Raw genomic sequence first — 113,616 nt, 5'->3', positions numbered from 1 at the left:
ACCCACGGCATCCTCCCAGACATTCGCTGCCCCCTCGCTGCGATCGGTGTGACCGCACACGTACCGGCGACATTTGTGGTTGGGGTCACTGTAGCGGACGCTGTTGCAGCTCACACCCACGTGCGACACCAACTAGGACGTCCGACCGAAATCCCCCGAAGACGATCGAAGCGCCTTACCCGCCGGTAACTTGGCTCGATCAATGAGCGTAGTCGATGCCACCCCGATCGCGAAAGTGCGCCCCCAGTCACACCCGGACACGACAGCGGCCCGTGGGACAAAATGTCCCACGGGCCGCTGTGTCCTCTCGATCTGTAGTACCAACCGGCGATTTTTGCGCGGTTGGTACTACGAGATCGGGCAGGGAGGTCTCACTTGACCGAAACCGAAGCGCCGGCCTCTTCGAGCTTGGCCTTGGCAGCGTCGGCGGCTTCCTTGTCGACCTTCTCCAGGAGAGCCTTCGGAGCGCCCTCGACGAGGTCCTTGGCTTCCTTCAGGCCCAGGCCGGAGACGATCTCACGGACCACCTTGATGACCTGGATCTTCTTGTCGCCCGCGCCCTCGAGCACAACGTCGAACTCGTCCTGCTCGGCGGCAGCCTCAGCGGCACCACCGGCAGCCGGGGCACCGGCAGCGGCGACGGCGACCGGAGCCGCAGCGGTGACCTCGAAGACCTCTTCGAACTTCTTCACGAAATCGCTGAGCTCCAGCAGGGTCAGTTCCTTGAACTGATCGATGAGCTCGTCAGCGGTGAGCTTCGCCATGGTGGCGTCCTTCCTGTCAGTCCCCGTACGGGGGTTGGTTCATCCCCGTACGGATCGGGGATTGCTTGTGTGCAGCGGGGCCGAACTATTCGGTCTCGCCGGCTTCGTTCTTCTTCTCCTGCAGAGCAGCGGCAAGACGCGCCACCTGCGAGGCCGGCTGGTTGAACAGTCCGGCGGCCTTTGCCAAGTTGCCCTTCATGGCACCGGCGAGCTTGGCCAACAGCACCTCTCGGGTCTCCAGGTCGGCGATCTGTTCGATCTCGCCGATGGACAGCGCACGGCCGTCCATGTACCCGCCCTTGACCACGAGTGCTTTGTTGTCCTTGGCGAAGTTCTTGATCGCCTTTGCGGCCGTCACCGGCTCGCCTTCGATGAAGGCGATGGCGGTCGGACCGCTGAACAGCTCGTCGAGTCCCTCCACGCCCGCTTCGGCAGCGGCACGCTTCACGAGGGTGTTCTTGGCGACGGAGTAGGTTGCGCCCTCACCGAGCGAACGTCGCAGTTCGGTGATCTGGCTGACGGACAGACCACGGTATTCCGTGACCACCGCTGCCGATGAGCCCTTGAACTGCTCGGCGATCTCCGCAACAGCGGCGACCTTTTCGGACTTGGCCATACTTCGCCTCCTCTCTCATCACTAGAGTTGGGTTCAGACCCAACCGGAGCCGAAGAGGCGGGAAAGATTGTCGTGCAGATACGACAAACGCCCCGGCACGCAGAGGTCCGGGGCGTGAATCGGCGCACGTTGGCACCGTCATTCCTCGTTCTCCCTGCGTGGGCCGCCGACCCTGTCGCCACCACGGTGACGTGAGCCGGACCTTCGATCGGGAGTACCCGATGACCGACGGTCTCTGGTTGAACCGATACGGCACACGGTTGTGTGCCACACCAAGCGAGTAGGTTACCCGACTGTGGTCGATGCATCCAAATCCAACGGCGCAGGCAGGCCCCACGAGCCGACCGAGGCCACCGCGAATGGCCGGGCGGGCACCGCCGCCGAGGCAATCGGAGCCCGCCACCTGAAACGATTCGCGTGTCTTCCCGGCACCCGGCTGGCTGCGATCGCCTGGCCGTCGTCGATGTTCCCAGGTGCGCTGGGGCGATGGCATTACTGGTGGCAGGCGCACCTCGTCGACCTGCTCGTCGATGCGGCCATCCACCGCCCCACGGCCCTCGCCGACGACGCGCAACGCCTGCTGCGCGGCATCGTCGCGCGAAACTTCGGTCGATGGACCAACAACTACTTCGACGACATGGCCTGGCTCGGCCTCGCACTCGAGCGCGCGGATCGTCATCTGGGGGTGTCTCGCGACGCGGCCCTTCGCACCCTGACGTCGCGCGTGTACGACGCGTGGGTGCCACACCTCGGTGGCGGCATCCCGTGGCGCACGATGGACCTGTTCTTCAATGCCCCGGCCAACGGGCCGGCCGCCATCCTGCTGGCCCGTACGGGACATGTCGACCGGGCCGTCGAGATGGCCGACTGGATGGATGTCAACCTCGTCGACGACACCACCGGGCTGATCCTCGACGGCGTTCACCCCGCGCTGGCCGACAGCCCCCGCCGTCTGGTGCCCGACGTCTACACCTATTGCCAGGGCGTGGTGCTGGGTAGCGAACTGGAGCTGCTGCGCCGCACCGGCGACGCGGTGCATCGCGAGCGGCTCGACCGCCTGCTGCATGCCGTCGAGAACCACGTGTGCGACGACGGGGTAATCCCCGGCGCCGGCGGCGGGGACGGCGGACTGTTCGCCGGCATCCTCGCCCGCAATCTCGCGTTGATCGCCACCGATCTGCCGGATTCCGCCGACGGCGGCGCAATCCGCTCACGGGCCGCGGCGATCGTCACCACCAGCGCCGCGGCCGCCTGGACGCACCGCCACGACACCGATCAGGGTCCGATATTCGGCCCCGACTGGCGTCATCAGGCCCAGCCGCCACGCGATGAGGGACGAAAATCGCAGTTCAGCGCCGGATCGGTACGGTCGTCGCAGATTCCGGAACGTGACCTGTCGGTGCAGCTGTCGGGCTGGATGGTCCTCGAGGCGGCGGCAGCGGTGACACTTAACGCATCCGAGCATGATGAAACCGACGCACCCTAGTTAGCGATCCGATATCAGCGCTGAGCTATTCTCGTCCGGCGAGGTGACGAACGCCACACCAGTGGTGTGGGTCTCACCTCGTCGTTCGGCACACAGCAGGTGTCGACGACGAGCAGGCGATGATGCCCGCGGGACATCGATGGTGCATCACGCCAGAGGCAGGGTGATGCACCATGACGTACCGGTTGGACCAGCCAGAACAGACCGTACAACCGGCGCGGCGCCGGACCGGGCGGCTCGGGGCACCGCATTTCGGTTCCCTTCCGCTCGGCGATCCCACGGGTGGCGCCGACGCCATCCGGTGGCGTGAGCAGGTCGACCGGAAGTCGCTGTATCCGCGGGTGGCCATCCAGCGCGACATCGTGCTCACCATGTCCGACGGGGTCCGGCTGCGGGCAACCGTAGTGCGTCCGGCCAACCGCTTCGGTCAGACCGTGCTGACCCCGTATCCGGCCGTCATCAACATCAACCCCTACAACCGGCTGGCCGTCGACGCCCTCGACCACACGCTGCACGCCCCGCTACTCGGCAAGGCGCTACGCACCGCGTCGGCCTCCATCGATGCCGGTGGCACCGGCCTCGAAGGGCTCACCACCCTCACCAAGACGCTGTCCGGCGGCGTCTTCGACGTCTTCGGCATCAACCGCAACCTGGTGCGTAGCGGCTACGTCCAGGTCATCGTCGACGTCCGTGGCACCGGCGCCAGCCAGGGCAAGTGGCAGATCCTGGGTGAGCGCGAACAACAGGATTCGGTGGAGATCATCGACTGGACATCTGAGCAGGACTGGTGCGACGGCACCGTCGGCCTCGCCGGATGGTCGTACTCGGCGATCAACTCGTTGCAGGCCGCCGACAAACGCCCCGCCGCGTTGAAGGCCGTCTTCGCCGTGGAGGGCTGCGACGACATCGTCCGCGACATCTACATCACCGGCGGCATGCCGTCGGCGTTCATCCCGACCTGGTTGTCGGCGGTGAACCTGCTCAAATGGGTGCCCAATCCATCGAGTCCCATCCGCGACCTCCTGCGCGGCGACACCGCGCGATGGGCGCGCGACCGCATCAAGTCACCGGCCACCGAGATCGGATCGCTACTGTGGGGATTCCTCACCGCCCGCGACGACCGCATCTTCGACGATCCCTACTTCGACGAACGCGATCCGCAGGTCGACCGCATCGAGGTGCCCACCTTCACCGTCGGCGCCTGGCACGACCTGTTCGGACGCAGCGCAACCGGGATCTATGAACGGCTACAGATGGAGCCGGGCCGCAAGCAGATGCTGGTCGGCGACGGCTACCACCTCGACGTCGGATCGGGCTATGGCGGCAAGAGCTCGCCACCACGGCTCGACGTCCTCGAACGCGCCTGGTTCGACCGGTGGCTGAAGGGACACCGCAACGGGGTCGAGTACTACGGCCCGGTGACCATGCTGCAGCAGGGCGGTTCGTGGACCTCCGGGCACAGTTTCCCGCGGGCCGGGGTGCGCACGCAGCGTCTCTACCTGCACAACAGTCCGTCGGGCTCGGCCGAGCATGCAGTGCACGACGGCACGCTGAGCCACGAACCCGTCGACCATCTCACGTCGCTGCACGTGCGCGCCGACATCCGTGGCGCGATGTCGCGGGACATGACCCAGGTGACCGCGGGCGCGGCGATGGCGTTGGGACCGACGTTCACCGTCGATGCCCGGTATCAGGAACGCGGCGGGCTCTCGTTCAGCACCGAGCCGGTCGCCGAACCCACCACTATCAGCGGACCGATGAACCTGCGGCTCAACGTGGCCACCACCGCCCACGAGGCGATCTGGGCGGTGACGGTGAACGACGTCGCCCCCGACGGGACATCGACGGTGCTGACCAACGGCGCTTTGTCGGCGTCGAATCGGGCGCTCGACGAATCGAAGTCGACCTACGCCGCCGACGGTAGCCTGCTGTCGGCGCATCACTACCTGTCGTACAAGCGCAAGCTGCCGGTTCCTGCCGACGAACCGGTGCGCATCGATGTCGACCTGGTGCCGACCGACGCCATCCTCGACACCGGCCACCGGCTGCGGGTCGATGTGTACGCGGCCAGCTTCCCCCGGTATCTCACCGTGGTGCCCGACCTGATCAAGGCCCGTGGCCGCCGCCAGCGCCTCGTCCTCGATCCGCGCCACCCGAGCTACCTGACGTTCTGCGCGGGCGGGCAGTTGTAACAACCCGGGTTCACCGACGTCCCGGCGGGCGGCGTGTCACGGATGTGGCACGTCGCGCCGTCGGAAACCGATCACCCCAGCGGCCAGCAGAGCCACGGTGAGCACCGTGAGCACCACGACGGCGGTACCCGACGCATCGGCGGCCGGTACCGCCCCCACCGCGTAGAGCGGCGAGATCCGCAGGAGCCACTCCGGCCAGTCGAGACTGCCGCCGAGAAACCCGATGAAGGTGGCGTACCCGAGCAGCCCCCACACGGCCGGTTGCGCCCGTGGCAGCCAGCCGAACAGTGCCACCGACACCGCGGCGAAGACGGCCACCGCCGGCAGATAGGCGAGCCCGGCCAGCAGGTTGTGGCCGATCTCGCTCGCATCGTCGACCTGCACCGCGACCGCCGCACCGAGCCCCACGCTCGGCACCAGCAGCACCAGCACCAGCCCGACCAGGATCACCGCCAGCTGTGTGCCGATCCACTGCACCCGCGACACCGCCTGGGCCAGCACGACTTCCAACAGCCCGGTGCGCTCGTCGCCGCGCAGGCGACCGATTGCGGTGATCACGTATCCGGCGGCCATCAGCGCGAGGATGAGCATCGTCAACGAGAGGTAGGTGTCGATGCCGTGCGAGTCGTCGTCGGCACCGAAGGCCTGTGCGATCTGCGGATTGCCGGCCACCGCGTCGGCGACTTGCTGGGCCAGACTGCCGAAGATCACCGCCACGGCCAGACCCCCGATGGTCCAGCCGATGATCGCTCCGCGGTGCTCTCCGATCGCCCGCAACGGGATCGACCGCTTGTGCTCGGTGGCCCGCACCGGACCGGGACGCGCGGCCACCAGACCGGAACCGAGGTCCCGGGTGGCCGAGCTCCGCACGCCGAACGCGATCAGCACCGCGGCGACCGCCGCGGCCAGCAGCAACGGCCACCATCGCATGTCGTCGGCGAAGGGCCGGGTCTCCTGCTGCCAGGCCAACGGCGACAACCACTTCCACGCGTTGTCGCCGACGTCGCCGATGGCACGGGCCGCATATGCCAGTCCCAACAGGATCAGACTGACGGTGTAGACGCGACGCGCGCGGCGTAACCATTGCGCCGCACACAGTGCGAGCCCGGTCCAGACTGCGCCGAGCCCGAACAGTGACAGCACGTAGAGCAGCCCGCGTTCGGCGGGCACCCCTTCGGCGAGCAGGGTGACGAACATACCGGCCGCCACCAACCCGAAAGCGACGATCGACCCGATGACGGCCGCCACATGCGGTGCCCACGAGGCGACCGATCGGGACCGCATCAGTTCGAGCAGGCCGGACTCCTCCGGGGCGCGGGTGAACCGCACCACGAGGTGCGTCGCCATCAGCGGGAAGGCGATCGCGGCGATGAACGCGAACTCGTTGGCGGCCACACCGCCTAGCGTGTCGGCGCCGTACGGGGTCCCGTTGATGGCTGCGATGGCGGCATCGTCACCGACCGCGGCACCGTAGGTGGCCAGCAGTTCGGGGGTGCCGTAGAGCCCGTCGATCGCGACGATCGTGGCGGCATATCCCGCGATCAGGCCGGCGACCCACGCGAGATACACCTTCCATCCGGTGCGCGCCTGCAGCCGCAGCATCGCCCCGACGCCGCCGCCCGGGACTCGTGGGGTGGGGGCGTGCGGGCGCGTGTCGAGTGTGGCGGTCATGACGGTGCGTCTGCGGTGTCGCCGGTGGCGCTGTAAGAGCTCAGGAACAGTTCGTCGAGGCTGGGTGGGCGCACCGTGATCGAGGTGACGCCCGCAGCCAGCACCGCATCGAGCGCGGACTCCAGCGAGGCGCTGCCGACGTCGAATCGAACGTCGATGCCGGCGTCCGCTTGATGACCGCCGGACTCGGTGACCTGCAAGTGCACCACGTCGTCGAGGGTGCGCAGGCCGTCGGGGCGACGCCGCGTCCGCGCCTGCACGTGCGTGCGCGATCCGCGCCGCAGTTCGTCGAGACCCCCCGAGCGCACCGTCTTTCCGTCGCGGATGATGGTGACCTCGTCGCTCAGGGCCTCGACCTCGGCGAGGATGTGGCTCGACAGCAGCACCGTTGCGCCCGCGGTGACCCGCTCACGAACGGCCTCCTGGAACACCTCTTCCATCAGCGGATCCAGACCCGAGGTCGGTTCATCGAAGATGAGGAACTCCGCATCCGACGCGAGCGCGGCGATGAGCGCGACCTTCTGCCGGTTGCCCTTGGAGTATTCGTCGACCTTCTTGCTCTGGTCGAGAGAGAAGCGCTCGACGAAGTCCGCTCGACGGCGTTCGTTCAGACCCGCGCCGCCGGCGGCCAGGATGTCGATGCATTCGCCACCGGTCAGATCCGGCCACAGTGCGACGTCACCGGGGACATAGGCCATCCGGCGGTGCAGCCGCACCGCATCCGACCACGGGTCGGCACCGAACAGCCGCACCCGGCCCGTGTCGGCGCGGATCAGCCCGAGCACGGTCCGGATGGTGGTCGACTTGCCGGCCCCGTTGGGACCGAGAAAGCCGTGCACACGGCCCGGCTGCACGGCCAGATCCAGGCCATCGAGCGCACGCGCGCGCCCGAACGACTTGGTCAACCCCTCGACATCGACGACCAGATCCATCTCCGACCTCCAATTGGCAGTGCCCGCCACTTGGCAGTGACTGTACGGTAGGTGGCAGACAGAAGGAACCCGATGGACCGATCCCCTCCGCACGATCTGCGCTCCCGCAACCGCGTCCGCGCCATGGCGCACATCCAGCGAGTCGCGCTGGACCTGTTCGACGAACGTGGCTACGGCTCGGTCACGATGACCGAGATCGCGCAGGCGGCCGAGGTCGGCGAACGGTCGGTCTACCGGTACTTCGGTAGCAAACAGGGCGTGGTGCTCTACGACGAGATGGATGAGGTGGCGATCGCCGCCTTCGGCGAGCTCGTGCGGTCCCGGCCGGTGCTCCACGCGATCCGGTTGGCGCTGCGCGAGGCCGACGTCGCGGTCGACGACGCGGCGATGCACCTGGCGGTCCGCAAGCTACGCATCATCGACTCCGACCGCGAGCTACGCGCCGCGCTGGCCGAGCTGGTCGCCTCGATCGGCACCGCCCTCGGGGATGCGATCGCGGCCGCCGGCACCGCACCGCTGACCGCCCGCATCCAGGGGCGTTGCGTGGCCGACGCGCTCACCGTCGGCATCGAGCAGTGGTTCCGCGAGGGTGCCGACGGCTCGCTGTGGACCCAGCTCGAGCGCGCCGTCGACGTGCTCGACGCCGGCTTCGGCGAGCGTCACAGCACGTCGCTGTCGGAGAGCACAACGCGATAGACGAGCCCGGCCTCGGGCCCCAGCACGAGTCCGACGAGATCGGTCAGCGTGATCGCGAAACTCCGGCCGTGTGCCGGGGTGGCCGGGTCGTCGAGGTGATGGGCGATCTCGTGCAGGACGACGAGTTCGCGCAACGCCCAGCGTCCCCCGGTCGCCGACGGGATCGCGATCTGGGGCACCTGCCCCGACATCGACTCGTAGTGCGCGGAGCGGTGCCCGCGCCGTTCGCGGACCGTGACCGGTTGGCTCGCCCGATCGAACCGCTCCCGCACCCCGGGCAGGTCGAGGACCCGGATCACGTGGTCGCGCACCGACTCCACCGAGGCGAACCGGGCCTCGGCCGGCAGGGTGAGTTCAGTGCCCGCCAGCTGCACGGTGCGGTTCGATCCCGCCCGGTCGAACATGCCGAGCACGAGCCGCTCCGCGGCGTAGAAACGCGCCCGACCGACGTCGCGGGGGGTGTGCCCCGACTGGCCGGTCACCGCGTCTCCGGTCGGCCCGCCGGTCGCCAGCGGCCCCGACGAACTACCATCTGACCGGCGGACCCGATGTCACCCGGCCGCGCGGAACGGAGGTGTGGGCGGTGAGCTCTCCATCGCTGGGCACCCGGGTCCGGGCGCGCACGGCCACCGTCACCGAACGCGCACTCGCCGTCCCCGGCGCAGGCCTGGTGCTGCGGGTTCTGCGCGACCTCGCGGTCAACGACATCACCGACCGCGCGATGACGCTGGCCGCGCAGGCCTTCACCGCGGTGTTGCCGATGGTGATCCTGCTGGCGGCCTTCCCTGACAACGATCTGGTCACCGACGCCCTCGGCGACCTGGGCATCAACACCGATCAGGTCGATGTCGCCGATACGACGGCACCCGACTCGGTGACCGCCTTCGGTTTGCTGGGTGCGTTGATGGTGATCGGTGGCGCGACATCGCTGTCGCGGGCCATGGGCCGGATGTACACGTCGATCTGGCAGGTCACCAAACTGCCGTTGTCCGGCTGGTGGCGGTGGGTGGTGGTGATCCTCTTGCTTCCCGTCGGGGTTGTCGCCCAGGGCTTTTCGGCGAACCTGCACGGCATCAACTTCACCGGGATCACGTTCGGGGCCTACGGTGTCGTCGGCGTGATCCTCGAGGTGGCCGCCACGTTCGTGATCTGGTCGCTCATGTTCACCTTGCTGCCCCGGCTGTTGGTGTCCGGTCAGGTGCCGATGCGTCTGCTCGCCCTCAACGGAGTGGTGACCGGCGCATTCATCACCGTCTTCCTGGTGGGCACCCGCATCGCGCTGCCGACCATCATGAGCGAGACCACCCAGCATTTCGGCACCCTCGGACTGGTGTTCGCCGCGATCAGCTGGCTGTTCTTCTTCGCCGGCATCGTGGTGGTCTGCACCATCGTGACGCACTCGCTGACCTGCGACCAGGGCCCCGTCGGCGCGTGGATTCGTCGCCACTTCGGCGCGCCCCGACCGTACCCACCGCGCCCTGAGGCCCTCGACGACCTGATCGGGGCACAGCCCGGCCCGGCGTCGGACGACTGAGCCACTCACTCCAACGCGCCCCGCGTTCCACCGAATTCGCGGTCGGCGCCGATCCTGGCCCGCCGACCCGCCCGATCACCCGCTCGACGCGCGGCCTCCGAATAGCCCGCCGAGGCGCTCGACGGTTGCCACGTGCCGCGCGCCTTGGACTCGCTGCGATAGAAATCGGAGACCTCGATCTCCTTGTCCCGCAAAGCCACCGCGGTCGACGACGGCCGAGTCGCCTCGTCGGGATCGGCACTCAGCGCGTCGGCGCGCGCCTGCTCCCGGGCCTCGTTGAGCCGCTTGCCGATCCGTTCGGCGAAAGCGGACTGGAAGTTCAGACGCGCGGTGATCGGTGACAGTGGCTTGGTTTCTATCACCTTGCGGCTGCGCCACCCACTGCCACGGGTGACCACTCGGGAGAATTCCTCCCCCTTGTAAGCACCCGACCGGAGGTAGGCGTCGCTGGCCGCCACCATCTGCACCACCAGCGACGTGTAGAGGGTTTCGCAGGTGTCGATGTCGTCGGCGAATCCGTAGGCGAGTACGAACGTCGAATTGCCCGCGACGTCGACAGTGACGTCGTTGGCGCGTGCGATCGCCACGAACAGCTGGACATAGGTCCGCAAACCACGCTTGCCCTTCTCCCCGATCGCGATCTGCCGGGAGACCGGAACGGTCGACTTGCGCCCCGCCGGATCGTGCGAGCGGGCCACGGCGAGGTCGATCGACGCCGCGGTCGCCAACCGTTGCGCCGCCTGCATGAAGGTCTCGGCCTCATGCGGGTTGTCGGTGCCCTCGGCCTGCCGGAGCAGGGCCGCGATCTTGGTGAGCAGCTTGTCGTCGCGCATATATATGAGACTATCCAGCGCCTCATTCGGTTCCACTTTTTTGTTCGTCCCCCCGAAATCCGCAGCTCCCCCGGAACTTGCGCAGAGTGGCGGGATCACCTGCCCGGCCTGCTGGACCGTCACGGCGCCCAGCGGGCGATGTCCTCGTCGGTGATGGGTCGCTCCTGCGCGGGAGGCTGCGTCATCCGGAGCTGGTTTCCGAACGGGTCGCGGAACGCGCAGTCGATGCCGTAGGGCTGGTCCATGGGTTCCTGGGTGAACTCGACGCCCTTGGCCGCGAGGTCGGCGTAGGTACCGCGGCAGTCGTCGGTGGACAGGATGGTCACCGGCATCGCACCCAGCGCCACCAGTTCGCGCACCCTGGCCGCGGCCTGTTCCGACAACGCAGGCGGACTCGGCTTCTCCAGTAGGATCAACCGGTCCGGCTGTGCGGGCAGGGCGACGGTCAGCCATCGCATGAAACCCATGTCGACGTCGGTGTCGACGGTGAATCCCAGCGTGCCGCCGTAGAAGTCGAGGGCGGCGTCCTGATCGAGGACATAGACGGAATGGATGCTGATGCCGTTGATCATGGCGGTGACACTACGGACGAGGTCGGCGCGGACGCTTCTCCGAAACTGCTCAACGCAGCCGGTCTCGTCCAGGCGCGCACAAAGCAGGCCGGCACCTGCGCCGACGTCACGCCCGCAACTCCGGACCACGCCGACCGGTAGACGCTCGGGCTGCGCCCGATGATCGAGGCGAAGGTCCGACTGAAGGTGCCGAGACTGTCGTAACCGACCGCCAACCCGACGTCGGTGACCGACAGCGATCCCTCCCGAAGGAGGGCACACGCCCGCTCGATCCGACGGCGCTGCAGATACCGGTGCGGCGTCTCGCCGAACACAGTTCGGAACCGTCGGCTGAAATGTGCCGGCGACATCACCGCGATCCGGGCCAGCGCCGGCACGTCGAGCGGCGCGGCGTAGTGACGGTCGATGGCGTCACGGGCCCGCAGCAGTCGACGATTCTCGTCTTCGCGCGGGGTGAACACCGCTCAATTCTGCACGCGAGTCAGTGTTGCTCGCAGGCGATGCCGTCCTTGTCGCGATCGCGCCCGGACTTGTTCGCGTCGTATACCGCTTGATCAATGGCGAAGTCGGTGACCGGCGTACCCGACGTGTGATCGACCGCGCCCGGATGGCCGACACCGTGCGGGTAGTCGACGTTGAGTTCGTCGCAACTGCTGTAGACGGTGACCGCCTGTGCGGGCGCCGCAACCGCCAGCGGCGCGACCGCCATCGCCGCAGCACCGAGCATCCCCGCCACCGTTCTCCGCGAACACCGCATGACCAGACCTCATCTCACCGTCGTCGTCGAACGGCTCGAGGATAGTCACCGCGGTGACCTGATCTCGGCCAATCCGTGCGCGGTTACTCCGAACGGCGTACAGGCGATCGCCGTCAGAGGCCGAACTTCGCCTGCATCCCCCGCAAGGTCTCGGCCGATGCCATCAGCCCCGCACGTTCCTCGTCGGACAGCGGCATCTCGAGGCGTGTCTGCGCCCCGCCGCGATCGACGATGGTCGGTAGCGACAGGCACACATCGTCGAGCCCTTCATAGCCTTGCGCCACCGTCGACACCGGCAACACCCGGTGCTCGTTGTTCAGCACTGCCTCGACGATGCGGGTCGCCGCGAGTCCGATGGCGTAGTTGGTGGCGCCCTTGCCCTCGATGATCTTGTAGGCGGCGTGCACCACCTCGTGCTGGATGCGCTCGCGGGCCGCCGCGTCGATCGGTTCCCCGCCCGGTAGCGGCTTCCAATGCGTCAGCGGCACACCGCCGATGGTGGCCGAACTCCACAGCGGGATCTCGGTGTCCCCGTGCTCGCCGACGATGTAGGCGTGCACATTCTGCACGGCGACGTCGCAGTGCTGCGCGATGAGGAAGCGCAATCGCGACGAGTCGAGCACCGTGCCGGACCCGAACACCTGGTTGTTCGGTAGGCCGCTGAACTTCAACGCCGCATAGGTGACGATGTCGACCGGGTTGGTGACCATGATGTAGACCGCATTCGGCGCCACCTCGAGCACCCCGGGCATGATCTTCTTGGTCAGCCCGATGGTCGCCTCGGCCAGTTCGAGCCGCGACTGCCCAGGCTTCTGCTTCGCGCCCGCGGTGAAGACGACGACGTCGGCGTCGGCGCACACCGACACGTCGTCGTCGCCGATGATGTCTGCGCGCGGGATGAACTCGAGGCCGTGTGACATGTCGAGCACCTCGGCGGTCACCTTGGAGGTGTTGATGTCCATAAGCGCCACCGTCCGCGCGACGCCGCGGATCAATGACGCATAGGCGACAGCGGTACCGACCGCCCCCGCTCCGATGATCGCCAGCTTTGTCGGTCGTACGTCCATCAAGTCACCGCCTGGTCTCGTGGGTCGTCCTCCCCGCGATTATTCACGCCCCGCCCCCGATCTGCACCGGAGACGACCCAGACAGCACGAAACCCCCGACGAACAGTCGGGGGTTTCGTGGTGACGTCGTGGCGTCGTGGCGTCAGGCCTGCGGCGCCTCGGTGAAGTTACGCGTCACCGCCGGGTCGACCGGGATGCCCGGGCCGGTGTTGGTGGAGACGGTGATCTTCTTGATGTAGCGGCCCTTCGCAGCCGACGGCTTCGCGCGCATGATCTCGTCGAACGCTGCGCCGTAGTTCTCCGCCAGCTTCTCGGTGTCGAACGACGCCTTGCCGATGACGAAGTGCAGGTTCGACGCCTTGTCGACGCGGAAGGTGATCTTGCCGCCCTTGATGTCGTTGACGGCCTTCGTGACGTCAGTGGTCACGGTGCCCGTCTTCGGGTTCGGCATGAGGCCACGCGGTCCGAGGACACGTGCGATGCGGCCGACCTTGGCCATCTGGTCCGGGGTGGCGATCGCGGCGTCGAACTCCAGCCAGCCGCCCTGGATCTTCTCGATCAGGTCCTCGGCGCCCACCTCGTCGGCGCCCGCGGCGGTGGCCTCGGCGGCCTTGTCGCCGGCGGCGAACACGATCACGCGGGCGGTCTTACCGGTGCCGTTGGGCAGGTTGACGGTGCCGCGGACCATCTGGTCGGCCTTGCGCGGGTCGACGCCCAGGCGCATGGCGACCTCGACGGTCGCATCGGTGTTCTTCGACGACGTGTCCTTGGCAAGCTGTGCAGCTTCCAGCGGGCTGTACAGCTTGTCGCGATCGACCTGTTCCGCGGCGGCGCGGTAGGCCTTGCTCTTCTGTGCCATTGCTCTGTTCTTTCTCCGTGAATTGATTCGGGTTGGTGGTTAGTGGGCCGAGCCGGCCCTCCCACGCGGTGTTCTTCTCTGCTGATCGAGTAGAGCGAATCCCTGCCGACCGAGTCGCAAAAATCCCTGCCGATCGAGTCGCAAAAATCCCTGCTGATCGAGTAGCTGCGAGCCGCTAGGCGAGCAGCGTATCGAGATCCAGCGAGATCAGCCGTCGACCGTGATGCCCATCGACCGAGCAGTACCGGCGATGATCTTCGCGGCCTGGTCGATGTCGGTGGCGTTGAGGTCTTCCTGCTTGGTCTTGGCGATCTCGCGGATCTGATCCATCGAGACCTTGCCGACCTTCTTGGTGTGCGGCTCGCCCGAGCCCTTCTGCAGACCGGCGGCCTTGAGTAGCAGCTTGGCGGCGGGCGGGGTCTTCAGCTTGAAGTCGAACGAACGGTCTTCGTAGACCGAGATCTCGACCGGGATGACGTTGCCACGCTGCGACTCGGTCGCCGCGTTGTACGCCTTGCAGAACTCCATGATGTTCACGCCGTGCTGACCGAGCGCCGGACCCACGGGCGGAGCCGGGTTGGCCGCACCTGCCTGGATCTGGAGCTTGATGATGCCGGCGAGCTTCTTCTTCTTGGGAGGCATCCTTGTTCCTTGTTTGTTCCTTGCATATCCACGCCCGCTGGAGACGTGGAAGTCTTTCGTTCGGCCCTTCGTGACGCCCGCTCGTTCCTCGCGGGCGCCCCTCAGGGACCGAACCGAGCTAAATCTTCTCGACCTGGTTGAAGCCGAGCTCCACCGGTGTCTCGCGACCGAAGATCGACACGAGCACCTTGACCTTGCGCTGTTCGGCGTTGACCTCGCTGATCGACGCGGGCAGCGTCGCGAACGGGCCGTCCATGACGGTGACCGACTCGCCGACCTCGAAGTCGACCTCGACAACTGCGGTCGCCGCGGCGGCGGCAGCCTCGACACCCTCGGCCGCCGCGCCCTTCTGTGCGGCCGGCTTCTTGGCCTCGACGCGCGGCATCAGGAACTGCAGCACCTCATTGAGCGACAACGGCGACGGCTTGGAGGTCATTCCCACGAATCCGGTCACACCGGGGGTGTTGCGCACCGCGCCCCACGACTCGTCGTTGAGGTCCATGCGCACCAGGATGTAGCCGGGCAGCACCTTGCGGTTGACCTTCTTGGGCTGGCCGTTCTTGATCTCGGTGACCTCTTCGGTCGGCACCTCGACCTGGAAGATGTAGTCACCCACGTCGAGGTTCTGCACGCGGGTCTCAAGGTTGGCCTTCACCTTGTTCTCGTAGCCGGCGTAGCTGTGGATGACGTACCAGTCGCCGGGCGCGCGACGCAGTTGCTTGCGCAGTTCCTCGACCGGGTCGGCTTCTTCGGCGGGGGCCTCTTCGGCTGCGACCTCGTCGGCCACCTCGGCTTCGTCGGCGACGGCGTCCTCGACTGCCTCGGCCTCTTCCACGGCGACCTCGCCGCCGTCGACAGCTGCCTCATCGTCTGCGGCAGCCTCGACCTGAGCCTCGACACCCGGGTCGTTGGTCTCGTCGACAGCATCGACCGCCGACGCATCGACGGCGTCGGCCGACTCAGTGGTCGATTCGATCTCGTTCTCCGGGGTGCTCACTGCAGCCCACGCTCCTCTTTCGTTTCCGGTCGTCCTGGCTCGGCCGCGGTCCGCTTGCGTGGATCGTCAGCCGAAGAGCCAGAGGACTCCCCTGGCGAAGACCAGGTCGAGACCGGAGATGAATGCGGTCATGATGATCACGAAAACCAGCACGACGATCGTGTAGGTGATCATCTCCCGGCGGGTGGGCCAGATGACCTTCTTCAGTTCGGCGACGACCTGCTGCAGAAAGACCCAGATCCGAACGAACGGGTTGCGGCTCTGGCCTGCATCGGCCTTCTTCTTGCGTTCTTTGACCGCGACCGCGGAACCGCTGCCGGTCTCCGCGTCGCTGCCGGTGCTGGAGGCACTCGTCGACGAACGACGGCGCGACGAGCGCTTGCCCGAAGGACGGAGTTCACTCGACTCCGCGCCGGTCTCCTCGACGTCCTCGCGACCTTCGAGCCCCTCTACCGATTCGGCAGCGGTGTCGTCCGCACCTTTGGCGCGGGCAGCTCGATCTCGCTTGCTCACTTTCGAGGTCCTCTCGTCAACGTGTGCCCTCACCAGGGCAGGGGCGACAGGACTTGAACCTGCAACCTGCGGTTTTGGAGACCGCTGCTCTGCCAGTTGAGCTACGCCCCTTTGCGACTGTGCCGCGGCTCTCGCCACGTTACAGCTGCCATCTGACCCGACCCTGAGAGGAAAGCTCCTCACACAACCAACGCGCCACCCTATGGGCAGCGCGCAAGTCTCAAGTCAAACCAGACACCTCAGTGTAGATCACGTGCGCCCTGGAACCCAAAACGGGTCCGAACGCCCCCCGCGCCGATGCCGCGTGTCCGCGAGCATCACCGCTGGGCCTCACCGACCGGATAATCCAGTCGAGCGAGCTCAGTGGTGATCCCGGCGGACACTCCACAGGCCATCGGAGATCTGTGGACACCGAAATCGAAGCTCGTCCGATCCGCACCACAATCTACCGGCATGCACGATTTCGGCGTTTACACCCGGCGGGAACTACGCAGCAGGAATGTCACCGATTCCGATCTGCGACGCGACGTCCGTCGCGAGATCTACACCCCTGAGGGCAACGGTTGGTACTCCATCCCATCGGCCGATCCCACCGCGCTGGCGGCGGTCCGCAAGCACGGCGCACTGAGCTGCGTGACCGCCCTCGAACACTATGGGGTCTGGCTCCCGCCGCAGGTCGACAAGGTTCATCTGCGCGGGAACTCGCAGGCCAACCGCGATCACCCGGGACGCTATTGCCGCCACTTCGGCCGCCCATTGCCGGTGACCACCATCCTCGACGACCCGCACACCGCGCTGCGCCATGCCTTACGTTGCCTCGATCCGGAGGGCATCACCGTGGTGTGCGATTCGCTGCTCAACATGTCACTGCGGATGCGCAGCGGGCTGCTCGCAGCCGAGGTCCTGACGCCCGGCGAGGTGGAATCCGCATTCGACGGCGCGCCGGAGCACATCGTGGCGTGCTGCAACAGGTGCGACGAGCGCGCAGCGTCGGGCACCGAGACGATGGGCAGGGTGCGGCTGCGCGGCCTCGGCCTGAAGGTTGAGGTGCAGGCGTACGTCCCCGGACTCGGACACGTGGACCTCAAGGTGGGCGATCGGCTACTGATCGAGATCGACAGCTTGGCCCATCACACCGGGGTCCACAACTACGACGAGGATCATCGGCGCGATCAGGTCGCCACCAGCCTGGGATTGCTTCGGATGCCCCTGACGTACAAGAACGTCGTCTACGAGTGGCCGACAACCGTGGAGAAAGTGCTCGATGCGGTCCGCGGCGGCCACCACCTGTCCCCGCGCCACCGAAAGATGTCCGCCGACATCACCGCACAGCGGTGCGAGCTGGATAATCCGCGCGAGTGCCCTGAGTCGTGATGTCCGCGGACACGTTCGGGGTCGGCGGGCCACCGATTACGCGGACGGCAGCACTCAGTTGAATTGCACGTGCGCCAGCGCGCGACCGAAGATCTTGCGGTCGCCCTGCTTTGCGACGATCGCGATCACGCCGCGCCGGGTCTCCGGATCCAGCGACTTGATCTTGCCGGTGAAGTCGACCTGGGCGTAGCCCTCGGCCGGGACGTACACCGGGCTGGTGAAGCGCACGTTGTACTCGTAGATCGCGGCCGGATCTCCGACGAAGCTGCTGACGAAACTGGCGCCCAGCCCCATCGACTGCATGCCGTGCGCGACGACGGTTTCCAGCCCGATGACCTTGGCGACCTCGTCGGAGAAGTGGATGGGGTTGGGATCGCCGGCCACCCCGGCGTAGTTCACCAGGTTGCCGCGGGTGAGTGTCTTGGTCATCGCCGGCAGTTCCTGACCGACGGTCAGGTCGTCGAAGTCGATCGCCGAATACGGCTTGGGATCGACCTGCGGGTCGGGCAGCGAGTACCGCTCGAACGGACCGTGCACCGTCTTGGGCATGACGGCTTCCCGGTCGACCTTCATCATCACGTGCTCGAGCTTGTCGAGGACGTCGGGATCGGCCTCCACGGCCGGGCGGGCCACCAGGCTGGTCCAGGTGGTCATCACCGGTTCGTCGTGCTGGTTCCAGATGATGTTCTTGGTCACCATCACGTCGGTGCCGGCCATCTGACGGAAGGACTCGAGCGAGACGTCACAGATCAGCTGATCGCCGACCTTGACCGGCTGGTGGAACACCAGACGCTGGTCGGTCTGCATGATCTGCCACAGGTCGTAGCCGGTGACGACATCTTCGAACAGGCGGCGCTGAGCGATGATGCCGAGCACGGAGACGAAGGTGGGTGCGGCGATCAGGGTGTCGTGACCAAGCTCGGCGGCGGCCTGCTCGTTCCAGTGGACGGGGTGGTCGTCTTGGACGGCACGGGCGTGCTTGCGGACCTCTTCGCGACCGACCTCGTAGTAGTCGTCGACGGTGTAGTTGTAGCCCACCATCGCCTGGGTGTGGGCGGCGATCTCCTCCGGCGTCAGCTTGACGCCGTTCTTCAGTGCCTCGATCCGCTGCTGGATCTCCGCTTCGGTCACTGACATCGGATACCGCTCCTTCACTGCGCCAACCCGTGGCGCCGTTCCCCGTGCGCTGCTAGCTGTCGCCGTCAGCATGGCCGGTCGGCTCCGACCGGGTTCGCCCTACGGCTGCGGGCTGCCTCTTGGATCAAGAGGCAGCCCGCTTTAGTCGTTCATACCGGAATCGCCGGTGATGCGCTCAGCGCGATTCCTTATGTGCCTGATGCTTGCCGCAGTTCGGGCAGAACTTCTTGATCTCGAGGCGGTCGGGATCGTTGCGGCGGTTCTTCTTGGTGATGTAGTTACGGTGCTTGCACACCTCGCACGCCAAGGTGATCTTGGGGCGAACATCTGTTGAGGAGGCCACTTCGTTGCCTTCTTTCGGTGGTACGTGGCGGGCTCGGCTGCCCTATTGCGTGTTCGGCTCCGAGCTGGTCGGCACCGATGTGTAGCGGTGGAGGGACTCGATCCCTCGACCTCACGATTATGAGTCGTGCGCTCTAACCAGCTGAGCTACACCGCCATGTGGACTGGGGTCCAGCGAGCCCCCTGACGGAATCGAACCGTCGACCTTTTCCTTACCATGGAAACGCTCTGCCGACTGAGCTAAGGGGGCGTGCCCGATCAGACCCAGATCGGATCTGCTCGAGAGCCTTAACGAGGTTACACACTGAAGCAGGCGCTCACCAAATCGCTGGTCGCGACCGGTGGCGAGCGCCGAATCATCAGCGATTTACCACGTCGTGGCAGGTATAGGATTCGAACCTATGTAGCTTGCGCGACGGATTTACAGTCCGCTCCCTTTGGCCGCTCGGGCAACCTGCCGTGCCGCTCCGCCAACCGTTCACACGGCTGTAAGAACAACGCCGTGAAGAATACAACGAGCATCCCGCATCCACGCAAATCGGCTGTTCAGAGGCTCATCGCGGGTTCGGTCCGGAGTCGGCGCAGCACGACGATAGGCTGTCGGTCATGGCTGATTCATCGTTCGACGTGGTGAGCAAGGTCGACCGCCAGGAGGTCGACAACGCACTCAATCAGGCGGCGAAGGAACTGTCGCAGCGCTACGACTTCCGCGGCACCAACACCGGTATCGAGTGGTCCGGCGAGGAGACCATCGTGATCACCTCCGACGCCGAGGAGCGCGCGCAGGCGGGGCTCGAGGTGTTCAAGGAGAAGTTGATCCGCCGCGACATCTCGCTCAAGGCGTTCGACGCCGGCGAACCCGCGGCGTCGGGCAAGACGTTCAAGATCTCCGGGAAGATCGTCGAGGGCATCGACTCCGAGCACGCCAAGAAGATCTCCAAGAAGATCCGTGACGAGGGCCCCAAGGGCGTCAAGGCGCAGATCCAGGGCGAGGAACTGCGCGTGTCGAGCAAGAAGCGCGACGACCTCCAGGCCGTCATCGCACTACTCAAGGGTGAGGACTTCGGGATCGCGCTGCAGTTCGTGAACTACCGCTAGACAACCGCTGATCGAGTAACCACCGGCCCACCCGACACGACGCCCCAACCGCTGATCGAGTAACCACCGGCCCACCCGACACGACGCCCCAACCGCTGATCGAGTAACCACCGGCCCACCCGACACGACGCCCCAACCGCTGATCGAGTAGCCGCCGAGGCGCCAGCCGAGGCAGCGTATCGAGATCAGGTTCGCCTAGACGATCCCGATCTCACGCGCCCGCACGCCGGCCTGAAACCGCGATCGCGCGCCGAGTGCATCCATCAGCTCGGCGACGCGCCGACGATACGTCCGCACCCCGAGCCCGAGGCTGCGTGCGGCGGTCTCGTCCTTGACCCCCTGCCCCAGCAGGTCGAGGACCTGCGGGGCCAGCGCGCGGATGTCGGCGATGCCCGCGTCGTAGGCGGCGAGGTCGGTCGCCGAGCGCCAGGCGGCCTCGAACAGCGACGACACCCCGTGCACCGCGTCCGGCTGGGTGATGACGCTGTAGCTGCGCTGCCCTCCCGTGCGGTCGCCGGCCAGGATCACGATTCGGCGATCGAGGATGATGGTTTCGTTGATTTCGTCGGCGGTCACCCGGATGTCGGCGCCGTACTGGTCGCGCCGCACTGCCAGATGGTGTGCAGCGACCGGGTCGAGGAGGGTCGCCGCCCGGTAGATCTTGCGGACACGCACGGGACCGCGATGCTGTGTCCCGACCACCCTCTCCGGGGTATCCGACGTTCCGTGCTGCCACGCGAACGTCCACAGGTCGTTGGCCGCGCACGACACCTCGGTCGCGGTCGCGAACAGATGCTCGGTGCGGCGGAACAATTCCTCTTCGCTGCGCACGACGGTGACGGAGTCGGTGTCGGTCATGGCCTCCAGTGTGCGCCCGCAGAGCGATTCGCGGACGGTGTGGCAGCTTGTTGCCAGAGCACACCAGCGCGGCCGCGGACTCGCCACAGTGGTCCCATGACCACTGATCACCACCTCCACACCCCCACCCCGACCGCCGACGCTGCGGGCACCTGGCAACTCGGCGACCGCACCGTCAACCGTCTGGGCCTGGGCGCGATGCGCCTGGGCGGTATGCCCTGGGAGCCACCCCGGAACCGCGACGACGCACTCGCCGTGCTGCGCCGGGCCGTCGAACTCGGCGTCGACCACATCGACACGGCCGCGTTCTACTTCACGCCGACCCGGCTGGCCAACGAGCTGATCAGCACCGCGCTGCAGCCCTTCCCCGATGATCTGACGCTGGTCACCAAGGTCGGACCCAGCCGGTCGCGTGACGGCGAGTTCGAGCCGATGGCGCGTCCCGAGCAGCTGCGCGGGCAGGTCGAGGAGAATCTGCGGCAACTCGGAATCGACACGATCGACGTGGTGAATCTGCGCTGCGGCACCAGCATGGACAAGACCGACGCGTCGATCGCCGAACATCTCGGCGCGCTCGCCGAACTGCGCGACGCCGGGCTGCTGCGCCACATCGGCATCTCCAACGTGACGGCCGACCAGCTGACCGAGGCACTGACGGTGACGCCGGTCGTCAGCGTCCAGAACCGCTACGGCCTCACCGACCGCGGCGACGACGATCTGCTGGAACTGTGCGGCGCGAAGGGCATCGCCTTCGTCCCGTTCTTCGCGGTCGCCACCGCCAGCGGCGCCTCCCCCGATGGCCCGGACACGACCGGACAGGCGCAGATCAGTGCGATCGCCGAGAAGTACGACGCGTCGCCGGCTCAAATCCGACTCGCGTGGACGCTGCATCGTGGCCCGCATGTGCTCGCCATCCCCGGCACCGGCAACCCGGCACATCTCGAGCAGAACATCGCGAGCGCATCACTGCGACTCGACGACGCCGACCTCGCGACGCTCGACGCCATCGCGGCCGGCTGATCCGACGAGTCGCCGAGCACCCCGATCTGCGTGGACAGCATGTGGTGGTGCTGCCCTCATCCCAACGTGCGAATGCGCTGCTGGTCGTCGGGGGCCAGCACCGGTGCGATCTTCGTGTCGAAGGTGACCAGGCGCGCAGAATTCTGTGCAGCCAGATTCACCAGGTGTAGGTCGGTGACCTGACGGAAGCCGACGAGACCGGTGAGGCCGATACTCGCGTGCGCCAGGGACGAATCGTCCGGCAGGAATACCGAACGCTCATGCGCCCGCAGTGAGCGCAGCGTGGTCAACGCCGTCTCCGCCTCCACCACTCGGCCCATCACCGACCGGTTGAGCGCCGTCCTCAGCAGGCCGGCCTCCGTGATCGGCGTCGTCGCGAATCGTCCGGTGGCGGCGAACCATTCCTGCGCAGATCGGTGATGGACGTGGGAGGGCGCAAGGAGCGCCACCAGCACATTGACGTCGGGTAGGTCGAGGTCACTCATCGTCGAGCATGGCACGGGCGACCATCTCGTCGGTCACCACGTGGCCCGGTTCAGAGGGCAGCAGCACGAGCCCTTCCGGTTCGGCCGGTCGCGGATTCTCAGAGGACAGACCTGCCATCGCGAGTTCGGAGACCGCTTGGCCGATGCTCGCGTTGCGTCCGTCGTTCACGCGAGCACGCGCAGCGGCCAGCACTCGCGGGTCGATGTCCAGCGTGGTGCGCATGCCTCAGGGTAGCGCATCACGCATCACGCATCACCGTCCCGCGTGCGGTCCCCGCCTCGCCATCTCGTGGAGCCGTGCAATCCGGTCCTCGGTCGGCGGGTGACTGGAGAACAGCTTCGCCACCCCGCCGCCACGGAACGGGTTGGCGATCATCAGGTGCGACTGCGACTCGATCTTCGGGTCCTCCGGCAACGGCGCGCGGTCGATGCCGCCACTGATCTTGGCCAGCGCCGAGGCCAGTGCGAGCGGGTCGCCGGTGAGCTCGGCACCGGACTGGTCGGCCTGGTACTCCCGCGACCGCGACACCGACATCTTGATCACCGACGCCGCGAGCGGACCGAGCAGGGTGATCATCAGCACGCCCAGGATGCCTGGGCCGTTGCCGTTGCGGCCGCCACCGAAGAAGAACGCGAAGTTCGCCAGGCCGGTGATGATGGACGCCATCGCGCCGGCGATCGACGAGATCAGGATGTCGCGGTTGTAGACGTGCGACAGTTCGTGGCCCAGCACCGCCCGCAGCTCTCGTTCGTCGAGTATTCGCATGATGCCTGCGGTGCAGCAGACCGCGGCGTTCTTCGGGTTGCGGCCGGTCGCGAACGCGTTCGGCGACTCGGTGGGGCTGATGTAGAGGGCCGGCATCGGCTGGCGCGCAGTGGTCGCCAATTCCCGCACGATGCGGTAGAGCACCGGCGCCTGCACCTCGGTGACGGGCTGTGCATGCATCGACCGCAACGCCAGCTTGGCGGAGTTGAAGTACACGTAGGCGTTGGTGCCGATCGCGATCACCACTGCGAACAGCAGGATCGTCGGGCTCTGGAACATCGCCCCGATACCGACGATGATCGCCGACATCAGGCCCATCAACGCAGCGGTCTTCAGACCATTGAAGTGCATCAGTCCCTCGTTCTCGCGCATCACCCGACGTACGTCGTCAGGGTGCTTTCACTCTTCCAAACGTCCGAGGCGTCGGCAGAGTTTCCACACCGCACCCGCGCGGGTCGTCCCGCCACCCCGATATGAGGTAGCGAACTACTCATGACCTGGGGTTCTGCGCTCCGTAGCGTCAGATTTCCCCCCCGACGACGATCACGAGGCCCCTGATGTTCACCAAGTTCAGCCATACCGGCGAAGTCGCGACCCAAGACGAACTCCTGTTCACCACACCCTTCGGCTACCTGTTCGACGACGCCGCGCACTCTGCGTCGTGCCTGTTGCCGCGGTCCTGCGAGACGATCACCGCCCTCAAACAACTCGGCGACGCGATGGCGACCGATGAGACCGGGCTGCCGAACGACTCGACGACGCTGCCGGCGATCCTCACCTACCTCGGCCAGTTCATCGATCACGACCTCACCGCGCGCACAGATCGCGAGTCGGCGGTGTCCACGATCGGCCGGGGTGAACCGGTGACGCCACGCGATCCCGACGAGGTGGTGGCGAATCTGCACAACGGGCGACGCCCGCAACTCGATCTCGACAGCGTGTTCGGGGACGGGCCGTCGCTGGTCGGCGGTTCGGAGACCACGTCTCAAGTGCTGTACGCCAACGATCTGAAAATGACGGTCTTCCAACCGTCGTCGACTCGGCGCGACGTCCCGCGCGATCCGGCGACCCGCGTCGCGATCATCGCCGACGCCCGCAACGACGAGAACCCCAACATCTCGGCGCTGCACTGCGCATTCCTGTTGTTTTACAACAAGATCTACGACGCGCAGGTCGCCGGGGCGCCCGCGTGCAAGCACATTCGCGCACGCCAGCTGACCCGTTGGGCCTACCAGTACATCGTCGTGCAGGACTATCTGGCCCGCGTGTGTGACCTCGGTGTCGTCATCGACACGCTCGCCAACGGGCCACGCTATTACGGTGTGTCCGCCGGACACGGCCAGACGTTCATGCCGCTCGAGTTCTCCACGGCGGCGTTCCGCTTCGGGCACACGATGATCCGGCCGGAGTATCGGCTTCGCGGTGGCCAGAGCCCGATCGCGGTGATGGACATCCTCGCGCCGAGCCGCCCCGATGCGGCCGGCAACCCGAACGCCACCTTCTTCGACACCGGCGACGCGACCCCGCATCAACTGCGGTCCTCGGCGATCCTCGACTTCACCTTTTTCGCCGGCAGCGGCCCGAACGTCCAGAAGGCTCGCAAGATCGACTCGAACATCTCCGCCGGGTTGGGCTCGCTGCCACTCGGGCCGCGCACCGGCGATCCGATCCTCGGCCACCTGGCCAAGTCGAACCTGGTGCGCGGCTACAGCTTGTCGATACCCACCGCGCAAGCATGCTGCGAGGCGATGGGCGTCAAACCGATGACGATCATGCAGATGGGCGGTGCCGGTGAATCCGCGAACGTCAAGAACATCCTGGAGACCACCGCTCTCGGCCAGCGCACCCCGCTCTGGTATTACATCCTCCGCGAGGCCGCAGTGCAGCAGAACGGTGAACGGCTCGGCGAACTCGGCAGCCGCATCGTCTGCGAGACCATCATCGGTTCGCTGAAGTCCGATCCGAACAGCTACCTCAACGCCAACGACCTCGCCGTGACACCGCTGGGAGTCGACGTCGGCACCGCTGTGATTCGCACCCTCACCGACCTCCTCAACCACGCCGGCGTCGGCCCGGTCGGTCCCTGACGGTTCTGGCCGCAGCGCCCGATTCCGGGTTGGAGACGAAACTGCGGCCAGACACTGCGGGTGCGGCCAGAACTTTCGGCCAACCCCGCGCGACCAACCTCGTGCGGCTAGCCCGTGCGGTCGATGGTGTAGCGAACCAGGGAGCTGAGGGCGCCATGGGCGGGGCTGTCGGGAAGTTGCGCGAGCACCGCCTCGGCTTCGTCGGCGTAGGCCCGCAACCGCTCGTGCGCGGCCGTCATCCCCGACGACGCATTGAGCACCTCGATGGCCTCGGCCACCTCGGCGTCGTCGGTGACCGGACGCGCCTTGCCGGTCTGCGGGTCGAGCAGCAGCTCCCGCAGCCGCTGCGACGCCGCATCGTCGCTGCGCAACGCGTACAGCACCGGCAGCGTGTGCACGCCCTCGCGTAGGTCGGTGCCGGGCGTCTTCCCGGAGTCGCCGCTGACCGAGCTGATGTCGATGATGTCGTCGGACACCTGGAAGGCCGTGCCGATAATGTCGCCGAGCCTGGACAACCGCTCGACGTCGTCGGTGGTGGCGTCGGCGGCCATCGCACCGAACCGGCCCGACGCGGCGATCAGCGACCCGGTCTTCTCCCACACCACCTTCAGGTAGTGCTCGATAGGATCGCCGCCGTCGGCCACGCCCACGGTCTCCCGCATCTGACCGGTCACCAGTTCGGCAAAGGTCTCCGCGATGATGCGCACCGCATCCGGGCCCAGCGTCGACACCAGCCGCGACGCCCGAGCAAACAGGAAGTCGCCGGACAGTATCGCCACCGAGTTGGTCCACCTCGAGTTGGCGCTCGCGGCACCACGCCGCAGCTGCGCCTCGTCCATCACGTCGTCGTGATACAGCGTGGCCAGGTGGATCATCTCCACCACGGTGGCCGAGGTGATGACCTCCGACGCGTCCGGCCGCCCGCCGAACTGCGCGGCGAGGATCGCGAACATCGGGCGAAAGCGCTTGCCGCCGGCCTTGGCCAGGTGCGTCGCCGCCTCGGTCATGATCTCGTCACCCGATGAGAGTTCGGCCAGCAACAGATCCTCGACCTGCGCCAACGACGTCCGGACCGTCTCGGCGAACTCGTCGGTGCCCAGGTCCAGCCCGGCGAATGTGGACTTCACTGCGCTAGCCGCTCCATCTCGTCGTCTTCTACAACCGACCACCATCGGTCGGCTGCCGTGCTGCCGAGCCTAGTCGTTGTGGCGGCCCGACATACTGGTCGGGTGAGTAGCGACGACTCCCCACCGCTCGATGCCCGGCACACGGTTCCCGAGCGCACCGACGTCCTCGTCGTCGGCGCAGGTCCGGGCGGTTCCGCGGCCGCAGCGTATGCCGCGGCCGCCGGTCGCGACGTGGTGCTGCTTGATGCTGCGACGTTCCCGCGCGACAAGACCTGCGGCGACGGTCTCACCCCGCGCGCGGTGGCCGAACTCGGTCACCTCGGTCTTGGAGATTTCCTCACCCATCGCCCGCGTATCGACGGACTCGCGCTGCACGGGTGGGGCGCCCACCAGTTGGTCCGATGGCCCTCGGGCCGGTTCCCCGCCTACGGCAGTGCCGTGTCGCGGATGGAGCTCGACGACGCCATCCGCGCTCTCGCGGTATCCCGCGGAGCGCGAATGGTGCAGGGCGCCAAGGCCGTCGACGTGACAATGACCGGTGACCGGATCGCCGAGGTCGTCGTCGAGGGCGAGTCCGGCCGGACGCCGATCACGGTGGATGAGGTGATCGTCGCCGACGGGGTGCGGTCGGGCTTGGGCAAGAAACTCGGCCGTGAGTGGCATCGGGAGACCGCCTACGGCGTCGCCGCCCGCGCGTATGTGCCGTCGAGTCGCGCCGACGATCACTGGATGGGTTCGCACCTGGAACTACGCGGTCCCGACGGCGATCTGCTCCCCGGCTACGGCTGGGTGTTCCCGCTCGGCGACGTCGCGCCCGGCCCGCTGCCGCTGTCGGGCGGGCTGCTCAACGTCGGTGTCGGCGCGCTGGCCACCGCGAAGCGTCCGGCACACATGGCGCTGCGCCCGATCCTGGAGCACTACGCGGCGATGGTCGGCGACGAGTGGGCCATCACCGGCACCCCGCAGTTACTCACCTCCGCGTTGCTGCCGATGGGCGGAGCCGTCACCGGCATTGCCGGACCGAACTGGATGCTCATCGGAGACGCCGCGGCCTGCGTGAACCCGCTCAACGGGGAAGGCATCGATTACGCGCTGGAGACCGGCCGGCTGGCCGTCGAGCTCCTCGCCGACTCCACCGACCACACCACCCGATGGCGCGACCTGTTGGTGGAGCACTACGGTCTGGCCTTCTCCGCCGCCCGCCGCCTGGCCGGGCTGCTCACCATGCCGCAGACCGTGCCGGCCCTCGGCCGCCCCGGCATCCGGTCGGCCCGGCTGATGTCGATGGTCGTGCGGGTGATGGGCAACCTCATCACCCCCGACGACGCCGACCTCGTCGCGCGCGCCTGGCGCACCGCCGGCCGGGTCTCCACCCGCATCGACGACCGCCCGCCGTTCAGCTGAGCCGGTCCCGTCGCCGTCCCCACCGCCGACCGAGCACACGACAACCACACCGAGAAACCACACCACCCGCTGATCGAGCACACGACAACCACACCGAGAAACCACACCACCTGCTGATCGAGCACACGACAACCACGCCGAGAAACCACACCACCTGCTGATCGAGTAGGCGACGAGCGCAGCGAGGAGCCGTATCGAGATCACGCCACCCGCATTTGGAACAAAATGAATGATATGTTTCAACGCATGTCCAACGCCCTGCAGCGCACGCGTGACGCCATCCAGAACCGGGCGGCCGCCCGCTACCGCCACCGCGGCGAGATCGCACGCGTCGACGACCCGGTCGCCATCACCCGCATGCTTGGCACCCAAGAGTTCCCGTGGGGTATCACCCAGGCGCTGAGCTTCGCACTGTTCCGGACGTACGCGGTGCCGTCGATCGGCGAATTGCTCTACGCCACCGGACAGTTCACCGAACAGACGCAGAAACGCTACGACGACACCGTGCTGCTGCTCGACGCCCCGATCGAGCACGGCTTCGACAGCCCCGCCGGCCGCGCGGGTATTCGGCGGATCAATCAGATGCACGCGATGTACGACATCTCCAACGACGACATGCTCTACGTGCTGTCGACGTTCGTGGTGTGCCCGGTGCAGTGGGTCAACAATTACGAATGGCGCAGGCTCACCGACCACGAGATCGACGGCCTCACCAACTATTACCGCCGACTCGGCAAGCACATGGCCATCAAGGACATCCCGGAGACCTACGCGGATTTCGAACGCTTCTACGAGGACTACGAGCGACGCCATTTCGCGTTCAGCCCGAAGTCGCTCGCCGTGGCCGACGCGACCCTGGATCTGTTGGGCACCTTCCTGCCCTACCGACTGTTGCCGCGTGCCGTGGTGCGCCGGATGTCGTTCGCGCTCATGGATGATCGGCTACTCGAGGCGTTCGGCTACCCGAAGCCCACGGCGCTCGAACGTAATGCTGTGCGCGGTGGACTGAGAGCACGCGGCCTGGCGATCCGGTTCGGCGCGCGACCTCGTTCCGAACCGCTGTACGGTCGGGAGATGACGCAGGTGTGCGGCTATCCGCGCGGATACCGAATCGAGGAGTTGGGCACGTTTGCCCCGGGATGTCCGGTGCCGCACGGGTTGTCGGCGGCGGCGACCGTCGACCCGCAAGTCACGAAGGGTCAGAGCACCGCCGAATGAATCGCCGCGATACCGCCGGTCAGATTCTGCCACGCCACGTCGGTGAAACCGGCCATCCGGATCAATGCCGCCAAATGCGGCTGGTCCGGCCATGCCCGAATCGATTCTGCGAGATAGACATACGCGGCCGGGTTGCTGGACACCTTGGTTGCAACGGCGGGCAGCGCCTTCATCAGATACTCCATGTAGACCGTGCGGAAGGCACGGAAGGTGGGAGTCGAGAACTCGCAGATCACCAGCCGCCCACCGGGTTTGAGTACCCGCCGCAACTCCGATAACGCCGTCGGCACATCGTGCACATTGCGCAGGCCGAACGAAATCGTTGCCGCGTCGAATGATTCGTCGGCGAAAGGCAGCGACATCGCATCGGCGGCCACCTTCGGGACGTCGCGGTGCGCACCGGCCTTCAGCATGCCCAGGGAGAAATCGGCCGCAATGCAGTGCGCCCCCGACGTCCCGAGTTCGACGGTCGACACCGCGGTCCCGGCGGCCAGGTCGAGCACGATGTCGCCGGGTCGCAGGTCCAGGGCCTTGCGGGTCTTGCGCCGCCAGCCGCGGTCCTGGCCGAACGAGAGGACGGTGTTGGTGCGGTCGTAGCGCTTCGCTACGCCGTCGAACATCGCGGCGACCTCGGCCGGATCCTTGTCCAGAGTTGCGCGATCCTGCGAGCCGGATTCCATGGGGACCACGCTACCCGGCGGGACTCAACCTGCGAGGGTCCGCACCTCGTCGAGTCCGGTCACCGCGCGGTAGTGACCCAGCAGTTCGTCGCACACCGCCGGCCAGGTCCGCGCCCGCACCGCGCTCAGCGCGGCCCGACCCATCTCCGCCCGCAACGTCGCGTCCCGCAGGACATCGATCACCGCCGGCAGCCGCTCGGTGAACTGGTCGGGCGGCAGCAGATAACCGGTGCGGAACTGCGACACCAGGTCGCGCGGCCCGCCTGCATCGGGGCCCACCACCGGCAGGCCGCTGGCCATGGCCTCCTGGATGGTCTGGCAGAACGTCTCGTGCTCACCCGCGTGGGTGAAGACGTCGAAACTCGCATAAGCCCTGGCCAGCGCGGCGCCGCGCAGCTCCCCGGTGAACACCGCGTTGGGCATCAGCGTCGCCAGCCGGGACCGTTCGGGCCCGTCGCCGACGACGACCAGTTGCACGGACGGATCGTGGGCCACGGCGGCGAGTCGTTCCACGTGTTTCTCCGGCGCCAATCGTCCGACGAACCCGACGACGAGCCGACCGCCGCCGGCCCAGGCCGCGCGGAGGTCGGGGTCGGTGTGCGCCGGATCGAACTGTTCGATGTCGACACCCCTACCCCACCGGAACAACCGCGGAACACCCCGCTGGCCAAGGTCTTTCATCGTCTCGGTGGACGGCGCCAGGGTACGGTCGCACATCTCGTGCAGCCGGCGGGTGTAGCGCCAGGCCAAGCGTGAGGTGATGGCCAGGCCGTAGCTGGCGGCGAACCCGGCCACGTCGGTCTGGAACACTGCCACGGTCGGGACATCGAGCCGGCGCGCGGCGACGGCACCGGCCGCGCCGATCACGAACGGCGACGCCAGGTGCACCACGTCGGGCTCGACGTCACGCAACGCCCGGTACAGCGCCGGGGTGGGCACACCGATCGGCAGCGACGTCACCTTGGGCACCATCACCGACGGCACCAGGTGCACCGGGGTGCTGCGGCCCACCATCCGCGGCGCCGACAGCTCGCCACGCGGTGTGTCCGGCGCGATCACCACGACATGGTGTCCGGTGCGTTCGAGGTGGTCGACCACCCGCAGGACGGAATTGACGACTCCGTTCATCTGCGGCAGGAAACTCTCGGCGACGATCGCGACCCGCATGCCGCCATCCTCCGCCCGGCGTCTTGCGCGGTTGGTCCGAACACGTGACCACGTCCCGAAGATCGGGTGAACGCATCCGACACGGCGCCCTCGGTTGTTTCCCCGGGCGTCGGGCACACTTCAGACGTGGCCGACCTGTTGTTGCTCAGTCGCTGGCTGGGTGCCGTTCCCGAATTCGTCACCGGCCGCGGTGGCGCGCGGATCGGGTTCATCCCCACCGCGTCGTCGATCTACCCCGACCGCGCCTGGGTGGACCTCGACCGCAGGACGCTGCGCGAGCAGGGGTTCACCGTCACCGACATCGAACTCGAAATCCTGTCCGCATCGGAGACCGCGGCCGCGCTCGACGATGTGGACGCCGTCTTCGTCTCCGGCGGCAACGTGTTCCACCTGCTCTCCGTCCTGCGCCGCACCGGTGTCGACCGCCTGCTCACCGACCGAGTCCGCGCCGGGATGCTGTATCTGGGTGCCAGCGCCGGGGCCTGCGTCGTCGGCGCCGACATCGAACCGCTCGGCCTGCTCGACGATCCAACCGAAGCACCAGATCTCACGTCGACGACGGGCCTGGGCTGGATCGACGAGGTGATCGTGCCGCACGCCGACGGCATCGTGTCCGGCCGCGCAGTCGTCGACGAGCTGCGCATCCGTTACGGCAGCCGGTTCACGTTGCGGATGCTCGCCGACGATCAGGCGTTGCTGGTCTCGGGTTCCGAACGTTCGGTCATCTCGTCCTGATCCGGCTCGTCGTGATCGGACTCGGCCCGGGCGCGCCGAGCGTTGCGCCGCCGGTTGATCTCGGCAAGCAACACCATCACCGCACCCACGATCAGCCAACCGACGACGATGATCGACAGCGCCGGGACGATGGCCAAAGTCCAGCTGCGGCCTGCGGGCCGCGCCAGGTCGGGGTTGGTGACGTCGTACTCGACGCTGATCCGCTGGCCCTGCGTCAGCTCGGTGGGATACAGCAGGCCGAGGCGGGGGCTGTGGAAGTCGCCGTCCGGGGTTTGGAAATTGACTGCGGCGTGCAGCCGGTCGGCGGAGACGACGTCGGCCATCACCGTCGCCATGTTCTCGTCGATCTGTGCGTCATTGCGGTGACACCCGGCGACCAGCACCAACGCCATCGTGGTGACCACCATGCCCAACAGCACCAAGACGTACTGGGTGCGGCGCAGGATGGTCGGGTTCACGAATGACAGACTAATGGTTGTGATCAGCAGCGACGTACACTGCGTGGGGAATCGCAGGGTCGTTCGATTCCAGACATCTGATATGACGCCGGGGAAAAGTCATGGTCACGTTTGCTGAGCTCCGCGATGCTCGACCCAACCTACGGGAGTCTGCTGCTGACGACATCCTCGACGTCAGCAAACAGGCGGAACGCACGGCAGACAACATTCATGCCAACGGCGTCGATCCGTTGGTGGATCACTGGCCAGATCACACCGGCACGCTAGCCCGCGATTCCTTGGCGAGCTGCGCCAATAGAATGGTCAACGCCGGAATCTTGGCGCGCGGGGTTGCGACAGCACTCGACACTCTGGAAGACGCGATCGGTATCGCCCAACGAATGCTGGTGTCTGCGACCACCTTCGCTACCTCCAGAAATCTCACCGTAGATGAGAACGGCACGGTCGCTGTTCCCGATGACACTTCGGCCGAAGACTACTACCGCGCGATTTTATGGCGAGACGAGGCTCAGTCCATGATCGACGACGCTGTCGAGGCTGCTTCTCAGGCGGACCGGTCGTGTCTCGACGCGATCACCGCATGTAGCGTCGACCCGGATTCCGTGTCATCGGACACTGCTCGCGAGAAACAGGCGCAAGCGGTGCAGGCAGCCTTGAAGGAGATGCGAAACCTGTTGCCGGACGGCCAACCGCCAGAGGAAGTGCGGCGCTGGTGGGCAGGGCTGACACCTGAGCAGCAGCTGCAACTTAAACGCGCGGTGCCGGTTGGGCTCGCCGATCTTGATGGCCTATCAAAGGACGTCAAACGCGAACTTACCGACAGCGGCCGCGGGTACGACCCGGTAGAGACAGTTCGGTTTGCCATCGCAAACGCTGACAACGACGAGCTAGACATCTTTGGTTTAATTCTGACGCCCAGCGGGAGTTCTTCCTCAGTAACGGCGGGCAAACAGTCGGCTTGGATCAGGCGATGCCCGGAGACGTCGTCTATTTCAACTATGCGCAGCCACATGAATCAGGCGACTTCAGCCACCACGCAGCGGTAGTGACAGGAGTGCTGCCAGACGGTCAGGTGCTGTACACCCAGCACACCCCCGGTGCAGCAAATTACAGCGTGCAGGATCGACTCCCGATGATCGAACAGGGCGAGGGCGCGCAAACGATCACGATCGTCAGGCCAAAGGAGACATGGTGACCCTGCATCACGACCGAACCAAGAGCTCACGAGTGGTTATGCTGCCAGCTGCTGCAACGGCCCTGATCTTCATTGCAGCGGCGCTCGCCAGTATTGTTGTGCTACAACACGAACGCGACATTTGGGTGGAGCAGGCCGTGAAGGCTGGTTGTCGCGACCTCCAACCGCTTCCGTCGGCAACACTTTTCGGGGGACTGGCAATCGTTCTCTCGATACTTGCGTGTGCGGCGATCGTGGCCGGGTGGACACGGAGTTCTCCACCGACATGGCTGGTTCTGATCACACTGGCCATGCTCGTCGTCGCCGCTGGGTTGGCGCTGTATGGCATTGTGACCGTCATCGATGCACCGTCTTCGCCCTACCACGGAGTTGATGGGAGCGGGCTTCCGTGCGGCAGCGGCTAGCGATGACAGCAAGTACGGAAGGCAGGAGATGACCGACCGAATCGACATCAATCCATCTGGTGTCAAGAACGCTGGCGCCATCATCGAAAATGAAGCCGGTGAGGCACGTGCTGGGCTGTTAGCACTATTCGACTCTGCCCAACCGGCGGCCGACGGAAATGACGGCTTCGCCACGGGGCCTGCGCTCGTGGCGTTCGCCAACAGCATGCGGTCGGAACTCGACTCGACAATCAACGAACTGCAGTCGACTGGCCAGCGTATCGTCGCAGCTGCCAACCGGATCGAGAGCACCGACGACGCCACTGCCGAGGGGATCAGCCGCATTGCGACATCCTTGAACGGACTTGGCAATCAGCCCTTGCCAGGTTGACGCCTCCCAACACCGGCGCCGCCGCAGTTTCTCGCCGCCGTCCTGCTCCCTACCGCAACCGTGCCGCGGCAACTAACGCAACCGCGCGGCGATCGCCGCGTGCACGGCACGCAGGTGATCGCGGTCGGTGGGGACCTCGATCACTTCCACACCACCCGCGGGCGCGTCCTCGGCCAGCACCGACGACAGCTCGCCGATCGACACCCGCCGGTGCGGCACGTGGAATCCGGCGCACAAGGATGCCAGGTCGGCGGAATGCGGCGTGCCGAAGACCCGCTCGTAGGCACCCGAATAGGCGCCTGTGTTGTAGCGCGGATCGCCCTGCTCGAGCAGACCGAAAATGCCGCCGCCGTCATCGTTGGCGACGACGATCCGCAACGAGGACGGCCGCGGCTCGCCCGGTCCGATGACCAGACCGGTGGCGTCGTGAATGAAGGTGAGGTCCCCCATTAGCGCGATGGTGTGCGCACCCGGCGACGACCGGTCCAGCGCGAGCGCCGCACCGATGGCCGTCGAGTTGGTGCCGTCGATCCCGGCGACGCCCCGGTTGGACAGCACGCGCACCCCGTCGGTCACCCGGCCGGCCAGCGCGACGTCTCGGATGGGGTTGCTGGCGCCGACGACGAGCTGATCGCCGGGCCGCATCGCCGCACTCACCACCCGCGCGACATGCAGTCCGGTGGTGGCGGCCGGGTCGTCGAGCATGCCGTCGAGTTCCGCGTCGACCGCCCCCAGCACCCGTTCCTGCACGTCGGCGCACTCCTTGAGCCACTCCTCGCGCGGCTCGCCGGTCGGCTGCACGCGGGTGCCGGTGGCGTAGACGTTGCCGGACACATCGGGCCAACGTGGGCCGGTGGTGAGTGCGTACACCGTCACATTCGGGTCGGCCAGCAGCCGCGACACCCCGCGATGCAGCGTCGGCCGCCCACAGATGATCGCCTGCCGCGGACGGACGGAATCCAGTGCCAACGGGTGCAGAGGCGTGTCGGCATGCGGCGCGGTCGGTTCGGCGACGGTCGGAATGCCGGCGAGCGCCGGATGCACACCCGAGCCGTGCCCGGAGACCACCACCGTGTCCAACGAGAGGTCGATGGGCAGCGGGACGTCGAGCTTGCCGACGGGCGCCTGCGTCCACGGCAGGCCGTCGGGCCGCCCGGCGAAGGCACCCAGATCATCGTCGGTGGCGTCCGGGACGAGCGGTTCGCGCAGCGGGATGTCGAACTGCACCGGGCCCGCGTTGCCGGTGCGCGCACCGCGCGCCGCCGCGAGCACACGGCCGACGGCCGAGCGCCACTGACTGTTGGTGTCGAGATCCTGTTCGGCCAGACCGAGGCTGATGGCCGCACGCACCTGGGTGCCGAAGATGCCGAACTGTTCGACTGTCTGGTTCGCGCCCGAACCCAGCAGCTCGTAAGGCCGGTTGGCGCTGACCACCACCAGCGGCACGCGGGCGTAATTGGCCTCGAACACCGCCGGACCCATGTTTGCCACCGCGGTGCCGCTGGTCATCACGATCGGTACGGGCTGCCCCGACGACACCGCCAATCCGAGCGCCAAGAACCCCGCCGACCGTTCGTCGATTCGCACATGCAGCCGAAGTCGACCCGCGACGTCGGCCGCGTGCAGGGCGAACGCCAACGGGGCGTTACGCGAACCCGGGCACAGCACGGCCTCGGTCACGCCGCAGCGGATCATCTCGTCGACGATCACACGCGCCTGCAGAGTCGAGGGATTCATCCCTCCAGCCTAGGACGACACCCGATCTCCTACGCACGGCGTAAGGACATGGTGCCCGTCACGTCATCGGCGCACCATGGAGTCATGGGCTTCTACGAGGACAGAATCCTGCCGTACCTGATCAACATCACCTGCGGCATGAAGGACACCCTGCCGCTGCGCAGCCGCACCTGCGCGGGCTTGTCGGGAGAAGTGGTCGAGCTCGGCTTCGGCTCGGGCCTCAACGTGCCGTTCTATCCGGAAGCCGTCACGCGGGTCGCGGCGATCGAACCATCCAACACCGGGTGGAAGATCGCCGCCGACCGCGTCGACGCCTCGCCCGTGCCGATCGAACGGGCCGGACTCGACGGTCAACGACTCCCCTTCGACGACGACACCTTCGACGCGGCCCTGAGCACCTACACCCTGTGCACCATCCCCGATCTCGCCGCCGCACTCGCCGAGGTCAAGCGCGTCGTGAAGGACGGCGGCACCCTGCACTTCCTCGAGCACGGCAACGCTCCCGACGAGTCGGTCCGTAAGTGGCAGCGACGACTCGAGCCGATCCAGAAACGCGTCGCCGGCGGTTGCCACCTCACCCGCGACATCCCGGCCGCCCTGCGCGACGCCGGCCTCACCATCACCACCCTGGACACCTTCTACGAGGAACACACCCCCAAACCGATGGCAGCGATGAGTCTCGGCGTCGCGCAGATACCGCTGGTCGATCTCGATACGTAACTCACTTCGTTCGTTACTACTCGATCCAAGGAGTAGCCGAGGAGCCTGCGACGAGGCGTATCCGCCGGATCGAGCTCGTCGAGATCGAGACCACCCCATATCCTCGACCGAGTGCGTCGTTGGATACTGCTGGCCGTCCTGACCGCAGCCGCGACGCATCTTCTCGAACTTCTCGATGTGGACGCCGCGGCGTTGTTCGCGGCGCTCGTCGTCGCCGGGATGCTGGCGATCGCCGGATTCGCGCCACCGTTGCGCAGGTCGCGTGACACCACCGACGACGACCCGGAAGACACCGATCCACCGGCCATCCCGCGGCCGATCATGCACACCGCCCAGGGTGTGCTCGGTGTGTTCATCGGCACCATGGCCGAGCCCGAGACGCTGTCGGGACTCGGGTCGTCGTGGTTCCCGGTGCTGGTGATCGGCCTCGGCACACTCGCGCTGTCGGTGGCCGGTGGCGCGATGTTGGGCCTGCACCGCCTCGTCGACCCGCTCACCGGTTCGCTGGCGCTCGCCGCAGGTGGGGCGTCCGGGCTCGTCGCATTGACCCGCGAGTTCGGCGGCGACGAACGCATGGTCGCGGTGATCCAGTACCTGCGGGTCGCGCTGGTCACCATCACCATCCCGCTGGTGGCCTCGCTGGTGTTCGACGCACAGTCGACGGCGGTGCACGAGGCGCCGCCGAGCGCCACCGATCAGGGGTGGGGCCTCGTACTGCTGGCGGTGTGCTTGGGTATCGGCATCCCCGTCGGACGACTGGTCCGGCTGCCCGCGGCTGGGCTCCTCGGTCCGATGGCGCTGGCCACCGTCGCCGAACTCACCGGCCTGGCCGGCGACGCCGCGGTCTCCACGATCCTGCTCACCGTCGCCTACGCGATCATCGGCTGGCAGGCCGGCCTCGGCTTCACGATGGACCGCCTACGGGCCATCGGCCGAGTGCTGCCGGCCGCGTTGGTGCTGATCCTCGCGATCGGCGTCGGCTGCGCGCTGCTGGGAGTGCTGCTGTCGGTGTGGACCGGCGAGTCGATGTTCGACTGCTACCTAGCCACCACCCCGGGCGGCATCTACGCGGTGCTCGCCGCGGCGACCGCCGCCGGCGGCAACGTCGCGTTCGTGGTGGCCGCGCAGATCCTGCGGGTGTTGCTGATGCTGTTCGTCGCCCCGTTCGCGGCCCGCGCAGCCGCCCGACGACTCGCCTCGTGAGTTACAGCTGCAGTCTCAGCGGTCACCCGAGACAATAGTTGTCGCGGGCGGTTGCCGGCACCGCAGTGAGATACGCGCCGGTCGGCCCTCGACCCGTTCCGGTCGGCTGTCTAGAGTCGAGACCATGAACGGGGAGCCCAATTCGACCAGTGCCCGCGAGTTCGATGTCGTCGTGTTCGGTGCGACCGGCTTCGTCGGCGAACTCACCGCCCGCTATCTGGCCGAGCACGCGCCGCGCGGCACCAAGGTGGCGCTGGCCGGCCGGTCGGAGACCAAACTGGCCGCCACCCGCAAGCGACTGCCCGCACGCGCCCACGACTGGTCGCTGATCGTCGCGGACTCGTCGTCGCCGAGTTCGCTCGATGCGATGGTCGCCCGCACCCGCGTGGTGTGCACCACCGTCGGTCCCTACCTGCGCTACGGCGAGGCGCTCGTGGTGGCCGCCGCGAGCGCCGGCACCGACTACGTGGATCTCACCGGCGAGGCGCCGTTCGTGCACTACTCCATCAACAAGGCACACGAGACCGCACAGGCCACCGGCGCGCGGATCGTGCACTCCTGCGGCTTCGATTCCGTGCCGTCGGATCTCGGCGTGTACCTGCTGTACAAGAAGATCGCCGACGACAACGCCGGTGAACTCACCGACACCACCTTCATCGTCCGGTCGTTCAAGGGTGGGATCTCCGGCGGCACTTTCGATTCGGTGCGGGTGATGGCCGAGGAGTCGCGCAACGCCGAGACACGGCGACTCGTGCTCAACCCGCATTCGCTGTCCGGCGAGCCCGGCAACACGCCGCGCCCGACGATCTCGTCGGAGCCCAGCGACATGTCGATGATGAGCGCCAAAAAGGTCGATCCGTCATTGCGTGGCACGTTGGCGCCGTTCTTCATGGCGGCGTCGAACACGCGCATCGTGCGCCGCTCCAACGCCCTGCTCGACGACGCCTACGGCAAAGACTTCCACTACGCGGAGACGATGGCGGTCGGGTCGGTTCCCGGGGTGTCCACCGCGGTTGCCGGCGTCGTCGCCGTCGGCACCGGAGCCTTTCTCGGCGCCATGAGTTTCGGACCGACCCGCAAGCTCCTCGACCGGCTACTGCCCAAGCCCGGCGAAGGCCCCAGCGAGAAGGTGCGCGAGAAGGGCTCATTCGTCACCGAGACCTACACGACCACCACCACCGGCCGCCGCTATCGGTCGGTGATGAAGATGAAGGGCGACCCCGGCTACAAGGCGACCGCGGTGATGCTCGGCGAGAGTGCCCTGTCGCTGGCGCTCGAGCGGGACCGCTTGTCGAGCCTGACCGGCGTCCTGACGCCTGCCGCCGCAATGGGTGACGTCCTGACCAACCGACTCCGCGACGCCGGCGCGACCCTCGAGGCCGTCGAACTCACCTGAGCCGCCCACAGACAGCCACCCCATTTCTCGAACACCACCTTGTGATGAAAGCAAGGTGATGTTTCCGGAGTGGGGTGGCTGGTGTCAGACCCGCGTCAGCGGCGGCAGATCGTCCTGCGGCAGGTTGTCGATGGCGGTCACCACGGTGTCCGAGCCGGTGCCCTGGGCCACGAAACTGCCGTAGAGGCGCGGCTTTCCGTCGTCCGGCCCGCCGACGACGCGCTCACCCTGCACCGAGGTGAGGGCATAGCCACCCTCGTCGAGTTCGATGGTGTGCGCACCGCCGGCCGGCACCACGTAGAAGTCCGTCTGGGGCACCAAGTTTCGGTCGGCGGTACCGCTGAACACGATGATCGCGATGTCGGCGTCGCTGTCGTTGTGGATGGTCACACCGCTCGCATCGGTGGAGTAGTAGACGCCGTCCACGGCGCCGTCGGCGCCCACTGCGTCAAGTGGCCACAGGATGCCGGTCGCCAGCCCCTCGGACGGATCCCAGAACTTGTTGTCGGGGTCGACGACGGGTTGATCAGCGTCACGGATGGCGCCACCGAACGGGTTGAAGTTCTGGCTCAGCGTCGAATCGTCCTGCACCACAACCATTCCGTAGATGATCGCGCGGCCTTCTGCGTCCCGCTCCCCCTGCACCACGTATCCCGAGATGTCGCCACTGGCGTCGATGGTCGTCGACTGTCCGGCCGGCACCACATACAGCCCGTCGCCGTGCGGCACGTTGTACTGATCCACCGCGATCACCGCGACATCGGTGTCGCCGGTGTTGGTGAACGTGATGGTGTCGGCGTCCGCGTCGTAGGTGTAGCTGACGTCGTCGGCGTCGGCGATGCGATAGTTGTCGCCGATCAGCACCTGGAAGTCGGACGGATCGTAGAAACGGTTGTCCGGGTCGATCATCCACCACTGCAGCCGCGCGGTGAGCACGTCGAAGGCCTGCGCGATCAGCGAGTCGTCGGTGTCGTCGACGGCCGGGATGGTGCCAGCCGGGTCGACCAGGGGGCCGACGACACTGGCGGCGGGCACCGTGACCCGATCCCCGGGATTCAACAGCCCGAGCAGGTCGCTGCCGTCACCGCGGCTGCGACGCAGGAAGGCACCACCCGCGGCGAGGCTCTGGTTGAGGAAGATCAGCCCACCGGCTCCGACGTCGCCGGCGAAACCGTAGAACGCGCCCGGACGCGGCCTCTGCTGCTCGGGCTGCTCCGAGTCCGCGGCCGCCGACACCGCAGCAGCGGTGCCCGGCTCGCCGAAGACCTCGCCGATCACCCGCGCCGCCTCATCACCTACCGCGTCCTCACCTAGTGCGCCGTCACCTTCCGCGTCGTCCGTCGGGGCTTCATCGGTGGCCGCGCGGTGACGTCCCGTCGCAGGCTCGTCGGCGCGATGGCGTCCGGTCGGCTCGTCATCCGCGCGATGGCCCGACGGCCACGACCAGGTCGGGACGGTTCGCGCGGTGGTCGGGTCGTCGACCTCGGTAGACCAGGTTTCCGTCGCGGAGTCCGGCGCCTCGGCGGGCTCGGACGTCTCCGGAGCCGCGGTCTCCGACGGAGGCTGCGTGGTTCCGGTGGTCTCTTCGGACGGCGCCGACTCGTCGTCATCCGTGGTTTCTGTGGTAGCACCGTCGGACTCCCCGGCCGGCGGTGCGGTGGTCTCGGTCGGCTCCCCACTTCCCGAGTCCCCTGCTCCTGACTCCCCGGTACCCGGCGGTGCAGTGGTGGAGGGGGAAGTCGTGGAGGGGGCCGTCGTGGAGGTGGCGCTGGCCGCACCGTCGTCGGCGCTCGGGGATGCCGGTTCGGTGCCGGTGAGTTCGTCGGCAACCGCGGCCCCGACGGGCGCGGCCATCAGCAACGCGGCGGCGATCCCGGAGGAGGCGACGATGACCCGAGTTCGTCGGACTCTCTTGACTGACATACCGGTGGATCGCTCGCCGATGCCGGATCGTTACCGAAACCGCTACTGCTGCCCCGGATTCAGCTTGATGAACAGGGCATCCATCTCGGCACACAACCGATCGCCGTCGTGCAGGGTGCCCTTGATGAACACCTTGCGCCCGTCCACTTTCTCGGCCCAGGTATGCGCCTGCAGCGGCGTGTTGAGCGGGGTGATCGACCGGTACTGCACGGTGAGATAGGCCGTGCGACTGACACCCTGGATGGCCACCGCCGAGGCGTAACCGCCCAGGTCGTCGAAGGCGACGGCCACGTGACCACCGTGCGCGGCCTTGTTGCCGCCGAGGTGGAAGTCACGGAAGGTGACCGACGCGAACACACCGTCGTCGTTGACCTCGGTCACCTCGAACGGGGGCAGCGTGATGTTGCCGCGCGCCGGGAGGTCGATCCGGGTGCCCGACGGCGAATGCCACTCGTCGATGCGGACGGCGGCGAGCTTGGCGTTGATCTTCTCCAGGTCGGCGATCAGTTCGTCGGCCAGCTCCGGGGTCGGGCAGGCGTAGCGGACGTTGTCCATCAGAGTGCGCGCCTGCTCGCTGAACTCGCCGTAGCGGGGGCCGCCACGCTCGGTGGTGATGGCGGTGTGCGCCCGGAACCCGCCTTCGTGCGGGTCCTCCTCGATCTCGGTGGTCGACTCCGGGCTGGTTGAACCGTCACTCATGAACCAACCGTATAGAACGGCCGTTCACCCGTCGCGACGTGATCCCGGAGGGTCGGCGTGCGGGATGGGCTCGGGCTTCTCGTTGCGGTCGCGCAGCCGTACCGAACGGCCGATCACCAGAGCAAGCACCACCGCCACCGTGACCCACACGGTGAGGATGATCGCGACGATGATCCAGCCCACGTGTCCAGGATGCCACGATCGCGGCAGAAACCCCGCCGACTAGGGCATATCCGTCGATACCACTGCGGTCACGATCCGCAGAAGGGCGTCGAGACACAGCTCACGGACCCGACCACTTAGGCTCGATTCATGACTGACGCCGGTTCCGCGACCTCCCAGAACCCGTTCGATCCCACCCAATGGGCTCCGGTGCCGGGTTTCGACGAACTCACCGACATCACCTACCACCGGCATGTCGGCGAAGGCCGCCGGCACGGGATCGTGCGCGTCGCCTTCGACCGGCCGGAGATCCGCAACGCGTTCCGCCCGCACACCGTCGACGAGCTGTACCGGACGCTGGATCATGCGCGGCGCTCCCCCGACGTCGGCACGGTGCTGCTCACCGGCAACGGCCCGAGCCCCCGCGACGGCGGGTGAGCGTTCTGCAGCGGCGGCGGGTGGCTACACATCCTGGAGGTGCAGCGCCTCATCCGGACCTTGCGCAAGGTGATCATCGCGGTGGTCAACGGTTTGAGCCGCAGGAGGCGGCCACTCGTTGCACGCCGTGTGCAACCTCAATCTGGCCGCACGGGAACGCGCCCGGTTCAAGCAGGCCGACGCCGACGTCCGGGTCCTTCGACGCGGGCTACGGCAGCGCCTACCTCGCCGCGCAGGTGGGACAGGAGTTCGCCCGGGAGATCTTCTTCTTCGGCGAGGCGAATGACGCCGAGACGATGCACCAGATGGGTGCGGTCAATCGAGTCGTCGACCATGCCGACCGCGTGGCGACGGCCATCGAACAGGAATGCACGATCAACGGCAAATCACCCACCGCGCAGCGGATGCTGAAGTTCGCGCTCAACCTCACCGACGACGGCCTGATAGGCCAGCGGGTGTTCGCGGGTGAGGCCACCCGCCTGGCGTACATGACCGATGAGGCCGCGGAGAGCCAGGATGCATTCCTGCAGAAGGGATCTCCTGATTTGGGATGCGTGTCCATCTAGACTGACGGGACGGGCGCTACTCCAGACCCACGGTTGCGAACGTCCTCGCGTCCTGACGTCGATCAGACGATCAGCCGTGGTGCGCCGTTGCCTCGATCGACCGGGCCACCCCACGCGGACTTCGTGACCGCCCAGAGCTCATGATCCCCACGTCGTCCCTGCGAGTCGACGACGCTGTGCAGCTTGCCTTCGCGCAGGAGGCCGACGTACTCGAGGGCGACGGCGATCCGCTGATCGTCAACGGGCACGGCGACGCAGACGCGCAACATCCCGGCGACCTCGAAGGCGTAGGAAAGCAACTCGGCTGTCACCATTCCCGCGATCTCAGAAGTTGTCTCGCCCAGCGGCTCGAGAGACAAGTCTGCGGTGGCCCACGGCCGGTGCAACAGGTGAATCTCGCACCGCATCACAGGGACCCCGTCGACCTCCGCGAGGAGCCCCGTCGACGGCAACGATGATGGTGAATCGTGACGGGCGCGCACCTCGCGCCGCAAGACCACGGGTGAGCCGGGGGACGTCCGGATCTGCAGGCTCTCGAGCTGACGCCGCCGTGCCCGACCGGCACGCCAGTCCCAGATGACGTGGCGGATCGACTCCGAGAACCAGATCGGAAAATGCACCAGCATATCCCGCATATGCCCCTGGACGGATACCGGAGTCAATGCCCCGATGTCGGTGTCAGCGAAGTGCGCGAGCCAATAATCGGCATACCCACCGTCAGGCATCCTGTCGCGGGTCGCCGCCCACAGTTGATGGTCCCGCCGACGACCTCCCGCATCGAAGGACTCGCGCATCACCGCTTCGCGGTACATTCCTCCCTTTGCCACGCTGCGCAGAGCGGGTTCGTTGTCCACGCAGATGGGCGCCGTGACACGATCTAGATCTTCGGAGTTCATCATGTGATCGACGAGCATCGCACTCGCAAGGCCACTCACCCCCTCGTGCGCCAGCTCCGAATCGACCCACACGCCCAACTCGCCCGACCGGGTGCGGTGATCAAGCGCGCTGATCGCGCACTGCCCGGCCAGCCGCCCATCTACTTCGATCACGAGTGATACGGCATGGCTGCGGCCGGCTGCCTTGCGCTGCTCGATGCATTCTCGAATCCAACGGCGCTTGGTGTGCCTGTCTGCCCACTCGAGATCCGACGACACCCAGAACGGCTCGATGTACCGGCGATCGCGCAACCGTACTCGACGCCACTTAGCGTAGTCACCGAACTGCGGCTGGCGCAGCACCACTTTCCGCCCACGCACGATCCGTGGGCCCAACCGAAGCCTCGACAGATCCGATCCAGCCCTCCGGTCGCGGAGCGCGGCCGCCACCTCGCGCATCATCATCACCTCACACCCGCCGACGTAGCTGTCCGAGACCCGTCCCGAGAGTCTTGAAGATCACCCGGACGACGGACGGTTCCACGACTGCCAGCGCAGCTAGGTAGACCGCACCGAACACAAGGGTGTCCACTGCCAGATACCCGACACCCAGTAGTACGCCACGCGAATCGGATTGCAGGACAAAGTGCTCCAACGCTGCGCAGGCGGCCGTAGCCACCACCGCGCAAGGCACCTGCGGCACGACGGCCGCACCGAACTCCTGCAGCGAGAAACCGACCACCGGCTTCGCCAACGCTGCCACCGTTGCTCCGACGAGCAAGGCGGTCACCGACGCCGCGAGTCCCGCACCGACCACCCCGAACGGACCGATGAAAACGAGCAGCAACACGATTCCGAGCGTCACCTCGACCGCGGTATACCAGTTCAGCAGACCGGTACGCCCACCACCCTTGATCGCCTCCTCGCTTACCGAGATGATCGCCTTTCCAAATCCCAGACCCGCCATCGCCACGACGACCGCACCGGCTTCTCGCCACTGTTCCCCGAATAGGATGACCACCGCGGGTTGTCCGAGCGCGATCATGAGTCCGCTGAGCGCGGCGGCTCCGACCGTCGCCCACCGCAATGCGCGCAGATAGGCCGGCTTCATCCGCTCGGGCTCCGCGGAGATTCGCGAGAATGCAGGAAACAACGCGACCGCACCGACCTCGAGGATCGCCCGGACCGGGATCATCGAGATGCGCTGCCCGTACCGGAAATACCCCAGATCCGTCTCACTGAGTCCGCGACCGACGACGACCGCTTCGAGGAGCGATTGCACACGGGCACCGATCATCCCGAACACCAGGGGCAAGCCATAGCGGGCGAGTTCGCGCCACAGCGTGACCGAGACGTGTCCTCGGCCGGGTCGCCAATCGGAGATCAACCAGACCGTCGCCACCCAGACGACGTACGACGCGTAGATCCCGGCGACCATACTCCACACACCCCAGCCCGCCGCGGCCGCCGAAACGGCCACGGTGGCGTAGGCCGCGGCGACGCTGGGGCCGACGATGAGCCGCCGCTTGACACTGAATTCCCGCTGCAGCATGGCCTCGGGAACGTTGGTGAAGGAGTACAGGAACAGCACCCCCGACGATGCTGCGGCGACCAGCCCGACCTCGCCGTTGTCGAAGACCAGTCCGATCACCGGGGATACAGCCAGCGTCAGCAGGCTCATCAGGAAACCCGAAACCGCAGTGACCCAGAAGACGGTCTCCGCCGAGTCGATCAGTTTGTCGTCCCGGTGAATGAGCGCCGAACGCAGGCCGCCTTCGACGAAGTTGCCGAGGAACAGCGCGAGGACCGTGCCGGCCACGAAGACGCCGACCTCGGCAGGGGACAGCAGGCGCGCCAACGCGATCGTCTGGACGAAGGTGATCAGCTCGCCGACCACGAGCGCGACCGCGGAAGCCGCAGCGACGTTGCCGATATTGCGCCGCAGCGACGAGCCCTCCGACTCGGCTTCTGGGCCGTGCGGGTCGTTGTGCTCCGATGACCTGGTCAAGTCGCTGTTCCTGTGTGTTCACTCGGCGGGTACATGCCGCGGCTACCGTCTGGCCGGACGGCGGTTCTCGACCAGGTGATACACCCGCTCGAAACCCTCCCGGCTCGTGTCCACCTGTGCGCGGGCCCTTTCCCGCAGCGACTCTCGAACGCGCGAAGCGCTGTCCCAGGCTTCCGCTATCGCGCAGGACAACACGCCCTCCAGATTCGGCTCACGCAGATCTACCACCTGCATGCCGCCACCGAACATGTCGCACAAGCCCAGGAACTTGTCGTCGTAGTACTGCGATGCCGTCAAGGCCACTACCGGGATGCCTTGCGACAGTGCGAAAACCGCGAGGTGGTAGGCCCCCGTGACCACCACCCGACACCGTGATACACGTTCGGCGACCACCTCGGGAGCCACGTATTTTCCCGGTGGCGTCGTCTGGGGAGAATAACCCCTGACCAGCGGGAGCGTGGATCGGCGATCCTGACGACGGTATTCGGCGATAATCAACGGGGCCAAGGCCGCGCCGCGCACGCGAGCCGATTCGCGTACCACCGCGCCGACGGTCTGCTGGATGTCGTCGGAGATCGGTGAGTAGCCGGCGACCCGCAGGCACAACCCGATCTCCGCGCCGAGACCAACAGATCTGATGCGGTAAGCCAATTCGATCGCATCGTCGCCGGTGACCGATACGCGGTCCGATGAAACGTCGAGTGACTCCAGCAACACGGGACCCTGCAGCTTCTCCCGCAACGCGATGACGTCGACGACGGACAACACCTCGGTGGCCCGGGTGCGAAGCACCGGGTCGTCCAGTGGCCCCATCCCCTGCCCCACCATTGCCACCGGGACAGCGTGACGGTGAGCGTGCTCGATCAAGTTGAACACCCGCCGCGTCTGGGCCGCGTCCACATCAGCGAGATAGCCGCCACCCATCACCAGCAGCAGCGAAGCGCTCTCGACGGCCGCGAAGGAGCCCCTGGTCACGGGCTTGCGGGGAGGGGTCGGCGGGGCCGGCGTGTCATCGCCGATCAGGGCCCGCCATCGAATCAACGCGCGACGACGAGCTCCGCGCGCCTTCTGCGGAAACCACACCCGTGCACGCAACCAGGCCAACATCGGTGGCCCCACCCACTGCGGGCCGGCGATGACCGCAGCCCTCTCGACCAGGGTCGATGGCGACCAAGGCGCCTTGTCACCGACAGTGATCGCCTCGGCATTCGGAAAATACGCCCGCAACAACGCGGGAGCGTCGGTGAGGACCGCGATCCGCGCCGCGGGCCATCGTTCGCGCAACCGATCGATGGTCACCTGCATCATGGCCAGGTCACCGTTGTTACGGAGCCAGTATTCACTATTCTCGACGAGGATCCGGAGATCCTGACCCCTTGCCCGGGTTGCAGTTTCGGCTTCTGCCATCAGTAGTACCCCATCGTGCGAGCTACACCTTGTCCGGCCTCGTCCCGGCTGACATCACAAGCCGTTGGCGGTACACGTTGGTCCGACGTGGGCTTCACTGTACTGGACAGGACGTAGACTACGGCGGATACGTTAGCAATCTCGCCTCGGCAGACCCGGGGCGACGGGTGATCTACGGGCGCGGGGGCCTGTCGAAGGGATGACGCGGATGGCGACCAGTACACTCGGCGTTCAACTTGATCGGCTGCGCAGGCGGTGGTGGGTCGTCGCCGTCGTCCTGCTGTTGTTTCTCACCGCGGGAATCATTTCCGCGGTGAGGGCCGACACCACCTACAGCAGCCGGGCAACCCTGGCTGTGGTCTCCCAGACGCGCGCTCCCGAGCAGGACGCCATGCTGGCCCACGGTTACACAGACTTCTTCAACCAGCCCGAGAACCAATCGATTCTGCGACAGATCGCGGACGTTCCGGACAACGTGACGCTGACCGCAGTGGTGGCTGCGCCCAGTCCACTGATCTACATCACCGCGAGCTCGTCGTCGTCGGGCGACGTCGAATCCGCCGCGGCAGACGCTGCCGTCGCGCTCCGGGACACGGTCAACGATGCTCTTCGAGCCAGTCGCGCCGACGCCATCGCGGAAGTCCGCCGTCCGCTCGACGACATTCGCGAAACGAACGGAGTGGTCCCCCAGCAAGCACTGATCCAGATGGAAGACCGAATCAGCCAGATCAACGCCGACACCACGAACCAGATCGAGATCATCGAACTGCAATCGAGCGTGTCGTCCTCGAAACCGAATCTTGGTACGACACTGGGGCTCGCCGTGCTGGCCGGACTCGTGGTCGGCTGTGGTTTCGCTTTGGCGTGGGGCGCGCTGTCGCGCCGCGTCGGTTCCGGCCCCGAATTGGAGCTCCGGACCGGCATCGAGGTCCTCGGCCAACTTCCGCCCGACCACGACGTCGACGACGACCCACGCTTCGGGCAGCTTGCCAACGCGATCACCGGGCTCGACAAGTATCCCCGATCTCTGGTGATGGCGGCGCCCCGCGAGCGACCGGCGGTCGAGAGCACCGTCGGACGCATCGCAACGGAACTCACGGATACGGGACTGCGGGTGGTTGTCGTCGACCACGCCCGCGCCTCCGAACCGGGTGCCGGCGCGTGGTCCGCGGTCACGGTGGAGACAATTCGCCCGGACTCGGACATCACCAGCAGCCGTCCGGTGAATCGTTACCATCTCCGTGAGCTGCTGGACTCGCTGACCGAACGCGCCGACCTCGTGCTGATAACTGCACCCCCACTGGTCGAGTCGGCGACGGCGCAGAGCATCTGCGCCGAAGCCGATGGGACACTGCTGGTGGCCGAAGAGTCGGTCACCGCGCTCGCCGACGTGCGCACCGCCCAGCGGCTCTGTCGACAGGCAGGAGGCGACATCCTGGGTGCCGTCCTGATCGAGACCCCCCGCAGAACAATCCGGTCCGGCCGGCTCTCCACCTTGGTCCAACGACGCCACGCCTCCCCGGAGAACGCCTCGGAATCCGCGACCGACTCCGGGGCGGGGCATGAAGCGCCCGCCACCCCACCTGCCGTCGGGAGCGCCGTTGACCACGGCACGGCCAAGACCCGCTAGGCACGCGGTCGTGCACTCGGTCCGGCCGGCCACTCAGAACCTGCTGCCGATCGGCGCGGCGATCGTCGCCAGCATCTCGGTGGCGGTGGCGGTGGTCCTCGCGACCTCGCAGGGGTCGGCCGACCTGCTGGCGTTTGCCGCGCTCGTCCTCGTTGCCGTGGCCCTGATCGGGCTCGGCCTGCACAGCCCGCGTGTGGCGGTGGTCTATCTACTCTTCACCACGTTCTTCCGGCTCGCACTCACACCGTACTTCCCCGTGGACCCGTTCCTCATCGCGTTCGCCGGACTCGTGACCTCCTACCTCATCTGGCTGTCCGTGCGTCCGCACGCACTGCCTCGGCTGGGATGGCTCGAGGGCTTCATGGTGCTGTACTTCCTCTGGAACGTGTACTCCATGTTCGCCCCCCACGAATTGGGAGCGGTGTACCCACTCAGCGGCGAGACACTCTCCGTGTACCGCTTCATCCTCACCGGCACGCTGATGCCGTTCACCATGTACCTCATCGGGCGCAGCATCTACGACACCGAACGCGCGGTGCGGGTTCTGCTCTGGTCGGTGTCGGTGTTCTCCCTGTACTGCGCAGCCGTGAGCATCTTGCAGTTTCGCGCCCCGGGACTCGTCTGGCCCCGCTACATCGTCGAAGCACCCAACTGGCCGGGCCGGGCCAACGGTGTGTTCAACCAGCCGGTCGTCAACGGCCTGACTCTCATCGCCGGCTTCGTCGCGACACTGATCCTCATCGAGATGAGCCCACGACTGCCTCGGTGGGCGAAGGTGGTGACGGGGTGCAGTGCCGCGGCCATGGCGTATGCCATCTACCTGACGCACACTCGTGCGATCTGGCTCGCCTTTCTGGTCGTCGTCGTGGTGGGTGTCGCATTCGGCCACCGCATTCGACGAGGCTTCAGCGTGACGCTGCTCGTGATGGTCGGCGGCGCTCTCGCCAATTGGACCGCCTTCACGAGCAGCGACCGCTCGGCCGGCGGTGTGGCGTCCACCAACGAGGTCGACGATCGCCTGAACTCCATGGCCACGTCGTTCTGGGCGGCCGGTCGCGAACCATGGTTCGGTTGGGGAATAGGGCGGTTCACGGCGGTCAACACGGTGCACCATCAGCAGTATTCGCAGGATGTCCCGTGGGCCCGAGGGTACGGGATCTCGTCGCATTTCAACGAGTTGGGGATCCTGGTCGAGCTCGGACTCGTCGGCCTGGTGCTGTGGCTGGCCGTGCTCGTGCTGCTTTTAGTGAAACTCGTACGTGCCGTGCGTGTTTCGCCCCCCGATTCGCTCTGCGGGCGAAACCTCGCTCTCCTGGCGGCGATGATGCTGGGAGTGCTCATCATCGCCGGGTTCACCGTCGACCTCCGGTTCTTCGACTTCCCCACCATCCTCGTCTACCTGCTCGCCGGCGTTGCGGTCGGATGTGCAGAGCGGGCGAACCCACCATCGGCTCAGACGTCCACGCCGGCACCGACAAAGAGCACCGACCATCCGCCAATGAGGGTGACCACCGATGTCCCGACCTGATCGCGGCCGCAGCGCGCTGTGGGTTTCCACCGCAACCACCACCCGCGGTGGGGTGGCGAGCTTCGTCCGGGTCATGCAGACCACCCCGTTGTGGACCGGTTGGCACATCCGACACATCGCCACACATCGCGATGGCTCCATGGCCACGAAGATCGGGGCCTTCCTGCGCGCCTGGGCACAACTGCTGTCGGGCTTTCTGTGGCACCGACCGGATCTCGTCCACATCCACATGGCGTCGTACGGCAGCTTCTACCGAAAGTGCTCGGTGGTGGCATTCGCGCGTCTCATGCGGATCCCGATCGTGCTGCACATCCACGGCAGTGAGTTCCACAGTTTCCACGCCCGGTCGCCACGGCTGACTCGCATCGCCATCAGGGCGAGCCTCGAATGCGCCGACGTCGTCATCGCGCTCGGCGAGACATGGCGTCTGCGCCTCACCGAGATCGCCCCGAAAGCCGACGTGATCGTGGTGGCGAACGCCACCCACATGCACGAGCCGGTGTCCCAACCGCCCGCGGGTAGCCCCGTCGAAGTGTTGTTCCTCGGGCGGATCGGCAACCGAAAGGGCACGTTCGAGTTGATCGACGCCTGGGCAGGGATCGGGCCCGAGCCGCACGAAGCGCACCTGACCATCGCCGGCGACGGCGAGGTCGATCGAGCGCGTGAACTCGTCGACTCGTCGGGCGCGGCGGACACGGTGAGCGTCCGCGGCTGGATGAACGCCGACGAGACACGTGCAGTCCTGTCGCGCTCGCAGATATTCGTCCTTCCTTCGCACAACGAAGGGCAGCCGATGGCGATCCTCGAGGCGATGGCGCACGGGCTCTGCGTCATCGCCACCGACACCGGCGGAATCGCTGATCTACTCGACGGCGGAGACGCCGGCGTGCTCCTGCCCGTGGGAGATCTCCCCGCGCTGGAACGTGCGCTGGAACGCGCAATCACCGACGCCGACGACCGCGCTGCTGTTGCCGGGCGAGGCTTCCGGCGCGCAAGCGACGAGTTCGATGCGGTGAAGGTGTCCGGCAGGTTGGACGAGATCTATCGGAAGGTGATCCGATGACCGCGGACCATCGCATACGTGTGCTCTATGTGGTCCCCGATCTGGGTATCGGTGGTGCCGAACGCCACGTCACCACCCTGATGCCGGCGCTGGATCCCGATCGGTTCGATCCGGCCGTGATCTGCATCGGCGACGAGGGCGCGCTCTTCTCGTCGCTGGCACGAGCCCGCGTTCCCGCGCTCGCCCTGCACCGCACCAAACGCCAAGCGCCTGCGGCTCTGCGAGACCTGATTCGTGAGTTCCGACGATTCGATCCCGATGTCGTCATCACCCGCGGTTACAGCGCCGAGGGGCTCGGGCGCATCGCGGCGTTCCTCACACGGGTGCCGGTGTCGATCGTGTGGGTGCACAACTGTGGCGAGACCGAGCCACTCGGACGTCTCCGACGCCTCCTCGATACGGTCCTGGACAAGGCGACCACAGCGTATTTCGGTGTCGCGCGGGCGCAACTTCCGTATCTGGTCGATGAGCGCGGGTATGCGCCGGCCAAGGTGACGATCATCCACAACGGCGTGGACCCCAGCGAGTTCGATCCGCGAGATGATCGCAGCGCCCTGGCGGATGCGGGCGTCGGCGAGGACCACCCGGTTGTCGGCATCGTCGCCGCCATGCGGCCCGAGAAGGACCACACCCTGTTCCTGGAGGCGGCCTCGAAAGTCCTGCAGACCCTGCCGGATGCGCGGTTCGCCCTGGTCGGCGACGGTCCGCTCCGGTCAGATCTCGAACGCCGCGCCCGCGAACTCGGGATCGACGAAGCGGTGGTGTTCACCGGACCGCGATCCGACATCCCCGAGGTGATGCGGGCGATCGACGTCTTGGTGTTGTGCTCCTACACGGTCGAGTGCTTTCCGATGGCCCTGCTCGAGGCGATGGCCGCCGGGCGGCCCGCCGTCTGTACCGATGTGGGCGGGGTCGGGGAGATGGTCGTGCCCGGGCACACGGGATATCTGATCGCACCGCACGATCCGGCCGCACTCGCCGAGCGGTTGATCACCCTGATGTCCGACGCCGACCTCCGGCGCGAGATGGGCTCGTCTGCGCGTCGACGGGTCGAGGACGAGTTCTCGCTGTCGGCGAGTATCGCAGGCACGCAATCGGCGATCACCGAACTCGTGCCGTCGGAGACGAGCACGCCGACGAGCCCACTCGTACTCACCGTGGTACTCGATCTCACCTACGTGGGTGGCGTGGAGAAGTTGCTGCTCAACCTGTTCCGCAGCTTCGACGACGCCGTGGTGGTACCCCGGATCGTCTGCCTGCGGGAGGCCGGGCCGCTGGCCGACGACTTCCGCGCGCACGGGTTCGAGGTCACCGAACTCGACTCCACTCACCGTCGGCGCGGACGCCGCGATCCGCGACGGATCGCCGATCTCGTCGCCGATCTTCGCCGATCGCAGACCGATGTGGTGCTTGTCCCGCATCATCACCGCGCCGCTCTGCTGATCGGACGCCTCGCCGCGCGCGTGGCACGCGTGCCGAACATCGTCGCGGCGCACGACATGGACCTCACGTCCGTCGGCGGACGAGTACTGCCCCGCGCGACGGTGTCGACGCTGTGGCTCTCCGATGCGCTCGTTCTGCTCACACGAGCCCAGGGCGATTACCTCCATCGCGAGGAGGGAGTGGGTCGAACCATCGCGTCGACCACGCGAGAAATTGTGATACCCAACGGCATCCCCATCGGCGAGGCGCCCGGTGCGCAGGCCCGGTTGCGGGCTCGGGAACGCCTCGGTCTGTCACCGGATGATTTCGCGATCGGCATCGTCGCCCGCCTTTCGCCGCAGAAAGCACACGAGGTGCTGTTCACCGCGGTCGCATCGCTTGCCACCGATCACCCCAACACTTGCCTGCTGGTGATCGGCGGGGGCCAGCGTGAATCCGAGTTACGTTCCCTCGCTGCCGATCTCGGTATCGACGAGCAGGTCGCGTTCATCGGCGTGAGAGACGACGTGCCCGACATCCTCCCCGGCCTCGACGTCTCGTGCCTGTCCTCGGTCCACGAAGGTGTGCCAATCATCATGATCGAGTCGATGGCTGCTGGACTGCCGGTCGTGGCCACCGACTGCGGTTCACTGCGCGACCTGATCACCGACGATGACAACGGATACCTCGTACCGGTGAGTGACGCCGAGGCCATGGCCGCCCGGCTCACTCGTCTCGCCGACGACCCGGACCTGCGGGCACGGCTCGGGGCCAACGGCCGACGTCGGGCCCGTACCGAGTTCCCGATCGCGGCCACGGCCCGCGACTACGAACGGCTGCTGGCCGAGCTGACGAACCGAAAGGTGCGCTGAGGCGATGACCCGACACATACTGATCCTGGTCGAGAATCTCTCCGTCCCGTTCGACCGACGGGTGTGGCAGGAGAGCCGAGCACTCAATGATGCGGGCCATCAGGTGAGTGTCATCTGCCCGATGGGCAGCAAGCAGGATCGCGAGGCCGAGGCGAACATCGAGGGCGTCCGGATCCTGCGCTATCCGCTGCGACCGGCCGAAGGTGGTCCGGCCGGCTACGTCCGAGAGTACGGGTTGGCGTTGTGGCACACCACGCGACTGGCCATTCGGCTGCGCCGCGAGGGTTCCATCGACGTCGTACACGCATGTAATCCCCCGGACCTGCTGTTCCTCGTCGCGCTCGTCCTGCGCGTATTCGGGGGCACCAGGTTCGTCTTCGACCAACACGACCTGGTGCCGGAGCTGTTCCGTTCACGATTCACCCGAGGCGGCAAGCTCCTCTACTTCCTGACCAGGGTCACCGAACGGTTGACCTTCGCCTGTGCCGACGGCGTCATCTCGACCAACGAGAGTTACCGCAGGGTCGCGGTCGACCGTGGCGGAGTGTCCCCGGACCGGGTGCGCGTCGTCCGCAGTGCACCCGACCTCGACCGGTTCGTGCCCCGCGATCCCGATCCGAACCTCTTCCGCGGCAAGCAGTATCTGACCGCCTACGTCGGTGTCATGGGTCCGCAGGACGGCGTGGACTACGCGCTGCGCGCACTCAAGCATCTACGTGACGACTTCGACCGCGATGACGTGCACTGCATCTTCATGGGTGGCGGCGATGCCTTCGACGACATGGTCGAGCTCAGTCATCACCTCGGCCTCGACGACATGGTGGAGTTCACGGGCCGAGTCCCCGACGAGTTCCTGCAGCGTTGCCTGTCGACCGCCGACGTCTGTTTGTCACCGGATCCGCGCAACCCGCTCAACGACGTGTCGACGATGAACAAGGTGGTCGAGTACATGGCGATGCGCAGGCCGCTGGTCTCGTTCGAACTCGTCGAGGCCCGGGTGTCCGCCGGCGAGGCGGCCGTTTATGTCGCCGCCAACGACGAGAAGGCGTTCGCCGGCGCGATCGACGAGTTGCTCGGCGATCCGGACCGTCGTGCCCGGATGGGCGATTTCGGGCGTGCACGGGTGGAGCAGGAACTGTCGTGGTCCACATCGCGCAACAACCTCATCGAGTTCTACGACGATTTGTTCACTCGACACGGGCGATGACGGGTCGCTGGTTCACTCGGTACGGAGCAGGATCACACCGTCGTCGGGCGGCACGGTCACGGACCGAACAACCGAGCCGTCGTTGACGACAGGGTCCTGGCTGCCCCGCAGGTGGCGGTACGGCTGTTCGAGGGAGATGGTCTGCACCTCATCACCGAGATTGACCACCGCGATCCCGTGTTCGAAGTCGCGCCGGAACACGTCGGGCGCCGGGGATCCGGTCCCGTCCGTCGACGACCTGGTCATCTGTTCGAGAGTCGGGTCGGCGTCGAGCGCATGCCCGAGGTAGCCGCGTCCCAGCCCCCCGCCGTCCATCTCGTCGTAGTAGGCCACCTCGCCGTAGTCCTCGCCCATGGGTGCCCACCACGCGTTCTGCATGAGCGTGGCAGTCAGGAACAACCGCGCGCGCCGCAGGTCCTCGGCAGATCCCGCGGCCACCGAACCACGCGAATCGATGGTGATCCCGGTGACCGGGCTCCGCAGACCTTCTTCGGTCTGGGCGGTCATGTACTTCGACCATTCGACGAGTTCATCGCGTTCCGGGTCCTTCCGGGGGTCGGCGAAGCTCTCGAACACGCGTCCGTTGAGGCGGTCACCGCTGATCGCCCGGTCACCGTTGGCGACGAGGATCGCCTCCGGCATGGCCTGGCGCATGACCCGCTCGGCGATGGTGAGACCCCGGTCGAGCGGTTTGCCCGGGCCGTAGATCTGTGACGCCGGTTCGTCATTGCCGTCACGGTCGATGTCCCACGCATCGCTGTCGGCGGTGTAGATCCGGTCCCCCCAGACATCGAGGAAGACACCGTCCCACAGTCCGGTCGACCAGATCCGATCGGCCACCCAGTGCGCCGCGTACTCGGCGTAGATCTGGCCGTTCACTCGTGGCGCCTCGTCGGTGAGGTTAACCATCGGGTAGTCACGCCATTCGTGCACGACCTCGCCTGCTGCCGTGCGCGCCACCCACTGCGGTGGGAAGTTCCGCGTCGTCGAGTCGGTGAACTGCCACAACGAATACGCGTTTGCCCAGTATTCGGGAGATCCGGTTCGTGGCATCGAGTCGATGAGGTTCACATATGCGAGCAGCATCATTCCCGGATTCGCCGCCCGGAGTCGGGCAAAGAACGAGCGCGGCAGGCGATTCTGCCACTCCGCATCGATGATGACGATGTCGTAGCGGGCCAAGGTCTCGATACCCGGCAAGCCCTCCTGATCGAGGACGTAGGTCGCCGTGCGGGGGAACACCGGTGTCGATGCGGCTGCCGGAGACAGGGTTTTCGATGCGGGGTCACGAGCTGCGTCACCCGGATCCCGGTTCAGCGCGAGGACGACTGCCAGCACCAGCACCACGACGAGGACGACGCCACAGGCCCAGTACGCGCGGTTCCGCAGCCCCCCGCTGCGGCCACCCCGATCGCGGAGCAACCCGATCGGAGTCCGGCGCTCCCGGCCTCCGGCGGAACCCCCTGTCACCGCCCTTCGACCTCTGAAGATGAGGCCACATAGCTGCTCTTCACCTTGCCGCCGGAGGACCCGGACAGCGACGAGACAACACGGAGGGTCACCTGTTGACCCCGGCCGAACAGCCAGTCGACATTGCGTCGCACTTGCTCTGCGGTGGCGGCGCCGTCGTAGTCCTTCCCGGGAACCACGCGTACCTCGAAATTCCCCGGGGCCAACTGGACGATCTGCGCCTCACGCAAACCGGTCAAGTCGTCGACGACGGTCGCCGGCAATGGCAGCGTGCGGCCGTCGGCGGCGGTGAACGAATCCTCGATCCGGCCGTCGATCTCACCGAGAAGACGGAAATGTCGCCCACACGGGCAGGGACCCTTCGTGGACACATCGACGACCTCGTCACCGGTGCGATACCGAAACAGCGGAAATCCCCAGTTGTGCAGCGAGGTACCCACGATCTCCCGTCGATCCGACCGACCATCGACCGGCAGCAATTCCACGATCGCGTAGTCGTCGAACACGTGGTAGCCACCGGCCTCGCAACCACCGGCCATCGCGACGCGCTCGGTCTGCCCGTAGTGATCGACCACCGGCCCCTCGAACACCTCGCGCATCAGTGCCCGCTGGCCCGGCGACATCACCTCCGACGACGTGATGATCGCTCCCAACGGACAACGCAGACCGCGATCGCGGAACATCGATGCCAACACGGCGATGCTCGACGGCCAGCCCTCGATCGCATGCGGTTCGAAGGCACGGATCGCCTCGTCGATCTGATCGACGTTGTCGCCGGTCAGCGCAAAACTCGATACCAGCAGATGATTGGCACCGGGCACCAGTTTGACCGGCGGGCCACCGGCCGCGGCGAAATCGGAGCCACGCAGTATCACCCGTCGGGCACCGCGTGGAACACCGAACCAGCCCCACTGACGTTCGAGAACCGCGAGCTCGTACACCGAGGAACCGGGAGTTCGGTAGGCGGTCACCGGCTGCCCGCTCGTCCCGCTCGATCGCGCTGCCCACATCCCCGCCCGCGGATAGACACAGAATTGTTCGGGACTGTCGATGAGATCTCGCTTCGTCAGCAGCGGCAGAACCGCCAGATCATCGAGCGATCGGATGTCGCGCGGGTCGACTCGCTGCTCGCTGAACCAGTCGCGATAAAAAGGCGAAAAGCGTGCCGAGATCCGGATCAGCATGCGCAATCGCCGCTCCTGAAATCTGCGGATCTCGTCGGGGTCGGCACGGTCCAACCGCGCCAGCTGGCGCGTCATCACCGGCCGCATCGGATGGCCACGACGCAACCGGTGCTTGAAACTCTGCCCACTCCTACCCGGCGCCACGATGCCTCCGGTCGCAATAATGTGAATACCGTATGATCCTCAACTCCAATGCACCTAATGAATACAGTCAAGAGTACGACTGAACTCATTCAGACGTTTCTGCTCGACGCTGCGGCGCGGAAGGAGAAATGAACTCGATGTCCCGGGCCACGTGGTATCTCGATCGGTTGCAGACGATGTCGCATCGGGAGATCGGTTGGCGGACCAGTCGGGCCGTCGCGAGCCGCCTCGAGGCGCAGACGTGGTTCACCCGCCACCGTCGACTCACCCGCACCGACGACGAGTGGGCTGAATCGCTCGCGGCTTTCCGAGAGGGCGTCGACCGGCCCGTTGTCCTGCGTCGAGATCGAGCGACTCAGGTGGCAGCCGACAACCCCGTGCTGACCGAGGACCTCATGGCCGCTGCCCGGTCGGCTACAGAACTCCGGTTCGGCTACTTCGGCTACCCCACCGTCGCGCTGACACATCCGGTCGACTGGAATCACGATCCGATCTCCGACGTGCGGTGGCCCGACCTGCCCGCCGCACGCATCGACCATCGAACCTCTGCCGGAGATGTGAAATGGATCTGGGAGCTCAACCGTCTGCAGCACCTGGTCTGGCTCGCCGAAGCGTGGCTGATCACCGCCGATGACCGGTTCAGCTCGGCAGCATGCGAGCAACTCGATTCGTGGCTGGTGCAGAATCCGCCGGGTCAGGGCATCGCGTGGCGCGGAGCATTCGAGGCCGGTATCCGTGCGATCTCGATTTCACTCGCACTCCAAGGCCTTCGCGACTCCCCACAACTGACGGTCGCCCGGTTCCGCGCGACGGTCGAGATGCTGGCGGCCGGGGCACACCGGTGTTGGGACGAGAGATCGCTGTTCAGTTCGGCCAACAACCACCTGATCGGCGAGATGGCGGGGCTCGCGGTCACTGCGATCATTTTCCCGGACCTCCCGGCCGCGTCACGGTGGGAGCACCGCGCGCTGAGCACCCTGATTGCTCAATCCGACAAACAGATCCTCGGCGACGGCATGGGATCGGAGCAGGCCGTCGGCTATCAGATGTTCACGGCAGAGCTGATGCTCGTGGTGGCGCACCTTCTCGAACAACGCGATGGTTCGGCTCCGACGGAGCTGTTCGAGGGGCCCCTCCGAGGTGCGCGACTGTTGGCCTCGATCGTCGGCGAGGACAGCCCACCTCCGCGGTTCGGCGACGATGATGAAGGCTTCGCCCTGCGACTCGGTGCCGAACCTACTCGGACCGTGCGTCAGCACCTGTCGATCGTCGGGGCGGCGTGCGGGGACGCGGACCTCTGCGCGCGCGGTGAACCCTCGCTGACCGCCGACTGGTTGAGTGACGACTTCCGCCTGCCCGCGGCAGCCTCGACAACCGGGCCGCTGCCCGCGTCGTTCTTCGCCGCCGACGGAGGCCTGGTCGTCCTGCGAGCCGGAGCACGTCGGATCACGATGGACGTCGGCCCGCTGGGTTTCCTCGCCATCGCCGCGCATGGCCACGCAGATGCCCTCGCGGTGACCCTGAGCATCGGCGGCGACGAACTGATCAGCGATCCCGGGCCGGGCAGCTACTATGGCAATCCGCAGCGACGCAGAGCGTTTCGCAGTACCCGCGCTCATGCCACGATCACCGTGGACGGCGTCGACCAATCGGTGAGCGGCGGCCCGTTCTTGTGGACCAGGCATGCACAGACACATGTCCGTGGTATCGACCTCGACGCCGGAGTCGTCGATGCCGAACACACTGGGTACACCCGTTTGGATCAGCCGGTCGGACACCGCCGCTGGCTCATCGCGCCACCGCACTGCCCGGACGTGGTCATCGTCGATCTGTTGACCGGGCCGGGTGAACACCACGCGCAGGCATCGTGGCCGATCCCGCCCACGATGAGCGCCACGCGCCTCGAAGACGGCGATCGAGGCTTCCTCTTGACCGATCCCGCCGGATCGCCTGCAATGCGACTGTGTGCCGCGGCAACCGAGGAACTCGTCGTCGATGCGATACGCGCGGACGAGGAAATGCACCTGGGCTGGTGGTCGGAACGGCTCGAGCGCGCGGTACCGGCCTGGCTGCTCGGGACGAGCGCGACTAGCACGCTGCCGCTGGTGCTCGCCACGATCCTGCAACCGGTCGCATCCCGACGCCGCGCGCCGTCGGTTTCGCCGGCGTCCGGGCCGGCCAGTGCCCGGGTGAGCCTGGCCGATGATCGGATCACCGTCGACTGGCAACGCGACGGAGCCCCTTGCCAGATCGGGATTCGCACCAGAGAATATGCAGCAGTGGAGATCACCATCCCGAATGCTCTTCACTTTGGTACAATTTGAGACTGAATTGGCGGGGATTTTCCGAGGTAGTTGGGAGTTGGGAGGGGCATGCACTGCCGCCTATGCGGCTCGAATCGACTCCGCAGTGTGCTCGATCTGGGGGCCACACCCCCGTGTGAGCGCTTCCTGACTGCCGAACAACTCGACGAGCCGGAGCCGACTTTCCCTCTGCACCTGCGCCTCTGTGACGAGTGTTTGCTGCTGCAAATACCGGCCCTGATCACACCGGCGGACACCTTCACCGATTACGCGTACTTCTCGTCGTACTCGGATAGTTGGGTCGCCCATGCGAAGACATTTGTCGACGAGGCGGTGGACCGGTTGGATCTGCGCGATGGGTCGCTGACCGTCGAGGTGGCCAGCAACGACGGGTATCTGCTGCAGCACGCCATGGCGCGGGGCATCCGGAGCCTCGGCATCGAACCGTCGGTGAATGTCGGGGCGGCGGCACGCGAGAAGGGCGTCCCGACCCTGACCGCCTTCCTCGACGAGGAACTGGCCCGAAAGGTTCGAACCGACCACGGCCCAGCCGATCTCGTGGTCGCCAACAACGTGTACGCGCACATCCCCGATCTCCTCGGATTCACGCGGGCGCTGCGCGTCCTCATGGCCGATTCCGGTTGGCTGAGCATCGAAGTCCATCACGCGCAGAACCTCGTGCAAATCGGGCAATTCGACACCATCTACCACGAGCATTTCCAGTACTACACGGTGTTGTCGGCGGCCCGCGCGCTCGCGACCGCCGACCTGCGGGTCGTGGACGTGGAGTTGCTTGCCACACATGGGGGTTCGATCAGACTCTGGGCCCGCCCCACCGACGTCGCGGGTGCGCCGGGCCCGCGCGTGGCCGAGGTGCTGGCGATGGAGCGCGATGCCGGCCTCCATGATGTCCGCGGCTACCTCGATCTGCGCCCGCGTACCGAGAAGGTCCGCCACGATCTCCTGCGGTTTCTGCTCGACGAGCGAGCACGCGGGTCGCGAGTGGTCGGCTACGGCGCACCGGGCAAGGGCAACACATTGCTCAACTACTGCGGGATCAGAACCGACCTCCTCGAGTACACGGTTGACCGAAACCCCTACAAACACGGGCGTTTCACGCCGGGAACCCGGATACCGATCCACGATCCCGGGCGGATCGATCAGGACCAGCCGGATGTGATCCTGGTCCTGCCGTGGAATCTCGAGGCGGAGATCACCGCCCAGCTCGCCCACGTCACCGAGTGGGGTGGGCGGCTCGCCTACCCGCTACCCGATGTCCATATCGCCCAACTCGAACCGATTGCAGGTGGTCAGTCATGAAAGTGGTCCTGTTCTGTGGTGGGTACGGCATGCGGATGCGCAACAGTCCGGTCGACGACATCCCCAAACCCATGCAGATGGTCGGTCCTCGCCCACTCATCTGGCATGTGATGCGCTACTACGCGCATTTCGGTCACAAGGACTTCGTCCTGTGCCTCGGCTACGGGGCCGCGCACATCAAGAACTACTTCCTGACCTACCAGGAGTCCATTTCCAACGACTTCGTGATCCGCAACGGGCAGGTGGACCTGTTGCACTCAGATATCAGCGACTGGTCCATCACCTTCGTCGACACGGGCCTCGAATCGGCCATCGGAGAACGGCTGCGGCGGGTGCGTTCCCATGTCGCCGACGACGAGCTCTTCCTGGCGAACTACGCCGACGTCCTGACCGATGCCCCACTCGATGTGATGATCGACAGCTTCGGCGACTCGGGTGCGGCGGCCTCGATGATGATCGTGCCACCCCAATCCTCCTTCCATTGCGTGGATATCGGCGACGACGGGCACGTCAGCGGCATCACCCCGGTGTCCGAACTCGACATCTGGGAGAACGGGGGCTTCTTCGTACTCAGTCAGGAGGTCTTCGATCATCTTCCCGAGGGCGGTGATCTCGTCGCGGACGCCTGCGGTGCGCTCGTGAAACAGAACCGCCTGTACGGATACAAGCATCTCGGCTTCTGGAAGCCCGCCGACACCTTCAAGGAGCGCGCCGAACTCGACGCGCGCTACCGTAGCGGCGATCGGCCATGGATGGTGTGGGAGAACGCTCCCGCTCCGCAACGATGAGATCGCTGCGGTCAGGAGAGGTCACCGAGATCGGGGTCCTCGGTGCGCATTGCGACGACATCGCGATCGGGATGGGGGCCACGCTCCTGACCCTCGCGCGCGCCCGTCCCGGGCTCACCGTGCACGCCCTGGTGCTGTCGGGGGCCGGCACCGCGCGGGAGGTCGAGGAGAAGGCCGCGCTCACGGCTTTGACACCCGGTGCCGATCTGCATCTCACCGTTCTCGATGTGCCGGACGGGCGGGCGCCGACGCACTGGGGGCGGATCAAGGACGCACTCGGCGAGTTTCGTCGCACGTGCGAGCCGGACGTGGTGTTCGCGACCCAACGCCACGATGCGCATCAGGACCATCGGCTGCTCGCTGAACTCGTACCCACCGAATTCCGCGATCATCTCGTCCTGGGATACGAGATCCTCAAATGGGAGACCGACACGCCCGCGCCGTCGCTGTTCCATCCCGTCGACGCCGGCGCGATCACGGAGAAGGTGCGGCTGCTGCACGCGCATTACCCGTCGCAGCGCGACCGGGACTGGTTCGACGACGAGACGTTTCTCGGTCTGGCCAGGGTGCGCGGTGTCCAGTGCCACAGCCGCTACGCGGAGGCATTCGTGACCGAGAAATCCACGATCGACTTTGGAGGGTGACATGCGCGTTCTCGTAACCGGCCATCAGGGATATCTGGGCACGGTCATGGTGCCGATCCTGCAGGCCGCCGGCCACGATGTCGTCGGCCTCGACAGCGGGTTCTTCGCCGACTGTGTACTCGGACCGGCACCGACAGATCCGCCTGCACTGCAAGTGGATCTGCGCGACGTCACCACCGGACAACTCGCCGACGTCGATGCGGTGATCCATCTGGCCGCGTTGTCCAACGACCCGCTGGGAGCGCTCGCCCCCGAAATCACTCACGACATCAATCATCATGCCTCGGTGCGACTGGCCCGCTTGGCCAAGGAGGCCGGCGTATCGCGGTTCCTGTACGCCTCCACCTGCTCGGTCTACGGTTCGGCCGGGCAGGATCTCGTGACCGAGGACGCCCCGCTGCGACCGCTCACCCCGTATGCGGAGAGCAAGGTTCGGGTCGAAGACGACGCCGCGGCACTCGCCGACAGCGATTTCTCACCTGTGTTCCTACGCAACGCAACCGCCTTCGGATTCTCCCCGCGGCTGCGCGCGGACATCGTACTGAACAACCTGGTCGGTCACGCCGTCCTGACCGGGCACGTACGTGTCCTGTCCGACGGGACCCCGTGGCGACCCCTGGTACATGCGCAGGACATCGCCCGCGCCTTCCTCGCCTGCCTCGTCGCACCACGCGACACGATCCACTGCCGGGCGTACAACGTCGGGACCGAGCAGAATAACCTGACCGTCGCCGAGATCGCCGAGGCGGTCGGCGACGTGGTGCCCGACTCGGAAGTCGTGATCACCGGCGAGAGCGGTGCCGACCCCCGCTCCTATCGGGTGGACTTCTCCCGCGCCCGTGCCGGATTGGGATACGAGGCAGAATGGTCGATCCCCGACGGGGCGGCAGAGCTCTATCGCGCGTACACGGATTACGGGTTGACCGCAGCGACCTTCGCCGAACGATTCACCCGTCTGCATCACCTGAAGACGCTGCAGGGCAACGCGGTCCTCGACCAGTCGATGCGGCGGCTCACCGCACGTGCGTGAGGAGTTCCTGCCAGGTTCCGGCGGCACGGTCACGCGCGGAGACCGTGGTGACCTGTTGTGGCCATGCGATGGCCAGATCAGGGTCGTCGAAGGCGGCCGCGATGTCCTCGCGCGGATTGTGCGGCCGGTCGATCCGGTAGCAGACGTCGGCCTCGTCGGTGAGCGACTGGAACCCGTGCAAGAATCCGGGAGGCACATAGAGTTGCCGGAAATCGTTGTCGTCGAGCAAGAATGCTTGCTGATGGCCGAATGTGGCCGAGTCCGGGCGGATGTCGACCAGTACGTCATGCACCGCACCGCGCGCACATCGCACCAGCTTGGCCTCCCCCGCGCCGGATCGGCTGTGCATCCCGCGTACGACACCCCGACCGGATCGCGACTGCGAATCCTGGACGAATCCCGCTGCCGCGCCCGGGCGACCCACGTACTGGTCGAAGAGCTCAGCGTCGAAGGTCCGGGTGAACAGACCCCGGTCGTCGCGAAACGGCGTGGGCGTCATGATCAGGACGTCGACGAGCTCTGTTTCCTCGATGCGCACGAGGTAATGGTCGCATGAGTACGTGCCGCAACTGCCGGGAAACGGCACTCGAACGAGTCCTCGACCTCGGGTCGGTTCCGGCCGCCGACCATTTTCCGCCGGTCGATCAACCGGTCGGTGCCGCAGAGGCGGCGCACCCGCTCGCGATGGTCCTCTGCCGAGTTTGCGGGCTGGCCCAATTGGCCAGCGACGACACCGTCGCCGACGAACCGCGCGGCGTCGAACCGGAGGTACTCCGTGAGCAGGCCCGGGTGGCGGTGTCCGACGTGGTCGCGGCCGGCCTGCTGCGAGGCAGCACGGTGCGGGAGTTCGGCAGCCCGCACGGGGGCTCCTGGCTTCCGCTGCTCGACGGGCGCGGCTTCACCGAGGCAGAGGTCGCCGACGTGGTCTTCGACAGCCTCGGGATCATGCACGAACCGGATCAGGCAGCAGCTTTCCGTCGACGGGCCGCCGCGACCGCGCCCGGCGGCATCCTGCTGATTCATTTCCACTCCCTCGACACGATCGTCCGGCAAGGACAATGGAACGCGTTGCGGCACGGCCATTTCGCCTACTATTCGATGCCTGCTCTGCACGGTCTGCTCCGGTCTGCGGGGATGAGCCCGGTGACCGCGCGGGAATACGATCTGTACGGAGGCACAGTCCTCGTGGCAGCCGTCCACGGTGACACCGTCCCGGACGATCGGCTATCGTTAATCGAGAAGCGTGAAGAACCCATGACCGATCCAGCGGTGGTCGGCAGACTGCAGACGGCAGTGGACCGACACGTTGCCGGGCTGCGGGCGTGGTTCGTGTCAGAGGCGGAGGCCGGTCGGCGGGTGTACGCATATGGCGCCGCTTCTCGTGCGGTTGCGCTGATGTACCTGGCCGGATTGGACCGCTCCCTCGTCGCTGCCGTGGCCGATGCGTCACCGGCGAAACTCGGACGCCGGATGCCGGGCACGGACATCCCGATCATCTCACCGGCAGAGATGGTCAGGAAGGATCCCGATCGCATTCTCCTGACTGTTCCCGACCTGCTCACGGAGGTGAGCCGACAGTATCCGACGCTCACGGGTCGCTGGCTCGTCGACGACGTCGAGCTCGGGCCACACAGCGTTCCGGACCACGTCGATCCGCACTCCTCGAAAGCCCACGCCGATGACTGACAACCGACGTTCCTTCGCCACCTCGAATTCCCTGCAGGCGCGACTGCACGAAATGGTGCCCGGGGGTGCACACACCTATGCACGCGGACCCGACCAGTATCCGGAGGACATGGCCCCTATCCTTCGCCGTGGGGCCGGGGCGCGAGTATGGGACGTCGACGACAACGAGTTCATCGAATACGGGATCGGTCTTCGGTCGGTGACGCTCGGGCACGGTCACCGGCCGGTGGTCGATGCCGTTTGCGCGGCGATTGCCGACGGTGTGAACTTCAGTCGGCCAACCGAACTCGAAGTGGCTGCAGCCGGGGACTTCCTGCGCCTCGTCCCCACCGCGGACATGGTCAAGTTCGCCAAGAACGGCTCGGATGCGACCACCGCGGCGGTACGTCTTGCCCGCGCCGTGACCGGACGGACCATGGTGGCGATCAGCGATCAGCCGTTCTTTTCGGTGGACGACTGGTTCATTGGGGTCACACCGATGTCGGCGGGAATCCCCGCCGACACCGCGGCCAACACGGCACGGTTCCACTACAACGACGCAGCCTCGCTCGGAAAGGTCTTCGCCGCCCACCCAGATCAGATCTGCGCGGTGATCCTCGAAGCGGCGACCGCCACCGCCGAACCCGCCGCCGGCTTCCTCGAAGAAGTCCGTGAGCTCTGCGACCAACACGGGGCACTCCTCGTCTTCGACGAGATGATCACCGGCTTTCGCTGGTCCGAACACGGCGCCCAGTCGGTGTACGGGGTCATCCCCGACCTGTCTTGCTGGGGGAAGGCGATGGGCAACGGATTCCCGATCTCGGCCCTGGCCGGCAAGCGCGAGTTCATGGAACTCGGTGGCCTGAACACCAATCATGATCGGGTGTTCCTGCTGTCGACGACACATGGACCCGAAACAGCTTCGCTCGCAGCGTTTCGTGCGGTCGCGCGCGCCTACGAGAGCGGTGATCCGATCGGCCGGATGGAGCGGGCCGGGCGCCGCCTCGCGGATGGCGTGAACGCCGTCGTCGCCGACGCCGGATTGAGCGAACATCTCGCAGTTCTCGGCAGACCGTCGTGTCTCGTCTTCGCCACTCGCGATGCGGCAGGTGAACCGTCGCAGGCCTATCGGACGCTGTTCCTGCAGGAGACCTTGGAACGGGGTGTCCTCGGGCAGTCCTTCGTGACCTCGGCGGCTCACACCGATGTCGACATCGACATCACGATCGAGGCCGTCCGCGGTGCCCTACCGGTGTATCGGCGGGCCATCGAAGCGGGCAGCGTCGACGGCTTGCTACGTGGCCGCCCGGTGGCCCCGGCGCTTCGGCGCCAGGCTGCGCCCCGCCGTCTACCGGTGTCCTGAGTGTCCAGGTCAGCAGCCGTTGCGGACAAGTGCGCGGAGATAGCCGGCGGTCTGGTACCCGTAGCTGTACAGCCAGTACCCGAGGGAGATGTGCGACGGACTCTCTGCCATGACGATGGCGCCGTCGAAGCAGCGGGAGATGATGTACCTCGCACGCGAGATGTGCGGCCGGAATGTCACCACCACCACTGTCTGCCAACTGTATTCGGCAGCGAGGTGGGCGATCTCCTCAGCCTCCCCCTGGGTCGTCGCGGGTTTCGGGGTGAAACACGTGACCTCGAAACTGTACCGCTGATGTGAACACAGATCGGTGAGCCACGTGTCCTTCGATCCGGCGGGGTTGGACATCACCACGCGCGGCGCCACCCCGCTCAGCGCGAGTTCGAGTCCGTAGGGATAGCGCTCGTGGTCATGACCGCCCAGGACGACGATGGCATCTGCCCGCCGAGGTGCGTCGATCTGGGGTACCACGAAGACCGGAATGCCCGCACAGATGATCACGACGGTCGTCGCTGCCACCACGATCAGCGTGCGGCGTAGGCCACATCCCATCTCAACGGGTTCCGATGGCTGGTTCGATCGCGGTCGCGACCTCGACGATCGGGCCGCATCGGTCCATACCCCATTCCATTGCGGCAGTGCTGATCGACGTGGTGAGCAGGACGATCCCCTCAAGGGACTTCATCGCGAGTTCGCACGGCGCATCGGGATCGGGGCGCCGGACTATCAGCGTCGGCGTGTCATCGATGTCGAGGCCTTCGCGAATTCCCGCATTGTCGTCCCGATAGGTTTCGAAAGACGTTGTCGACGTGGAGACCCGTACATCGATCTCGCCGTTCGAGAACGAGCATGCGGACAATTCACCCGGGTTCGGGCTCTCGCGGGCGCGGGTTGCCGGGTTGATCTGCACGGCCCGGAGTTGGGAGTCGTCGATGTCCGCACAAGGATCGAAGATGCTGCTCGTTGCCGCCGCCGACGACGACGAGTGGTCCTCATTCTCGGCCTGCGCACACCCGGACAGCGTCGGAAGACCCACCACCATCACCGCCACGAGCAGGTGCCCACACCTGGTCATCAGTGTGTCGCTTGTCCGACTCGTCCCACCACCAGTTCAACGTATCGGGTCATGTGCTGTTTGACCGGGTGTATGCGGGTGACCAGCCGCGGCGTCAAGGTGACGGCGACGAAAATGGCGGTCGACCTGACCGTCCGCTTCTCCGTGACGGCCGACCTGGCTGCCTGCTGTGCGGCGACCGCGTCACCGTCGAGCAGCGATTGGCGGGCGCGTCGAATCGCTTGATGATAGCGAAGTCCGCGAAGTGTCTCATCGGCGGCGACCTGATGCTCGGCGACGGCGGATTCGCGTGCCGCCTCGGCGAAGGACCGCATCAGTTGGCGCTCGAAAGCTTCCACCTTCGCCGGTTCCCGGGAGAGCGAGTCGGGACGAATGCGGTAGCGCGCAAGACGATCCGGCAACAGTCGGACGTCGAAGCGCTCCACCAGCCGGCACCAGATCAGCACGGATTCGTCCACGTCGTCGATGCCGGGCTCGTAGCCGCCGACATCGTCCCAGGCCGTACGCCGGATCGCGGCGGTGTAGTACGGAACCCGCCCGCCGATCACATCACGGAAAGTGAGGGGCCGATCAGGATCGGCTCTCGCGGTGACGCCGATGGAGCGCATGTACCCCGTCGGTAAGTTGAGCTCTTCCGGCTCGGAGAAGCGATGTGCGTCGATGCCAACCGCATCGACGTCGGGATTCTCGTCGAGGAACGCCCCGACGCGCGCGCAGAATTCGGGCGCCAGGTGATCGTCGCTGTCGAGGACACACACGAACTCGCCGGTGGCCGCGGCCGCCGCCGCCATGACACCCCCGCGGTAACCCTTGTTCTCCTGACGCACCAGGCGGATTCGGGGGTTATCGACCTGATACATCTGAACGATCCGGGCGATGTCGTCCGACATCCCGTTGTCGACCACGACCAGCTCCCAATCGTCTCGGGTCTGCGAGACAACCGATGCTATGGTCGTCGGCAGATATCCCTCGGTCCCGTATGCGGTCATCAGGAAGCTGAACATCGGTTTCACCAGCCGATTCCCACGTATCCCTTGCGGTTGCGCAGTTGCTCCGCCCCGGGGAGCCGGACGAGATCGAGTACGAACCTCTCGCCGTCGAGTTCGTCGATGGCGGCGGCGATCTCCGGACTACGCGAACCGACGACGAACGTATCTGCATGCTCGAGGATCTCGTCGATGGAGTCGGTCAGGAGTTCGCCGATGTGCGGGAGTTGGTCTTCGATGTATCTGCGGTTGGCTCCGATGAGGCGCGAGAAGGCCACATCCGGGTCGTAGATGCGGACCCGAAATCCCTTGCCGATGAGGCGTTCGGCGAGTTCGACCATCGGGCTCTCGCGCAGGTCGTCGGTTCCCGCCTTGAACGACAGACCGAAGATCCCGACATCACGTCGTCCCTGTGCGATGACGATGTCGACCGCACGGCACAGATGAACATCATTGGATGTGATCAAGCTGGCGAGCACGGGAATCACGACGTCGTGGGCGCGGGCGGTATGGGTCAGCGCCCGCACGTCCTTGGGCAGACATGAACCGCCGAATGCGAATCCCGGGCGAAGGTAGGCCCGGCTGATGTTGAGTTTCGCGTCGGCGAGGAAAATGTCCATCACTCGGTGCGAGTCGAGGCCGAGAGCCGCGCACACCGCCCCTATCTCGTTGGCGAATCCCACCTTGAGCGCGTGAAAGCTGTTGTCGATGTACTTGGTCATCTCGGCAATCGCGATCGGCGTCCGGAAACGGGGACCGGGCAGCCCGTCATAGAGCGCCAGAACGGCCTCGCCGCTGCGTGGATCAGATTCTCCGACAACCGTCTTGGGCGGGTCCTGGAAATCCCGCACGCTGGTTCCCTCGCGCAGGAACTCGGGATTCACGCAGACCCCGAAGTCGATGCCGGCGCGTTTTCCGGACCCACGTTCCAGGATGGGGATCAGCAACTGTTCGCAAGTCCCCGGCAGCATCGTGCTGCGATAGACCACCACGTGCCAGCTGTCCTTGACCGCGAGCCCGATCGCGACCTCCTCGGTGACCCGCTCGAGATAGGTGGTCGACAGGGAACCGTTGGGTGCCGACGGCGTACCGACGCAGACGATCGACATGTCGCTGCCCAGGACGGCATCGCACGCGTCGTCGGACACCTCGAGTCGGCCGTTGCCGACCTGTTCGGCGGTCAGTTCCCCGATCCCCTCCTCCACCACCGTCGTCTTTCCCGAACGCAGGAAGGCGGACTTGTGGGGATTGGAATCGACGCCGATCACTCGATGACCCCGGGCGGCGAAGCATGCCGCCGACACAGACCCCACGTAACCGAGGCCGAAGACACTCAGGACCGGTTTTGTCACCGTCGTCCCCGAGGTCGGCAGAACCTGCTGGCCAGGATACATGACCAGTCCCCTTTCAATAGGCACCGTCTTTGGACAGCACGGCGCGCGAAGTGCGCCATAGAATCACGAGGTCCTGCATGATCGACCAGTTCTCGACATAGGAGAGGTCGAGTCGCACCGACTCCTCCCACGTCAGATCGGATCTACCGGACACCTGCCAGAGGCCGGTCATCCCCGGCTTCACGAGCATCCGGCGCGCCACCCGTCCGTCGTATTGCTCGACCTCTTCGGGCAGCGGAGGCCGCGGCCCGACCAGGCTCATCGCCCCGGTCAGTACGTTGAACAGTTGCGGCAACTCATCGAGGCTGTAGCGCCGGATCAGCGCACCCACTCGCGTGATCCGCGGGTCGTCACGGATCTTGAAGAGCGCGCCGGCCCCCTCATCCCGAGCCGTCAGGTCGGCCTTGAGCGCGTCGGCGTCGACCACCATCGACCGGAACTTCCACATCCGGAATGGCTTGTTGTTCAGTCCCATTCGCGTCGCGTGATAGAAAGCGGGCCCGGAGGTGTCGATCTTGATCGCAATCGCGAGGGCCACCAACAAAGGCGCGGCGAGCAGGAGGATGAGGGCGGCCCCGACCCAGTCGAGCGCCGCCTTGCGAAATCTGTTGGCACCCTCGTAGCGCGGCTTGTCGATGTAGAGCAAGGGCAGTCCGGCGACGGGGCGCACCATGATCCGAGGGCCTGCCACGTCGGTGACGCCGGGCGCCACCATCATCTCGACATCCATCCCCTGCAGATCCCAGGACAACTGCTGCATCGCCTCGTGGCCGATCGCGCCGGCCGACGTGACAGCCACCCGTGATGCCCCGGACGCCGACACGGCCAGCGGCACGTCCTCGTAGTCGCCGTACACGGGTATCCGTTCCCCATCGCCGGCGTGCAGGAAATCGCGAGCGGTGGCGTCGGAAACGGGTAGGCAGGCGCCGATCACGTAGAAACCGAGTTCGGGCGAGCGCCTCAGTCGGTTGACGATGTGGGTGACCGAACCCGGCTCTCCCACCACCAGAACGCGTTCGACGTTGGCGCCGCGACGCCGTTGCCGAACCAGGCGTCTGCGCCATGACCACCGCGAGCACAGCAACCCCAGTGTGCCGAGGGGAAGCGCCAGTGCGAAGTAGCCGCGTGACACGTCGAGCCGTAGCGCCAGAACGAGTATCGCAAGCAGACCGAAGACCGAGAAACAGGCCGACACGACTCGGCTGTATTCCTGTGCCCCCGCACCGATGATCTTGTGGTCCAACGTCTGATAAACGCGCAGCGCGACGAGCCAGGCGACGATCAGCACCAACGACACGACCATCACCTGCGGGCCGCCGACGGCGTAGCGACCGACATCCGGGTTGGAGCCGAACCGAATCCACTGTGCGGAGAGCACGGCGGCGATGACCACCACCAGGTCGGTCCAGGCGAGGACGGCCAGATACCGCGCCAGCCACGAGGACGGCGCGATCTGTGACGCGAGTCGCACCGAACGCCGCGGGACCCAGGTCGACCCGACGCCACTGCGCCGGTCACCCGAATCGAACGAGCGTTGCTGTGCTGTCACTTGCCCCCCCAAAGGCACTCGAAGTTGCGGCAGGGTCGTCCTCGGTCAGTCGCATTCGGCTATTCGGCACCTTCGACACCGCGGTCGCTCACCAATCTAAAGGCGGACTTCACAAGCTACAATCACGCAAACCTGGACAATTGACAGATCATTCTTGATGAACGACGTTCAGGGAGCTCGACACGATCCAGTCCTGTGGCGCTTACCCATGTTCGTCGCGATGGCCGAATCCCCCTGCATGCGAGTCGCGGCCAACGATCTCTTCATCACCCGAACAGTAGTGTCCTCGGCGATCAAGGACCTCGAGTGCCACCTCGGTGTCGAGCTGTTCTCACATTCGTGTCGAGGTCTCACACTCACAGCCGCCGGCGAAGCACTGTACCGCGGCGCCCTAGCGCTTCTTGCCAATGGCGACCAGCTGACCGCACGAGTGGGGCTCCTGGCAGACAACAGTCCCATCCCCTACGGTATCGGTCACACGCCGAATCTCGCACCGTCGGAGGTCTTCACGATCATCGAACCGGTTGACTTGGAAGAACTTCGGTTCCGATCACGGTCCGGCCGGTCTTCGCCATCCAAAGAACACGCCCGGTCGCGGCCGAGCAGCGGAAGCCGACAAACAGTCGGCAACCCATGGCTCGCGGTGCGATACGTGGTCATGGTCCCTCAAGCCGATCGGGAAGCATGCCTTCCGGTCTGCGAGGTACATTCCGATTTCCGGTAGGCGCATCACCAACGCGAATGTGGGAATAACAACCTACAATCACAGCGTTGTGAACAACCGACAAGGACAAGTTGATGAAAAATCGCGATGATCTTGATCTGCGACGCCTGCGATTGTTCGTGACGGTGGCCGAGGCCCCCAGCCTGCGCGTTGCGGCCGAGAAGTTGTTCATGACCCAGCAGGCGGTGTCGTCGGCAATCAAGGAGCTCGAACGACTACTCGGCGTCGCCCTGTTCTCCCGCACCCGGCGCAGCCTCGCGCTGACACCGGCCGGGGAGACCCTGTACCGGGGCGCAGCAGCCCTGCTGGCGGGCGGAAGTCAGCTGACCGCGATGGTTCAAGCCGCCGGCGCGGAACGCTTGCCGCCCTTTGTCATCGGCCACACGCCGGAATTGGCGCCATCTGAGGTCTTCACGATCATCGAGCCCGTGGTGGTGGCTGATCCGTCCGTCCCGATCACGGTGCGCCCGATATTCGCCGATCAGGTCCGAGGTGCACTTCTCGACGGAACCATCGACCTCGCATTACGACGCGGCATCCAGACACCACAGGACCTGGCGGGCACAGTCGCCGGCGGACACGTATTGAGGCTGGCCGTCGCAAGCAACCATCCGCTGGCCCACCATGCCCGGGTTGGCCTGGCCGACCTGGCTGCGCACGAAATCGTTGTGTCGGTGGCCGATCCGGCAGAAGACAGCGAATACGTTCGCATGCTGATCTCCATCTGCCAGGGTGCCGGCTTCGAGCCCAGAATCCTGGTGTCCAGGTTGCGGGGTACCCCACCGCACACCGCCGTCATCGCCCATCCGGAGGCGTGTGTCTTCGTGACCAATGAATCAGGGTGGCTGTACGACAACAGAATTCGGATTCTGGAGCTCACCGAATCACCCACCGTTCCGGTGCAGGCCATGTGGCTGCCACATACGACCTCCGATATCCGGACCAGCATCCTCACAGCACTGCAACCATGACATGTCGCCCAGCCCGCACTGCAGCGACTGCACACACAACTGAAGTCTGCCAATAGTTCTGCGGATTCGTGATTGTGGTCCGCGTCCTCGACCCCTACATTGGGTTGTGAGCCTATCGTCGCTGGTCTTGCCACCTTCGTCGCGCCGCGCCGCGCCCCGTCCAACGACCCTCCGTCTCGGTGCATCGGAGGCCGCAGATGACGCACCACCCCATCCACACCTGTTCCTCGGGGACGCCGGTGACAGAACCTGGAATACTGGCCGCGACAACTGCGATCGCAGTGGCTGCCGACCCGTACCACCGTGCCGCGGTCATCCTCGGTCGCGCCCAGGCGGCATTGATCGCGCAACGCTTCGTCGACCATGTACTGCGGCCGTTGGATACGACAGCGGAGTTCGAGCGGAGTTCGGACTACGAATGGTTGATCCTGTTGCATACCGAGGCCGGCCCTGCCCTCGTTGTCGACGCGGTACGCAGCGACCTCCGTTCTCGTCACGTGTCGCTTGGCGACGAGGCGTACTTTCTCGACATCTACATGGGCATCGCTTTCGGTGCCGACCTACCCGACGCAGCCACGTCAGATGACCTGATCCGCCACGCCGACGCCGCGTTGTCGGCGGCTCTCACCCAACACCGCAACGTGGTCTTCGCCGACCCACGGACACCTCGCCGCATTCGCGCGGACGTCGACATCGCCACCCGCCTGAGCGGCTCAGTTCAGAACGACTTCGTGCTTCACTACCAGCCGATCGTCACCCTTCCTGGCCGACGGATCGTCGGCTACGAGTCATTGCTGCGGTGGAACACCGAATCGGGTCTGTTGCCGCCTGACGCGTTCCTCGCCGTGGCAGAAGACACTTCGTTGATCCTGCCCATCGGGCGGCATGTGATCGGCGAAGCGATCCGCACGTTGTCGGCGAAGATCGTGCCCGCGATCGGTACCGACGCATTCGTTTCCATCAATCTGTCCACCCAACAGCTCCGCGATCGCGGGATCGCCGCTGACATCGGGACGTGGATTCACGACCACGGTGTGCGGCCCGAGCAGATCTGGATCGAGGTTCGAGAGAACGAGGTGATCGACATCGGGACCCCGGCCGCTCTGGCAATTCAGCAGTTGCATGAGCTGGGTTGCATCATTTGCGTGGACGATCTCGGCGCGGGGTTCTCAGCGCTGCGTTATGTGCGCGACCTGCCGATCGATGTCCTGAAGGTCGACAAGACTCTCGTCGACAACTTACTCAGCGATGGCGCGAGCAGTGCCCTGGTGCGTGCGATCTGTGACGTTGCCCGTGCAACTGGAGCGATGATGGTCGCTGAAGGCGTGGAAGACGAAGAGTTGGTTCCTGCACTGCAGCAGCTGAGTTTCGAATTCGCGCAGGGATTTCTGTTCGGACATCCGTCGCCCCACGTGTGAGTGCCGCGAGCGATACCCGGCCGTCGGCCGATCACCCGACATGGATCGACCGCGCGAACCATCGATATCGGCGCGGCAAGGCCGAACGAGTCATCAGTAGTAGTACGGATAGGCTTCCCAGTCAGGCGAGCGCTTCTGCAAAAACGCATCCCGCCCCTCGACAGCCTCATCGGTCATGTACGCCAACCGTGTGGCCTCGCCGGCGAACACCTGCTGCCCCATGAGTCCATCGTCTGTGAGGTTGAACGCGAACTTCAGCATCCGCTGCGCGGTAGGCGATTTGCCGTTGATCTTGCGTCCCCACTCGATCGCCAGATTCTCGAGGTCCGCATGCGTGACGACCCGGTTGACTGCGCCCATCTGGTACATCGTCTCCGCGTCGTAGTCGTCGCCGAGGAAGAATATCTCTCTGGCAAACTTTTGCCCGACCTGTTTGGCGAGGTAGGCGCTGCCATAACCGGCGTCGAAGGACCCGACGTCGGCATCCGTCTGCTTGAACCGGGCATGCTCGCGCGACGCGAGGGTCAGGTCACACACTGCATGCAGCGAGTGTCCGCCTCCCGCGGCCCAGCCGTTGACCACCGCGATCACCACCTTCGGCATCGTCCGGATAAGGCGTTGCACCTCAAGGATGTGCAGCCGGCCACCCTCAGCCTTGACGCGCGCCTCGTCGACACTCTCGGCTCCCGCGGCCACCACATCCGAGTCGTGCGAGGTCGCATACTGATAGCCAGAACGACCTCGGATGCGCTGATCGCCACCGCTGCAAAATGCCCAGCCGCCGTCCTTGGGACTCGGACCGTTGCCGGTGAGCAACACCGTTCCGACGTCCGGTGTGCGGCGTGCATGATCCAAGGTCCGATAGAGCTCGTCTACGGTGTGCGGCCGGAACGCGTTGCGCACCTCTGGGCGGTTGAAGGCGATCCGCACGATTCCGTTCCGGTGGCCGACGCCGACGTGACGGTGATATGTGATGTCGCTAAGCCGGTCGAAGCCTGCCACCGGCTCCCACTGGGCCTGGTCGAACGGTTGATGAACGTCGGCGCTCGCGGCTGGGTTGGGCATGCAGGCCAGGTTAGTCGCTGCTAGTTTGGCGCGGCTGGGGCGCCATCCGGATCTGACGTCAACCCACTCGACATCACATTCACAATCGGTCCCGACAGCAATCCGGTGCTCGCCACCGACACACTGTTGCGTCCCTGTCCCTTGACGATGTAGAGCTGCCGGTCGGCGATCGCGAAGAGTTCGTCCACCATGTCGCGGGTGACCGCCAACGGACGACCGACCGTGGTCGACACCGCCGCACACACCGCCCCGATACTCACCGTGACCTCGGTACTCGCCGCGACATGTACCCGCAGTTCGTCGCACAACCGATGGAGCTCGGACGCGTCGGCGACGCTGCGCAAGATCACGAACTCTTCCCCACCGGTCCGCGCGACCAGCGCGCCCGGCGGGACAGCCTCAGACAGCGCCTGCGACACCGCGACCAGCGTAGCGTCGCCCACCGAATGCCCGTACCTGTCGTTGACCATCTTGAAATGGTCGATGTCGGCCACGATGAAGCCAATCGGCAACCGTGATTCGACCGCGTCCCTCAGTGCCTGCTCCCACCGCGTGGCCAGTCCGCGCCGGTTGAGCACGCCGGTCAGTGGGTCGGTTTCACTGATCGTAGCCTGCGCCTCGAGCGCTCGCGACAGCGACCTCCGCAAGGTGGTGACCAGGTAGGTGGGCACCAGGATCGCCAAGATCACCGCCCCACCGGCAACGAACATCGCCGTCGACGAATGCGCTCGGGTGGCCACCACGGCGCACGCCAACCCCGCCGCGATCAGCACAAAGGTGACCACGGTGCGTGGCGGCGACTCGATTGCCGCGAGCGCGGGGATGGCAGCGAGCAGGACCAGCACCGCATGTGCCGGCCCATCGTCGGTGATCACCGCTGCCGATGCCGCGATTCCGACCATGCCGCCGAAACTCAGGATCGCGAATTGTGCGTCATTCAACGGTCGCACCGCCACGGTCACCACGATCGAGATGACGGTGTAGACGGCGATGGCCACCACGCACCACCGATGACCGGGGCGGATGAAGTCCGGCGAGATGTAGGCGACGGCCAACAGCGGGATCGCACCGACCTCGCTGGCGAGGACAGCCAGAGTCCGCTGATCGAAACGACTCACGGCGCCCCCCTTTCGTCCTGCAAGACAGATGTCTTGTGGCGGTCGCGCGAGACCTCGATCATGTCAGCGCCCGGGTGTTGTGGCCACAGTAACCCGTGCGCAGCAATCGACGTCGGCGCACCCCGGCGGCGAGGAGGCTAACGGGTCACAGGTCGAACACCGACGACGCGGGTTCCGGTTTGCCGAACAGATAACCCTGCGCGAGGTCGAAACCCAGGCCAACAACCATCGACAGCATCGTTTCGGTCTCGACTCCCTCGGCGAGGGTGGTCATCCCGGTCGCGCGCGCCATGTCGCAGATGGCCTGGACGACGGCGCGATCTGACGTATCGTCGACCGCCCCGGAGATGAGACTGCGATCCACCTTGACCACGTCGACGGGCAGATCCCGCACATACCGCAGCGCCGAGTAGCCGGCGCCGAGATCGTCGACGCAGATCGCGCAGCCCAGTTCGTCGAGCCCTTCGATGGCCCGGGCGGCAGCACTGCCGAGCCGGATCACCTCGTCCTCACGGACCTCGATCCACACCCGCTGTGGCGCCACGCTGTTGGCCGCAATCAGCTCGCCGATGTGGTTGACGATGTCGTCGGCCCAGAGTTGCTGCGCGGACAGGTTGATCGAGACGAATGCGTCGTCCCCGAATGACGAGGTGATCTCGACGGCCAAGGTGCGGATCGCGGTCTCGATCGTGTGCTGCCCGATCGGCAGGATCAATGAGGTCGCCTGCGCCGCCGGCAGGAAGGTCTGCGGGGTCAGCACCGCGGAGTCGACGTACCACCGCAGCAGGGACTCGAACCCGACCGGCCTGCGGTCGTCGGCCCGAACGATCGCCTGGTAGTGCAGACGGAAGTCCTCCGGTTTCGCCTCCGCCAGCCGGTTGCCGATCGCCACGTGCTCACGCACCAGCGGCAAGGTCTCGGCGTCGGCGAAGACCACATGGTGCTGCCGGATGAGGGCCAAACACAACGCGGCATCCGCGCACTGGACCAGGTTGACGCGATCGGTGACCTCCGGCAGCTGGTCTCGTGCGGCCACGCCCATGCACACATCGAGGAACGTGGTCTGCCCGTCCACCTCCACCGGGTGGGCACCCGACCGAACCCGCGACGCCGTGACGAACGCGTCGGGGTTGCCGTCCATCGGCGACAGGCTGATGAGCCACTCCAGATCTGAGCGCCGCTCGAATCTACTGGTCGGACTGAGTGGCTTGAGCACGCGTTCGACGAATCGTTCGGCCATCGTTGCCGAGCTCCGATGGCCGTACGCGGTGGCGGCACGGTGGAAGGGATCTGCGCAGAAGGCGATGACCGCCGCTTCCGAGGCACCGGCTTGACCTCTGCGGCGGGGCTCCCCCATGTGCATCACTCGAGTCTAAGTGCTCAACGTTCGTTTCACGCGGACCTCTTGACATAGCCGAGTCGCCGTGGGCTCAGTAGTTGAACGCAAACACGTTTCTGCGGTGAATTGCACTCGATGCTCAATACATCAGGGTTTTGTTGTTGTCTCGGTCGCCAGATGCGGCATCCTACGTTAGTCTCAAAACGCTGACCTGTTCGTTTCGAAGCCATTCGTGGTCGATCATTGAATTCGTTTCGTTCACAAAGCATCACAGACTAAAAGTGCGGTCGGGGTCGCCGGGGAGCAGAAGTGTGACCTTTTTCAAGCAACTACTCGACCGTTATGACGCCCGTTCGCTGGCCACCCTCATCAGTACCGGTGGCGTGTTGCCGCTGCCGATCGTCGCGGTGCTCGCACCCGACGCCCTTCGGCCCGGCGGTATGGTGTTGCTCTTCGTCATCTGGGCGTTCATCGCGGCGGTCTTCGTGGTGACCGCGATGCGCAGCCACCTCACCGACGCCGAGTTCGCCGTCCTCGGCGGGATGGGCATCATCGGCATCTGCGGCACCGCCCTGATCCTGTCCTACAAGACGTCGGCGACAGCGGTCCTCGCGCTGGTCGCGGTGATCCCCACCATCGCGGCGATCTCCCCGTCGATTCCACTGGTCTTCGGATTGTCGTCGTTGGCCTGCGTGGGGGCGGTCATGGTGCTGGCGCTGATCGCCACGACGACCGCCTCGTTCATCATCGGCACCGGCGCCGTCATTGGCACCATCGCCGTGCCGGTGTTCCTGGTGATCGCCCTGCGTCGCTCACTCGAGGCCACGCTGGAACGGCAGACGCAGCTCAGCGCGATAGACCCGCTGACCGGTCTGCTCAATCGCCGCGGATTCCTCAACCGGGTGTCGCACCTGCTGTCGGCCGCGCACGTCTCGACCGGATGGATCGGCATCCTGCTGATGGACCTCGATCACTTCAAACGGGTCAACGATCGACTCGGCCACATCGCCGGCGACGGCGTCCTGCTCACCACCGCCGCCGAGATCCGGCAGGTCGCACCCTCCGGATCGGTGGTCTGCCGCTTCGGCGGCGAGGAGTTCCTGGTGTTCTGCGTGGTTCGCGACGAGGCCGAACTCCGCGTGGCCGCCGACCGATTCCGGATCGCGGTCTCCGACGCCACTCCGGTGACGGCAAGTGTCGGTGGCGTCTGCGCACCACTGATCGCTTCGGTCCGGACCCACGCGGCATCCACCGACGACGTCGTGGCCACGATGCTCGACCGCGCCGACCATTGCGTCTATCAGGCCAAGACCCAGGGCCGTGACCGCTCCGTCATCGAGCCGATGGACCCGGTGCTGTGGCGCCGCCCACCGGCTGAGCGGGAGGCGGACAAGCGGGCGGACGCCGCTTTGCAGTACACCGTCCTGGAACTCTTCACACGCGAGCTGGGCCCGAACAATCAAGCCGCCGAACGCAATTGAGACAGATCCGACGTCCATAGGGCATCGGCCTCGGCGCGCATACGCGTCCACGTCTCGGGCGTGGTGAATTCCGTCAGTCGCGCCCGGTCCCACCACATCAGCTGCGTCCGGTAGCGATCGTCGGGGAACGGGGTCGGCGGGATGGACTCGTCGACGCGGCCACCACCGGATTCCCATCGCTTCAGCACGTGATCGGCAGCGGTGGCCATCATGTGCCCGACTCCGGCGAGTTCCATGATCGGCAGACCGAGCCGCGACAGCTGGCCGGCGACGTCGCGGGCGATCGGCGAGCGTTCGTCGACCCACGCGGTCTTCACCTCCACCACCCCCTCGTCGAGCCGGGCCTCGATCGCGTCCACCAGCGGCCGCCGGCCGGGCTGCCCTGCCCACTCCTCCAAGGCATGCGACTGAGCCGCATGCTCGAAGCGATGCTGCACGCGTAGCCCACCGATCACCTTGCGTTCGTTGCTGAGAACGGCGAAGAATCGCGCCGTACTCGCACCGTCGGCCACCAGGTCGTAGTCCAGCGCCGCGGCACACCCGTGCCGGGTATAAGCCTGCGCCGCTCCGCGCAGATACCGTTCCCACAGTCGACGTTCGGCGCGCGGGGTGGCGGTCACCAGGGCGTAGTCGGGGCAGCGGAAGAAACCGGTTCGAGCGGAAGCCGGTGCGGAGAATTCGTTGTCGTTGAGAATCGCAGTCATGGTCAGGTCAACCTTTCGTCAGTTCACATTGAGTCGAATGACTGCGCGAAACTGATTCGCAGGCTTGCCATACTGCACAGTATGCGCGGTCATAGGACATGAATTTACCGGATTGGTAGCGTGGCAAACTATTGTTGCGTGAGCGAAGATACGACCATGCAGAACCCCGACGGCGCCGTCGCGACCATCTACACCGATGACACGGTGCCCGCAGACCTCCTCTCCGACCCGACCATTTCCGTGCTGGACATCACCGAATCGTCGGCGGCCGCCTTCGCCGGCCTGCTACAACGATCGTTGAGGAATCTATCCGATGAACCACCACGGTATGCCCACTTTCCGTGGCGTGAAACCGTGGTCCGGATCCCCGGCCCGCACACCTATCGGCGACTCCGACTCGACCGCAACCGTCACAAGATGACGCTGGGCGACCTCGACCGCGCCGCGAGCCTGCGGATCGGCATCGTCGGTTTGAGTGTCGGCCATTCCATCGCAATGACCCTCGCTTTGGAAGGTCTTGGCGGCGAATTGCGCCTGGCCGATTTCGACGCGCTGGAATTGACGAATCTGAATCGCGTCCCGAGTTCGGTGATCGACGTCGACACCAATAAGGCGGTGATCGCAGCTCGCCGAATTGCCGAGATTGATCCGTATGTTCGGACAATTTGTTTCACCGACGGAATATCGACGGAAAATATTGATGAATTCATCGGTGGCCTCGACCTCGTCATCGAGGAATGCGACTCGTTCGACGTGAAGGTCCTGGTGCGGGATCGCTGCCGCGAACTCGGCATTCCGGTGCTGATGGAGACCAGCGACGGCGGGACGCTCGACGTGGAACGCTTCGATCTCGACCCGCAGCGTCCCCTGTTCCACGGTCTCGCCGGCGATCTGCGGGCGGCCGACCTGGTGGGTCTGGATCGAGCGGCGACGACCCCGCTCGCGGTCAAGGTTCTGGAGCCGGCCAAGGTGACCGCGGCGATGGCCGCCTCGGCGCTGGAACTCGGCCAGACCGTCACGGCGTGGCCGCAGCTGGGCGGCGACGTCCTGCTCGGCGGCGCCACCGTGGCTGCCGCAGTTCGACGCTTCGTGCAGGGCAGGCCACTGCCGTCTGGCCGGGTGCGGTTCGACCGCGACGCGTGGCTCGACGGGCTCACCGATCCGATCGCGGCCACGCAACCGCCGTCGACTGATCCGACGCCGACTGATCCGACGCCGACAATCGCTGCCGACCCGCCGGACGTCGACTCGATGTCCGGGCCTGAACTCCTTCGCTACGCGGCATCGCGGGCGCCGTCGGCGGGCAACCAGCAGCCGTGGCAGATCGACGCCGACGATCAATCGGTGACCATCGCGCTCGACCCGACCCGCACCTCGATCCTCGATGTCGACCACCGCGCGTCGGCACTGGCCGTGGGGGCTGCGGCCTACAACGCCCGGGTGGCCGCCGCGAGCCGCGGACTGTCGACGCGGACACAGGTCGTCGGCGCAGGTGACCGGCTGGGTGTGCGGGTCGCACTGGACGGCGACGATTCGCCGTCCGCCGACGACGCACCCGCCGTCACCGATCTGTCCGCGGTGCTCGACCGACACACGCGTCGCGGACCCGGGGACGGTTCGCCGATGTCGGGCGACGACGCCGAGCGAGTGGCGGCCGCGGCCGACACCGACCGCACGCGGGCCATCGTGCTCACCGATCGGGCGGACATCGAACGCTACGCAGCGATCGCGGCGCGCTCGGATCGCATCCGTTTCCTGACGCCCGAGCTGCATCGCGAGATGTTCGCCGAACTGACCGACCGTCCCGGCGACCCGACTGGCATCGACGTCGAATCACTGGCGCTGCCGCCGGCGATGCAGGGCATGTTCGACGTGATCGCGCGCCCCGACGTGATGGCTCTGCTCGACGAATGGGATGCCGGCGAGGCGTTGGGTGCCGACGCCGCTGCCCGGGTGATGTCGTCGTCGGCGCTGGTCATCGTGGTGCAGGACAGTGACGACCTCGCTGCCTATGTGAACGCCGGTCAGATTACCCAGCAGGTGTGGGTGACCGCCGAGTCGTTGGGCTTCGCGGTGCATCCGGTGACCCCGACATTCTTGTATGCCACCGATGACGCGACCGCGCGGGGATTGTCGGCGCGGCACGGCGACGAACTCGTGGAGCTGCGCCGTTCGATGTTGACGGCCTGGCCGCTGCGCGAGGGCGAGGTGCCGACGCTGGTCCTGCGCCTGTCCCGCACCGACGAGACGCCGGTGCCCAGCCGGCGCGAACCGGCCGGGCGACCGGCGACCTGCTGATCAGCCGAAGATCCCCCGCAACACTTCCATGTCGGCGACGCGCTCCTTGTGGGTGCTCGCCACGGGTGACGCCAGCAGACAGGTGACCCCCGCGGCGCGGAAGGCGTCGGCGCGTTCGGCGACCTCAGCGCGCGACCCGATCAGCGACATCGAGTTGACCAGATCGTCCGGGACCGCCTCGGCGGCTTCCTGCTTCTTGCCGTCGAGGTAGAGGTCCTGGATGAGTTTGGCCTCCTCGACGTAGCCGTAGCGCTGGGCGAGGGTGTTGTAGAAGTTCTTGCCGCGGGCGCCCATGCCGCCGATGTAGAGCGCGGCGTGGTGGCGCACCAGCGTCTTGGCGTTGGTGATCTCCTGCGGGTCGTCGGAGATGCGGGCGGTGGCCTGCACGACGATGCCGAGTTCGCCGAGCGACGGGTCGCGCTTGGCTTTGCCGGCGCGCAACGACTCACCGAAGGCGGCGTCGATCTGCTCGGGGTGGAACAGGATCGGCTGGAACTCCTCGAACAGCTCGGCGGCGAGCTCGGTGTTCTTGGGCCCGATCGCGGCCAGCAGCATCGGGATGCGCTCGCGGATCGGGTGGTTGATGATCTTCAGCGGCTTGCCCAGGCCCGATCCGCCGTGCTCTTCATCGAGCGGCAGTGTGTAGCGCTTGCCCTGGTACTCGGTCTTGTCGCGGCGCCACACCATCCGGCAGATCTCGGCGTGCTCGCGGGCGCGGCCGACCGGGTAGTCGTACTTGACGCCGTGGAAGCCCTCGATGACCTGTGGGCCCGACGCCCCGATGCCGAGCACGAACCGGCCGCCGCTGATGTAGTCCATGCCGGCGGCGGTCATCGCCAGGTTGGTGGGGGTGCGCGAGTACATCGGCAGGATGCCGGTCTGCAGTTCCATCTTCTCGGTCTTGGCGGCGATGTAGCCGAGCTGGCTGACCGCGTCGAAGCTGTACGCCTCGGGGACGGTGATGCGCTCGACGCCGACCGCTTCGTAGTCGACGAGATTGTTGATGGTCTCGCGGAAGTCGCCCGCGTAGTTGATGGGCATTCCCAGCTTCATCGCAGCAGTCATGGTCGGATTCTTCCACAGCAGTCATCTGCATCACAGAGCCGGGCGAACGATCGTTAGAGTCTCCCGCGCCAGTTGTGGCCCTCGATGATCGAACCACCACCACGCGAGCCCTCCCCTCGGTGATCGAGTAGCCGCGAGCGAGCGCAGCGAGCCCGCGGCGTATCGAGATCACGTTCCCCAAACACCGAACCCAACCACCCGCCCCCTGAGGAACGACCGAGGAACGAGGAGTGTCACGAAGGGCCACAACCGATAGACGAACGCACTCACTTTGGTGAACAGAACATGAACACCTGACGCCACTACGGAAACTCCCACGTCGATTCCGACATTTCAGACACCCGGGCATTAGGCTGACGCGTCGCGCGAACCACAGAATTATCACCATGACCGGCGAAATGCTGATTTTGGTGCTGTTGGTGATCACCGCGCTCGGGTTCGACTTCACCAACGGATTCCACGACACCGGAAACGCCATGGCGACCTCCATCGCCACGGGCGCGCTCAAGCCGAAAGTGGCCGTGGGCCTCTCGGCGATCCTCAACCTCGTCGGCGCCTTCCTCTCGGTGGAGGTGGCCGCCACCATCACCAAGGATGTGCTCAACATCCAGCAGACCTCCGGCGACGGGTCGGGCGAGCTCATCGGCGGCATCACGCCGACGACGGGCCTGCTGATCATCTTCGCCGGCCTCATCGGCGGCATCCTGTGGAATCTGTTCACCTGGCTGTTCGGGCTGCCGTCGAGTTCTTCGCATGCCCTGTTCGGCGGCCTCATCGGTTCGGGTATCGCCGCGATCGGCATGTCCGGCATCAACTGGCACGGGGTGTTCGCCAAGATCATCGTCCCCGGTCTGCTCGCCCCGGTGATCGCCTGCCTGGTCGCCACCTGCGGCACGTGGATGGTCTTCGCCATCACCAAGCGGATCGCCGAGAGCCGCAAGGAAGAAGGTTTCCGCTACGGCCAGATCGCCAGCGCCTCACTGGTGTCGCTCGCACACGGCACCGGCGACGCGCAGAAGACGATGGGTGTCATCGCGATGGCCCTGATCGTCACCGGTCACCTCGAATCCTCTAGCGTGGAGCACGGTCTGCCGTTCTGGATCGTGTTCAGCTGTGCCGGCATGATCGCGCTGGGCACCTACCTCGGCGGCTGGCGCATCATCCGCACCCTGGGCAAGGGCCTGGTGGAGATCAGCTCGCCGCAGGGCATGGCCGCCGAGGCGTCGTCGGCGGCGATCATCCTCACCTCCAGCGCCGCCGGCATGGCCCTGTCCACCACACAGGTCGCCACCGGATCGATCCTCGGTTCGGGTGTCGGCAAGAAAGGCGCGCAGGTCCGCTGGGCGGTCGCCGGACGGATGGCCGTCGCCTGGGTCACCACCCTGCCGGCCGCCGGCGCCGTCGGCGCGATCTGCTACCTGATCGCCAACCTGCTCGGCAACGTCACCGGCGCCATCGTCATCTTCGCGCTCCTGATCGCCGCATCGGCCTACATGTACTGGCGCGCACAGCAGAACAAGGTCGACTCGAGCAACGTCAACGCCGACTGGGACGAATCGACCAACTCGATCATCCCGGCGGACACGGCCGCGGCCGACGCCGCAAAGACCCCGATCGCCTGACGGCCTCGACGCCACCTCTGAAAGGACTTCCCCGATGGACATCGTCGAATCGATCGGCAAGGTGCTGGTCGTCGGCCTGCTGTTCGGCGCCGGACTGCCCGCGCTGTTCGCCTTCGGTCTGCGCTTCCACGCCGAAGGCGCCACCGAGACCAACGCCGACGGCACTGTGACGCCGGGCAATCCGGCGCTACGCGCGGCCGGTTACGTGATCTTCGCGGTGGTCCTGCTCATCATCGCCACCGCGCTGCTGTGGATCACCCGCCAGACCATCTACTACTACTTCGACATCAAGATCTTCCCGTTCGGCTACAAGTGACGACCTGATCGACGCGACCCGGAGGTTCCACCACTCATGTCCGACGGCACATCGCTGTTCGAATCCGCCATCAATTGGGTTCGTCAGGGCTATCCCGAGGGCATCCCGCCCACGGAGTTCCCGCCGTTGCTGGCGCTGCTGGTGCGGGTTCTCGACGAGCGGCAGGTGACCGACGTGGTGCTGGAGCTCGGCCGCGACCGCGACGGCGACCCGCTCACCGAGGACCGCATCGCCGCGGCGATCACCTCGGTCATCGACGAGAAGCCTTCGGAGGCAGAGATCAATCAAGTGGCGTCGCGTCTGGCCGCCGCCGGCTGGCCGCTCGCCGCGACCAGCGACCGCTGACCGCCCTAGAATTGTCCTCGTGGACCGCCCACAATTCCTGCAGCGCGTCATCGAATGGCTGCGCGCCGGCTACCCCGATGGTGTGCCGCAGGGTGACTACATCCCGCTGGTGGCGCTGTTGCGCCGGCAACTGTCCGACGACGAGGTGGCCCAGGTCGCCGATGCACTGATCACCGACGCCCCGGCCAACGGTGATCCGATCTCGAAGGTCGACGCCGCGGTGAAAATCATCGAGATCACCCAGGAGATGCCGCACGAAGACGACATCGCCCGCGTCCGCGATCATCTCGAGGCCTCCGGCTGGCCCTTCGACGACTCCCCGCTCACCCCACCCGCCGCTCCTGACGATGAGCCCGGTGAACAACCCTGAAAACGCTCCGCTACCTCCACCTTCCGGCCCGACCCGAGGTTCTCGACCGTCGCGGCGAGCTCGACGCGATCCTCGACGGCTCGGCCGCCTACGTCCCGGTCCCCGACGACCCGCTCGACACCGCCACACTGCGTGACGCACTCGGCGTCGACGACCCGATCGCCGACGACATCTCGCTGGTGATCTCGACGTCGGGCACCACCGGCACGCCGAAGGGCGCCCAGCACACCGCGGCCACCCTCACCGCCTCGGCGCAGGCCACCGCCACCCACCTCGGCGGCCCCGGCAACTGGCTCCTCGCGCTGGCGCCGCACCACATTGCCGGATTGCAGGTTCTGTTGCGCGCCTTGGCCGCCGAATTCACACCCACCGTCCTCGACGTCACCGACGGCTTCGACCCGAACGCCTTCGCCGACGCTCTCGACGCCCTCGACGGCCCACGCCGCTACACCTCACTCGTGCCCACCCAGCTGATCAAGGTCCTCGACAACCCGCGCGCCACCACGGCCCTCGCCGCTGCCGACGCCCTCCTCGTGGGCGGCGCCGCCACCCCGGTCCCGTTGCTGCACAGAGCAATCGACGCCGGCATCCCCATCGTGCGCACCTACGGCATGAGCGAAACCGCCGGCGGATGCGTCTATGACGGCGTTGCGCTGAACGGCGTCACCATCCGCATCGACGAGCCGAACCCCGAGGGCGTCGGCCGGGTGTTCCTGGGCGGTCCGATGATCGCGCTCGGCTACCGCAACCGCCCCGACCATCCCGCCTTCGCCGAACCGGGCTGGTTCCGCACCGACGACCTCGGCCGCGTCGACGACCAGGGTGTGCTCGCCATCGTCGGCCGGGCCGACGAAGCGATCAGCACCGGTGGACTGACCGTGGTGCCACAGGTGGTGGAGACCGTGATCCTCGACGACCCGGCCGTGCGCGAATGCGCCGTCGTCGGCCTGCCCGATGAGCGGCTCGGCGAGAAGGTGGTCGCCTTCGTCGTCGCCGCCGGCACCATCGACTCGGCGAGGATCCGGGGCGCGGTCGCCGAACGACTCGACCGCTACGCCGCACCGCGCGAGGTGATCGAGCTCGACGAACTCCCCACCCGTGGTCCGGGGAAGATCGACCGGCGGGCGTTGCGCGCGCGGTTCTCAGACCAGTGAGGTGAACGTGCCGGAAACCAGAACGTTCAACTCACTCGGTCACGACGCCGGCCGGTGAGCGGCTCGTTAGTACCCGACGGTTTGGCCCCACCCCACCGTGGGCATTCGGTTCGCAACGGTTTCGCACGCAAAGGTGCCCGCGATTCCGCTGCCAGCCCCGCTCACCACCGCCAGAGGAGCCACCCGATGTCGACCGATGCCATCGTGCTGCTGAAAGACGACCACAAGCAGATCAAGAAACTGTTCAACGACTTCCGCAAGGCGGGTCCGAACGCGACGAAGACCAAGGGCGACATCGTCTCGAAGATCATCGAGGCGCTGACCGTGCACACATACATCGAGAACGAAGGGATGTATCCGGCCGTCCGCAAGGCCGTCCCCGACGTCGAAGGCGACATCCTCGAGTCCTATGAGGAGCACCACGTCGCGGACCTGCTGGTGATGGAACTCATGACGATGAAGCCCGACGATGAGCGCTTCGATGCCAAGACCACCGTCCTCATCGAGAACGTCGAGCATCACATCGAAGAGGAAGAGTCGGAGTGGTTTCCCGAGGTCCGCAAGGCGTTGGGCCGAAAGGAACTCCAGCAGATCGGCGAGGAGATGCTCGAACTGAAGAAGAAGGCGCCGCACTCGCCGGCACAACCATCGGCGCTGAAGAAGACGATCGACGCCGTCATCAAATAGGCGCGCGGAGCAGTACCAGTGAGGTGAACGTGCCGGAAACCGGTACGTTCACCTCACTCGCACCAACGCCTCCCCGCACTCACTCCGGAATCGCCTGCATCACCGTCGAGATCCGCGCCGCCGCGTCACGCACGCGGTCGATCTTCGCCGACAGATCGTCACCCTCGAACGCTTCCACCCGACCACCGATGCTGATGGACGCGATCAGCGCACCCGACCGGTCGATGATCGGGGCGGCCACCGCCGCCACCCCATCCAGATAGTCGGAGTTGCTCAGCGAATACCCTTCGCGGCGCACTACATCCAGGTGCTCGCGCAGCTGCGCCGCATCCACCAGGGTCCGGTCGGTGAATGCCGGCAGGTCGTCGCGAATCCATCTGTCCCGCAACTTCTCCGAGTACGCGAGCATCACCGTCGGCCCTGCCGCCGCGTGGTACGGAATCACCGTGCCCACATTGATTCCGGCAACCACCAGCGTGTTGTGGCCCTCCACCCGGTCGATACACACCGCGCCCTGCTCGGCGGGCACCATCAGATACGCGGTGTCGCCGAAGCCCTCGGCAAGATCTGACATGTAACCCTTTGCCGCCGAACGAATGTCGAGTTCCTCCAGCGCCGACGACCCGATCTCGAACACGCGCAGCCCGATGCGGTAGGCCCCCTCGTCGGTGCGGTCCACCCAGCCCGCGTGGATCAACGTTGCCATCAGACGATGCACGGTCGTCTTGTTCATACCGCTGACGGTGGTCAACTCGTTCAACGTCCACGTTGGCCGGTCGACACCGAAGTGCTCGAGCAGCGAGCACGCCTTGAGTACGGCCCCCACGACCTCCCGGTTCGACGAACTGCCGGACTCGCCAGGTGTTGGCACTGATGGTCTCCCACTTCCGTGTCGACGTGCAATCGGTATCGACATCTTACGAATCCCTTCCGAGCCGCCCCACTTGACTTGTGACACAGCCCACCTTACCGTTCGTATCGAGATGCGAAATGCATTCCGCATTACGGAACGGAGTAGATCACATGAGTGCACCCTCACTCAAGGAATTGACCGCTCGCGGGCTCGTGTATGCGCCCGGTGTCTGGGACGGACTGACCGCGCGCCTCGCTGAGCAGGCCGGATTCAGCGCGCTGTGCGCATCGGGCTTCGCGATCTCGGCGGGACTCGGGTTGCCCGACGCCGAGCTCTACACGATGAGCGAGAACCTCGACGCGGTCCGCACCATCCACGCGGCCTCCGATCTGCCGCTGGTCGCCGACATCGACACCGGCTACGGCAACGCCGTCAACGCCGCCCGCACCGCCACGAAGTTCGTCGAGGCCGGAGTGCAGGGCATGTTCATGGAAGACCAGGTGTCGCCCAAGTCGTGCCCGATCTGCGTCGGCGACCCGGTCGACCTGATCACCGTCGAGGAGGCCACCGGCAAGATCCGCGCCGTGCGCGATTCCATCCCCGACGACGTGCTGCTCATCGCCCGCACCGACGCCCGCGGCGACGAGGCAATCGCCCGCGCGCAGGCCTACGTCGACGCCGGCGCCGACATGATCATGCCGGTCACCAAGACCTTCACCTCCGTGCAGGAGTGGGAGCGCTGCCACACCGAGGTGGGCGTGCCGCTGATGGCGACGCTCACCGCATCGACCTGGACCGAACGCGACTTCACCCCCGAGGTACTCGACCAGATCGGCGTCCGCCTCGCCCTGCTGCCCACCCAGATCCTGATGGCCGCCACCGGCGCGATGCAGACCGCGCTGCGGCGTCTGGCGTCCGGCGAACCGCCCGCGCAGGTCAGCCAGGACGCCCTGCCGCACCACGAGTTCGTCGAGATGATCGGCTTCGGCGACGTGGAAGCCATGCAGCGCAAGTACCTGCCTGCCGAGCGGACCCGGTGACCGCCATGGGACAGACCATCACCGAGAAGATCCTCTCCCGCGCCACCGATCAGGGCAGCGTCCGCGCCGGCCAGAACCATGCCGTACGACCGGCCCGCATGATCGCCTACGACTTCCCCGGCTACACAGACGTCATGTTCCGGCAGATGCGCGACGACTTCGGCATCACCGAGCTCGACGACCCGAGCCGCTATGTCGTGTTCATCGACCACATGCTCACCAAGAAAAACGAGCGCGAGGACGAGGTCCACCAGGTCACCCGCGACTGGTGCGAGTTCTACGGCATCGAACTGCACGAAGGTCAGGGCATCGGCCATCAACTGACCGCCGAACTCGGCCTGGCCATCCCCGGCGACTTCCTGGTGCACTTCGACGGCCACATCAGCGGGGTCGGCGCATTCAACGCACTCGGCTGGGGTATCCGCCGCGACCTCATCGAAGCGTGGGTGACCGGCCAGGTCTACGTCGACATCCCCGCGACGACCCGCTTCGACCTCATCGGCGAGTTCCCCGAGGGTGTGGACAGCCGCGACCTGGTGCACACCATCATCGAGATGGTCGGCGCCGACGGTTGCGCCCATCAGGTGATGGAGTTCGGCGGGCCCGGCGCGGCGACGATGAAGATCGACCACCGCCAAGGACTGTGCGGGATGGCCATGTTCAGTGGCGCGGTGTCGGCGATCTTCGAGCCCGACGAGATGTCGATGGCCTATGCCCGCGACGTCGCCCGCCGCGACTTCGACCCGGTCTACCCCGACGCCGACGCGCAGTACGCGGCCCGCTACGAGATCGATCTGAGCACGCTGACCCCACGTGTCGTGCGTCCCGGTTCGGCCCGCGGCCCCAACACCGCGACCGTCGACGAACTCGCCGGCACGCCGATCACCCGCGCGTTCATCGGGTCGTGCGCCAGTGGCCGGATCGAGGATCTCCGCGCGGCCGCACTGGTGCTCGACGGTCAGACCGTGGCACCCACCGTCGAACTCAACGTTGTGCCGACCTCCCGGAAGGTGATGCAGCAGGCCGAGGACGAGGGCATCCTCGACGTCTTGCGATCGGCCGGCGCCACGATCGCCATCTCCAGCTGCGATTTCTGCTTCGGCTATCAGCAGCCGCTGCAGCCGGAGGAGAACTGCATTTCCACCGGTGTCCTCAACATCTCCGGCCGGATGGGCAGCCCGGACGCCAACATCTACATGGGTTCGCCGTACACCGTGGCGGCCAGTGCCATCACCGGCACCATCGTCGAAGCCGCACACGCCCAGGAAACGGAGGCCGTCCGATGAGCGCCTACCCGCCCCCACCGGAGGTCATCGAGGGCCGTGTCGCCTGGATCTTCGGCGACGACTTCGACATCGACCTCGTCGTCGGCGTCTCCAACATCAAGTCCTATGACCCCGACCATCTGCGGTCGGTGTGCATGCAGGCCTACGATCCCGGCTTCGTCGACCGCGTCGGTCCCGGCGACATCATCGTCGGCGGCCGCAACTTCGGTTACGGCCATCCGCACTATCCGCCGATGGTCGCGCTGCGCAACGCCGGCATCTCCGCCATCGTCGCCGAGTCGTTCTCGCCCGGCTTCTGGCGGGGCGAGACGTTCAACGGCATGCCGCTGATCACCATCCCCGAGGTGAGCTCGGCGGTGAGCGTGAACGACCCCATCTCGCTCGACTGGCGCGCGGCACGTCTACGCACCGCCGACGGCACCGACCTCGTCGGACAGGCACCCAACCCCCGCACGGTGGCGATCATCGAGGCCGGCGGATCGTACGAGCTGCTGCTCGCCGAACACTCACCCGCACGACTCTCCTCCGCACAATAAGGACTGACACAATGACCAACGTGGAACGCCCCATCCGGGCGGAGAACCCCGCCGCCAGCGCCACGCCGTCCCGCTCACCGGAGATGGCGCGGCGAGCAGCGATCGCCGGCGGTGTCGGCACCCTGATCGAGTACTACGACTTCGCGGTCTACGGCTTCCTCGCCGTCACCATCGCGCCGTTGTTCTTCCCGTCGGACTCCCCCGGCGTGTCGATCCTGGCCACGCTCGCGGTGTTCGGTGTCGCCTACGTCGCCCGACCACTCGGCGGCATTTTCTTCGGCCGTCTCGGTGACCGCAAGGGCCGACGGTCCGCGCTCGTGGCCACCGTCGTATGTATGGGTATCGCCTGCGGCATCCTCGGTCTGCTACCCACCCACTCCGCGGTCGGTGTGCTCGCCCCGGTCCTGCTGGTGTTGATCCGCCTGGCCCAAGGCTTCTCGGCCGGTGGTGAGGTCGGCGGTGCGGCCACCTACATCGCCGAATCGGCGCCGCCGAACCGTCGCGGCTTCTTCGGGTCGTTCACCCCGATCGGCTCCACGCTCGGCTTCGCCGTCGCCGCCGCCGTAGTGGGTGTGATCGCGCTGATCACCACCGACGAACAGATGGAGTCGTGGGGCTGGCGCATCCCGTTCCTGCTGGCCTTGCCGTTGGCCTTCATCTGTCTGCGGGTCCGGTTGAAGCTCGAGGACACCCCCGAATTCGAGGAGATGGCAGACAAGCACGAGGTCGCCAAGAGCCCGCTGCTCGACGTGGTCCGCAACAACCCGACCTCGGTGCTCAAGGTCATCGGCGTCGCCATCGCGATGAACGGTTCCGGCTACATCGGACTCACCTATTTCAGTGTCTACCTGATCAACGACCTCGGGTTCTCCAAGGACTCCGTCTACTGGACGTCGGCGATCGCCATCGCCCTGGCCTGTGCGACGTTCCCGCTCAGTGGCATGATGACCGACCGGTTCGGCCGAAAACCGGTGCTGCTCTTCGGCTATCTGGCCTTCATCGTGATCGCCTTCCCGGCCTTCCTGATCCTCGGCGCCACCGGCAGCATCATCGTGGTGGGCCTGGTGTACTTCGTGTACATGACGCTCAACGGTGTGGTGCAGGTGCCGGCGTTCCCGCTGTTCACCGAACTCTTCCCGCGCGCCTCCCGCTACACCGGCGTAGCGCTCGGCTTCAACATCGGCACCATCGCCGCCGGCGGCACCGCGCCGTATGTCGCGGCGCAGCTGGTGGAATCGACCGGCAACAGCATGTCACCCGCGTACTGGGTGGTCGGTGTGTGCGTGATCGGCGCACTCACGTTGCTGACGATTCGTGAGACGAGCCGGGACGCACTGCCCGCATGACCGCCGACACGCTCGATCAGGTGTGGGCGCGTCGGGTGCACGACGAACCCGACGCGCCCGCCCTGACCTACCACGACCGCACCCTCACCGTCCGCGACGTCGATGACCTCGCCGATGCGTTGGCCGACGCACTCGCCGAGCGCGGTGTGGAGCAGGGCAGCCGCATCGGTGTGCACCTGCAGAACGTGCCGCAGTACGCGGTGATCTTCGTGGCGCTGTGGAAGCTCGGCGCCATCGGGGTGCTGATCAATCCGATGTACTTCGGCCGGGAACTGCGCGTCATCGTCGACGATGCGGAGCCGGTCGGGATCATCGCCGCGGCCGACGATGTGGCCCGCATCCGGGACGCGCTGGCCGGGACGTCGGCGCCGTGGGTGATCGGCACGTCGGAGTCGTTCGGCGGTGCCGACGACGAGCTGATGACGTTGGTGCAGCGACACATCGGCGGCCGGGCCCCGCAGGTGGCGGTCGCAGCCGACGACGTGGCGCTGCTGGTGTACACCTCGGGCACCACCGGCCCGCCCAAGGGCGCGATGAACTCGCACGCCAACATCCTGGCGGTGACGTCGAGTTTCGCGGCGCTCTCCGGGATAGGCAGGGGCAGTGTGGCGTTCGCGTTGGCACCGCTGTTTCACATCACCGGCGCGGTGCTGCTGGGTGCGTTGCCACTGGTGCAGCGGGCCGAGCTGGTGGTGGCCGGTCGGTTCACGCCCGCGGTGGCTCTCGCCGCGATGCGCGACCACCAGGTGACGTACACCATCGGATCGATCACCGCCTTCACCGCGATGATGAACTCGCCGCACGCGTCGGCCGAGCACTTCGCCTCGGCGACAACCCTGTTCAGCGGCGGCGCGCCCGTCCCACCGAGTACGGTCACCCGATTCCAGGAGCGGTTCGGCTGCTACATCCACAACGCCTACGGCATGACCGAGACGTCGTCGGGGGTGATCGCGGTGCCGCCGGGTGCGGTGGCACCGACCGAACCGGCGCGCGGCACGCTGTCGGTCGGCAAGGCGCTCGACGGGGTGCATGCGAGCGTCGTCGACACCGACGGCCGCACGCTGGAGTCGGGTGTCGAGGGCGAGCTGGTGCTGTCCGGCCCGCAGATCGTCGCCGGGTATTGGCGTAACCCGGAGGCGTCGGCGGTGGCGCTCCCCGAGGGCCGGCTGCACACCGGTGACGTCGCCGTCATCGACGACGACGGCTGGATCTACATCGTCGACCGCATCAAGGACCAGATCAACGTGTCCGGATACAAGGTGTGGCCGCGCGAGGTGGAAGAGGCGCTCTACGAGCATCCCGCGGTGCTCGAGGCGGCGGTCATCGGCGTGCCCGACGACTACCAGGGCGAATCCGTCGTTGCGTACGCGTCTCTCCGCGACGGCACTGTGACCGGACCCGAACTGGTGGACTTCTGTCGCAATCGCCTCGCCGCCTACAAGCGCCCGCGTCGGGTCGAGATCGTCGCGGATCTGCCGAAAACCCAGACCGGCAAGATCCAGCGTCGGGTGCTGCGGGAATCGACGTCTGTGTAGTGAGGTGAACGTGCCGGAAACCGGTACGTTCACCTCACAGCGCGCCAGTGGTTGAGAGTCCTCCTTCTCGGGTACAACTGTGCGTGTCCCCTGCCGCGAGAAAGCGACGACACATCATGCGCGATTTCACCTGCCACAACTGTGGTCAGCGTCTGTCCTTCGAGAACAGCAAATGCCTCAACTGCGGCAAACCATTGGGTTTCTGGCTCGAGACCCGAACCATCTACAACCTCGACGAGAAAGAGCGCACCGAGATCGACGGCACGCTGGTCGAGCGCTGTGAGAACACCGAAGTCGCACAGTGCAACTGGCTGGTCGCGTGGTCCGGCACCCCGACGCTGTGCGAGTCCTGCCGGCTCACCCGGACCCTGCCGCCGGAGACCGACGTCGAGGCCCGCGCCGAGTACGGCCGCGCCGAGACCGCCAAACGACGGCTCGTGCTGGAGCTCGACGAACTCAAACTGCCGATCACCGGTCGCGACGAGGATGCGCAGACCGGCCTGGCCTTCGACCTGTTGTCGAGCGCCGAGCAGTCGGTCATCACCGGCCACGACAACGGGCTGATCACCCTCGATCTGGCCGAGGGCGACGATGTGCACCGTGAGAAGCTGCGAGTGCAGCTCGAAGAGCCCTACCGCACTTTGCTCGGCCACTTCCGCCACGAGATCGGGCACTACTACCAGCTCGTCCTCATCTCCGACGATGTGCGCCCGAAGTTCGAGGAGCTGTTCGGCAACCCCGACGACGATTACCAGGCGGCGCTGGACCGCCACTACTCCGAGGGCGCCCCCGACGGCTGGCCGCAAACGTATGTGTCGTCGTACGCGACGATGCACCCGGCCGAGGACTTCGCCGAGACCTTCGCGCATTACCTGCACATCCGCGACACCCTCGACACCGCCGCCGCCTTCGCCATGGCGCCGGCCGGCTCCACCCTGGACAGCGTGCTGCCCGGCGACGTCGGGTTCGAACAGCTCATCGGCTGGTGGCTGCCGCTGACGTGGGCGCTCAACCAGATCAACCGGTCGATGGGCCACCCGGACCTCTACCCGTTCGTGCTGCCCCCGGCGGTGCTGGACAAGATCCGGTTCGTGCACAACCTGATGCCGTCGACCTGATGTCCGCAGTGAGGTGAACGTTCCGGTTTCCGGCACGTTCACCTCACGACTCATGTCCGATACACGTGCGCGCGGTGGTCGATGTCGACGATCAGCACGCAGCGATTGGCATCGTCGATGCGCAGAAGAATCCGATAGTCGCCACGACGCGCACTATGCAGACCCTCGAGCTCATTGCGTAGTGGCTTGCTCAGCCGCCGTGGATTCTCGGCGAGCGGGCCGGAAATGAACTCGATGACGGCGTGCGCGACGCGACCGGGAAGGCGCGCAAGGGCACGGCGGGCGGGTGAGGCGATGGCGACGTCGAACGGCTGCGGCGTCGAATCGCTCATCGTGGGGGAAGACCGTGCTCGGCGCGCAGGTCGTCGAGGGAGATGGTGTGCCCGGCTGCGTGCTCGTCATCGGCGCCGGCGACCGCCTCGGCCGTTCCGCGCCGTGAGAGCCAGTGAATCGTCTCGTGCAGCGATTCGAGGTCGTCAGCCGACATCAGCACCGCAGCGGGCTTGCCGTGCTTGGTGATCGTGATGATGTCGTGCGTCGACTCCGCGCTGTCGACGAGCGCGGAGAGCTTGTCCTTGGCCTCGCCCAGCGGCACAGTCGTCATCGCCTCATTTTAGCCACACTTCTGGCCTCACAGGAGGCACGAGTCGCCACCCGACGTCCCGAGTGAGGTGAACGTTCCGGTTTCCGGCACGTTCACCTCACTTCCGGTGACGTTTGAGCCATCCACCGACTTGGGTACTCTTGGCGCCGTTCTACGACCACCGGATCACCCGCGCTGCGGGCTGGAGGTGTACAAGTGACCCACTCTGTCGCCACCGCGGGCCACGAGACCGCAACCGCCGCGCCGCCCGGCGCTGACCACACCGGGTGGCGTGCGCGTCTGACGGGGCCCGCCGACAGCTCCGGTCTGGCTCGGGTGCAGCGTCTCGTCGCCCGCTTCATCGGGTGCGGGCTGCTCGCCCTCACGGTGTGCCTGCTGCCGGTGGTCATCGACCGGGCCGACCTCACCGCGTGGTGGTGGCCGCTGGTGAGCGTGCTGCTGGTGGCTGCGCCGTCGACGGCTCTGGTGGCAGCAACCTACCGACTCCGTCCTCCGAACTTGACGGCCTTCGGCATTCTGCTGTGCGCAGCCCTCACATTGGCGGCCGCATTGTGGTTCGTCTCGTGGAACGGCGACGTCGCGCCCGACAACTCCCGCTGGGCCGTCTGGATGATCCAGTTCATCGGCGTGCCCGGCCTGGTGCTGTCGCTGGCCGGCCATCACCGGTGGGCGTTCTTCTACATCGTCGGCTCGACACTGTTGGCGCACACCGCCAATCAGGTCGGCATCAATGGGCATCTACAACTGGAGATGTACCTCAACGCACTGCTCACCATCGCGCTGATCTGCGTGTTCCTCTCCATCACCGTGGTCACCCGACGCACCGCCGAAGTGCTCGACGAAGAGCACGCCGCCGCCGTGCGCGCCGCGTCGGACTCGGCGGCATCCACGGCGCAAGAACAGGTTCGGGCCCGATTTGCCGGATTGACCCATGACCGGGTGATGGCCATCCTGCAAAACGTGCATCGCGGCCGCCAAGACCCGGGGCTCTCCGCGCAGGCCTTCTCCGCGCTCGACGAACTCGACCACCGAGGCCACGGCGATCCGTCCGACCACGGTCTCACCGCCGACGATTTCGGACGACGCATCTGTGCCGCAGTCGAATTCACCGACCCGGCCGCCGCCTGCCAGGTCCACGTCGATGCGGATTCCGGTGGCCGGTACCCGGTCTCGGCGATGTCGGGCATCCTGGAGGCCACCTGCGAGGCGGTCCGCAACTGGCGACGTCACGCCGGCACCGACAGCGACTGCACGGTGACCTGCGAACTCACCGCCGATCGTGTGCACGTGACCATCGTCGACGACGGCCCGGGTTTCGACCCGGCTGCCGTCGCACCGGAGCGTCTGGGGTTGTCGACGGGCATCGTCGGACGAATGGACGCGCTGCCCGGCGCCCGCGCACACGTACGCAGCGCGTCGGGCCACGGCACCACCATCGCCTTGGAATGGGTGCGCGATGCCGCTCAGTGACTCCCCGGCACCGGCCCCGGTGACCGACCTGTTCGGCATCCAATCCCGAACGGTCACTCTCGCGTTGGCCCATCTCGGCTTCGTCTACGTCGTGGTGACGGTGGGTGCCGGACTCGACATCCGCGGTCTCGCACCGTGGTCAGCGATCGCCGGGGCGTTCGTCGTGCTGATGGCCGATCTGATGGCGGTGGTGCGGATTGCGGGTGATCCGTTCCCGATGCGCGCCGGGTTGGGCGTGACGGCGGTGATGCTGGCCGGTACGGCATTGAGCTGGTGGTCAACGCCGATGGAGACCTTCGACGTCCTGCAGTTGCAGTCACCGCTGATCGCCGGCGCCGCCATCCTGGTGTTGCTGGCGCTGCGCGGCCGTCCGATGACGGCGTGGGTCGGCACCCTGCTGATGAGTGCGTCTGCCGGCGTGTGGTCGGTGCAGCACGGTCGCGGCCTGGTCAGTGGAATCACCTTCACCGCGTGGACCTACCCGACCATGGTCCTCGCGACTCTGTTCGTTCTCATGTTGCGGCCCATGGCACGTCGCATCCGGGTGCTGCGCGAGCAGGCCGTCGTCATGGCGGCCGAGGACGCCGCCGCGCGTGCCGGGACCGAGGAACATGATCGGCAACTGATTCACCTCGACCAGGCGGCCCGCCCCATCCTTCATCGGGTGGCCACCGGCCACGAGTTCACCGACGCCGAGGTCACCCATGCCCATCTGGTGGAAGACGACCTGCGTGATGGTCTGCGTGCCCAAGGCTGGTACCTGTCCCGCGTACGCGAGGCGGTGTGGCGTGCCCGGGAACGCGGCGTATCTGTGGTGTTACTCGACGACAGCGGCCACCACGACACCGACATCGCCCACACCGACCTCGAGGATGTGCTGGTCGGTCTGCTCCACGGATTGTCGTCGGGTCGCGTGACCGCCCGCGTCGGGCCGCCGGGACGCAGCACGTTCGCCACCATCCTGGTCGACTCCGACGGCGTCGTGGAACGCTACGACTGCGCAGCAGATGGCACGGTGTCGGTGGTCGAGCAAATCGGGCGGTAGCCCCCGCTGCGCCCTACTCCGCGTTCACGAACGACGCGAGCTTCTCGGTGACCAGATCCTGGATCTTGTTCTCGTACTCCTCGACCGGCTTCGTGATGTGCTTGATGTCGGCGCTCGCCTTCTGCACCAGCTCACCGATGAGCTTGGCCTGCTCGATCGAGACGATATGGAACCTGTGGTGCTTGGCGAAGTCCTTGTGCACCTCACCGGCGATGCCACCGTCGAGCGCGAGCTTGCCGATCAGGTCCAGCTTGGTCTCGCCGGACCCTTCGGAGAAGTCGAGGTCGTGGAGATCCACCCACACCGTGTTGGGTCGGGTGGTGGATTCGAAGGTGTAGCGCAGGTTGGTCAGGTCGAGGACGACCTGCCAGAGCGTTTGCGACGCATCGGGTTTGCCTGGCTCGGGATTGCGGAACGGCTGGGCACAATTGCGGATGATGCTCATCATCGCCGCCGTCGCCTGCAGGTGCGAAGTCGGCTCCGGTTGCACACCGACGTAGTAGAGCGCGCGGGCGAAGCGGTCGGTGGCCAGGCACGTGCCGGGCAGCGGGTCGTCGCCGCCCAACCCTTCGTACTTCTTGACCAGTTCGAGTTGCTGGTCGTAGCTCGGCGAATTGGTCATCACCAGGTGATCGCGGCTGTGATAGATCTGCAGCTCACCGTCGATGTACTCGAAGATGGCAGAGTCGCCGCTGGCGTCCTCGATCGCGAGGTGCAGAGCAGGATTGCTGTGGCCCGTCGGATCGGCGATCGGGACGATCTGCGGCTGCGCCGACTCTGTCCACGCCACGGCTTCGGCGACGGTCTCGAAGTTGTCGAGGTAGTACTGCAGCCACACCGACATCGCCAGCTGCGGTTTCGAGTCGTCGGGGGTGCCGTAGTCCGACTCCGCCAGCCACAGGATGTGGCCACCCAGTCCGCGTTCGTTGAGGCCGTCGGTGGACAGCAGGTCGTACACACCGGCGATGAGGCTCCCGTACTTCGCGGTCCACTGCAGTTTTCCGGCGACCCGATCGTCGCGCTTGATGCCGCGGGGAAGTTTCCACAGGTTGGTGTGCAGGTCCTGGTGGAAGTCCATGTTCCGGCCGACGATGACCGATCCGTTGGCATCTGGCCACATCACGCGCGTGCACATAATCTAGAGCGTCTCCTTGAGATCGAACGAGCGGTACCGCCGGCGAACACCCGACCGAGTGTCACGGTCCGCCCGGCCCAGCTAAGCAGCACCCGGCGAACCGATGCCGCGATTGCCGGGAAACGCCCACAATCCGGCACAAAAAGCCACTGCCCATGTCACAACACGGCATATCGGCGTGCGTCACGATTCCGCTGCCACCCCGACCCGGCTGAGGTGAACGTGCCGGAAACCGCGACGTTCACCGCACTCGCCTCCAACCCACCACCACTTTTGCATTCCCACCCGCACCCGCACTTCAATGAGACATGGAGTCGACACAGGAGGCGTTGTTGGTCAGCTACCGCACCCTCCGGTCCTTCGTCGGCGCTGCCGAGCATCGCCTGTGGATCAAGGTCCCGCAGTGGGATGCCTCGCCGCAAGCCGCCACCCTGCTCGACGACACGATCGCCGCGCACCGACGACACGTCGACGTCATCGTGTTCACCCGCCCCGAGGCGTCCAACGATGCCGCGGTGCGTCGTCTACGTGACGTGGGTGTTCGGGTGGTGACCGTGCGTAACCTGCACGAGAAGGTCGTGCTCGCCGACGACCGCGTCCTCAACCCGTCGACGAACTTCACCCGCACGGCGCTAGCGGCCGACGAGAACTCCGGGACCGTGCACTCCGCGTCCCGGCTGGTCGATGCGTTCGTCGCCGGTTTCGACCTGATGCGCGACGGCCAGGACCGAGTGACCGGCGGCGAGGAGACCTGGACTCCCACCGCCGACCTGATTCCCCCGCCCCTGCAGCCCTACCTGGATCGATTCGATCAGCTCAATCCGCTGCAGTCGAAATCTGTTCCCGCGGTGCTGAACACCTCTGGGCATGTGATGGTGGTGGCGCCGACGAGTTCGGGCAAGACGTTGATCGGCGAGGTGGCCGCGCTGCGGTCGATCCTGTTGGAGAACCGGCCGGCGGTGTGGCTGTTGCCGGCGCGGGCCCTGGCCGCCGAGGTGGCCGCGACCGCTGCCCGGTGGCGTGAACACGGCATCGCGTCGATCGAGCTGACCGGCGAGACCAACATGTCCAGCGACCGCATCCGCACCGCGCAACTGTGGGTGGCAACCACCGAGAAATTCGAATCCCTTTATCGCCGTTCGTCGTTGCGATCGTTCCTGGACAGCGTCGGCTGCCTGATCGTCGATGAGGTGCACCTGGTGGGCGATCATGAGCGCGGCGCCACCCTGGAGTCACTGCTCGCACGTCTGCGGGCGTCGGCCGACCGGACGCGGATCGTCGCGCTGTCGGCCACGGCGGGCAATGCCGAAGAACTCGCCGCGTGGTTCAACGCCCAACTCATCACGGTGGAGTGGCGACCCACTCGCCTCATCACGCAGTTCGTCGCCTACGACTCGCCCTCGGGCAAACCGTGGGCCGACGAGGACGCCAAGGACGAGGCCCTGACCGACCTGGTGCATGAGCTGTCCGAAGACGACGCCGGTACATCGGGCAGCGCGCTGATCTTCTGCGGCAGCAAGAATGCGGTCCGACGCACCGCGGGCCAACTGGGCGGCGTGCGTTACCGCGGCGTCGAAGACGACACCCTGGTGGAGCAGGCCTTCGCCAAAGGTGTCGGCATCCATTTTCGGGACGCACCGAAAGCCCAACGGGCGCTGGCCGCTTTCAACGCGCGCCAGATCGACACGCTGGTCGCGACCTCCGGCCTTTCGACGGGGGTGAACACGCCGGCCCGCACGGTCATCATCCGCGACTTGACACTCGGCATCAACGAGCTCGAGACCAGTCAGGCCCAGCAGATGCTCGGCCGCGCCGGGCGCGCCGGACACGAAGCCGAGGGCTTCGGATTCATCATGGTGCCGCACAGCGAGGAACTCGCTTGGCGCAGCAGACTTGTCGCCGGCTATCGGGTGGACAGCCGACTCAACGACAAACTCGCCGACGCCGTGCTCGCCGAGATCCTGCTCGGCAGCATCACCCGTCGCGCTGACGCACAACTCTGGTACGAGGGCACCTTCGCCTACGCCCAGAACAGCAAACGCCGCGACCTCAAGGACGTGCTTGACCACCTCGTCACCCACCGGTTGGTCGAGGACTCCGACGACACCCTCACCGTGACCGATCTCGGCGCGCTCACCACCCGCCTGATGGTGGGGGTCGACGCGGCGAGCAATCTACACTCCCGCCTCGCCGCGCTGCCCACCCCCACCGACGCCACCGAAGCCGAACACCTCGTCCTCGCGGCAATCGCGAACAGTGTCCCGGCACTGCGTGATTGGCCGGTCAATCCCAAACCGTACGGGCAATGGGTCGACGACACCCTGGCGACGGCCCCGACGTTGAACCGTCGGCTCGACATCGACTTCGGCAGCCAGTTCTGCGCGGCCGCCGCCGTGGCGGCGTTGAACAGCCCGGATCGTCTGCGGGTGTCCGGCGCGATGTCACGCTCGGAACTCATCCGCGCAATCGACGCGCTGCCGCGCTACCTCGGCTGGATCGCCGCACTGGGCCATATCGGCATCGGCTCGTGGCAGCCGGTAGTGGCCTGCGACCTCGCCCGCCGGCTGACCTGGTGGCACCTCACACCTCATCCGCAGCGCGGCAGTGGGCGGCTGCTGTGGTTCCTCGAACAGCTCCAAGACGACGACGCCCGACGCAAGCGGGTGCCGCTGCTGTGGCACCGAGCCCGAAGCGCCGACTTCACCGACCCGAACGGGATCAACTCGCCTCCCCGCGGAGTCGAACTCCCCCGCAACGACTTCGACAACCTCGTCGGGAGTCGGGCACATCTGGCGCTCGGACCCGCCGACGGCACCGACCTCCCGCTCGACGCCTCCCCACCCGATTCCACCCTTGTGGTTGTCGGCAACGACGGGGCGGCCCGCGCCACGGTGCGCACCCACACCGTTCCGCGGAACGTCGAACTGCCGGTGCCGCACACCAGCCGAGCCACCGTGCTCGCCGCCGACGTGATCCTGTTCTCACGTCGCGGTGATGTCGCCTATCAGAACGCGGTGGTCGACCTGCCGGAGACCGGTGCCGTCGATGCGTCGTCGGCCGTCGATGACGCTCGCAAGCTGATCGGTGAGTTGTCGCCGCCGACCGCGGTGGTCACGTCACCGGGTCGTCGTCGCGGCACGGCTCAGGGCAAACGCAGACGCCTGCTGTCTGATCTGTTGCCCCAGACCACCCCGGAACCGCAGTTGCTGCCCATCGCCGAGGCATTGAGCGGTGACGCCGACGACGACGAAACCCGCATCGTCAACCTTCGGGCCGCCCTGGAGGAGCTGCTTCACATCGACGCGTCGGCCGCCGACGCACCCCGCCCGGCCGCGGCTGTCCTGAAGGCCGGACGCGCGACACCTCGCGAGTTCGAATGCGTCCTCCTCGCGCTTGCCGCAACCCTCGACATCGAAGTGGGTGCCGCGGTGACCGATCATGGCCACCTGATCGCGTTGGTTCACATTGGTGGCGAATGGCGAACAGCCACACCCCTCGACGACGGCCACGTCATCAGCAAACCGCTGTTCCCCGAGGAGCTTCCACCGATCACGGGCTCACTCGACCTGATCCCGGCGAAACCCTCGACCGCAGCCCGGCCGCTGTTCGGATGGCTGGCGGAGTTCACCCCGGGTTCGGGTGAGCCGCCGACCAGCGCCCGCCGGTCGGCCGCCCGGACCGACATCGAGCATGCCAGGGTGGCAGAGGACCACACCACGCGCGTGGCCCAGCGGAGTGAGTAGAACGTCGCGGTTTCCGTGACGTTCTACTCACTCGACCGCTGTGGCGCTGTTCGACTGAGGTGAACGTGCTGGAAACCGGAACGTTCTCCTCACTCGGCACGGCCACGTCACGCCGCCGCGTGCGCGAGCGCGTACCGGATCTGCGCGGCAACGTAACCCGGCCGCTCCAGCAGGTCCGACCAGGTAAAGTTCAGCACCGTCCAGCCGGCGTTGATCAGTGCGTTGCGTCGTCGACGGTCGCGCTGAAAGGCATCAGAATCGGAGTGGTAGGCCATTCCGTCGATCTCGACCGCCACCTTCTGCGCGGGGAATGCGAAGTCGAGTTCATACCCTGCCGCCGGGTAGTTCGCTTCCCAGCCGACGATCTCGTGCTCGGTGAACACGGCGACCGCCAACCGTTCCGCTTCGGAGTGAGCATTGGGGCCGAGGAGCTCGAGAATGCGGGCCATCTGCGCGGCGTTCTTGCCGGCGGCGTGCCGTTGGTAGGTGGACATCATGTCGTCGACGGTCACGAGATGCTTCTGCAGCGCCCGATCGACCACGTCCATGCCGCCCTCGACCGCCGCCTCGAGCACCGTCAGCGGAAGTGCGGTGACCCGCAACCCGTCTCGCTCCACGACGTCGACGTCGAGCAGCGGACGCCGCACCACCGTCACCCTGGCGACCGACGACCCGAGCCACCCCATCGGCGCTGTCACCGTCGCCGACGTCGGGCGCTTGCTGATGACGCCATGCCACCAGGCGGCCATCACGCCACCGAGCACGGCACTCGGCGAGACCGACAACGTGGCGATTCGCGTACGGGTGCGCGCGGTCGCCGGATGGTCGACGAGCCGGTAGATCCGGTGCCCCTCATCCACCCAGTCGCCCGCCGCGATCCGTCGCTGCACGGCCCCGCGACTCACCTTGTACTTACGCGCCTGCGCAGCGGTGATGATGCCGTCACGCTCGAGTGCCAGCTTCCGAAGTTCCGGTGGTATTCCCATGCAGTTCAGACGCATTGGACGGCCATCCGGTTCCACCCGATGTCGCCCCGGGTCCGAGTGAGTTGAACGTGCTGTTTTCCGCGACGTTCACCTCAGTCGGCTTGTCGCGATGACCGCAGGAAGAGTTCGGTCACGCGCTGGGCTCGGCGTTCGGCGTCCGCCGGGTCTTGCGCGTGGGCTCGGACGGCGCCGGTGGAGATGAGCAACGCCTGGATATCGTCGGCGGTGAGGTCGGCGACGAGTGTTCCGGATGCCACACCGTCGGCGATGATTTCGGTGGCGGTGGCGAGCGTGCGCGTGCATGCCGCCGCGACCTCGGCAGACGACGAATAGCGACCGGAGACAACGTCGCCCAGAGCCGTGTCGCGGCCTTGCATTTCGACCAGCCCACGCACGTAGATGGCCAGTCGTTCACCCGGATCGGCCACCTCGCGCAGCTCGGCCTCCAACGTATCCAAACCGTCGGCCAGCAGGTGGGGAAGCACGGCGTCGATCAGGCCGTCGCGCCCACCGAACCGGTTGTACAGGGTGCCTTGACTGACTCCGGCCGCTTTCGCGATCCGGTCCAGCGGTGCTCCCAGTCCTTCGTCGCGGAAGCAGTCCAGGGCCGCCTCGGTCAGTCGGCTGACATTCGCGCGTGCATCGGCGCGCAGGGGTCGCGCAGACAAGTTGACAGTCCTCTCAATTTAGGCTTAGTGTCTTAACTTGAACCTTATCTCAATTTACCGAGAGGAACCTCATGTCGATCGACGACCTCGCCTGGGTCGGGGCGTGGGTGCTGTTCGCGGTGCACCTCACCGCGGGAATGATGAAGGTCCTGGTGCCGATTCCGCGGATTCCGGCCGCGATGGCGTGGGTGCACCAGGCACCCGCATGGCAAGTTCGCGCCGTGGGTGTCATTGCGCTCATCGGCGCATTCGGCATCGTCCTTCCCGGTCTGACGGGCCTGCCCGATTGGCTCGGAGTGGCGGCCGCATTCGGACTGGCCGCATTCCAGGTCGGCGCGGCCGTCGCACATTGGCCGCTGGGAATCACCGCGCGCCGCCAGATCCCGATCAATCTTGCGCTGGCCGCGATTGGCCTGCTGGTGGGTTGGGCGTGGCTGGCATGAGCGGACGGAAGGAACACCATGAGCGACAAGGAGATACACGAAATGCACACTGACTCTGGAAAAACGATCGCCGTCTTCGGCGCCGGTACCGGACTGGGCGCGGCGGTGGCCCGTCGTTTCGGCCGCGAGGGCAACCGGGTGGCCCTCGTGGCTCGTCGTGCGGAACCGTTGGCGCAGATGGCCGCCGACCTGGCGTCCGAGAACATCGAGGCGCGCGCCTATGTCGCCGACCTGACGGACACATCGGCGATGTCCCTCGTGGCGTCGATCGAATCCGACCTCGGGCCGATCGACATCATGGAGTACGCGCCGATCACCACCGAGCCGCTCGCGCCCGCCATGGACCTCGATCACAGCGCGCTCGAGCGGATGCTGTCGCTGTACGTTCGCACGCCGGTCGAGCTCGTGCGGTTGCTGATGCCCGCCATGCGGGCGCGCGGCGACGGCGCCATCCTGGTCGCACACGGGGCCTCGGCCGCCTTCCCGCAACCCGGACTGAGCGGACCCGGCCCGGCCATGGCAGCGATGCGCAACTGGTTGAGCTCGCTACATGGCGAGGTCGCCGCCGACGGTGTGTATGTCGGCACGCTCACGGTGACCGCTCTGATCGCCGGGTCGGCCGGCCATGCGGCCTTCACGAGTGGGGCCTTGTCTTTCGAGCGCCGAGCTCGACGTCACGCCCACCGTCGCGCCGGGGCCGCCGTAGCGGTCGGCGATGGGAATCCGGGTGGTGAGCGTCCCGCCGGCGAAGGTGGCCGTCGGCGCGTTGAGGTACCGGTCGTTGAAGCCGGCGCCGGCCGCCTCCTGCGCGAGCAGCGACACGACGTCGAGGTAACGCTGCAGCAAAGCAGTGCTGGCAACGGGGACATGGCCACGCAGCGGTGCGGTCAGCCCGATCGGGTCGACCCCGACACCCGTCGACGACGTCGAGGTGACCGCGAGTTTGCCACCAACGGTGGACTTTCCCGCGATGGTCACCACCAGCGATCCGAACTGCTTACCGATGGCTCGGATGCGTGCCACTGACGGCGCCGCGAACACACGGGATCCGAGGCCGGCCGCCGTCTCCGCCGACGCCATCACCGAATCGAGGTAGCCGGCGAGCTCGGTCAATTTCGCGGTGACCTGCGAGTCGTCGGCGATGTCGATCGTCTTGGCCGGGAAGGTCAGCAGGATCGATTTCGTGGAACCGTCGGGCACGGTGGTGGCCAGCGTGAGCCTTTCGGTGCCGGTGAACCGGATCTGCACGGGAAACAGGTCCTCGTCGCGGCGAAAGCCGACCGCGAAGAATTTCAGCGTGAGCGATTTCGCGCCCGGCCCACCGGTGAGGGGTTTGGCCTGGATCACCAGGCTTTCCCGGCCGTCGAGGCTGACCGTGTCGCCGCCGGACAGGCCCGACCGCTTCAGTTCGATACGAGCGGGGTCGTACTGCGGGAAAAAGTAGTCGGCCACCCGATGACGCGGCAACCGCAACGGCCCGCCCGTCGGTCCCACCCCCGCGCCGAAGACGTCGATGCTGACGTCCTTGAGTTGGCCGTATGAGTTTTCGTCGTAGTAGTCGCGTACCAGCGGCGTGACGGTCCGGCTGATGAAGGCGGCGAAACCGTCGAGGTTGGGTGAACTGTAGGTCTGGTCGCCCTCGATCACCGGTAGCAGGAGCGCCTTGATTTTTGTTGGGGTCGTCGGCTGCCCGTAAGACATGACGTAGTTTGCGCGGCCGTAGAAAACCTTCGACGTCACGGCGTCGATCACATGCCGCTCCAGATCGGGCCGCAACTCCGTCGCCACCAGATGTGCGTCGGCCCAGGTCCATTGCGTGCCGCCGCGAAGGGTCAGCATGCGGGTCGTACTCGGTGCGGTGAGCACCACATTCCCGCGCCGGCCGGCGAACCATTCGTCGACGATGTTCATGTCGGCACTCAACAGCGTCATCGTGCGGCCACCCGCATCGGAGGCGAGATAGTAGGCGCCCACCCTGCGCAGGGTGTCCACACTGTAAAACAGGCTGCGGCCGCACGGACCCAGCCGCGACCCTCCCGGGGGTTGATGCTCGACGCGATCGCCGCGGCCGACGACCGCTCCGCCGTCAGGGGTCGGAACCGCCACGGATGTACCCGCGCCATCGTCGGGATTTCGGGTGAGACGGCCGGGAATGTCATCGGATGGTTGGTCCTGCGGATCGCGGCAGCGACACCCGGGTTCCCGCGGTGGTCGACAACCGCAGTGGGACTTGGTCGATCGCTCGTAGCATGCGTAGGTCGACGGCGTGTCTGCGGCGGCCGGGTGTTCTTCTCGTAGATCAGGCGTCAGCATCCGGGTCGTCCCGTCGCGACGGTCGACCATCAGCAGCCCGCCGTTGTCTCGCGCTTCCACCCGGATATCACTGTGCATCAAGTTTGTTCGATCGACGGCGACGCGCTGCCGCACCGACACCCGGACGACGGACGGCATCGGACCGTCGGTCACCGCGTAGGCGTCGCCACCAGATGCCGCGAGAGATGTGATCTGGTCTGGGGACTCATGGATGACGACCGGGTCACTTTCCCGGTCAACATGCAGAATGCGGTCTTCGTCGCAGTCGCTTCGCACCGCAACGATCAGACCGAGCGCGCCCTCCGCGATGGCGGTCACCTCACCGGGCAGCTCGTCTATGTGTCGGCAGCGCTGCGCGGCGAGCGTGCTGTCGTCATCGGGCGACAAGTCGTACACAGTCAGCTCAGTGCCGGCAGCGATCGCTACCTGACGTCCGCCGTCGATCAAGGCGACGCAATTGCCTGGCGGTAGATCGGTGGGTAGACCGGTCACCTCCCCGCGCGCGGCGGGCTGTGAATCCGCCGACTCGTTTCGGATGGGCTGTGGCGAACCGTGTTGGCTGTTCATCGGAATCCTCTCGAGCCGGCTTCGGTGACGAGACCGCCACGGTCCTAGCGTGATCCGCCGCGGATCGGCGGGATAGCGTAGGCGACTACTTCACTCGTCGGGCCTGCACCCAGAGCGATCGGCAACGAATGGTCAGGCGCCGGATTCCCGTGGCGTACTCAGCCCGGCGTCCTCGTGGAACCGCCGCAATTCCTCCTCGACCCGGCCACCGACCACCCGCTCCCGCTCGTCGGCTCCCTGGGGGTGCACCTGATCCAGCATCTCGGTCACCAAGCGCTGCAACGCATCCCGGTCGAGGTAATCGGCCTCGCGCAGTGCGGGTGCGACGCGATCCTTGAGCTGCTCGGGCATCAGCTGAGTCAGTTGCCGCTGACGGTTGGTGCGGTTCGGTTCCCGGTCCGTCGGCGTCTGTTCGGGTTGTCCCCACGCCCCGGGGTGCAGGTAGCGTCCCTTTTCCTCGGCGGGCTTGTCGTCCTCGACGACGAGCCGATTGGCGGCCGCCCACGGGTCCTTGCGGGTTCCGGTGACCTGCCAGCACACTCTCACCTTGGACCGGTCGGTCTTGACGGTGAACGTGTTGTCGGCGACCTCGCGCGCCACGATCGCCTGCGCGAACTCCCCAATGACGGTCAACTGGTAGCGGACATCCTGGTTCAGGGCGTCGAAGTAGTCCGGCAGCCGCACGTCGGCCTGGCCGTTCTCGTCGGTGCTGACGGTGCCGCTGTACACGTTGAGCATGTCGGGACTCTCGACAAACGAGTGACGCAGGTACTTGTTGGTCGGATCGTTCGGATGGTCGATCTCGAATCCGCCACCGGCTTTGGCGAGGAAGCCGGTGACGCGGACACGGCCGAGGAAGACCCCGGCGAAACCGGATGGGTTCTCGCCGACGATGCCGCCGGCGGCCGGGTCGCGGGAGGTGGACACGCCGCGCACCCCGCCCCCTCGACCCTCGCCACGCACCCCGAAGCCGGTGTAGCTGTGGCCTTCGACGCCGTCGCCGAGGACGCTTTCCCGAAGACACCGCTGCCGGGGTCTTGCGAGAAGTGCAGGCCGAAGGTGCCGTAGCCCGATCCGGTGGTGACCCCGACGACACCGCTGTTCGATTGACTTTTGCCGCGCACGCCGACGCCGTTGCTGCCGCGCCCTTCGACGCCGATCGAGGTGGAGCCGCCGAAGGTCTCCCCCTGTACCCCGTAGGTGGCGCCACTGCCGTGTACGCCGCCACCGCGCACACTCGACCCGCGCACACCGGTGGCGCTGCCGACGAAACCTGTCACCCCGTTGCCGCCGGCGGTGCTGGAACCGAACACCCCAGACGACGATCCGACATCCTGCTGGAAGGTGACACCGAGTACGCCGGACCCGAACTGGCTGCGGCCGAACACCCCGAGCGTGTCGACACCGTGCCCTTCGACGCCGGCATTGCCCGTCGGCGCGTTCTGCACTCCAGACGGCAGAACCCCGCTGGTGCCCAGAACCCCTGCGCCGGTATCGGAGTCGCCCCACACACCGCAGGGACCGGTGGGCGTCTGCCCGCTGTGCGCAGGCTCGAACCCTTCTACGCGAGCCATGAGATCCTCCTCGATCGGCCGAGCGTCAGTTCTTTGTTAGACGTTCAAACCTCTTTGCGCTGTTCGCTTTTGCGAAACAACGCCTCACTCAAGGGTGGCACCGACACCGACGGGTGTGAAGTAGGCCGATCGATATACGTCGGTCCGGTCGAGCACCTCTGCAGAGTGGCTGCGACAGCTCACCCTTGCGCGGTCACCGACGCTTGGAACGTCCCGACCGTCGAGCACTCTTGCCGGGGATCTTGCCGGCCGCTTCGCGTGCCGCCCGCTTGGCCGCCGCCTTCTCCCGGGCCGACCGTTTGGGCGCGTCGTCGCTGCGGCCTCGCGACGACGTCGCCTTGCGCCCGCGCACGATGCCAATGAATTCGTCGGCGAGCTCGGTGGTCGGTTGCGGCCACAGCAGCCCCACCGTCGAGGTGGGGGCGTCGGTCACCGGGCGGTACACGAGATCCTTGCGGTGATGCAGACGCGCCAACGACTGCGGCACCAACAGCACACCGACCCCGGCGGCGACGAGTTCGATGGCATCACCGGTGGTCTCCGGCCGATGGCTCACTGCCGTCCCCGGACGCTGCGCCACCGTCAACGGTTCGTCGGACGGCCACAGCAGTTGTTCGTCGGCGAGGTCGGCCAGGGTCATCTCGTCGCCGGCGGTCAGGACGTGGTCTTTCGGCACCACCACGACGGTGGTCTCCTCGTACAGCTCGATGGTGTGATGGGTTCCCGCATCGCCATGCCGCAGCGCCTCGGGCAGGCGGGTGATCGCCATCTGCACCCGCCCCTGCCCGATGGCGTCGGCACAGTCAGCGACGTCGAGGGCGACCAGTTCCAGCGGCACATCGGGTCGTCGTTGCTCCCAGATCCGCACCCACTTGCCCGGCGTGACCCCCGGGACAAACGCCAACCGAAACACCGGGGTGTCGTCGCTGGTGGTCGCGTCGGGTGTGGTCACGACCAGAGGCTACCGCGCGATATCCTCGGCCGATGAGCTCGCAATCGATGAAACCGGCCACCGCCGCCAAGAAGCTGGACGTGTACCTGCCGGCGACCCCGGCCGAGTTCCGCGAGCGACCCATCACTCGAGCCGAACTCGCCGAGATGCAGTCCGACCCGCCGCAGTGGCTGCGTACGCTGCGCGCCGACGGCCCGCATCCGAAGAATCTGGTCGCCGCGAAACTCGGGATCTCCAACTCCGGCCTGGTCCGCGGCGGCATCACCGAAGCGCTCACCACCGCGCAGATCGATGAGCTGCTCGCCGAGATGCCGGACTGGCTGGCCGCCGAGCGCGCTACTCAGCAAGAGGTTCGTCGCGAAGAACGACGGATCAAGTCGATGCATGCGGACAAGCGGCGCGCCCGCGAGGAGGGTGACGGCGAATAGCTAATCGGTAATCAACTATCGTTGAAGCTGAGGCTTTCAGTCCGGTCCCTCTCCCCCGACCGGGACCGGTCGGGAAGCCACCCCGGCGCCCCGTCAGACCAACCCCCGACTGGTCTGGCGGGGCGCTTTCATGTCTGGCGTTGGTCAGGCCGGATGCCATGTGAGTTTCTCAGGGAGTCGACGGCCTCGATCGTCTCCCTCGTGGTTCGCAAGGAAAACGAAAGTCATTGCGCCGTAATCGAAGTAGTACAATTGCCTGATACCCGCATGGCGCGGTCCGCACTATCGTCGAAGTCGTCAGTTCCCCGTCTTCTTTGGGAGCCCTGTCATGGACAGACAGCACATCGACAACCAGCGTCACGCTCGGACTATCGCCGGCACATACCTTCGCGCTTGCATCATTGCGGTGGCCGCAGCCGGAGCGCTGGCTGTATCGAGCGCCGGGACCTCATCTGCAGCCCCGCAGTCTCCCGGCACAGGCTCCGGCAGCCTCGATTCCGGGAGCCTCGAAGGTCTCGACCCCGGCAGTCTGGAGAGTCTCGGTTTCGGCAGCCTGGACCTTCTTTTCGGCCCGAAACCACCAGTGCAACCCTGCAACCAGCAGACCGAGTCCGGCGGCCAGGGCGTCACCGAGACTCGTCATACGCTGGGCCGCAGCGGCCCGACTGCGTTCACACTCGACTACGACACCGTCAACCTGCCCGACCGGATTCAGGTGTACTACCAGGGGCGCCTGATACAGGACACCGGTTACGTCGGCGACAACATCAACGAGGGCACCGGCAGCGTCCGAGTGGTCGTTCCGCCGGGCGTGCAGTCCGAAGTGGTCGTCACGGTCACTGGCCCCGAAGACGGCACAGTCTGGCGATACACCGTGCGTTGCCCGGACTGACGCGGGTCGGGTGCGGCCATATCGGTGGTTCGGCGCCTACAACGGTGGACGAATGGCCGATGATCTTTGCGACACCACGGAGACCACGATCACGAACACCGTGGTCCGCATCTCGATCCCCCAGCCGAACACACCCGACGGCCCGAAGTCGATCGACCTCGCCCTGTCGGTCGCCTCACCCAGGGCGCTCAGTGCATCCGACAACGACATCAGCGCAGCGTGCCCGCCGTCGGGATACTTCAGCGCCGGGTCGACCCAGGTGGGCGGCAAGCTGCCATCGAGGACGTCGCCGACGTGGTCGGCCACCGTGGCGCGGATGTCGTCATCGTCCCGACTGAGCATGAACGGGAAGCTCTGCTGCCACGATCGATAGACCGCCTCGTTTCCGATCCCGGACATCGCGGCTACCAGCACGGCCAGCAACGCGACGATTCCCAACGGCGGGGCCCACCGTCGGACGAGCAGACCTGTCCTCGCCGTCAGTCGGCTAGGAGACTGCTGAATAATTGGGGGGGATTCCGGCGCGGGAATGCGCTGGTTTTGGCCGCCGTGCTGGGATCCTGAGGTTATGCAGGGTG

At 66.4% G+C, this 113,616-nt stretch carries 107 protein-coding genes, 4 tRNA genes and 2 pseudogenes (1 of these 113 only partly in view); 54 read left to right on the top strand and 59 right to left on the bottom strand.

The annotated features are described in order from the left end of the window. From ACIGKQ_RS14320 to rplJ, 3 genes are all read right to left on the bottom strand, one after another. On the bottom strand, positions 1-6 hold the 5' end (the start) of the coding sequence (locus ACIGKQ_RS14320) for an ABC transporter ATP-binding protein (protein WP_287015271.1). The gene continues 1,200 nt to the left of window position 1, outside the view; only the first 6 of its 1,206 coding nucleotides appear in the window; it begins with the start codon at positions 4-6; its stop codon lies off the left edge, out of view. A 365-nt stretch (positions 7-371) separates the two neighbouring features. Beyond that, complete coding sequence (rplL, locus tag ACIGKQ_RS14315; protein ID WP_235723462.1) at positions 372-764, bottom strand: 50S ribosomal protein L7/L12; 393 nt, start codon at positions 762-764, stop codon at positions 372-374. Positions 765-849: 85 nt separating this feature from the next. Then, on the bottom strand, positions 850-1,380 hold the full coding sequence (rplJ, locus tag ACIGKQ_RS14310) for a 50S ribosomal protein L10 (RefSeq protein WP_235723461.1): 531 nt from the start codon (positions 1,378-1,380) through the stop codon (positions 850-852). A gap of 295 nt (positions 1,381-1,675) precedes the next feature. Between rplJ and ACIGKQ_RS14305 the strand changes: the two genes are divergently transcribed. Beyond that, positions 1,676-2,866: a glycoside hydrolase family 76 protein gene (locus tag ACIGKQ_RS14305; RefSeq protein WP_396574162.1), complete on the top strand. Its 1,191-nt coding sequence runs from the start codon at positions 1,676-1,678 to the stop codon at positions 2,864-2,866. A 173-nt stretch (positions 2,867-3,039) separates the two neighbouring features. Then, complete coding sequence (locus ACIGKQ_RS14300) at positions 3,040-5,058, top strand: CocE/NonD family hydrolase (RefSeq protein WP_396574161.1); 2,019 nt, start codon at positions 3,040-3,042, stop codon at positions 5,056-5,058. 36 nt (positions 5,059-5,094) lie between these two features. Here ACIGKQ_RS14300 and ACIGKQ_RS14295 read toward each other — a convergent pair whose 3' ends face one another. After that, complete coding sequence (locus tag ACIGKQ_RS14295; RefSeq protein WP_396574160.1) at positions 5,095-6,729, bottom strand: ABC transporter permease; 1,635 nt, start codon at positions 6,727-6,729, stop codon at positions 5,095-5,097. Further along, a complete protein-coding gene (locus ACIGKQ_RS14290) occupies positions 6,726-7,661 on the bottom strand; it encodes an ABC transporter ATP-binding protein (protein WP_396574159.1) in 936 nt (311 codons plus the stop codon). The genes ACIGKQ_RS14295 and ACIGKQ_RS14290 overlap by 4 nt, the downstream gene beginning before the upstream one ends. Positions 7,662-7,733: 72 nt before the next feature. On the opposite strand from ACIGKQ_RS14290, the gene ACIGKQ_RS14285 reads away from it, so the two are divergent. Next, the gene (locus tag ACIGKQ_RS14285) at positions 7,734-8,357 is read left to right on the top strand and encodes a TetR/AcrR family transcriptional regulator (RefSeq protein ID WP_396574158.1); all 624 of its coding nucleotides are present in this window, start codon (positions 7,734-7,736) and stop codon (positions 8,355-8,357) included. Here ACIGKQ_RS14285 and ACIGKQ_RS14280 read toward each other — a convergent pair. Beyond that, positions 8,321-8,761 (bottom strand): TIGR04338 family metallohydrolase, encoded by a 441-nt coding sequence (locus tag ACIGKQ_RS14280; RefSeq protein ID WP_235723589.1) that lies wholly within the window; start codon positions 8,759-8,761, stop codon positions 8,321-8,323. The genes ACIGKQ_RS14285 and ACIGKQ_RS14280 overlap by 37 nt on opposite strands. A gap of 179 nt (positions 8,762-8,940) precedes the next feature. On the opposite strand from ACIGKQ_RS14280, the gene ACIGKQ_RS14275 reads away from it, so the two are divergent. Then, complete coding sequence (locus ACIGKQ_RS14275) at positions 8,941-9,891, top strand: hypothetical protein (protein ID WP_396574157.1); 951 nt, start codon at positions 8,941-8,943, stop codon at positions 9,889-9,891. A 5-nt stretch (positions 9,892-9,896) separates the two neighbouring features. Here the strand turns inward: ACIGKQ_RS14275 and ACIGKQ_RS14270 are convergent, their stop codons facing one another. From ACIGKQ_RS14270 to ACIGKQ_RS14225, 10 genes are all read right to left on the bottom strand, one after another. Then, entirely contained in the window at positions 9,897-10,724 is an 828-nt protein-coding gene (locus ACIGKQ_RS14270) for a DUF2786 domain-containing protein (protein ID WP_266062414.1), read from the bottom strand. Between the two features lie 119 nt (positions 10,725-10,843). Then, positions 10,844-11,296: a VOC family protein gene (locus ACIGKQ_RS14265; protein ID WP_396574155.1), complete on the bottom strand. Its 453-nt coding sequence runs from the start codon at positions 11,294-11,296 to the stop codon at positions 10,844-10,846. Further along, complete coding sequence (locus tag ACIGKQ_RS14260; protein ID WP_396574153.1) at positions 11,293-11,757, bottom strand: helix-turn-helix domain-containing protein; 465 nt, start codon at positions 11,755-11,757, stop codon at positions 11,293-11,295. Before ACIGKQ_RS14260 ends, ACIGKQ_RS14265 begins: the two co-directional genes overlap by 4 nt. A gap of 20 nt (positions 11,758-11,777) precedes the next feature. Further along, complete coding sequence (locus ACIGKQ_RS14255) at positions 11,778-12,053, bottom strand: excalibur calcium-binding domain-containing protein (RefSeq protein WP_396574152.1); 276 nt, start codon at positions 12,051-12,053, stop codon at positions 11,778-11,780. 113 nt (positions 12,054-12,166) lie between these two features. Then, on the bottom strand, positions 12,167-13,120 hold the full coding sequence (locus ACIGKQ_RS14250; protein WP_235723451.1) for an L-lactate dehydrogenase: 954 nt from the start codon (positions 13,118-13,120) through the stop codon (positions 12,167-12,169). A 142-nt stretch (positions 13,121-13,262) separates the two neighbouring features. Further along, positions 13,263-13,979, bottom strand: coding sequence for a 50S ribosomal protein L1 (rplA, locus tag ACIGKQ_RS14245; RefSeq protein ID WP_235723450.1), 717 nt, complete (start codon positions 13,977-13,979; stop codon positions 13,263-13,265). A 207-nt stretch (positions 13,980-14,186) separates the two neighbouring features. Next, entirely contained in the window at positions 14,187-14,621 is a 435-nt protein-coding gene (rplK, locus tag ACIGKQ_RS14240) for a 50S ribosomal protein L11 (protein WP_235723449.1), read from the bottom strand. A gap of 118 nt (positions 14,622-14,739) precedes the next feature. Beyond that, positions 14,740-15,618: a transcription termination/antitermination protein NusG gene (nusG, locus tag ACIGKQ_RS14235; protein WP_235723448.1), complete on the bottom strand. Its 879-nt coding sequence runs from the start codon at positions 15,616-15,618 to the stop codon at positions 14,740-14,742. A gap of 66 nt (positions 15,619-15,684) precedes the next feature. Further along, positions 15,685-16,131 (bottom strand): preprotein translocase subunit SecE, encoded by a 447-nt coding sequence (secE, locus tag ACIGKQ_RS14230; protein WP_266062418.1) that lies wholly within the window; start codon positions 16,129-16,131, stop codon positions 15,685-15,687. Between the two features lie 38 nt (positions 16,132-16,169). Beyond that, a tRNA-Trp gene (locus tag ACIGKQ_RS14225) sits at positions 16,170-16,242 on the bottom strand. Between the two features lie 342 nt (positions 16,243-16,584). Between ACIGKQ_RS14225 and ACIGKQ_RS14220 the strand changes: the two genes are divergently transcribed. Next, complete coding sequence (locus ACIGKQ_RS14220) at positions 16,585-17,505, top strand: hypothetical protein (protein ID WP_396574148.1); 921 nt, start codon at positions 16,585-16,587, stop codon at positions 17,503-17,505. 54 nt (positions 17,506-17,559) lie between these two features. Here ACIGKQ_RS14220 and ACIGKQ_RS14215 read toward each other — a convergent pair whose 3' ends face one another. The 5 genes from ACIGKQ_RS14215 to ACIGKQ_RS14195 form a co-directional block, all read right to left on the bottom strand. After that, a complete protein-coding gene (locus tag ACIGKQ_RS14215) occupies positions 17,560-18,642 on the bottom strand; it encodes a fused (3R)-hydroxyacyl-ACP dehydratase subunits HadA/HadB (protein ID WP_235723445.1) in 1,083 nt (360 codons plus the stop codon). Positions 18,643-18,817: 175 nt separating this feature from the next. Continuing rightward, entirely contained in the window at positions 18,818-18,985 is a 168-nt protein-coding gene (rpmG, locus tag ACIGKQ_RS14210) for a 50S ribosomal protein L33 (protein WP_003929651.1), read from the bottom strand. An 82-nt stretch (positions 18,986-19,067) separates the two neighbouring features. Further along, positions 19,068-19,141, bottom strand: a tRNA-Met gene (locus tag ACIGKQ_RS14205). A 20-nt stretch (positions 19,142-19,161) separates the two neighbouring features. Further along, positions 19,162-19,234, bottom strand: a tRNA-Thr gene (locus ACIGKQ_RS14200). Positions 19,235-19,362: 128 nt separating this feature from the next. Further along, a tRNA-Tyr gene (locus tag ACIGKQ_RS14195) sits at positions 19,363-19,443 on the bottom strand. Positions 19,444-19,590: 147 nt separating this feature from the next. Between ACIGKQ_RS14195 and ACIGKQ_RS14190 the strand changes: the two genes are divergently transcribed. Then, positions 19,591-20,082, top strand: a complete 492-nt coding sequence (locus ACIGKQ_RS14190) for a YajQ family cyclic di-GMP-binding protein (protein WP_160900477.1) — start codon at positions 19,591-19,593, stop codon at positions 20,080-20,082. Between the two features lie 195 nt (positions 20,083-20,277). Here the strand turns inward: ACIGKQ_RS14190 and ACIGKQ_RS14185 are convergent, their stop codons facing one another. After that, on the bottom strand, positions 20,278-20,940 hold the full coding sequence (locus tag ACIGKQ_RS14185) for a hypothetical protein (protein ID WP_266062433.1): 663 nt from the start codon (positions 20,938-20,940) through the stop codon (positions 20,278-20,280). A 96-nt stretch (positions 20,941-21,036) separates the two neighbouring features. On the opposite strand from ACIGKQ_RS14185, the gene ACIGKQ_RS14180 reads away from it, so the two are divergent. Further along, positions 21,037-21,960: an oxidoreductase gene (locus ACIGKQ_RS14180; RefSeq protein ID WP_396574147.1), complete on the top strand. Its 924-nt coding sequence runs from the start codon at positions 21,037-21,039 to the stop codon at positions 21,958-21,960. Positions 21,961-22,016: 56 nt separating this feature from the next. Here the strand turns inward: ACIGKQ_RS14180 and ACIGKQ_RS14175 are convergent, their stop codons facing one another. From ACIGKQ_RS14175 to htpX, 3 genes are read right to left on the bottom strand one after another with little or no spacing between them, the layout of a single operon-like run. After that, positions 22,017-22,445 (bottom strand): TA system VapC family ribonuclease toxin, encoded by a 429-nt coding sequence (locus ACIGKQ_RS14175; RefSeq protein WP_396574145.1) that lies wholly within the window; start codon positions 22,443-22,445, stop codon positions 22,017-22,019. Then, on the bottom strand, positions 22,438-22,668 hold the full coding sequence (locus ACIGKQ_RS14170; RefSeq protein WP_235723441.1) for a hypothetical protein: 231 nt from the start codon (positions 22,666-22,668) through the stop codon (positions 22,438-22,440). The genes ACIGKQ_RS14175 and ACIGKQ_RS14170 overlap by 8 nt, the downstream gene beginning before the upstream one ends. Positions 22,669-22,698: 30 nt before the next feature. Further along, complete coding sequence (htpX, locus tag ACIGKQ_RS14165) at positions 22,699-23,562, bottom strand: zinc metalloprotease HtpX (protein ID WP_287015297.1); 864 nt, start codon at positions 23,560-23,562, stop codon at positions 22,699-22,701. A 206-nt stretch (positions 23,563-23,768) separates the two neighbouring features. On the opposite strand from htpX, the gene ACIGKQ_RS14160 reads away from it, so the two are divergent. Beyond that, positions 23,769-25,298, top strand: coding sequence for a peroxidase family protein (locus ACIGKQ_RS14160; RefSeq protein WP_396574142.1), 1,530 nt, complete (start codon positions 23,769-23,771; stop codon positions 25,296-25,298). A gap of 107 nt (positions 25,299-25,405) precedes the next feature. Here the strand turns inward: ACIGKQ_RS14160 and ACIGKQ_RS14155 are convergent, their stop codons facing one another. After that, entirely contained in the window at positions 25,406-26,425 is a 1,020-nt protein-coding gene (locus tag ACIGKQ_RS14155) for a polyprenyl synthetase family protein (protein ID WP_396574140.1), read from the bottom strand. Positions 26,426-26,527: 102 nt separating this feature from the next. Here ACIGKQ_RS14155 and ACIGKQ_RS14150 point away from each other — a divergent pair, with 102 nt between their 5' ends. Further along, positions 26,528-27,829 carry a geranylgeranyl reductase family protein gene (locus ACIGKQ_RS14150; RefSeq protein ID WP_235723436.1) on the top strand — a complete coding sequence of 434 codons (1,302 nt, stop codon included), beginning with the start codon at positions 26,528-26,530 and terminating at the stop codon, positions 27,827-27,829. A gap of 246 nt (positions 27,830-28,075) precedes the next feature. After that, positions 28,076-29,047 (top strand): oxygenase MpaB family protein, encoded by a 972-nt coding sequence (locus ACIGKQ_RS14145; protein ID WP_396574137.1) that lies wholly within the window; start codon positions 28,076-28,078, stop codon positions 29,045-29,047. Here ACIGKQ_RS14145 and ACIGKQ_RS14140 read toward each other — a convergent pair. After that, positions 29,029-29,727 (bottom strand): demethylmenaquinone methyltransferase, encoded by a 699-nt coding sequence (locus ACIGKQ_RS14140; protein ID WP_396574135.1) that lies wholly within the window; start codon positions 29,725-29,727, stop codon positions 29,029-29,031. The genes ACIGKQ_RS14145 and ACIGKQ_RS14140 overlap by 19 nt on opposite strands. 24 nt (positions 29,728-29,751) lie before the next feature. Next, on the bottom strand, positions 29,752-30,894 hold the full coding sequence (locus ACIGKQ_RS14135; protein ID WP_396574133.1) for a glycosyltransferase family 4 protein: 1,143 nt from the start codon (positions 30,892-30,894) through the stop codon (positions 29,752-29,754). Positions 30,895-31,020: 126 nt separating this feature from the next. Between ACIGKQ_RS14135 and ACIGKQ_RS14130 the strand changes: the two genes are divergently transcribed. Further along, positions 31,021-31,629: a Type 1 glutamine amidotransferase-like domain-containing protein gene (locus tag ACIGKQ_RS14130; protein ID WP_396574131.1), complete on the top strand. Its 609-nt coding sequence runs from the start codon at positions 31,021-31,023 to the stop codon at positions 31,627-31,629. Here the strand turns inward: ACIGKQ_RS14130 and ACIGKQ_RS14125 are convergent. Continuing rightward, positions 31,581-32,087, bottom strand: coding sequence for a DUF3592 domain-containing protein (locus tag ACIGKQ_RS14125; protein ID WP_396574129.1), 507 nt, complete (start codon positions 32,085-32,087; stop codon positions 31,581-31,583). The genes ACIGKQ_RS14130 and ACIGKQ_RS14125 overlap by 49 nt on opposite strands. A gap of 101 nt (positions 32,088-32,188) precedes the next feature. Here ACIGKQ_RS14125 and ACIGKQ_RS14120 point away from each other — a divergent pair, with 101 nt between their 5' ends. The 3 genes from ACIGKQ_RS14120 (at position 32,189) to ACIGKQ_RS14110 (ending at position 34,056) form a co-directional block, all read left to right on the top strand. Next, positions 32,189-33,133, top strand: a complete 945-nt coding sequence (locus ACIGKQ_RS14120; RefSeq protein ID WP_396574127.1) for a hypothetical protein — start codon at positions 32,189-32,191, stop codon at positions 33,131-33,133. A gap of 142 nt (positions 33,134-33,275) precedes the next feature. Beyond that, positions 33,276-33,686, top strand: coding sequence for a hypothetical protein (locus tag ACIGKQ_RS14115; RefSeq protein WP_235726321.1), 411 nt, complete (start codon positions 33,276-33,278; stop codon positions 33,684-33,686). A gap of 28 nt (positions 33,687-33,714) precedes the next feature. Then, entirely contained in the window at positions 33,715-34,056 is a 342-nt protein-coding gene (locus ACIGKQ_RS14110; protein ID WP_396574125.1) for a hypothetical protein, read from the top strand. 72 nt (positions 34,057-34,128) lie between these two features. Here the strand turns inward: ACIGKQ_RS14110 and menD are convergent, their stop codons facing one another. Further along, on the bottom strand, positions 34,129-35,793 hold the full coding sequence (gene menD, locus ACIGKQ_RS14105) for a 2-succinyl-5-enolpyruvyl-6-hydroxy-3-cyclohexene-1-carboxylic-acid synthase (protein ID WP_396574123.1): 1,665 nt from the start codon (positions 35,791-35,793) through the stop codon (positions 34,129-34,131). A gap of 84 nt (positions 35,794-35,877) precedes the next feature. Here menD and ACIGKQ_RS14100 point away from each other — a divergent pair, with 84 nt between their 5' ends. The 3 genes from ACIGKQ_RS14100 (at position 35,878) to ACIGKQ_RS14090 (ending at position 39,112) form a co-directional block, all read left to right on the top strand. After that, the gene (locus ACIGKQ_RS14100; RefSeq protein ID WP_396574121.1) at positions 35,878-36,513 is read left to right on the top strand and encodes a class I SAM-dependent methyltransferase; all 636 of its coding nucleotides are present in this window, start codon (positions 35,878-35,880) and stop codon (positions 36,511-36,513) included. 111 nt (positions 36,514-36,624) lie between these two features. Then, positions 36,625-37,716 (top strand): AbrB family transcriptional regulator, encoded by a 1,092-nt coding sequence (locus ACIGKQ_RS14095; protein ID WP_396574119.1) that lies wholly within the window; start codon positions 36,625-36,627, stop codon positions 37,714-37,716. Positions 37,717-37,840: 124 nt separating this feature from the next. After that, entirely contained in the window at positions 37,841-39,112 is a 1,272-nt protein-coding gene (locus ACIGKQ_RS14090; protein ID WP_396574117.1) for a saccharopine dehydrogenase family protein, read from the top strand. Positions 39,113-39,196: 84 nt separating this feature from the next. Here ACIGKQ_RS14090 and ACIGKQ_RS14085 read toward each other — a convergent pair whose 3' ends face one another. The 3 genes from ACIGKQ_RS14085 to ACIGKQ_RS14075 are packed head-to-tail and all read right to left on the bottom strand — an operon-like array spanning position 39,197 to position 41,917. Then, positions 39,197-41,035, bottom strand: a complete 1,839-nt coding sequence (locus ACIGKQ_RS14085) for a hypothetical protein (RefSeq protein WP_396574115.1) — start codon at positions 41,033-41,035, stop codon at positions 39,197-39,199. Positions 41,036-41,077: 42 nt separating this feature from the next. Beyond that, positions 41,078-41,734 carry a PaaI family thioesterase gene (locus ACIGKQ_RS14080; protein WP_235724892.1) on the bottom strand — a complete coding sequence of 219 codons (657 nt, stop codon included), beginning with the start codon at positions 41,732-41,734 and terminating at the stop codon, positions 41,078-41,080. A gap of 24 nt (positions 41,735-41,758) precedes the next feature. After that, positions 41,759-41,917, bottom strand: a complete 159-nt coding sequence (locus ACIGKQ_RS14075) for a hypothetical protein (protein WP_396574113.1) — start codon at positions 41,915-41,917, stop codon at positions 41,759-41,761. A 129-nt stretch (positions 41,918-42,046) separates the two neighbouring features. Here ACIGKQ_RS14075 and ACIGKQ_RS14070 point away from each other — a divergent pair. Beyond that, positions 42,047-42,900: pseudogene (locus tag ACIGKQ_RS14070) on the top strand (enoyl-CoA hydratase-related protein). A gap of 62 nt (positions 42,901-42,962) precedes the next feature. Here ACIGKQ_RS14070 and ACIGKQ_RS14065 read toward each other — a convergent pair. Genes ACIGKQ_RS14065 through ACIGKQ_RS14055 form a run of 3 tightly spaced genes read right to left on the bottom strand, consistent with a single transcriptional unit; the run spans position 42,963 to position 47,190 of the window. Further along, the gene (locus ACIGKQ_RS14065) at positions 42,963-44,240 is read right to left on the bottom strand and encodes a GNAT family N-acetyltransferase (protein ID WP_235724894.1); all 1,278 of its coding nucleotides are present in this window, start codon (positions 44,238-44,240) and stop codon (positions 42,963-42,965) included. A 4-nt stretch (positions 44,241-44,244) separates the two neighbouring features. Continuing rightward, on the bottom strand, positions 44,245-45,783 hold the full coding sequence (locus ACIGKQ_RS14060; protein ID WP_235724895.1) for an oligosaccharide flippase family protein: 1,539 nt from the start codon (positions 45,781-45,783) through the stop codon (positions 44,245-44,247). Between the two features lie 42 nt (positions 45,784-45,825). Continuing rightward, positions 45,826-47,190: a polysaccharide pyruvyl transferase family protein gene (locus tag ACIGKQ_RS14055; RefSeq protein WP_268900427.1), complete on the bottom strand. Its 1,365-nt coding sequence runs from the start codon at positions 47,188-47,190 to the stop codon at positions 45,826-45,828. Positions 47,191-47,398: 208 nt separating this feature from the next. Between ACIGKQ_RS14055 and ACIGKQ_RS14050 the strand changes: the two genes are divergently transcribed. Genes ACIGKQ_RS14050 through ACIGKQ_RS14030 form a run of 5 tightly spaced genes read left to right on the top strand, consistent with a single transcriptional unit; the run spans position 47,399 to position 54,912 of the window. Then, positions 47,399-48,820 carry a hypothetical protein gene (locus tag ACIGKQ_RS14050; RefSeq protein WP_235724897.1) on the top strand — a complete coding sequence of 474 codons (1,422 nt, stop codon included), beginning with the start codon at positions 47,399-47,401 and terminating at the stop codon, positions 48,818-48,820. Positions 48,821-48,830: 10 nt separating this feature from the next. Next, positions 48,831-50,348 (top strand): O-antigen ligase family protein, encoded by a 1,518-nt coding sequence (locus ACIGKQ_RS14045; protein ID WP_396574110.1) that lies wholly within the window; start codon positions 48,831-48,833, stop codon positions 50,346-50,348. After that, complete coding sequence (locus ACIGKQ_RS14040) at positions 50,335-51,411, top strand: glycosyltransferase family 4 protein (RefSeq protein WP_235724899.1); 1,077 nt, start codon at positions 50,335-50,337, stop codon at positions 51,409-51,411. The genes ACIGKQ_RS14045 and ACIGKQ_RS14040 overlap by 14 nt, the downstream gene beginning before the upstream one ends. Further along, complete coding sequence (locus ACIGKQ_RS14035; protein WP_235724900.1) at positions 51,408-53,705, top strand: glycosyltransferase; 2,298 nt, start codon at positions 51,408-51,410, stop codon at positions 53,703-53,705. The genes ACIGKQ_RS14040 and ACIGKQ_RS14035 overlap by 4 nt, the downstream gene beginning before the upstream one ends. A gap of 4 nt (positions 53,706-53,709) precedes the next feature. Continuing rightward, the gene (locus ACIGKQ_RS14030) at positions 53,710-54,912 is read left to right on the top strand and encodes a glycosyltransferase family 4 protein (RefSeq protein ID WP_235724901.1); all 1,203 of its coding nucleotides are present in this window, start codon (positions 53,710-53,712) and stop codon (positions 54,910-54,912) included. Positions 54,913-54,924: 12 nt separating this feature from the next. Here the strand turns inward: ACIGKQ_RS14030 and ACIGKQ_RS14025 are convergent, their stop codons facing one another. Together ACIGKQ_RS14025 and ACIGKQ_RS14020 are read right to left on the bottom strand one after the other, a co-directional pair. Continuing rightward, positions 54,925-56,382 carry a putative glycoside hydrolase gene (locus ACIGKQ_RS14025; RefSeq protein WP_235724902.1) on the bottom strand — a complete coding sequence of 486 codons (1,458 nt, stop codon included), beginning with the start codon at positions 56,380-56,382 and terminating at the stop codon, positions 54,925-54,927. Next, complete coding sequence (locus ACIGKQ_RS14020; RefSeq protein WP_235724903.1) at positions 56,379-57,710, bottom strand: phenylacetate--CoA ligase family protein; 1,332 nt, start codon at positions 57,708-57,710, stop codon at positions 56,379-56,381. Before ACIGKQ_RS14020 ends, ACIGKQ_RS14025 begins: the two co-directional genes overlap by 4 nt. A gap of 137 nt (positions 57,711-57,847) precedes the next feature. Here ACIGKQ_RS14020 and ACIGKQ_RS14015 point away from each other — a divergent pair, with 137 nt between their 5' ends. Genes ACIGKQ_RS14015 through ACIGKQ_RS13995 form a run of 5 tightly spaced genes read left to right on the top strand, consistent with a single transcriptional unit; the run spans position 57,848 to position 63,795 of the window. Then, on the top strand, positions 57,848-60,034 hold the full coding sequence (locus tag ACIGKQ_RS14015; RefSeq protein WP_235724904.1) for an alginate lyase family protein: 2,187 nt from the start codon (positions 57,848-57,850) through the stop codon (positions 60,032-60,034). Between the two features lie 48 nt (positions 60,035-60,082). Beyond that, a complete protein-coding gene (locus ACIGKQ_RS14010; RefSeq protein WP_235724905.1) occupies positions 60,083-61,333 on the top strand; it encodes a class I SAM-dependent methyltransferase in 1,251 nt (416 codons plus the stop codon). Further along, a complete protein-coding gene (locus ACIGKQ_RS14005; RefSeq protein ID WP_235724906.1) occupies positions 61,330-62,121 on the top strand; it encodes a glucose-1-phosphate cytidylyltransferase in 792 nt (263 codons plus the stop codon). The genes ACIGKQ_RS14010 and ACIGKQ_RS14005 overlap by 4 nt, the downstream gene beginning before the upstream one ends. Then, the gene (locus ACIGKQ_RS14000) at positions 62,118-62,765 is read left to right on the top strand and encodes a PIG-L deacetylase family protein (protein WP_235724907.1); all 648 of its coding nucleotides are present in this window, start codon (positions 62,118-62,120) and stop codon (positions 62,763-62,765) included. Before ACIGKQ_RS14005 ends, ACIGKQ_RS14000 begins: the two co-directional genes overlap by 4 nt. Before the next feature lies 1 nt (position 62,766). Next, complete coding sequence (locus ACIGKQ_RS13995; RefSeq protein WP_235724908.1) at positions 62,767-63,795, top strand: NAD(P)-dependent oxidoreductase; 1,029 nt, start codon at positions 62,767-62,769, stop codon at positions 63,793-63,795. Here the strand turns inward: ACIGKQ_RS13995 and rfbC are convergent. After that, complete coding sequence (gene rfbC / locus ACIGKQ_RS13990) at positions 63,779-64,333, bottom strand: dTDP-4-dehydrorhamnose 3,5-epimerase (RefSeq protein ID WP_235724909.1); 555 nt, start codon at positions 64,331-64,333, stop codon at positions 63,779-63,781. The genes ACIGKQ_RS13995 and rfbC overlap by 17 nt on opposite strands. Before the next feature lie 14 nt (positions 64,334-64,347). Between rfbC and ACIGKQ_RS13985 the strand changes: the two genes are divergently transcribed. Beyond that, positions 64,348-65,481 carry a methyltransferase domain-containing protein gene (locus ACIGKQ_RS13985; protein WP_235724910.1) on the top strand — a complete coding sequence of 378 codons (1,134 nt, stop codon included), beginning with the start codon at positions 64,348-64,350 and terminating at the stop codon, positions 65,479-65,481. After that, positions 65,474-66,823, top strand: coding sequence for a glutamate-1-semialdehyde 2,1-aminomutase (locus ACIGKQ_RS13980; RefSeq protein WP_235724911.1), 1,350 nt, complete (start codon positions 65,474-65,476; stop codon positions 66,821-66,823). Before ACIGKQ_RS13985 ends, ACIGKQ_RS13980 begins: the two co-directional genes overlap by 8 nt. 9 nt (positions 66,824-66,832) lie before the next feature. Here the strand turns inward: ACIGKQ_RS13980 and ACIGKQ_RS13975 are convergent, their stop codons facing one another. From ACIGKQ_RS13975 to ACIGKQ_RS13955, 5 genes are read right to left on the bottom strand one after another with little or no spacing between them, the layout of a single operon-like run. Beyond that, positions 66,833-67,342, bottom strand: a complete 510-nt coding sequence (locus ACIGKQ_RS13975; RefSeq protein ID WP_235724912.1) for a YdcF family protein — start codon at positions 67,340-67,342, stop codon at positions 66,833-66,835. 34 nt (positions 67,343-67,376) lie between these two features. Further along, positions 67,377-67,898, bottom strand: coding sequence for a DUF3558 family protein (locus ACIGKQ_RS13970; RefSeq protein WP_235724913.1), 522 nt, complete (start codon positions 67,896-67,898; stop codon positions 67,377-67,379). Continuing rightward, complete coding sequence (locus tag ACIGKQ_RS13965) at positions 67,898-68,902, bottom strand: glycosyltransferase family 2 protein (RefSeq protein WP_235724914.1); 1,005 nt, start codon at positions 68,900-68,902, stop codon at positions 67,898-67,900. Before ACIGKQ_RS13965 ends, ACIGKQ_RS13970 begins: the two co-directional genes overlap by 1 nt. Before the next feature lie 5 nt (positions 68,903-68,907). Further along, positions 68,908-70,236: a nucleotide sugar dehydrogenase gene (locus ACIGKQ_RS13960; RefSeq protein ID WP_235724915.1), complete on the bottom strand. Its 1,329-nt coding sequence runs from the start codon at positions 70,234-70,236 to the stop codon at positions 68,908-68,910. A 55-nt stretch (positions 70,237-70,291) separates the two neighbouring features. Then, entirely contained in the window at positions 70,292-71,749 is a 1,458-nt protein-coding gene (locus ACIGKQ_RS13955) for a sugar transferase (RefSeq protein WP_235724956.1), read from the bottom strand. Positions 71,750-71,984: 235 nt separating this feature from the next. Between ACIGKQ_RS13955 and ACIGKQ_RS13950 the strand changes: the two genes are divergently transcribed. The 3 genes from ACIGKQ_RS13950 to ACIGKQ_RS13940 all read left to right on the top strand — a co-directional run bounded on the left by ACIGKQ_RS13950 (position 71,985) and on the right by ACIGKQ_RS13940 (position 74,940). Continuing rightward, on the top strand, positions 71,985-72,551 hold the full coding sequence (locus ACIGKQ_RS13950) for a LysR family transcriptional regulator (RefSeq protein WP_396574104.1): 567 nt from the start codon (positions 71,985-71,987) through the stop codon (positions 72,549-72,551). 74 nt (positions 72,552-72,625) lie between these two features. After that, on the top strand, positions 72,626-73,522 hold the full coding sequence (locus tag ACIGKQ_RS13945; protein WP_235724916.1) for a LysR family transcriptional regulator: 897 nt from the start codon (positions 72,626-72,628) through the stop codon (positions 73,520-73,522). Positions 73,523-73,761: 239 nt separating this feature from the next. Then, on the top strand, positions 73,762-74,940 hold the full coding sequence (locus ACIGKQ_RS13940) for a GGDEF domain-containing phosphodiesterase (RefSeq protein WP_235724917.1): 1,179 nt from the start codon (positions 73,762-73,764) through the stop codon (positions 74,938-74,940). A 93-nt stretch (positions 74,941-75,033) separates the two neighbouring features. Here the strand turns inward: ACIGKQ_RS13940 and ACIGKQ_RS13935 are convergent, their stop codons facing one another. The 3 genes from ACIGKQ_RS13935 to ACIGKQ_RS13925 all read right to left on the bottom strand — a co-directional run bounded on the left by ACIGKQ_RS13935 (position 75,034) and on the right by ACIGKQ_RS13925 (position 78,486). Continuing rightward, on the bottom strand, positions 75,034-76,005 hold the full coding sequence (locus tag ACIGKQ_RS13935; RefSeq protein WP_235724918.1) for a 1,4-dihydroxy-2-naphthoyl-CoA synthase: 972 nt from the start codon (positions 76,003-76,005) through the stop codon (positions 75,034-75,036). 20 nt (positions 76,006-76,025) lie between these two features. Continuing rightward, positions 76,026-77,123, bottom strand: coding sequence for a diguanylate cyclase (locus tag ACIGKQ_RS13930; protein WP_235724919.1), 1,098 nt, complete (start codon positions 77,121-77,123; stop codon positions 76,026-76,028). A gap of 145 nt (positions 77,124-77,268) precedes the next feature. Next, positions 77,269-78,486, bottom strand: coding sequence for an EAL domain-containing protein (locus ACIGKQ_RS13925; RefSeq protein WP_235724920.1), 1,218 nt, complete (start codon positions 78,484-78,486; stop codon positions 77,269-77,271). 287 nt (positions 78,487-78,773) lie between these two features. Here ACIGKQ_RS13925 and ACIGKQ_RS13920 point away from each other — a divergent pair, with 287 nt between their 5' ends. Then, positions 78,774-79,943, top strand: a complete 1,170-nt coding sequence (locus ACIGKQ_RS13920) for a diguanylate cyclase (RefSeq protein ID WP_235724921.1) — start codon at positions 78,774-78,776, stop codon at positions 79,941-79,943. Here ACIGKQ_RS13920 and ACIGKQ_RS13915 read toward each other — a convergent pair. Continuing rightward, positions 79,922-80,647 carry a hypothetical protein gene (locus ACIGKQ_RS13915; protein WP_235724922.1) on the bottom strand — a complete coding sequence of 242 codons (726 nt, stop codon included), beginning with the start codon at positions 80,645-80,647 and terminating at the stop codon, positions 79,922-79,924. The two genes, ACIGKQ_RS13920 and ACIGKQ_RS13915, sit on opposite strands and share 22 nt — an antisense overlap. 138 nt (positions 80,648-80,785) lie before the next feature. Here ACIGKQ_RS13915 and ACIGKQ_RS13910 point away from each other — a divergent pair, with 138 nt between their 5' ends. Beyond that, positions 80,786-82,945: an Rv1355c family protein gene (locus ACIGKQ_RS13910; RefSeq protein WP_372475174.1), complete on the top strand. Its 2,160-nt coding sequence runs from the start codon at positions 80,786-80,788 to the stop codon at positions 82,943-82,945. Here the strand turns inward: ACIGKQ_RS13910 and ACIGKQ_RS13905 are convergent, their stop codons facing one another. Further along, a complete protein-coding gene (locus tag ACIGKQ_RS13905; protein ID WP_235724923.1) occupies positions 82,946-84,010 on the bottom strand; it encodes an LLM class F420-dependent oxidoreductase in 1,065 nt (354 codons plus the stop codon). 386 nt (positions 84,011-84,396) lie between these two features. Here ACIGKQ_RS13905 and ACIGKQ_RS13900 point away from each other — a divergent pair, with 386 nt between their 5' ends. The 6 genes from ACIGKQ_RS13900 to ACIGKQ_RS13875 all read left to right on the top strand — a co-directional run bounded on the left by ACIGKQ_RS13900 (position 84,397) and on the right by ACIGKQ_RS13875 (position 88,504). Next, positions 84,397-85,632, top strand: coding sequence for an anion permease (locus ACIGKQ_RS13900; RefSeq protein WP_396574100.1), 1,236 nt, complete (start codon positions 84,397-84,399; stop codon positions 85,630-85,632). A 34-nt stretch (positions 85,633-85,666) separates the two neighbouring features. After that, positions 85,667-85,948: a hypothetical protein gene (locus ACIGKQ_RS13895; protein ID WP_235724925.1), complete on the top strand. Its 282-nt coding sequence runs from the start codon at positions 85,667-85,669 to the stop codon at positions 85,946-85,948. 36 nt (positions 85,949-85,984) lie between these two features. Beyond that, entirely contained in the window at positions 85,985-86,293 is a 309-nt protein-coding gene (locus ACIGKQ_RS13890; RefSeq protein WP_235724926.1) for a DUF3349 domain-containing protein, read from the top strand. Positions 86,294-86,312: 19 nt separating this feature from the next. Next, positions 86,313-86,663, top strand: a complete 351-nt coding sequence (locus ACIGKQ_RS13885; protein ID WP_235724927.1) for a DUF3349 domain-containing protein — start codon at positions 86,313-86,315, stop codon at positions 86,661-86,663. Next, the gene (gene menE, locus ACIGKQ_RS13880) at positions 86,660-87,817 is read left to right on the top strand and encodes an o-succinylbenzoate--CoA ligase (protein WP_396574178.1); all 1,158 of its coding nucleotides are present in this window, start codon (positions 86,660-86,662) and stop codon (positions 87,815-87,817) included. Before ACIGKQ_RS13885 ends, menE begins: the two co-directional genes overlap by 4 nt. Before the next feature lie 186 nt (positions 87,818-88,003). Continuing rightward, complete coding sequence (locus ACIGKQ_RS13875; RefSeq protein WP_235724928.1) at positions 88,004-88,504, top strand: hemerythrin domain-containing protein; 501 nt, start codon at positions 88,004-88,006, stop codon at positions 88,502-88,504. Positions 88,505-88,583: 79 nt separating this feature from the next. Here ACIGKQ_RS13875 and ACIGKQ_RS13870 read toward each other — a convergent pair whose 3' ends face one another. Then, entirely contained in the window at positions 88,584-89,375 is a 792-nt protein-coding gene (locus tag ACIGKQ_RS13870) for an IclR family transcriptional regulator (RefSeq protein ID WP_396574097.1), read from the bottom strand. 152 nt (positions 89,376-89,527) lie between these two features. Here ACIGKQ_RS13870 and ACIGKQ_RS13865 point away from each other — a divergent pair, with 152 nt between their 5' ends. From ACIGKQ_RS13865 to ACIGKQ_RS13840, 6 genes are all read left to right on the top strand, one after another. Further along, complete coding sequence (locus ACIGKQ_RS13865) at positions 89,528-90,397, top strand: oxaloacetate decarboxylase (RefSeq protein WP_396574096.1); 870 nt, start codon at positions 89,528-89,530, stop codon at positions 90,395-90,397. Between the two features lie 5 nt (positions 90,398-90,402). Further along, positions 90,403-91,683 carry an aconitase family protein gene (locus ACIGKQ_RS13860; protein ID WP_396574094.1) on the top strand — a complete coding sequence of 427 codons (1,281 nt, stop codon included), beginning with the start codon at positions 90,403-90,405 and terminating at the stop codon, positions 91,681-91,683. Continuing rightward, positions 91,680-92,219 (top strand): 3-isopropylmalate dehydratase, encoded by a 540-nt coding sequence (locus ACIGKQ_RS13855; RefSeq protein ID WP_396574092.1) that lies wholly within the window; start codon positions 91,680-91,682, stop codon positions 92,217-92,219. Before ACIGKQ_RS13860 ends, ACIGKQ_RS13855 begins: the two co-directional genes overlap by 4 nt. An 11-nt stretch (positions 92,220-92,230) precedes the next feature. Next, entirely contained in the window at positions 92,231-93,565 is a 1,335-nt protein-coding gene (locus tag ACIGKQ_RS13850; RefSeq protein ID WP_396574090.1) for an MFS transporter, read from the top strand. After that, positions 93,562-95,100, top strand: a complete 1,539-nt coding sequence (locus ACIGKQ_RS13845) for a class I adenylate-forming enzyme family protein (protein WP_396574088.1) — start codon at positions 93,562-93,564, stop codon at positions 95,098-95,100. The genes ACIGKQ_RS13850 and ACIGKQ_RS13845 overlap by 4 nt, the downstream gene beginning before the upstream one ends. A gap of 116 nt (positions 95,101-95,216) precedes the next feature. Further along, a complete protein-coding gene (locus tag ACIGKQ_RS13840) occupies positions 95,217-96,218 on the top strand; it encodes a putative zinc-binding metallopeptidase (protein ID WP_396574086.1) in 1,002 nt (333 codons plus the stop codon). Between the two features lie 50 nt (positions 96,219-96,268). Here ACIGKQ_RS13840 and ACIGKQ_RS13835 read toward each other — a convergent pair whose 3' ends face one another. Both ACIGKQ_RS13835 and ACIGKQ_RS13830 read right to left on the bottom strand, forming a co-directional pair. Then, a complete protein-coding gene (locus ACIGKQ_RS13835; RefSeq protein ID WP_396574084.1) occupies positions 96,269-96,550 on the bottom strand; it encodes a type II toxin-antitoxin system RelE/ParE family toxin in 282 nt (93 codons plus the stop codon). Beyond that, positions 96,547-96,822, bottom strand: a complete 276-nt coding sequence (locus ACIGKQ_RS13830) for a type II toxin-antitoxin system Phd/YefM family antitoxin (protein ID WP_396574082.1) — start codon at positions 96,820-96,822, stop codon at positions 96,547-96,549. Before ACIGKQ_RS13830 ends, ACIGKQ_RS13835 begins: the two co-directional genes overlap by 4 nt. A gap of 195 nt (positions 96,823-97,017) precedes the next feature. On the opposite strand from ACIGKQ_RS13830, the gene ACIGKQ_RS13825 reads away from it, so the two are divergent. Both ACIGKQ_RS13825 and ACIGKQ_RS13820 read left to right on the top strand, forming a co-directional pair. Further along, positions 97,018-98,292 (top strand): sensor histidine kinase, encoded by a 1,275-nt coding sequence (locus ACIGKQ_RS13825; RefSeq protein WP_396574080.1) that lies wholly within the window; start codon positions 97,018-97,020, stop codon positions 98,290-98,292. Then, positions 98,279-99,337, top strand: a complete 1,059-nt coding sequence (locus ACIGKQ_RS13820; protein WP_396574078.1) for a hypothetical protein — start codon at positions 98,279-98,281, stop codon at positions 99,335-99,337. Before ACIGKQ_RS13825 ends, ACIGKQ_RS13820 begins: the two co-directional genes overlap by 14 nt. Positions 99,338-99,350: 13 nt before the next feature. Here ACIGKQ_RS13820 and ACIGKQ_RS13815 read toward each other — a convergent pair whose 3' ends face one another. After that, positions 99,351-100,472, bottom strand: coding sequence for a linear amide C-N hydrolase (locus ACIGKQ_RS13815; RefSeq protein WP_396574076.1), 1,122 nt, complete (start codon positions 100,470-100,472; stop codon positions 99,351-99,353). Between the two features lie 308 nt (positions 100,473-100,780). Here ACIGKQ_RS13815 and ACIGKQ_RS13810 point away from each other — a divergent pair, with 308 nt between their 5' ends. Then, a complete protein-coding gene (locus ACIGKQ_RS13810) occupies positions 100,781-104,215 on the top strand; it encodes a DEAD/DEAH box helicase (protein ID WP_396574074.1) in 3,435 nt (1,144 codons plus the stop codon). Positions 104,216-104,322: 107 nt separating this feature from the next. On the opposite strand, the gene ACIGKQ_RS13805 is transcribed toward ACIGKQ_RS13810, so the two are convergent. After that, positions 104,323-105,201: a DUF559 domain-containing protein gene (locus tag ACIGKQ_RS13805; protein WP_396574072.1), complete on the bottom strand. Its 879-nt coding sequence runs from the start codon at positions 105,199-105,201 to the stop codon at positions 104,323-104,325. Between the two features lie 92 nt (positions 105,202-105,293). Continuing rightward, a complete protein-coding gene (locus ACIGKQ_RS13800) occupies positions 105,294-105,869 on the bottom strand; it encodes a TetR/AcrR family transcriptional regulator (protein ID WP_396574070.1) in 576 nt (191 codons plus the stop codon). A gap of 71 nt (positions 105,870-105,940) precedes the next feature. Here ACIGKQ_RS13800 and ACIGKQ_RS13795 point away from each other — a divergent pair, with 71 nt between their 5' ends. Continuing rightward, positions 105,941-106,312: a DoxX family protein gene (locus ACIGKQ_RS13795; protein ID WP_396574069.1), complete on the top strand. Its 372-nt coding sequence runs from the start codon at positions 105,941-105,943 to the stop codon at positions 106,310-106,312. An 18-nt stretch (positions 106,313-106,330) separates the two neighbouring features. Continuing rightward, positions 106,331-106,843: pseudogene (locus tag ACIGKQ_RS13790) on the top strand (SDR family NAD(P)-dependent oxidoreductase); the annotation flags it as partial. Positions 106,844-106,858: 15 nt separating this feature from the next. Here ACIGKQ_RS13790 and ACIGKQ_RS13785 read toward each other — a convergent pair. From ACIGKQ_RS13785 to ACIGKQ_RS13775, 3 genes are all read right to left on the bottom strand, one after another. Beyond that, positions 106,859-109,192, bottom strand: a complete 2,334-nt coding sequence (locus ACIGKQ_RS13785) for a hypothetical protein (RefSeq protein ID WP_396574068.1) — start codon at positions 109,190-109,192, stop codon at positions 106,859-106,861. A 132-nt stretch (positions 109,193-109,324) separates the two neighbouring features. Next, a complete protein-coding gene (locus ACIGKQ_RS13780) occupies positions 109,325-110,119 on the bottom strand; it encodes a hypothetical protein (protein ID WP_396574066.1) in 795 nt (264 codons plus the stop codon). 840 nt (positions 110,120-110,959) lie between these two features. Next, positions 110,960-111,724 (bottom strand): LysR family substrate-binding domain-containing protein, encoded by a 765-nt coding sequence (locus tag ACIGKQ_RS13775; protein WP_396574176.1) that lies wholly within the window; start codon positions 111,722-111,724, stop codon positions 110,960-110,962. 41 nt (positions 111,725-111,765) lie between these two features. Between ACIGKQ_RS13775 and ACIGKQ_RS13770 the strand changes: the two genes are divergently transcribed. Together ACIGKQ_RS13770 and ACIGKQ_RS13765 are read left to right on the top strand one after the other, a co-directional pair. After that, entirely contained in the window at positions 111,766-112,146 is a 381-nt protein-coding gene (locus ACIGKQ_RS13770; protein ID WP_396574174.1) for a DUF5997 family protein, read from the top strand. A 328-nt stretch (positions 112,147-112,474) separates the two neighbouring features. Then, complete coding sequence (locus ACIGKQ_RS13765) at positions 112,475-113,038, top strand: hypothetical protein (RefSeq protein ID WP_396574064.1); 564 nt, start codon at positions 112,475-112,477, stop codon at positions 113,036-113,038. Positions 113,039-113,074: 36 nt separating this feature from the next. Here ACIGKQ_RS13765 and ACIGKQ_RS13760 read toward each other — a convergent pair whose 3' ends face one another. Then, positions 113,075-113,476, bottom strand: coding sequence for a hypothetical protein (locus ACIGKQ_RS13760; RefSeq protein WP_396574062.1), 402 nt, complete (start codon positions 113,474-113,476; stop codon positions 113,075-113,077). Positions 113,477-113,616: the final 140 nt, after the last annotated feature.

The organism is Gordonia sp. NPDC062954, from assembly GCF_044543825.1.
Classification (GTDB): Bacteria; Actinomycetota; Actinomycetes; order Mycobacteriales; family Mycobacteriaceae; genus Gordonia; species Gordonia tangerina.
Note: the sequence above shows the minus strand (reverse complement) of the source record. Positions and strands in the feature narration are given on the sequence as shown.

Excerpts from the sequence above, each read along its gene's own strand:
- rplL (WP_235723462.1), bottom strand. The coding sequence starts at position 764 with ATGGCGAAGCTCACCGCTGACGAGCTCATCGATCAGTTCAAGGAACTG.
- rplJ (WP_235723461.1), bottom strand. The coding sequence starts at position 1,380 with ATGGCCAAGTCCGAAAAGGTCGCCGCTGTTGCGGAGATCGCCGAGCAG.
- ACIGKQ_RS14300 (WP_396574161.1), top strand. The coding sequence starts at position 3,040 with ATGACGTACCGGTTGGACCAGCCAGAACAGACCGTACAACCGGCGCGG.
- ACIGKQ_RS14295 (WP_396574160.1), bottom strand. The coding sequence starts at position 6,729 with ATGACCGCCACACTCGACACGCGCCCGCACGCCCCCACCCCACGAGTC.
- ACIGKQ_RS14290 (WP_396574159.1), bottom strand. The coding sequence starts at position 7,661 with ATGGATCTGGTCGTCGATGTCGAGGGGTTGACCAAGTCGTTCGGGCGC.
- ACIGKQ_RS14285 (WP_396574158.1), top strand. The coding sequence starts at position 7,734 with ATGGACCGATCCCCTCCGCACGATCTGCGCTCCCGCAACCGCGTCCGC.
- ACIGKQ_RS14280 (WP_235723589.1), bottom strand. The coding sequence starts at position 8,761 with ATGTTCGACCGGGCGGGATCGAACCGCACCGTGCAGCTGGCGGGCACT.
- ACIGKQ_RS14270 (WP_266062414.1), bottom strand. The coding sequence starts at position 10,724 with ATGCGCGACGACAAGCTGCTCACCAAGATCGCGGCCCTGCTCCGGCAG.
- ACIGKQ_RS14265 (WP_396574155.1), bottom strand. The coding sequence starts at position 11,296 with ATGATCAACGGCATCAGCATCCATTCCGTCTATGTCCTCGATCAGGAC.
- ACIGKQ_RS14255 (WP_396574152.1), bottom strand. The coding sequence starts at position 12,053 with ATGCGGTGTTCGCGGAGAACGGTGGCGGGGATGCTCGGTGCTGCGGCG.
- ACIGKQ_RS14250 (WP_235723451.1), bottom strand. The coding sequence starts at position 13,120 with ATGGACGTACGACCGACAAAGCTGGCGATCATCGGAGCGGGGGCGGTC.
- rplA (WP_235723450.1), bottom strand. The coding sequence starts at position 13,979 with ATGGCACAGAAGAGCAAGGCCTACCGCGCCGCCGCGGAACAGGTCGAT.
- rplK (WP_235723449.1), bottom strand. The coding sequence starts at position 14,621 with ATGCCTCCCAAGAAGAAGAAGCTCGCCGGCATCATCAAGCTCCAGATC.
- ACIGKQ_RS14220 (WP_396574148.1), top strand. The coding sequence starts at position 16,585 with ATGCACGATTTCGGCGTTTACACCCGGCGGGAACTACGCAGCAGGAAT.
- ACIGKQ_RS14215 (WP_235723445.1), bottom strand. The coding sequence starts at position 18,642 with ATGTCAGTGACCGAAGCGGAGATCCAGCAGCGGATCGAGGCACTGAAG.
- ACIGKQ_RS14190 (WP_160900477.1), top strand. The coding sequence starts at position 19,591 with ATGGCTGATTCATCGTTCGACGTGGTGAGCAAGGTCGACCGCCAGGAG.
- ACIGKQ_RS14185 (WP_266062433.1), bottom strand. The coding sequence starts at position 20,940 with ATGACCGACACCGACTCCGTCACCGTCGTGCGCAGCGAAGAGGAATTG.
- ACIGKQ_RS14180 (WP_396574147.1), top strand. The coding sequence starts at position 21,037 with ATGACCACTGATCACCACCTCCACACCCCCACCCCGACCGCCGACGCT.
- ACIGKQ_RS14175 (WP_396574145.1), bottom strand. The coding sequence starts at position 22,445 with ATGAGTGACCTCGACCTACCCGACGTCAATGTGCTGGTGGCGCTCCTT.
- ACIGKQ_RS14170 (WP_235723441.1), bottom strand. The coding sequence starts at position 22,668 with ATGCGCACCACGCTGGACATCGACCCGCGAGTGCTGGCCGCTGCGCGT.
- htpX (WP_287015297.1), bottom strand. The coding sequence starts at position 23,562 with ATGCACTTCAATGGTCTGAAGACCGCTGCGTTGATGGGCCTGATGTCG.
- ACIGKQ_RS14160 (WP_396574142.1), top strand. The coding sequence starts at position 23,769 with ATGTTCACCAAGTTCAGCCATACCGGCGAAGTCGCGACCCAAGACGAA.
- ACIGKQ_RS14145 (WP_396574137.1), top strand. The coding sequence starts at position 28,076 with ATGTCCAACGCCCTGCAGCGCACGCGTGACGCCATCCAGAACCGGGCG.
- ACIGKQ_RS14140 (WP_396574135.1), bottom strand. The coding sequence starts at position 29,727 with ATGGAATCCGGCTCGCAGGATCGCGCAACTCTGGACAAGGATCCGGCC.
- ACIGKQ_RS14135 (WP_396574133.1), bottom strand. The coding sequence starts at position 30,894 with ATGCGGGTCGCGATCGTCGCCGAGAGTTTCCTGCCGCAGATGAACGGA.
- ACIGKQ_RS14120 (WP_396574127.1), top strand. The coding sequence starts at position 32,189 with ATGGTCACGTTTGCTGAGCTCCGCGATGCTCGACCCAACCTACGGGAG.
- ACIGKQ_RS14115 (WP_235726321.1), top strand. The coding sequence starts at position 33,276 with ATGGTGACCCTGCATCACGACCGAACCAAGAGCTCACGAGTGGTTATG.
- ACIGKQ_RS14110 (WP_396574125.1), top strand. The coding sequence starts at position 33,715 with ATGACCGACCGAATCGACATCAATCCATCTGGTGTCAAGAACGCTGGC.
- menD (WP_396574123.1), bottom strand. The coding sequence starts at position 35,793 with ATGAATCCCTCGACTCTGCAGGCGCGTGTGATCGTCGACGAGATGATC.
- ACIGKQ_RS14100 (WP_396574121.1), top strand. The coding sequence starts at position 35,878 with ATGGGCTTCTACGAGGACAGAATCCTGCCGTACCTGATCAACATCACC.
- ACIGKQ_RS14090 (WP_396574117.1), top strand. The coding sequence starts at position 37,841 with ATGAACGGGGAGCCCAATTCGACCAGTGCCCGCGAGTTCGATGTCGTC.
- ACIGKQ_RS14085 (WP_396574115.1), bottom strand. The coding sequence starts at position 41,035 with ATGTCAGTCAAGAGAGTCCGACGAACTCGGGTCATCGTCGCCTCCTCC.
- ACIGKQ_RS14080 (WP_235724892.1), bottom strand. The coding sequence starts at position 41,734 with ATGAGTGACGGTTCAACCAGCCCGGAGTCGACCACCGAGATCGAGGAG.
- ACIGKQ_RS14065 (WP_235724894.1), bottom strand. The coding sequence starts at position 44,240 with ATGATGATGCGCGAGGTGGCGGCCGCGCTCCGCGACCGGAGGGCTGGA.
- ACIGKQ_RS14055 (WP_268900427.1), bottom strand. The coding sequence starts at position 47,190 with ATGGCAGAAGCCGAAACTGCAACCCGGGCAAGGGGTCAGGATCTCCGG.
- ACIGKQ_RS14050 (WP_235724897.1), top strand. The coding sequence starts at position 47,399 with ATGGCGACCAGTACACTCGGCGTTCAACTTGATCGGCTGCGCAGGCGG.
- ACIGKQ_RS14040 (WP_235724899.1), top strand. The coding sequence starts at position 50,335 with ATGTCCCGACCTGATCGCGGCCGCAGCGCGCTGTGGGTTTCCACCGCA.
- ACIGKQ_RS14035 (WP_235724900.1), top strand. The coding sequence starts at position 51,408 with ATGACCGCGGACCATCGCATACGTGTGCTCTATGTGGTCCCCGATCTG.
- ACIGKQ_RS14030 (WP_235724901.1), top strand. The coding sequence starts at position 53,710 with ATGACCCGACACATACTGATCCTGGTCGAGAATCTCTCCGTCCCGTTC.
- ACIGKQ_RS14015 (WP_235724904.1), top strand. The coding sequence starts at position 57,848 with ATGTCCCGGGCCACGTGGTATCTCGATCGGTTGCAGACGATGTCGCAT.
- ACIGKQ_RS14010 (WP_235724905.1), top strand. The coding sequence starts at position 60,083 with ATGCACTGCCGCCTATGCGGCTCGAATCGACTCCGCAGTGTGCTCGAT.
- ACIGKQ_RS14005 (WP_235724906.1), top strand. The coding sequence starts at position 61,330 with ATGAAAGTGGTCCTGTTCTGTGGTGGGTACGGCATGCGGATGCGCAAC.
- ACIGKQ_RS14000 (WP_235724907.1), top strand. The coding sequence starts at position 62,118 with ATGAGATCGCTGCGGTCAGGAGAGGTCACCGAGATCGGGGTCCTCGGT.
- ACIGKQ_RS13995 (WP_235724908.1), top strand. The coding sequence starts at position 62,767 with ATGCGCGTTCTCGTAACCGGCCATCAGGGATATCTGGGCACGGTCATG.
- ACIGKQ_RS13985 (WP_235724910.1), top strand. The coding sequence starts at position 64,348 with ATGAGTACGTGCCGCAACTGCCGGGAAACGGCACTCGAACGAGTCCTC.
- ACIGKQ_RS13980 (WP_235724911.1), top strand. The coding sequence starts at position 65,474 with ATGACTGACAACCGACGTTCCTTCGCCACCTCGAATTCCCTGCAGGCG.
- ACIGKQ_RS13970 (WP_235724913.1), bottom strand. The coding sequence starts at position 67,898 with ATGACCAGGTGTGGGCACCTGCTCGTGGCGGTGATGGTGGTGGGTCTT.
- ACIGKQ_RS13965 (WP_235724914.1), bottom strand. The coding sequence starts at position 68,902 with ATGTTCAGCTTCCTGATGACCGCATACGGGACCGAGGGATATCTGCCG.
- ACIGKQ_RS13950 (WP_396574104.1), top strand. The coding sequence starts at position 71,985 with ATGAACGACGTTCAGGGAGCTCGACACGATCCAGTCCTGTGGCGCTTA.
- ACIGKQ_RS13945 (WP_235724916.1), top strand. The coding sequence starts at position 72,626 with ATGAAAAATCGCGATGATCTTGATCTGCGACGCCTGCGATTGTTCGTG.
- ACIGKQ_RS13935 (WP_235724918.1), bottom strand. The coding sequence starts at position 76,005 with ATGCCCAACCCAGCCGCGAGCGCCGACGTTCATCAACCGTTCGACCAG.
- ACIGKQ_RS13925 (WP_235724920.1), bottom strand. The coding sequence starts at position 78,486 with ATGCACATGGGGGAGCCCCGCCGCAGAGGTCAAGCCGGTGCCTCGGAA.
- ACIGKQ_RS13915 (WP_235724922.1), bottom strand. The coding sequence starts at position 80,647 with ATGACTGCGATTCTCAACGACAACGAATTCTCCGCACCGGCTTCCGCT.
- ACIGKQ_RS13905 (WP_235724923.1), bottom strand. The coding sequence starts at position 84,010 with ATGACTGCTGCGATGAAGCTGGGAATGCCCATCAACTACGCGGGCGAC.
- ACIGKQ_RS13900 (WP_396574100.1), top strand. The coding sequence starts at position 84,397 with ATGACCGGCGAAATGCTGATTTTGGTGCTGTTGGTGATCACCGCGCTC.
- ACIGKQ_RS13895 (WP_235724925.1), top strand. The coding sequence starts at position 85,667 with ATGGACATCGTCGAATCGATCGGCAAGGTGCTGGTCGTCGGCCTGCTG.
- ACIGKQ_RS13890 (WP_235724926.1), top strand. The coding sequence starts at position 85,985 with ATGTCCGACGGCACATCGCTGTTCGAATCCGCCATCAATTGGGTTCGT.
- ACIGKQ_RS13875 (WP_235724928.1), top strand. The coding sequence starts at position 88,004 with ATGTCGACCGATGCCATCGTGCTGCTGAAAGACGACCACAAGCAGATC.
- ACIGKQ_RS13865 (WP_396574096.1), top strand. The coding sequence starts at position 89,528 with ATGAGTGCACCCTCACTCAAGGAATTGACCGCTCGCGGGCTCGTGTAT.
- ACIGKQ_RS13860 (WP_396574094.1), top strand. The coding sequence starts at position 90,403 with ATGGGACAGACCATCACCGAGAAGATCCTCTCCCGCGCCACCGATCAG.
- ACIGKQ_RS13855 (WP_396574092.1), top strand. The coding sequence starts at position 91,680 with ATGAGCGCCTACCCGCCCCCACCGGAGGTCATCGAGGGCCGTGTCGCC.
- ACIGKQ_RS13850 (WP_396574090.1), top strand. The coding sequence starts at position 92,231 with ATGACCAACGTGGAACGCCCCATCCGGGCGGAGAACCCCGCCGCCAGC.
- ACIGKQ_RS13845 (WP_396574088.1), top strand. The coding sequence starts at position 93,562 with ATGACCGCCGACACGCTCGATCAGGTGTGGGCGCGTCGGGTGCACGAC.
- ACIGKQ_RS13840 (WP_396574086.1), top strand. The coding sequence starts at position 95,217 with ATGCGCGATTTCACCTGCCACAACTGTGGTCAGCGTCTGTCCTTCGAG.
- ACIGKQ_RS13835 (WP_396574084.1), bottom strand. The coding sequence starts at position 96,550 with ATGAGCGATTCGACGCCGCAGCCGTTCGACGTCGCCATCGCCTCACCC.
- ACIGKQ_RS13830 (WP_396574082.1), bottom strand. The coding sequence starts at position 96,822 with ATGACGACTGTGCCGCTGGGCGAGGCCAAGGACAAGCTCTCCGCGCTC.
- ACIGKQ_RS13820 (WP_396574078.1), top strand. The coding sequence starts at position 98,279 with ATGCCGCTCAGTGACTCCCCGGCACCGGCCCCGGTGACCGACCTGTTC.
- ACIGKQ_RS13815 (WP_396574076.1), bottom strand. The coding sequence starts at position 100,472 with ATGTGCACGCGCGTGATGTGGCCAGATGCCAACGGATCGGTCATCGTC.
- ACIGKQ_RS13810 (WP_396574074.1), top strand. The coding sequence starts at position 100,781 with ATGGAGTCGACACAGGAGGCGTTGTTGGTCAGCTACCGCACCCTCCGG.
- ACIGKQ_RS13805 (WP_396574072.1), bottom strand. The coding sequence starts at position 105,201 with ATGGGAATACCACCGGAACTTCGGAAGCTGGCACTCGAGCGTGACGGC.
- ACIGKQ_RS13795 (WP_396574069.1), top strand. The coding sequence starts at position 105,941 with ATGTCGATCGACGACCTCGCCTGGGTCGGGGCGTGGGTGCTGTTCGCG.
- ACIGKQ_RS13785 (WP_396574068.1), bottom strand. The coding sequence starts at position 109,192 with ATGAACAGCCAACACGGTTCGCCACAGCCCATCCGAAACGAGTCGGCG.
- ACIGKQ_RS13770 (WP_396574174.1), top strand. The coding sequence starts at position 111,766 with ATGAAACCGGCCACCGCCGCCAAGAAGCTGGACGTGTACCTGCCGGCG.
- ACIGKQ_RS13765 (WP_396574064.1), top strand. The coding sequence starts at position 112,475 with ATGGACAGACAGCACATCGACAACCAGCGTCACGCTCGGACTATCGCC.